88 protein-coding genes, 1 tRNA gene and 29 pseudogenes (2 of these 118 running past the window's edge) are annotated in these 115,343 nt (G+C 61.6%); 57 read left to right on the plus strand and 61 right to left on the minus strand.

Going from position 1 to position 115,343, the window contains the following annotated elements:
- The 6 genes and pseudogenes from LN139_RS13290 to LN139_RS13315 all read left to right on the plus strand — a co-directional run.
- A protein-coding gene (locus LN139_RS13290) for an RraA family protein (protein WP_236354186.1) crosses the window boundary here: on the plus strand, window positions 1-161 show its end. Its footprint begins 517 nt before the window's first position; the window shows 161 of its 678 coding nt (coding positions 518-678); its start codon lies beyond the left edge, outside the window; it ends in the stop codon at window positions 159-161.
- Between the two features lie 49 nt (window positions 162-210).
- Window positions 211-1,539 carry an MFS transporter gene (locus tag LN139_RS13295; protein ID WP_236354188.1) on the plus strand — a complete coding sequence of 443 codons (1,329 nt, stop codon included), beginning with the start codon at window positions 211-213 and terminating at the stop codon, window positions 1,537-1,539.
- A 48-nt stretch (window positions 1,540-1,587) separates the two neighbouring features.
- Entirely contained in the window at window positions 1,588-2,610 is a 1,023-nt protein-coding gene (locus LN139_RS13300; RefSeq protein WP_236354190.1) for an ABC transporter substrate-binding protein, read from the plus strand.
- 1 nt (window position 2,611) lies between these two features.
- Window positions 2,612-3,429, plus strand: a pseudogene (locus LN139_RS13305) (ABC transporter ATP-binding protein).
- A gap of 4 nt (window positions 3,430-3,433) precedes the next feature.
- Window positions 3,434-4,293: pseudogene (locus tag LN139_RS13310) on the plus strand (ABC transporter permease).
- Entirely contained in the window at window positions 4,290-5,321 is a 1,032-nt protein-coding gene (locus LN139_RS13315) for an amidohydrolase family protein (protein ID WP_236354191.1), read from the plus strand. The pseudogene LN139_RS13310 and the gene LN139_RS13315 overlap by 4 nt, the downstream one beginning before the upstream one ends.
- A gap of 60 nt (window positions 5,322-5,381) precedes the next feature.
- Here the strand turns inward: LN139_RS13315 and LN139_RS24890 are convergent, their stop codons facing one another.
- From LN139_RS24890 to LN139_RS13335, 6 genes and pseudogenes are all read right to left on the minus strand, one after another.
- Window positions 5,382-6,074, minus strand: coding sequence for an MFS transporter (locus LN139_RS24890; RefSeq protein ID WP_329610947.1), 693 nt, complete (start codon window positions 6,072-6,074; stop codon window positions 5,382-5,384).
- Between the two features lie 52 nt (window positions 6,075-6,126).
- Window positions 6,127-6,660: pseudogene (locus LN139_RS24895) on the minus strand (MFS transporter); the annotation flags it as partial.
- Between the two features lie 125 nt (window positions 6,661-6,785).
- On the minus strand, window positions 6,786-7,706 hold the full coding sequence (locus LN139_RS13325; RefSeq protein ID WP_236354192.1) for an SMP-30/gluconolactonase/LRE family protein: 921 nt from the start codon (window positions 7,704-7,706) through the stop codon (window positions 6,786-6,788).
- Window positions 7,707-8,104: 398 nt separating this feature from the next.
- Window positions 8,105-8,302, minus strand: coding sequence for a hypothetical protein (locus LN139_RS13330; RefSeq protein WP_236354193.1), 198 nt, complete (start codon window positions 8,300-8,302; stop codon window positions 8,105-8,107).
- A gap of 72 nt (window positions 8,303-8,374) precedes the next feature.
- Window positions 8,375-8,500, minus strand: a complete 126-nt coding sequence (locus tag LN139_RS24900) for a hypothetical protein (protein ID WP_268944747.1) — start codon at window positions 8,498-8,500, stop codon at window positions 8,375-8,377.
- Window positions 8,501-8,529: 29 nt separating this feature from the next.
- Window positions 8,530-8,949: a TetR/AcrR family transcriptional regulator gene (locus LN139_RS13335; RefSeq protein ID WP_236354194.1), complete on the minus strand. Its 420-nt coding sequence runs from the start codon at window positions 8,947-8,949 to the stop codon at window positions 8,530-8,532.
- Between the two features lie 20 nt (window positions 8,950-8,969).
- Between LN139_RS13335 and LN139_RS13340 the strand changes: the two genes are divergently transcribed.
- Both LN139_RS13340 and LN139_RS13345 read left to right on the plus strand, forming a co-directional pair.
- Complete coding sequence (locus tag LN139_RS13340; RefSeq protein WP_236360395.1) at window positions 8,970-9,491, plus strand: alpha-hydroxy-acid oxidizing protein; 522 nt, start codon at window positions 8,970-8,972, stop codon at window positions 9,489-9,491.
- 192 nt (window positions 9,492-9,683) lie between these two features.
- On the plus strand, window positions 9,684-10,478 hold the full coding sequence (locus tag LN139_RS13345) for a putative hydro-lyase (RefSeq protein ID WP_236354195.1): 795 nt from the start codon (window positions 9,684-9,686) through the stop codon (window positions 10,476-10,478).
- Window positions 10,479-10,585: 107 nt separating this feature from the next.
- On the opposite strand, the gene LN139_RS13350 is transcribed toward LN139_RS13345, so the two are convergent.
- The 5 genes and pseudogenes from LN139_RS13350 to dapA form a co-directional block, all read right to left on the minus strand.
- A tRNA-Ser gene (locus tag LN139_RS13350) sits at window positions 10,586-10,676 on the minus strand.
- 197 nt (window positions 10,677-10,873) lie between these two features.
- Window positions 10,874-11,585: pseudogene (gene purC, locus LN139_RS13355) on the minus strand (phosphoribosylaminoimidazolesuccinocarboxamide synthase).
- A 27-nt stretch (window positions 11,586-11,612) separates the two neighbouring features.
- Window positions 11,613-12,372, minus strand: a pseudogene (locus tag LN139_RS13360) (MBL fold metallo-hydrolase).
- Window positions 12,373-13,492: pseudogene (bamC, locus tag LN139_RS13365) on the minus strand (outer membrane protein assembly factor BamC).
- Window positions 13,493-13,509: 17 nt separating this feature from the next.
- A pseudogene (gene dapA / locus LN139_RS13370) lies at window positions 13,510-14,389 on the minus strand (4-hydroxy-tetrahydrodipicolinate synthase).
- Window positions 14,390-14,596: 207 nt separating this feature from the next.
- Between dapA and LN139_RS13375 the strand changes: the two are divergent.
- On the plus strand, window positions 14,597-15,157 hold the full coding sequence (locus LN139_RS13375) for a glycine cleavage system protein R (protein ID WP_236354196.1): 561 nt from the start codon (window positions 14,597-14,599) through the stop codon (window positions 15,155-15,157).
- Window positions 15,158-15,167: 10 nt separating this feature from the next.
- Window positions 15,168-15,631, plus strand: a pseudogene (locus LN139_RS13380) (peroxiredoxin).
- A gap of 41 nt (window positions 15,632-15,672) precedes the next feature.
- Here LN139_RS13380 and LN139_RS13385 read toward each other — a convergent pair.
- Both LN139_RS13385 and LN139_RS13390 read right to left on the minus strand, forming a co-directional pair.
- Window positions 15,673-16,744: pseudogene (locus tag LN139_RS13385) on the minus strand (AI-2E family transporter).
- Window positions 16,745-16,768: 24 nt separating this feature from the next.
- The gene (locus tag LN139_RS13390; protein ID WP_236354198.1) at window positions 16,769-17,008 is read right to left on the minus strand and encodes a sulfurtransferase TusA family protein; all 240 of its coding nucleotides are present in this window, start codon (window positions 17,006-17,008) and stop codon (window positions 16,769-16,771) included.
- Between the two features lie 143 nt (window positions 17,009-17,151).
- On the opposite strand from LN139_RS13390, the gene LN139_RS13395 reads away from it, so the two are divergent.
- Window positions 17,152-18,585 (plus strand): M48 family metalloprotease, encoded by a 1,434-nt coding sequence (locus tag LN139_RS13395; RefSeq protein WP_236354201.1) that lies wholly within the window; start codon window positions 17,152-17,154, stop codon window positions 18,583-18,585.
- 121 nt (window positions 18,586-18,706) lie between these two features.
- Here LN139_RS13395 and LN139_RS13400 read toward each other — a convergent pair.
- Window positions 18,707-19,577, minus strand: a pseudogene (locus tag LN139_RS13400) (DMT family transporter).
- Between the two features lie 135 nt (window positions 19,578-19,712).
- Between LN139_RS13400 and LN139_RS13405 the strand changes: the two are divergent.
- The 12 genes and pseudogenes from LN139_RS13405 to pdeM all read left to right on the plus strand — a co-directional run bounded on the left by LN139_RS13405 (window position 19,713) and on the right by pdeM (window position 33,663).
- The gene (locus LN139_RS13405; protein ID WP_236354202.1) at window positions 19,713-20,621 is read left to right on the plus strand and encodes a LysR family transcriptional regulator; all 909 of its coding nucleotides are present in this window, start codon (window positions 19,713-19,715) and stop codon (window positions 20,619-20,621) included.
- Between the two features lie 222 nt (window positions 20,622-20,843).
- The gene (locus tag LN139_RS13410; protein WP_236354204.1) at window positions 20,844-21,404 is read left to right on the plus strand and encodes a peptidylprolyl isomerase; all 561 of its coding nucleotides are present in this window, start codon (window positions 20,844-20,846) and stop codon (window positions 21,402-21,404) included.
- Window positions 21,405-21,434: 30 nt separating this feature from the next.
- Window positions 21,435-23,276 (plus strand): ABC transporter ATP-binding protein, encoded by a 1,842-nt coding sequence (locus LN139_RS13415; RefSeq protein ID WP_236354206.1) that lies wholly within the window; start codon window positions 21,435-21,437, stop codon window positions 23,274-23,276.
- 114 nt (window positions 23,277-23,390) lie between these two features.
- Window positions 23,391-24,391, plus strand: a pseudogene (locus LN139_RS13420) (ligase-associated DNA damage response exonuclease).
- Window positions 24,392-24,403: 12 nt separating this feature from the next.
- Window positions 24,404-26,047: an ATP-dependent DNA ligase gene (locus LN139_RS13425; protein ID WP_236354208.1), complete on the plus strand. Its 1,644-nt coding sequence runs from the start codon at window positions 24,404-24,406 to the stop codon at window positions 26,045-26,047.
- Between the two features lie 244 nt (window positions 26,048-26,291).
- A complete protein-coding gene (locus tag LN139_RS13430) occupies window positions 26,292-27,074 on the plus strand; it encodes a transporter substrate-binding domain-containing protein (RefSeq protein WP_236354210.1) in 783 nt (260 codons plus the stop codon).
- Window positions 27,075-27,141: 67 nt separating this feature from the next.
- The gene (locus LN139_RS13435; protein WP_236354211.1) at window positions 27,142-27,870 is read left to right on the plus strand and encodes an ABC transporter permease; all 729 of its coding nucleotides are present in this window, start codon (window positions 27,142-27,144) and stop codon (window positions 27,868-27,870) included.
- Complete coding sequence (locus LN139_RS13440) at window positions 27,867-28,577, plus strand: ABC transporter permease (protein WP_236354212.1); 711 nt, start codon at window positions 27,867-27,869, stop codon at window positions 28,575-28,577. The genes LN139_RS13435 and LN139_RS13440 overlap by 4 nt, the downstream gene beginning before the upstream one ends.
- A 10-nt stretch (window positions 28,578-28,587) precedes the next feature.
- Complete coding sequence (locus LN139_RS13445) at window positions 28,588-29,730, plus strand: succinylglutamate desuccinylase/aspartoacylase family protein (RefSeq protein WP_236354213.1); 1,143 nt, start codon at window positions 28,588-28,590, stop codon at window positions 29,728-29,730.
- Window positions 29,718-30,483: pseudogene (locus LN139_RS13450) on the plus strand (ABC transporter ATP-binding protein). Before LN139_RS13445 ends, LN139_RS13450 begins: the two are co-directional and overlap by 13 nt.
- Before the next feature lie 64 nt (window positions 30,484-30,547).
- On the plus strand, window positions 30,548-33,010 hold the full coding sequence (locus LN139_RS13455) for a ligase-associated DNA damage response DEXH box helicase (RefSeq protein WP_236354214.1): 2,463 nt from the start codon (window positions 30,548-30,550) through the stop codon (window positions 33,008-33,010).
- Window positions 33,011-33,024: 14 nt separating this feature from the next.
- On the plus strand, window positions 33,025-33,663 hold the full coding sequence (gene pdeM / locus LN139_RS13460) for a ligase-associated DNA damage response endonuclease PdeM (RefSeq protein ID WP_442964433.1): 639 nt from the start codon (window positions 33,025-33,027) through the stop codon (window positions 33,661-33,663).
- A 79-nt stretch (window positions 33,664-33,742) separates the two neighbouring features.
- Here pdeM and LN139_RS13465 read toward each other — a convergent pair whose 3' ends face one another.
- The 4 genes and pseudogenes from LN139_RS13465 to LN139_RS13480 form a co-directional block, all read right to left on the minus strand.
- A complete protein-coding gene (locus LN139_RS13465) occupies window positions 33,743-34,174 on the minus strand; it encodes a group I truncated hemoglobin (RefSeq protein ID WP_236354230.1) in 432 nt (143 codons plus the stop codon).
- Between the two features lie 2 nt (window positions 34,175-34,176).
- Window positions 34,177-35,027: pseudogene (locus LN139_RS13470) on the minus strand (DUF3034 family protein).
- 8 nt (window positions 35,028-35,035) lie between these two features.
- Window positions 35,036-37,396 carry a putative bifunctional diguanylate cyclase/phosphodiesterase gene (locus tag LN139_RS13475; RefSeq protein ID WP_236354232.1) on the minus strand — a complete coding sequence of 787 codons (2,361 nt, stop codon included), beginning with the start codon at window positions 37,394-37,396 and terminating at the stop codon, window positions 35,036-35,038.
- Complete coding sequence (locus LN139_RS13480) at window positions 37,380-38,075, minus strand: methylamine utilization protein (protein ID WP_236354234.1); 696 nt, start codon at window positions 38,073-38,075, stop codon at window positions 37,380-37,382. The genes LN139_RS13475 and LN139_RS13480 overlap by 17 nt, the downstream gene beginning before the upstream one ends.
- Window positions 38,076-38,224: 149 nt before the next feature.
- Here LN139_RS13480 and lon point away from each other — a divergent pair.
- Window positions 38,225-40,634 (plus strand): annotated as a pseudogene (gene lon / locus LN139_RS13485) (endopeptidase La).
- A 168-nt stretch (window positions 40,635-40,802) separates the two neighbouring features.
- The gene (locus LN139_RS13490; protein WP_236354235.1) at window positions 40,803-41,210 is read left to right on the plus strand and encodes a protease inhibitor I42 family protein; all 408 of its coding nucleotides are present in this window, start codon (window positions 40,803-40,805) and stop codon (window positions 41,208-41,210) included.
- A gap of 3 nt (window positions 41,211-41,213) precedes the next feature.
- Here LN139_RS13490 and LN139_RS25695 read toward each other — a convergent pair whose 3' ends face one another.
- Together LN139_RS25695 and LN139_RS25700 are read right to left on the minus strand one after the other, a co-directional pair.
- Window positions 41,214-42,077, minus strand: a complete 864-nt coding sequence (locus LN139_RS25695; protein ID WP_442964434.1) for a methyl-accepting chemotaxis protein — start codon at window positions 42,075-42,077, stop codon at window positions 41,214-41,216.
- Window positions 42,069-42,899, minus strand: a pseudogene (locus tag LN139_RS25700) (MCP four helix bundle domain-containing protein); the annotation flags it as partial. The pseudogene LN139_RS25700 and the gene LN139_RS25695, both read right to left, overlap by 9 nt.
- Before the next feature lie 133 nt (window positions 42,900-43,032).
- Between LN139_RS25700 and cmoA the strand changes: the two are divergent.
- Together cmoA and cmoB are read left to right on the plus strand one after the other, a co-directional pair.
- On the plus strand, window positions 43,033-43,773 hold the full coding sequence (cmoA, locus tag LN139_RS13500; RefSeq protein ID WP_236354239.1) for a carboxy-S-adenosyl-L-methionine synthase CmoA: 741 nt from the start codon (window positions 43,033-43,035) through the stop codon (window positions 43,771-43,773).
- Entirely contained in the window at window positions 43,770-44,726 is a 957-nt protein-coding gene (gene cmoB / locus LN139_RS13505; RefSeq protein WP_236354245.1) for a tRNA 5-methoxyuridine(34)/uridine 5-oxyacetic acid(34) synthase CmoB, read from the plus strand. Before cmoA ends, cmoB begins: the two co-directional genes overlap by 4 nt.
- 34 nt (window positions 44,727-44,760) lie before the next feature.
- Here the strand turns inward: cmoB and LN139_RS13510 are convergent.
- Together LN139_RS13510 and LN139_RS13515 are read right to left on the minus strand one after the other, a co-directional pair.
- A pseudogene (locus tag LN139_RS13510) lies at window positions 44,761-45,701 on the minus strand (ABC transporter substrate-binding protein).
- Between the two features lie 11 nt (window positions 45,702-45,712).
- Window positions 45,713-46,800 (minus strand): annotated as a pseudogene (locus tag LN139_RS13515) (LLM class flavin-dependent oxidoreductase).
- A 223-nt stretch (window positions 46,801-47,023) separates the two neighbouring features.
- Between LN139_RS13515 and LN139_RS13520 the strand changes: the two are divergent.
- Both LN139_RS13520 and LN139_RS13525 read left to right on the plus strand, forming a co-directional pair.
- Window positions 47,024-47,634 (plus strand): annotated as a pseudogene (locus tag LN139_RS13520) (cysteine dioxygenase).
- Window positions 47,631-49,205: a rhodanese-related sulfurtransferase gene (locus LN139_RS13525; protein ID WP_236354247.1), complete on the plus strand. Its 1,575-nt coding sequence runs from the start codon at window positions 47,631-47,633 to the stop codon at window positions 49,203-49,205. The pseudogene LN139_RS13520 and the gene LN139_RS13525 overlap by 4 nt, the downstream one beginning before the upstream one ends.
- A gap of 4 nt (window positions 49,206-49,209) precedes the next feature.
- Here the strand turns inward: LN139_RS13525 and LN139_RS13530 are convergent, their stop codons facing one another.
- Window positions 49,210-49,824, minus strand: coding sequence for a cell wall hydrolase (locus LN139_RS13530; protein ID WP_442964310.1), 615 nt, complete (start codon window positions 49,822-49,824; stop codon window positions 49,210-49,212).
- 198 nt (window positions 49,825-50,022) lie between these two features.
- On the opposite strand from LN139_RS13530, the gene LN139_RS13535 reads away from it, so the two are divergent.
- Complete coding sequence (locus LN139_RS13535) at window positions 50,023-50,949, plus strand: Gfo/Idh/MocA family protein (protein ID WP_236354249.1); 927 nt, start codon at window positions 50,023-50,025, stop codon at window positions 50,947-50,949.
- On the opposite strand, the pseudogene LN139_RS13540 reads toward LN139_RS13535, so the two are convergent.
- The 12 genes and pseudogenes from LN139_RS13540 to LN139_RS13595 all read right to left on the minus strand — a co-directional run.
- A pseudogene (locus tag LN139_RS13540) lies at window positions 50,944-52,281 on the minus strand (ATP-binding protein); the annotation flags it as partial. The gene LN139_RS13535 and the pseudogene LN139_RS13540 sit on opposite strands and share 6 nt — an antisense overlap.
- A 104-nt stretch (window positions 52,282-52,385) precedes the next feature.
- Window positions 52,386-53,264, minus strand: a complete 879-nt coding sequence (locus LN139_RS13545; protein WP_236354251.1) for a transporter substrate-binding domain-containing protein — start codon at window positions 53,262-53,264, stop codon at window positions 52,386-52,388.
- Window positions 53,261-54,022 carry an amino acid ABC transporter ATP-binding protein gene (locus LN139_RS13550; protein ID WP_236354253.1) on the minus strand — a complete coding sequence of 254 codons (762 nt, stop codon included), beginning with the start codon at window positions 54,020-54,022 and terminating at the stop codon, window positions 53,261-53,263. Before LN139_RS13550 ends, LN139_RS13545 begins: the two co-directional genes overlap by 4 nt.
- Complete coding sequence (locus LN139_RS13555; protein WP_236354255.1) at window positions 54,019-54,678, minus strand: amino acid ABC transporter permease; 660 nt, start codon at window positions 54,676-54,678, stop codon at window positions 54,019-54,021. Before LN139_RS13555 ends, LN139_RS13550 begins: the two co-directional genes overlap by 4 nt.
- Window positions 54,659-55,324, minus strand: a complete 666-nt coding sequence (locus tag LN139_RS13560; RefSeq protein ID WP_236360400.1) for an amino acid ABC transporter permease — start codon at window positions 55,322-55,324, stop codon at window positions 54,659-54,661. Before LN139_RS13560 ends, LN139_RS13555 begins: the two co-directional genes overlap by 20 nt.
- Before the next feature lie 18 nt (window positions 55,325-55,342).
- The gene (locus LN139_RS13565) at window positions 55,343-56,137 is read right to left on the minus strand and encodes a MetQ/NlpA family ABC transporter substrate-binding protein (RefSeq protein ID WP_236354256.1); all 795 of its coding nucleotides are present in this window, start codon (window positions 56,135-56,137) and stop codon (window positions 55,343-55,345) included.
- A 29-nt stretch (window positions 56,138-56,166) separates the two neighbouring features.
- Window positions 56,167-56,547: a MetQ/NlpA family ABC transporter substrate-binding protein gene (locus LN139_RS13570; RefSeq protein WP_442964311.1), complete on the minus strand. Its 381-nt coding sequence runs from the start codon at window positions 56,545-56,547 to the stop codon at window positions 56,167-56,169.
- Window positions 56,489-57,007 carry a MetQ/NlpA family ABC transporter substrate-binding protein gene (locus tag LN139_RS13575; protein ID WP_236354258.1) on the minus strand — a complete coding sequence of 173 codons (519 nt, stop codon included), beginning with the start codon at window positions 57,005-57,007 and terminating at the stop codon, window positions 56,489-56,491. Before LN139_RS13575 ends, LN139_RS13570 begins: the two co-directional genes overlap by 59 nt.
- Window positions 57,008-57,026: 19 nt before the next feature.
- Window positions 57,027-57,695 carry a methionine ABC transporter permease gene (locus LN139_RS13580; protein ID WP_236354259.1) on the minus strand — a complete coding sequence of 223 codons (669 nt, stop codon included), beginning with the start codon at window positions 57,693-57,695 and terminating at the stop codon, window positions 57,027-57,029.
- 2 nt (window positions 57,696-57,697) lie between these two features.
- Entirely contained in the window at window positions 57,698-58,021 is a 324-nt protein-coding gene (locus tag LN139_RS13585; RefSeq protein ID WP_236354260.1) for an NIL domain-containing protein, read from the minus strand.
- Window positions 57,991-58,254, minus strand: a complete 264-nt coding sequence (locus LN139_RS13590; protein WP_442964435.1) for an ATP-binding cassette domain-containing protein — start codon at window positions 58,252-58,254, stop codon at window positions 57,991-57,993. The genes LN139_RS13585 and LN139_RS13590 overlap by 31 nt, the downstream gene beginning before the upstream one ends.
- Complete coding sequence (locus LN139_RS13595) at window positions 58,209-58,673, minus strand: ATP-binding cassette domain-containing protein (RefSeq protein WP_236354265.1); 465 nt, start codon at window positions 58,671-58,673, stop codon at window positions 58,209-58,211. The genes LN139_RS13590 and LN139_RS13595 overlap by 46 nt, the downstream gene beginning before the upstream one ends.
- A 393-nt stretch (window positions 58,674-59,066) precedes the next feature.
- On the opposite strand from LN139_RS13595, the gene LN139_RS13600 reads away from it, so the two are divergent.
- The gene (locus tag LN139_RS13600) at window positions 59,067-60,032 is read left to right on the plus strand and encodes a DUF3829 domain-containing protein (protein WP_236354268.1); all 966 of its coding nucleotides are present in this window, start codon (window positions 59,067-59,069) and stop codon (window positions 60,030-60,032) included.
- A 66-nt stretch (window positions 60,033-60,098) separates the two neighbouring features.
- Here the strand turns inward: LN139_RS13600 and dksA are convergent.
- Together dksA and zigA are read right to left on the minus strand one after the other, a co-directional pair.
- Window positions 60,099-60,494: pseudogene (gene dksA, locus LN139_RS13605) on the minus strand (RNA polymerase-binding protein DksA); the annotation flags it as partial.
- Window positions 60,487-61,677 carry a zinc metallochaperone GTPase ZigA gene (zigA, locus tag LN139_RS13610; protein ID WP_236360404.1) on the minus strand — a complete coding sequence of 397 codons (1,191 nt, stop codon included), beginning with the start codon at window positions 61,675-61,677 and terminating at the stop codon, window positions 60,487-60,489. The pseudogene dksA and the gene zigA, both read right to left, overlap by 8 nt.
- A 107-nt stretch (window positions 61,678-61,784) precedes the next feature.
- Between zigA and LN139_RS13615 the strand changes: the two genes are divergently transcribed.
- The 3 genes and pseudogenes from LN139_RS13615 (at window position 61,785) to LN139_RS13625 (ending at window position 64,788) form a co-directional block, all read left to right on the plus strand.
- The gene (locus tag LN139_RS13615) at window positions 61,785-62,198 is read left to right on the plus strand and encodes a nuclear transport factor 2 family protein (protein WP_236354270.1); all 414 of its coding nucleotides are present in this window, start codon (window positions 61,785-61,787) and stop codon (window positions 62,196-62,198) included.
- Window positions 62,199-62,325: 127 nt separating this feature from the next.
- Complete coding sequence (locus LN139_RS13620; protein WP_236354272.1) at window positions 62,326-63,423, plus strand: carboxynorspermidine decarboxylase; 1,098 nt, start codon at window positions 62,326-62,328, stop codon at window positions 63,421-63,423.
- A gap of 122 nt (window positions 63,424-63,545) precedes the next feature.
- Window positions 63,546-64,788 (plus strand): annotated as a pseudogene (locus LN139_RS13625) (saccharopine dehydrogenase family protein).
- A 39-nt stretch (window positions 64,789-64,827) separates the two neighbouring features.
- On the opposite strand, the gene LN139_RS13630 reads toward LN139_RS13625, so the two are convergent.
- From LN139_RS13630 to LN139_RS13685, 11 genes and pseudogenes are all read right to left on the minus strand, one after another.
- The gene (locus tag LN139_RS13630; RefSeq protein ID WP_236354274.1) at window positions 64,828-65,589 is read right to left on the minus strand and encodes a substrate-binding periplasmic protein; all 762 of its coding nucleotides are present in this window, start codon (window positions 65,587-65,589) and stop codon (window positions 64,828-64,830) included.
- Between the two features lie 106 nt (window positions 65,590-65,695).
- Window positions 65,696-67,854: pseudogene (locus tag LN139_RS13635) on the minus strand (TonB-dependent receptor family protein).
- Window positions 67,855-68,038: 184 nt separating this feature from the next.
- Window positions 68,039-70,456, minus strand: a complete 2,418-nt coding sequence (locus LN139_RS13640; protein ID WP_236354276.1) for a glucose/quinate/shikimate family membrane-bound PQQ-dependent dehydrogenase — start codon at window positions 70,454-70,456, stop codon at window positions 68,039-68,041.
- Between the two features lie 192 nt (window positions 70,457-70,648).
- Entirely contained in the window at window positions 70,649-72,154 is a 1,506-nt protein-coding gene (locus LN139_RS13645) for an MDR family MFS transporter (protein ID WP_236354278.1), read from the minus strand.
- Window positions 72,151-73,290: an HlyD family secretion protein gene (locus tag LN139_RS13650; RefSeq protein ID WP_236354280.1), complete on the minus strand. Its 1,140-nt coding sequence runs from the start codon at window positions 73,288-73,290 to the stop codon at window positions 72,151-72,153. The genes LN139_RS13645 and LN139_RS13650 overlap by 4 nt, the downstream gene beginning before the upstream one ends.
- Entirely contained in the window at window positions 73,287-74,741 is a 1,455-nt protein-coding gene (locus LN139_RS13655; RefSeq protein WP_236354283.1) for an efflux transporter outer membrane subunit, read from the minus strand. The genes LN139_RS13650 and LN139_RS13655 overlap by 4 nt, the downstream gene beginning before the upstream one ends.
- Before the next feature lie 104 nt (window positions 74,742-74,845).
- Window positions 74,846-75,558 (minus strand): annotated as a pseudogene (locus LN139_RS13660) (AraC family transcriptional regulator).
- A gap of 197 nt (window positions 75,559-75,755) precedes the next feature.
- Entirely contained in the window at window positions 75,756-76,547 is a 792-nt protein-coding gene (locus tag LN139_RS13670; RefSeq protein ID WP_236354292.1) for a sugar phosphate isomerase/epimerase family protein, read from the minus strand.
- Entirely contained in the window at window positions 76,544-77,284 is a 741-nt protein-coding gene (locus LN139_RS13675) for an SDR family NAD(P)-dependent oxidoreductase (RefSeq protein WP_236354294.1), read from the minus strand. The genes LN139_RS13670 and LN139_RS13675 overlap by 4 nt, the downstream gene beginning before the upstream one ends.
- A gap of 19 nt (window positions 77,285-77,303) precedes the next feature.
- A complete protein-coding gene (locus LN139_RS13680) occupies window positions 77,304-78,623 on the minus strand; it encodes an MFS transporter (protein WP_236354295.1) in 1,320 nt (439 codons plus the stop codon).
- A gap of 19 nt (window positions 78,624-78,642) precedes the next feature.
- Window positions 78,643-79,479 (minus strand): amidohydrolase family protein, encoded by an 837-nt coding sequence (locus LN139_RS13685; RefSeq protein ID WP_236354297.1) that lies wholly within the window; start codon window positions 79,477-79,479, stop codon window positions 78,643-78,645.
- 106 nt (window positions 79,480-79,585) lie between these two features.
- Here LN139_RS13685 and LN139_RS13690 point away from each other — a divergent pair, with 106 nt between their 5' ends.
- The gene (locus LN139_RS13690; protein ID WP_236354299.1) at window positions 79,586-80,527 is read left to right on the plus strand and encodes a LysR family transcriptional regulator; all 942 of its coding nucleotides are present in this window, start codon (window positions 79,586-79,588) and stop codon (window positions 80,525-80,527) included.
- Window positions 80,528-80,542: 15 nt separating this feature from the next.
- Here LN139_RS13690 and dmeF read toward each other — a convergent pair whose 3' ends face one another.
- Window positions 80,543-81,430, minus strand: a complete 888-nt coding sequence (gene dmeF / locus LN139_RS13695) for a CDF family Co(II)/Ni(II) efflux transporter DmeF (protein WP_236354301.1) — start codon at window positions 81,428-81,430, stop codon at window positions 80,543-80,545.
- A gap of 116 nt (window positions 81,431-81,546) precedes the next feature.
- Here dmeF and LN139_RS13700 point away from each other — a divergent pair, with 116 nt between their 5' ends.
- A complete protein-coding gene (locus LN139_RS13700) occupies window positions 81,547-81,897 on the plus strand; it encodes a DUF3147 family protein (RefSeq protein WP_236354302.1) in 351 nt (116 codons plus the stop codon).
- Here the strand turns inward: LN139_RS13700 and LN139_RS25705 are convergent, their stop codons facing one another.
- Together LN139_RS25705 and LN139_RS25710 are read right to left on the minus strand one after the other, a co-directional pair.
- The gene (locus LN139_RS25705) at window positions 81,898-82,761 is read right to left on the minus strand and encodes a methyl-accepting chemotaxis protein (protein ID WP_442964436.1); all 864 of its coding nucleotides are present in this window, start codon (window positions 82,759-82,761) and stop codon (window positions 81,898-81,900) included.
- Window positions 82,756-83,523: pseudogene (locus LN139_RS25710) on the minus strand (MCP four helix bundle domain-containing protein); the annotation flags it as partial. The pseudogene LN139_RS25710 and the gene LN139_RS25705, both read right to left, overlap by 6 nt.
- Window positions 83,524-83,766: 243 nt before the next feature.
- On the opposite strand from LN139_RS25710, the gene LN139_RS13710 reads away from it, so the two are divergent.
- Entirely contained in the window at window positions 83,767-84,030 is a 264-nt protein-coding gene (locus tag LN139_RS13710; protein WP_236354304.1) for a hypothetical protein, read from the plus strand.
- Here LN139_RS13710 and LN139_RS13715 read toward each other — a convergent pair.
- The 5 genes and pseudogenes from LN139_RS13715 to LN139_RS13735 form a co-directional block, all read right to left on the minus strand.
- Window positions 84,027-85,196, minus strand: coding sequence for a formyltransferase family protein (locus tag LN139_RS13715; RefSeq protein WP_236354305.1), 1,170 nt, complete (start codon window positions 85,194-85,196; stop codon window positions 84,027-84,029). The two genes, LN139_RS13710 and LN139_RS13715, sit on opposite strands and share 4 nt — an antisense overlap.
- 12 nt (window positions 85,197-85,208) lie before the next feature.
- Complete coding sequence (locus LN139_RS13720) at window positions 85,209-86,324, minus strand: DegT/DnrJ/EryC1/StrS family aminotransferase (RefSeq protein ID WP_236354307.1); 1,116 nt, start codon at window positions 86,322-86,324, stop codon at window positions 85,209-85,211.
- Window positions 86,325-86,377: 53 nt separating this feature from the next.
- Window positions 86,378-88,399, minus strand: coding sequence for a polysaccharide biosynthesis protein (locus LN139_RS13725; RefSeq protein WP_236354308.1), 2,022 nt, complete (start codon window positions 88,397-88,399; stop codon window positions 86,378-86,380).
- Window positions 88,400-88,566: 167 nt separating this feature from the next.
- Complete coding sequence (locus LN139_RS13730; protein WP_329611048.1) at window positions 88,567-89,457, minus strand: SGNH hydrolase domain-containing protein; 891 nt, start codon at window positions 89,455-89,457, stop codon at window positions 88,567-88,569.
- Window positions 89,449-90,549, minus strand: a pseudogene (locus LN139_RS13735) (acyltransferase family protein); the annotation flags it as partial. The pseudogene LN139_RS13735 and the gene LN139_RS13730, both read right to left, overlap by 9 nt.
- A gap of 344 nt (window positions 90,550-90,893) precedes the next feature.
- Between LN139_RS13735 and wecB the strand changes: the two are divergent.
- The 15 genes from wecB (at window position 90,894) to LN139_RS13805 (ending at window position 107,283) form a co-directional block, all read left to right on the plus strand.
- Window positions 90,894-91,988: a non-hydrolyzing UDP-N-acetylglucosamine 2-epimerase gene (gene wecB / locus LN139_RS13740; protein ID WP_442964437.1), complete on the plus strand. Its 1,095-nt coding sequence runs from the start codon at window positions 90,894-90,896 to the stop codon at window positions 91,986-91,988.
- A gap of 10 nt (window positions 91,989-91,998) precedes the next feature.
- Window positions 91,999-93,240, plus strand: a complete 1,242-nt coding sequence (wecC, locus tag LN139_RS13745; protein ID WP_236354310.1) for a UDP-N-acetyl-D-mannosamine dehydrogenase — start codon at window positions 91,999-92,001, stop codon at window positions 93,238-93,240.
- Window positions 93,241-93,299: 59 nt separating this feature from the next.
- The gene (locus tag LN139_RS25715) at window positions 93,300-93,971 is read left to right on the plus strand and encodes an oligosaccharide flippase family protein (RefSeq protein ID WP_442964312.1); all 672 of its coding nucleotides are present in this window, start codon (window positions 93,300-93,302) and stop codon (window positions 93,969-93,971) included.
- The gene (locus LN139_RS13750; protein WP_442964313.1) at window positions 93,968-94,540 is read left to right on the plus strand and encodes a hypothetical protein; all 573 of its coding nucleotides are present in this window, start codon (window positions 93,968-93,970) and stop codon (window positions 94,538-94,540) included. Before LN139_RS25715 ends, LN139_RS13750 begins: the two co-directional genes overlap by 4 nt.
- A gap of 25 nt (window positions 94,541-94,565) precedes the next feature.
- Window positions 94,566-95,702 (plus strand): N-acetyl sugar amidotransferase, encoded by a 1,137-nt coding sequence (locus LN139_RS13755; RefSeq protein WP_268944748.1) that lies wholly within the window; start codon window positions 94,566-94,568, stop codon window positions 95,700-95,702.
- The gene (hisH, locus tag LN139_RS13760) at window positions 95,699-96,304 is read left to right on the plus strand and encodes an imidazole glycerol phosphate synthase subunit HisH (RefSeq protein WP_236354323.1); all 606 of its coding nucleotides are present in this window, start codon (window positions 95,699-95,701) and stop codon (window positions 96,302-96,304) included. Before LN139_RS13755 ends, hisH begins: the two co-directional genes overlap by 4 nt.
- A gap of 1 nt (window position 96,305) precedes the next feature.
- Window positions 96,306-97,082 (plus strand): AglZ/HisF2 family acetamidino modification protein, encoded by a 777-nt coding sequence (locus LN139_RS13765; protein ID WP_236354330.1) that lies wholly within the window; start codon window positions 96,306-96,308, stop codon window positions 97,080-97,082.
- Window positions 97,083-97,097: 15 nt separating this feature from the next.
- Complete coding sequence (locus tag LN139_RS13770) at window positions 97,098-97,925, plus strand: glycosyltransferase family 2 protein (protein WP_236354332.1); 828 nt, start codon at window positions 97,098-97,100, stop codon at window positions 97,923-97,925.
- Window positions 97,922-100,057 carry a bi-domain-containing oxidoreductase gene (locus tag LN139_RS13775; RefSeq protein ID WP_236354335.1) on the plus strand — a complete coding sequence of 712 codons (2,136 nt, stop codon included), beginning with the start codon at window positions 97,922-97,924 and terminating at the stop codon, window positions 100,055-100,057. Before LN139_RS13770 ends, LN139_RS13775 begins: the two co-directional genes overlap by 4 nt.
- Window positions 100,057-101,871 carry a heparinase II/III family protein gene (locus LN139_RS13780; protein WP_236354337.1) on the plus strand — a complete coding sequence of 605 codons (1,815 nt, stop codon included), beginning with the start codon at window positions 100,057-100,059 and terminating at the stop codon, window positions 101,869-101,871. The genes LN139_RS13775 and LN139_RS13780 overlap by 1 nt, the downstream gene beginning before the upstream one ends.
- Window positions 101,868-103,088 (plus strand): glycosyltransferase family 4 protein, encoded by a 1,221-nt coding sequence (locus LN139_RS13785; RefSeq protein ID WP_236354339.1) that lies wholly within the window; start codon window positions 101,868-101,870, stop codon window positions 103,086-103,088. Before LN139_RS13780 ends, LN139_RS13785 begins: the two co-directional genes overlap by 4 nt.
- A complete protein-coding gene (locus tag LN139_RS13790; protein WP_236354341.1) occupies window positions 103,072-103,668 on the plus strand; it encodes a sugar transferase in 597 nt (198 codons plus the stop codon). Before LN139_RS13785 ends, LN139_RS13790 begins: the two co-directional genes overlap by 17 nt.
- Window positions 103,661-104,284 carry an acetyltransferase gene (locus tag LN139_RS13795; protein WP_236354343.1) on the plus strand — a complete coding sequence of 208 codons (624 nt, stop codon included), beginning with the start codon at window positions 103,661-103,663 and terminating at the stop codon, window positions 104,282-104,284. Before LN139_RS13790 ends, LN139_RS13795 begins: the two co-directional genes overlap by 8 nt.
- Window positions 104,285-104,320: 36 nt before the next feature.
- Complete coding sequence (locus LN139_RS13800; protein ID WP_236354345.1) at window positions 104,321-105,502, plus strand: DegT/DnrJ/EryC1/StrS family aminotransferase; 1,182 nt, start codon at window positions 104,321-104,323, stop codon at window positions 105,500-105,502.
- A gap of 65 nt (window positions 105,503-105,567) precedes the next feature.
- Window positions 105,568-107,283, plus strand: a complete 1,716-nt coding sequence (locus LN139_RS13805) for an alpha-L-rhamnosidase-related protein (RefSeq protein ID WP_236354346.1) — start codon at window positions 105,568-105,570, stop codon at window positions 107,281-107,283.
- Here the strand turns inward: LN139_RS13805 and LN139_RS13810 are convergent.
- Window positions 107,280-108,133 (minus strand): IS5 family transposase gene (locus LN139_RS13810; RefSeq protein ID WP_442964314.1). Its coding sequence is split into 2 segments (ribosomal slippage): window positions 107,280-107,789 and window positions 107,792-108,133, totalling 852 coding nucleotides; the frame shifts between segments, so codons are not numbered across the junction. The genes LN139_RS13805 and LN139_RS13810 overlap by 4 nt on opposite strands.
- Window positions 108,134-109,067: 934 nt before the next feature.
- On the opposite strand from LN139_RS13810, the gene LN139_RS13815 reads away from it, so the two are divergent.
- Together LN139_RS13815 and LN139_RS13820 are read left to right on the plus strand one after the other, a co-directional pair.
- Window positions 109,068-109,673, plus strand: a complete 606-nt coding sequence (locus LN139_RS13815; RefSeq protein WP_236354350.1) for a hypothetical protein — start codon at window positions 109,068-109,070, stop codon at window positions 109,671-109,673.
- A gap of 59 nt (window positions 109,674-109,732) precedes the next feature.
- Window positions 109,733-110,422: a hypothetical protein gene (locus LN139_RS13820; protein WP_236354351.1), complete on the plus strand. Its 690-nt coding sequence runs from the start codon at window positions 109,733-109,735 to the stop codon at window positions 110,420-110,422.
- 80 nt (window positions 110,423-110,502) lie between these two features.
- Here LN139_RS13820 and LN139_RS13825 read toward each other — a convergent pair.
- Window positions 110,503-110,995, minus strand: a pseudogene (locus LN139_RS13825) (transposase).
- 201 nt (window positions 110,996-111,196) lie between these two features.
- On the opposite strand from LN139_RS13825, the gene LN139_RS13830 reads away from it, so the two are divergent.
- Entirely contained in the window at window positions 111,197-112,558 is a 1,362-nt protein-coding gene (locus LN139_RS13830; RefSeq protein WP_236354352.1) for an O-antigen polymerase, read from the plus strand.
- Here the strand turns inward: LN139_RS13830 and LN139_RS25720 are convergent.
- Window positions 112,555-112,767 (minus strand): transposase, encoded by a 213-nt coding sequence (locus LN139_RS25720; protein WP_442964438.1) that lies wholly within the window; start codon window positions 112,765-112,767, stop codon window positions 112,555-112,557. The genes LN139_RS13830 and LN139_RS25720 overlap by 4 nt on opposite strands.
- 184 nt (window positions 112,768-112,951) lie before the next feature.
- Window positions 112,952-113,407: pseudogene (locus LN139_RS25725) on the minus strand (IS5 family transposase); the annotation flags it as partial.
- 301 nt (window positions 113,408-113,708) lie between these two features.
- On the opposite strand from LN139_RS25725, the pseudogene LN139_RS13840 reads away from it, so the two are divergent.
- Window positions 113,709-114,175: pseudogene (locus LN139_RS13840) on the plus strand (transposase); the annotation flags it as partial.
- 159 nt (window positions 114,176-114,334) lie between these two features.
- Window positions 114,335-115,127: pseudogene (locus LN139_RS13845) on the plus strand (IS256 family transposase); the annotation flags it as partial.
- 142 nt (window positions 115,128-115,269) lie between these two features.
- On the opposite strand, the gene LN139_RS13850 reads toward LN139_RS13845, so the two are convergent.
- Window positions 115,270-115,343 carry the 3' portion of an MBL fold metallo-hydrolase gene (locus LN139_RS13850; protein WP_236360411.1) on the minus strand. 1,318 nt of this gene lie beyond the right edge of the window, so only the last 74 of its 1,392 coding nucleotides appear in the window; the start codon falls outside the window, past its right edge — the gene reads right to left on this strand; its stop codon occupies window positions 115,270-115,272.

The following is a 115,343-nucleotide window of genomic DNA, read 5'->3' on the forward strand; positions in this document are numbered from 1 at the left end:
TGCTCTGCGTGCCTTACGACCAGGTGCCAGAGGTGTTCGACCGCGCTTCGGCCAAGCACGCCGCCGAGACCAAGCAGCTGGAACAGATCGCCAAGGGCGAGAACGACCGCAGCTGGGTACTGAAGTCGCTGCAGCAAAAAGGCTGTGCGTTGCCGGAGTGAGGCAGCGTATCGTGCGCCATGACTGGCGCTTGACGATGAGACCCTTGCATTGACCGAACCTGCACCCACTTCGCGCTGGCCCGCCCCTGTGCGGGCCCTCGCCCGCCGAGACTTCCAGATCTACTTCGTGGGCCAGGGCGTTTCGACCCTGGGCAAGTGGGTGCAACAGGTCGCCCTTTCGTGGCTGGCCTATCACATCACTGCCTCGGCGACCTTGCTGGGGGTGATCACCTTTCTGAGCCTGGCGCCGCAGTTGCTGGTAGGCCCTGTCGCGGGCGCCTGGATCGACCGGCGCGACAAGCGCCGCTGCCTGATCGTGGCGCAATCGCTGCTCGCCCTGCAGTCGCTGGTGCTGGCGCTGCTCACCTGGCAGGGCTGGGTCAACGCCAACGTGCTGATCGGCATGGCCTTGCTGCTGGGCTTGCTCAATGCGGTGGAAACACCCCTGCGCCAGGCGCTGATCGGCAGCTTCGTGGGCGACACCGCCGACCTGCCCAACGCGCTGGCGCTCAACGCCATGCTGATCAACGCGGCGCGCTTTCTCGGCCCACCGCTTGCCGGTGCGCTGATCGCCGCCAGTGGCGAGGCAGTGTGCTTTCTGATCACCGCCGTGGCCTTTGCGCTGCTCCTGCTGGGGCTGGCCAAGGTGCAGGGCAGCGCCTCGGCCAAGGCCACAGGCTCCACCGCGCAGATGTTCCGCGAAGGGCTGGCGTACGTCTGGCAGACGGTGTCGGTTCGCCGGCTGATGCTGGGCGTGATCATGGTCAACCTGCTGGCCTCGAACTACACCGTGCTGCTGCCGGTGCTGGCCAAGACCCTGTACCAGGGCGATGCGCGCATGCTGGGCTGGTTATGGGGAGCGGCCGGTGCCGGCGCGTTCGTCGCCACCATCGCCCTTGCCCTGGGCGGCGCGCTGCACCGGCTGGAGCGGATCATCACCTGCGCAGCACTGGGCTGCGCACTGGCGCTGATCCTGTTGGCATTCCAGGTGCCGCTACCGATGGCGCTGGCATCACTGGCACTGCTGGGCTGCGGCATCACTGCCAGCAATGTGAGCACCAACATGCTGCTGCAAAGCGGCGCACCCGAGCACTTGCGCGGGCGCGTAGTGGCGCTGTACATCGCCATGCGCTTCGGTTTCGAGGCCGTCGGCGGCTTGCTGGCGGGGCTTTTGGCCAGCCTGGTTGGCGCGCCCATGACGCTGGGCGCTGCCGGGCTTGTGCTGGTGAGCTTTCTGGTACTCGAAAACCGCTTCAGCAATTCAGAAATAGAAACCGCATTGCATAAACTACCTGGTCGCCACCTGGCAAACCCTTCTTTTTTTGCTAAATCGCTTTATCTCAAGAAGCGATTGACGTCAGCCTTCGCTTGCGGATAGCTTTTAAGAAACGCCATTTCAAAAATAACAAAAAGTGGAGTTTCACCCATGACCCGTACCCCACGGTTGAAAGCCCGTTTCCACGCCCTGGCCATGGGCGCCCTGCTCAGTTGCGCCTTCACCACCACCACCGCTCACGCCGAACAGTCCAAAGTGACCATCGCCATCCAGTACGGCTACGCCTACCTGCCGGTGACCGTCGCCGAAAAACAGGGCCTGTTCCGCAAGCACGCCAGCGCGCTCGGCGAGCCGGATGCTGCGTTCGAAATCAAGCGCATCAGCGGCGCCGCAGCGATCAACGATGCCCTGATCAGCTCCAACGTCGACATCGGCGGCTACGGCCTCTACGGCACCCTCACCGCCTGGCAGAAGACCCGCAACAACCTCGACATCCGCGCCCTCTGCGCGCTGGTGGCGGGCGACAACGGCTTCTACGTGAACGACCCTGCGATCAAGTCCATCGCCGACTTCAAGCCCGGCGACAAGATCGCCGTGACCGCGCCCAACGGCCAGCAAGCGGTGCTGTTGCAGATGCTCGCCGAGCAGCAGTTCGGCGAGGGCAATGCCCACCGCATGGACAACCTGATGGTCGCCCTGCCCCACCCCGATGCGTTGGCAAGCCTTGTGAACAAGGCCGGCATCAAGGGCTACATCGGCCCCAACCCCTACAGCTACATCCTCGATCACGACCCATCGGTGACCAAGCTGTTCGACTTTTCCAAAGCCCTGAACATGCGCATGACCAGCGGCGTGCTGGCCAGCACCGGCAAGTTCGTCAAGGGCAACCCGCACCTGGCCAAGGCGGTGGTCGACGCCATCGCCGAGGCCGACGAGTTCATCCGCAACAACCCGCGCCAGGCCGCCCAGCTGTACCTGGACAGCGAGCCCTCCAAGCTCACCCTCGAACAGACCGAAGACATGCTGAGCCAGGTCACCGGCGAGTGGGGTGTTCAGCCCCAGGGCGTGATGCACCTTGCAGAATTCATGGCCCGCACCGGCGCCCTGAAAGAACCGCTGACGGACTGGAAACAAGTGTTCTTCGACCCGGTGGCTCAAGGCGAGGGCAACTGACATGAGTGCAATGCCCAGCATGGCGCCAGTGCCGGCAGGCCTGGACACCCGCGCGCAGCTTTCGGTAGACAACGTCACCCTGCAGTACAAGACCCGCGAGCAACTGATCACCGCCACCCACGGGGTGTCGTTCGCGGTACACCGGCACGACCGCTTCATCCTGCTGGGGCCTTCGGGCTGCGGCAAGTCGAGCCTGCTCAAGAGCGTGGCGGGCTTTCTGGCGCCGGCTGCGGGGAGATCTACCTCGATGGCCGCGCCGTGCGCGAGCCAGGCCCGGACCGGATGATGGTGTTCCAGGAGTTCGACCAGCTCATGCCGTGGAAGACGGTGCTGGGCAACATCATGTTCCCGATGCAGATGACCCGGCGCTTTCCTGCCAACGAAGTGCGCGAGCGCGCACTGCGGGTGGCGGCCGAAGTGGGCCTGGAGCGCTTCAAGGATGCTTATCCGCACCAGTTGTCCGGCGGCATGAAGCAACGCGTGGCCATCGCCCGAGCGCTGGCGATGGAGCCGGCGATCCTGCTGATGGACGAGCCCTTCGCCGCCCTCGATGCCCTCACCCGCCGGCGCATGCAGGAGGAGCTGTTGCAGCTGTGGGAACAGGCGCCTTTCACGCTGATGTTCGTGACCCACTCGATCGATGAGGCGATCCTGCTCGGCTCGCGCATCCTGGTGCTCACCCCCATCCCGGGCAGGTGCGTGCCGAGCTCGACGCCAGCGCCTTCGGCTTCGCCGAGCAAGGCAGTGAGGGCTTCGCCGCACTGCGCAGAACGCATCAACCACATGCTCTTCGGCGATCAGGAGACCGCACATGAATAAGCCCATGGTGCAGCCGCGCCCCGATGTCGAATACGCACCCGCCCCGGCCGGCAAGATCGGCGACATCGCGCGCCGGCTCGGCCCGGTGGAGCGCTTGATGGCCCACGCCGGGGTACGCCGTACGCTGGTGCTGATAGCCCTGGCGGTGGTGTGGGAGCTTTACGCCCGCTGGCTGGGCAACCCGCTGATGTTCCCGCCGTTCAGCGAAACCGCTCAGGCATTGAGCCACGACCTGCTCAACGGCGTGTTGCCGCTGGCCGTGGTGAGTTCGTTGAAAGTGCTGCTGATGAGCTACGGCCTGGCGATCCTGCTGGCTGCGATCCTGACCACACTGGCGGTGTCCACCCGCATCGGCACCGACGTGCTGGCCACGCTCACGGCGATGTTCAACCCGCTGCCGGCCATCGCCATCCTGCCGCTGGCCATGCTGTGGTTCGGCCTGGGCGTGCAGAGCCTGATGCTGGTGATCATTCACTCGGTGCTGTGGGCGGTATCGCTGAACACCTATTCGGGCTTTCAGTCGGTAAGCCAGACCCAGCGCATGGCCGGGCGCAATTACGGGCTGCGCGGCATGCGCCTGGTGCTGCGCATCCTGATCCCGGCCGCAGTGCCGTCGATCCTGGCGGGGCTGAAGATCGGCTGGGCCTTCGCCTGGCGCACGCTGATCGCTGCCGAACTGGTGTTCGGCGTATCGGGCAACTCCGGCGGCCTGGGCTGGTACATCTTCCAGAACCGCAACGCGCTGGAAACCCCAATGTGTTCGCCGGCCTCTTGATGGTGATCATCATCGGCCTGGTGGTAGAGGGCCTGGTGTTTCGCAGTATCGAGGTGCTGACGGTGCGCCGCTGGGGCATGCAGCAATGAACCCGCCCGCACCGGCTTCGCCGCATGCGCCGGTGCGCGAGCAGTGGCTTTCGCAGGTGCGGGAGCCTGCGCTCGACCCACAGCGCGCCATCGTCGATGCGCACCATCACCTGTGGGACCGCCCTGGCCAGCGCTACCTGGCAGAGCAGTTGCTCAGCGATACGCGCAGCGGGCACAACGTCGTCGCCACGGTGTACCTGCAATGCCGGTCCTTCTACGACGCGGGCCAACCCGAACCGCTGCAACCGGTGGGCGAAGTGCGTTTTGCCACAGAAGTAGCGCAGCACTCGCCGCCAGGCACCCAGCTGTGCGCGGCGATTGTCGCCGGCGCTGACCTGCGCCCGGGCGACGCCGTCGCACCTGTGCTGGAGGCAATGCTGGAGGCCGGCAACGGGCGCCTGCGCGGGGTGCGCAATACCACCGCCTGGCACGCCGACGCGCGGCTGGTTTCCAACCCCACGCCGCCACCTGCGGGCGTGCTGGCGGAGCCAGGCTTTCGCCAAGGTGCTGCGCAACTGTTACGCCATGGCCTGAGCCTGGATATCTGGGCCTATCACACACAACTGCCCGAGGTGCTCGACCTCGCGCAGGCGCTGCCTGGCTTGCCGATCATCCTCAATCATCTGGGCGGCCCCTTGGGTGCAGGCCCTTATGCAGGCAAGCGAGATGAGGTGTTCGCGGCCTGGTCATCCGGCCTGAAGGCCCTCGCCCACTGCCCGAACGTGCTGCTCAAGCTCGGCGGGCTGGGCATGCGCGTGGGTGGGTTTGCGCTGGATGAACGGGAGAAACCGCCCGGGTCGGTCGAGCTGGCCCAGCTGTCGGCACCCTACGTGCTTACGGCCGTCGAAGTGTTCGGCAGCCAGCGCTGCCTGTTCGAGAGCAATTTCCCCGTGGACAAGGGCATGGTCGGCTACGGCGTGCTGTGGAACGCCTTCAAACGCATCACGGCTGGTTTCAGCGAAGCCGAGAAGAACGCGTTGTTCAGCGGCAACGCCAGCCGTTGCTATCGGCTGGCGCCGAGCCTGTAGCGGAACCGGGGCCTGTGGGGGCCCCGGCGCTTCAGCTCATCGACCTCATCGCACACTCGATCAGCTTTTGCCCGGCGCGGGCGCGGCGGTAGTGTGCACAGTGCCGCCTTTCGGTTGCCTGGAAGGGTCACCCAGCCACAGCATCAACGCTGTGCCCACCGCCAGAATCGCCGCCACGCAGAAGAACGGGCCGGTAAAGCTCTGGGTCATGTCCTTGATCAACCCGATCAGGAACGGCCCGGCAAAACCGCCCAGGTTGCCGATCGACACGATCAGGGCCAGGCCGCCGGCGGCAGCGCGGCCGGTCAGGAAGGTCGACGGGATGGCCCAGAAGGTTGCCTGGAACGCGAGGATGCTGGCGACCGCCAGGCCCAATGCAGTGATCTTCAGTACCGGGTCACTCAACAACGCACTGGCCACCAGCGCGAGGGCTGCGAGGGTGAGCGCGCCGACCACATAGGGCAAACGGTGCTGGCTGCGGTTGGCCAGCCGTGCCCAGACCGTCATCGCCACGGCGCCGAACAGGTAAGGCGGTGCCGCCACCAGGCCCACGGTGCTGTTGGCCCAGCCCATGCTCTTGATGATCTGCGGCATCCACAGGCCGATGCCGACCGAGCCGACGATGCAGCAGAAGTTGATCGCCGCCAGGGTGAACACCTTGGGGTTGGTCAAGGCGCTGCGCAGGGTATTGCCGTGGGACGCGCTGATGCTCTGCTGCTCGCGCGCCACCCGCTCGGCGAGCCAGTCTTTCACGCTCGGATAACCAGCGTGCCTTGGCCGGCGAATCGACCAGCACGAACAGGCAGGCGATCCCCAGCAGCACCGCCGGAATCGCTTCGATGATCAGCAACAACTGCCAGCTCTTGAGCCCCATCACCCCGTGCACGTCCAGCAACCAGCCCGACAGCGGCGAGCCCAGCATGTTGGCCACCGGAATGCCCAGCAGGAACGCAGCGGTGGCCTTGGCGCGCCACTTGCCAGGGAACCAGTAGGTGAAATACAGGTAAACCCCCGGGGTGAAGCCAGCTTCGGCCAGCCCAAGCATGAACCGCGCAATGCTGAAGCTCACCGGCCCGGTCACGAACGCCGTGGCCATCGACACCAGGCCCCAGGTGATCATGATCCGCGCGATCCACACCCGCGCGCCGAAACGCTGCATCAACAGGTTGCTGGGGATCTCGAAAATGAAATAGCCGAAGAAGAACAGGCCCGCCGCCCAGCCGAACATCGTGGCGGTCAGGCCCAGGTCCTGGTTCATGCCGATGGCGGCGAAGCCTACGTTGGTGCGGTCCAGGTAGCTGATGACGTAGCAGATGAAGATGAACGGCACGATGCGCATCAGCACGCGGCGCAGCAGTTTTCACCTTCTTCATCGGTCAGCGGCGCGGTGGCCGCAAGGTTGGGTTGGGTCATGGCAAGCTCTGTCTTGTGATTGTTATCGAGAGGCCGGCACCGTGGCCGGGCTTAAGCTGTCGAGTACATCGGCAGCCCCGGCGCCAGCCCGCGCGCCTGCATGATCGTGCCGGTCTCCGACTCGACGATGTACAGGGTTTGCCCGTCGGCACCGCCGAAGGCCAGGTTGGTGTTGCTGATGCCACGGCACGACGTGATGCGCAGCAGCGGCTCACCCACTTTCGACAGGCACCACACCGACCCGAAGCCGGTGTGGGCGATGTACAGGTTGCTTTGGCTGTCCAGCGCCAGGCCGTCCGGGCCACCGAGGCCGCCGTGCAGCTGCGAGAACACCCCCACCTTGCTGATGATCGAGCTGTTGCCCAGCGGGATGCGCCAGATCTGCTGCGCACGGGTGACGGCGATCAGCAGGTGGTTCAGGTGTGGGTCGTAGACGATGCCGTTGGGGCTGGGCACGGTGTTGATCAGGCAGGTGAGCTGGCCCTCGGCGCTGAGCTTGTACACCCGGCCGGTGGCGTCCTGCTGGCCGGTCTGGCCCTGGTCGGTGAAGTACATGTCGCCGTTGGGCGCGAACACCAGGTCATTGACGCCCTTGAAACCTTCGGAGCCGGCCGATTCCAGGTACGGCTCGGTGCGCCCGGTTTCAGGGTCGAGCAGCACGATGCCGCGCTTGTAGTCGGTGATGAAGATGCGGCCGTCCTGGTGGATCTTCAGGCCGTTGGGCCAGCCGTCGTATTGGCACACCAGCTCCCATTGCCCGCCGGGCGAGATCCGGAAGATGCGCCCATAGGGGATGTCGGTGACGTACAGGCGCCCTTGCCGGTCGAACGACGGGCCTTCGAGAAACGAATCGATGGGCCGCCCCTGGCGGTTGGCGTCGCCCCACGCGTTGCGGCTGGGCTTGCGAAATTCATCGGGCAAGCGGGTGAAAACAGTGGCCTCGACAGTGGGCGGCGCTGCGAAAAAGCTCATGGAATGGCTCCTTGAGAGGGCGCGTTGTTGTTTTGTCGAAAGCTAGCACAATTGAAATGCCATAGCAAAAATGAACGGTTTTAACAAAAAATAAGGGCTTACAGGTGGTTTAAACCGTATAGCCATAACAATTACAAAACCATATTTCATTAATAAGCATTACATGGTGGCGATTCAACGTATGCGCGGCACCGAGGCAGCAGGCAAGATCGCAGAAGGGCTTGGTTGCTTCGAGGTGAGCAGACGAGTGCCCGGCAGGGGCGGTTGCTCATGGGAGAAGAGATTTGATCGCGGGCTGCGAGGATAAGTCCAGTGGCTGGATATCCGCTGCATGCCTTAAGGCCATGCAGCGGCATCAGCAGATCGCTGGAAAGAAAAGGCCGTTGCGCTAGCGACCATCAACTACCGGATTTGGCAGGCGCCTGAGTCGCAGGCTGGCCGGCACTGGCGGTTTGCTGGGCATCAGGCGCCGGCTTGGCAACCTGGCGGGCGAAGCTTTCATGCCAGCGAGCCACGTGGTCGGAACCATCCTGGGCAAAGGCGCTGAGGGGCAGAACAACAAGGGCAGACAGCAGGCAGTTACGAAGGGCTTTCATGATTGATCTCTGGTTTGGATGAGCTAACGGCGAGCATCTTCCAACCCCGGGATTAGCCGAACGTTAACCAACCTACCGACCGGAAGGAGTTTGATTTTCCGCAGCGCTCAGTATCCACTGCAGCGCATGCAAGCGCTTGCCATAGACCTCGTCGTTACCGTAGATCAGCTCCACATGCAGGCTGTCGAGCAGGGCCACCCAACCTTCGACGAGCAGTTGCGGCGCCTTTACCTCGCGCTGCGACTGGGCGCACTGGGCGCCCTCTTCAGGTAATCGAGATAGCCCTCGAACACCTCGCCAATCGGCTCGCGCAGGGCCGCCGGAGGGTAGAACGCAGCGCGCAGCAGAAAGCGCAGGTTCACCGAACCGTGGTAACGAGCCCGCAGCCCCTCGAACCAGCGCTGGTCCGCATCGGGTTCGGCAGCCGAGAAATGCGCCTGCGCAAAGGTGGTTTCGGCATCGGCCGCCTTGCCGAGCGCTGCCAGGTACAACGCATCCTTGTTGGCGAAGTGCGCGTAGAGCGAGGCCTTGCGCATGCCCGCCTGCTCGGCGATGTCGTTCAACGAAGAGGCGTCGTAGCCGCGGTCGGCGAAATGTTCCACCGCGATACAACAGACGCGGTCTGCCGAGGGGCTCAGGGGTTTCATGGCACGTTTCCTTGGCGCGTGTGCGCTTCGATGACGAAGTGGCGTTTTTTATCCAGGCTCAAGGCCCAGCGCTCGCCGGCGGGCAGCGCGGCGTCGACATCCTGCCATGTTTGGCCGCACAGGCGAACACCTCCGCCTTCGGCCAGGCGCCTGGCTGCCCCACGCGAGGGCTGCAGGCCGTGCTCCAGCAACAACTCGACCAACGGCAGGCCGGCGGCCACACCTACGGGGCGTCCTTCGGCATCGCGGCCATGGGGATCAGCGCCCTCTCTGCGTACCAGGGCGATCTGATCCAGGCCCAGGCTGCGGCAGAAGCGAACATCCCGACGATCATGAGTGGCTCGTCGTTGATTCGCATGGAAACCATCGTTCAAGCCAACCCGAATGCCTGGTTTCAAGCCTCAGTGCCGGGCGTGTCCGAGAAGATCCTGGCGCTGCTGGTCGTGAATGCACCGCTGGCGAAAACGCGAGAATGGCTGGTGAAGGATCGAAATCCGTCTCGAACAAGGCGTGCGCCACAGCGTGGTGCAGGTGGGGGTTAAAGTAACAAAACAGTGCATCTGCCTGCGCAAGCAAAAATCAATTGTTCAACAATAAATTCTTGATAAGCCTACTAATAGAAGGTGATTTTCTGAAAATGGCATCTTTATTGCCCTGCTCCGGGCAGCTCTGATACCGGCATAAACTCGACCCCGCTTTGCCGGGCCGCCCCCACCTGAATCAGGAGGTTTGACTTGAACTCGATCGAGCTTGCCCGACAAGCCGCTGTAGATGCACGCAGCCGTTACCGCGAAGGCCTGGTAGCACCCACCGCAGGCATCGCGCCCGGCCTGACCCAGGCCAACCTGATTTCACTGCCCAAAGACTGGGCGTACGATTTCCTGCTGTTCGCCCAGCGCAACGCCCAGGCTTGCCCGGTATTGGACGTCACAGAACCCGGAAGCTACCGCACCGTGTTGGCGGAGAACGCCGACCTGCGCACCGACCTGCCGCGTTACCGTATCTGGCGTAATGGGGAATTGGCGGAGGAAGTCAGCGATGCCAGCGAGCATTGGGCCGAGCACAGCGACCTGGTGAGCTTCCTGATTGGCTGCAGTTTCAGCTTTGAGGCCGATTTGGTGAGCGCCGGCATTGATGTTCGCCACATCAGCCAGGGTTGCAATGTGCCAATGTACCGTACGAACCGCGCCTGCCGGCCCGCTGGGCGGCTGCGCGGCAATATGGTCGTCTCGATGCGCCCCATCGCTGCCGACCGTGTGGCGGATGCGGCGAAGATCACCGCACGTTACCCAGGCGTGCACGGCGCACCGGTGCATGTGGGTGAGCCGGGGTTGCTGGGCATTGAGGACATCTCGCGCCCGGATTTCGGGGATACGGTGAGCATAAAGCCAGGAGAGATCCCGGTGTTCTGGGCGTGCGGGGTGACGCCGCAGGCGGTGGTGATGGCCTCTGGTGTGCCGTTCGCCATTTCGCATGCGCCGGGGCATATGTTTGTTACCGATGTGGGGGACAGTGTCTATCGGGTGTAGTTAGAGCACTCTGTCTGAGGTTGTCTACTGCCCTAACCGTACAGACGTTGATTGCAACGAAAACGAAAAAGCCCCGCAGATCATAATCTGCGGGGCCTTCCGATATATGGCGGAGAGATAGGGATTTGAACCCTAGGTACTGTTGCCAGTACAACGGATTTCGAATCCGTCCCGTTCGAGCCACTCCGGCATCTCTCCAATGGCGCGCATCATACCAGCACATTGCCCAACCGCCAAACCCTTTTTTCAAAAAAACCTGAAAGGGATCAGGCGGTTGCGTGTGGCCTGGCTTTAGACGCTTGCCTGGGAACCTTGTTGCAGCTGCACGGCGGGGTTTTGGAGACCACACGTCGTGCAGCGCAGCGCGCCCCGACCACGGGACGCGGGGCTAGGCCTTACAGCGGCACGCCCAGGCGTGCAGCGACTTCTTCGTAGGCCTCGATCACATCACCCAGGCCCTGGCGGAAGCGGTCCTTGTCCATCTTCTTGCGGGTTTCCTTGTCCCACAGGCGGCAGCCGTCGGGGCTGAATTCGTCGCCCAGCACGATCTGGCCGTGGAACAGGCCGAATTCGAGCTTGAAGTCCACCAGCAGCAGGCCGGCGTCGTCGAACAGCTTGCTCGAGCACTTCGTTGACCTTCAGCGACAGGGCTTTCATGGTCGCGAGGTTTTCAGCGCTGGCCCAGCCGAAGGCGATGACGTGGGATTCATTGATGAAGGGGTCACCCTTGGCATCGTCCTTCAGGAACAGCTCGAAGGTGGACGGCGAGAGCTGCAGGCCCTCCTCCACGCCAAGGCGCTTGACCAGGCTGCCGGCGGCGTAGTTGCGCACCACGCACTCGACCGGGATCATCTCGAGCTTTTTCACCAGTGCTTCGTTGTCGCCCAGCAGGCGGTCGAACTGGGTGGGCACGCCGGCTTCTTCAAGCTTTTGCATGATGAAGGCGTTGAACTTGTTGTTCACCATGCCCTTGCGGTCGAGCTGTTCGATGCGCTTGCCGTCAAACGCCGAAGTGTCGTTGCGAAACAGCAGGATCAGGCGGTCGGCGTCGTCGGTCTTGTAAACCGACTTGGCCTTGCCGCGGTAGAGTTCTTCGCGTTTTTCCATGATGGCTCCGCTCAAGGATGTGGGGGCTCAGGCGATCTCGCGCCAGTCTAGCCCAAAAGCTTGGTCAGCCACCTGTGGCCAGGCCGGGTCGCACCCCAGGGTGCTGGTGAACCGGTCCAGTGCCAACTGGGGCTGGTTGTTCTTGCTGCTCAGGTGGGCCAGCACCAGGTGTTGCAGGCCTTGCCAACCGAGCTCGGCCACCAGGCTGGCGGCCTGGTGGTTGTTCAAATGGCCCCTGTCGCCGCCCACACGCTGCTTGAGGAACCAGGGATAAGGCCCGGCCGCCAGCAGGTCGCGACAGTGGTTGGCTTCGATCACCAAAGCGTCTAGGCCTTCGTAATGGTTGAGCACCCGGCCGCAGTAGGAGCCGAGATCGGTCAGCAGGCCGAAGCGGCGCTGGCCGTTGCTGAACACGTACTGGGTGGGCTCACGGGCGTCGATGAGCAACGCCCACCACACTCACCTGCAGCTCGCCGATGTCGAAGCGGTCGCCACAGCGCACATGGCGCGTAGCGAGCACCGGCTTGCGCAAGCCGCTGGCAGTGCCTTCGCTGAGGTAGACCGGCACGCCGTAGCGCTTGGCCAGCAACGCCACGCCATGCACGTGGTCGGCATGTTCGTGGGTGAGAGGCACCGCGCTCAGTTGCCGGGCATGCACGCCCAGCAGCGCCAGGCGGCGTTCGGTTTCCTTCAGCGAAAAGCCGCAGTCGACCAGGACCAACGTGTTGCCCTGGGCGACCAGCGTGCCATTTCCCTGGCTCCCGCTTCCTCGAACAGCGAAGCGCACTTAGCCCAGGTTATCCTGAATGACGCTCAGCACGCGGCGCGCGACATCAGCCGGGGCGACGGTGTTGATGTTCTTCTCCACCGTGACCTCGACGCTGTCGCCCACCTTGCTCAGGCGCACCTGATAACGCTCGGCGCGGGCTTCGAGCTCTTCCTTGCTCGGCGTATGGCCGAACATGCGGCCGAAGAAGCCTGGCTTGTTGTCTTCAGGGTTGCCCGGCTTCTCGGCCAGGTTGATGTAGTAAAGGCCCAGGCTGCGGTTGATGTCCTCGACGCGCCATTGGCCGTGGTCCAGAGCGCGGCCGACGCTGCTCCAGGCGCGGTCCAGGTCGGCGCCGACGGTGAGCACCGGGTTGCCGCTGCCGTCTTCGCTCAGGCTTCACGCGGCTTGGGGCGTCGTCGTCGCGCGCGGCCACCAGGGAAGCCGAACCGCCCTTCTCTGCATCGCGGGTGAGGCTGGCCAGCATCTGGTCGACCAGTGCTGCGTCCATGCCGCCTGCGGCAGGGCGCGACGGGAATTCGACGTCGGCGCTGCTGCCGGCCGGGCGTTCGACGCTGGCGATGTAGATTTCGCTGCTGTTACGGGCCACACCCGGCTCGATGCGCACATGCACGCGCACTTCGTCGGACGGATTCTGCGCCGAGCCCTTCAGGCGCTCGGCCAGCGAACCGGACAGTTGATCCAGCGGCTGCCAGGCGGTGGAGAATTCACCCGTGGCGACGCGGTCGTCGACGATGCGGAAACCGTTGTTCTCGAAGAACTGATGCGCCACCGGCCAGGCTTGCGCCGGCGGTGTTTGCGCCAGGATCCAGCTGGAGCCGGCGCTGCGCTGCAGGGTGTAGGTGGTGGTGTCGGCGACGGCCTCCAGGCGCTGCGGGCGCGGCACCTCGAAGCTCTTGTCGGCGGTGCTGTCGGCGACGTTGCGCGGAATCGGCAGCAACGGGTCCAGGCGCTTGGTGGCCTGGATGTCGGCGGGGACTTCCATCGGCGCGGTCTGCCGCGCATCCAGGTAATCGTTGCCGCGGTCACGGAAATAACCGTGCTCGCCCCACACCCAACCGCAGCCACTGGTGCTGGAAATGATGACCGCCAGGGCGGAGAGACCTGCCAAACGCTTCATGCGGTGTACTTCCTCGATCAGACCAAAACGCCGGACTGGCGCATGGCCTGCCGCAGCGGTTCTTGACAGGCATCGCTCAACCAGGTGAGCGGCAGACGAATACCTTCGGGCATCAGGCCCAGTTGATTCATCGCGAACTTCACCGGAATCGGGTTGGCTTCGATGAACAGGTTCTTGTGCAGCGGCATCAGGTGTTCGTTGATGGCGCGTGCTTTGGCAGCATCGCCGGCCAGCGCGGCGGCGCAGAGGTCTGCCACCTGGCGCGGGGCCACGTTGGCGGTGACCGAGATATTGCCCTTGCCACCGAGCAGGATCAGCTCGACGGCCGTGATGTCGTCGCCAGAGAACAGCAGGAAATCGCCGTCGGTGCGGTCGAGGATCTGCTGGGCACGGGCCATGTCGCCGGTCGCTTCCTTGATGCCGATGATGTTCGGCACCTTCGACAGCCGGGCGACGGTGTCGGCGAGCATGTCGCAGGCGGTGCGGCCCGGTACGTTGTAGAGGATCTGCGGGATGGCGACGGCTTCGGCGATGTGCTTGAAGTGCTGGTACAGGCCCTCCTGGGTGGGCCGGTTGTAGTACGGAGTCACCAGCAGGCAGGCGTCGGCGCCGGCGGACCTGGCATTCTGAGTGAGCTCGACCGCTTCACGGGTGGAGTTCGCGCCGGTGCCGGCGATCACGGGGATACGTTTGTTGACCTGCTGCACGACACGCTTGATGACATCGATGTGCTCGTTCACGTCGAGGGTAGCCGACTCACCCGGTGGTGCCGACCGCGACGATGGCGTCGGTGCCGTTTTCGAGGTGGAAGTCGACCAGCTTCTCGAGGCTGGCCCAATCCAGATCGCCTTTCGCGTTCATTGGAGTGACCAACGCCACCATGCTGCCCGTGTACATGCAACCGCTCCTGCCAGAAAAAGTCGGGTAATGGTACTGGCGCGCCGGGCCTTTCACAAGCGACCGCCAGTACGGCGAGCATTCCCTGTGCCGGGGAATTTCGGTACCCTTCCTTCTTTGGCCGGGCCGGTACTGCCCGCAGGCCGTTGCGCCGCCCTCGGCGCCAGGGCCAAACCCTCCGGCCGCTCATCGCTTTAGGAAGGCTGCATGTCCACCCCACCCGTTCGCGAACAGTTCCTCGTCATCACCGCCCTTGGCCGCAACCCCATGGAGCTGACCAGCGTGCTCAGCCGCGCCGCCCATGAAAACCGCTGCGCGGTGATCACCTCGCGGCTCACCCGCCATGGCGAGTTCAGCGCACTGGTGCTGCAGGTGGGCGGCAACTGGGACGCCCTGGCCCGCCTGGAGGCCGGCGTGCCTGCCCTGGCCAAGCGCCATGAGCTGACCATCAACGTGGTGCGCAGCGCCAACCTGGAGCCGCGCCCGCTGGCGTTGCCCTACGTGGCCTACGTCAGCTCCGTCTACCGCCCCGACATCGTCAGCGAGCTGTGCCAGTTCTTCACCGACCACAACGTCGACCTGGAAAACCTAACGCTCGACACCTGGGAAGCGCCCCAGACCGGCGGCATGATGCTCAACGCCACCTTCACCGTCACCCTGCCGGCGGGCGTGCAGATCAGTTGGCTGCGCGACCACTTCCTGGATTTCGCCGACGCCTTGAACCTGGACGCGCTGATCGAACCCTGGCGCCCACAGAACCCAGCCTGAGGACACCCGCATGGCCGTAGCCGTCGACCAACCCGTTCCCGAATTCAGCGCCCAGGCCACTGGCGGCGAGGCGGTTTCGCTTTCCGCCCTCAAGGGCCGCAAGGTGGTGCTGTATTTCTACCCCAAGGACAGCACACCCGGCTGCACCACCGAAGGCCAGGGCTTTCGTGACGCGCTGGAGGCGTTCAAGGCCGCCGGCGCCGAGGTGTTCGGCGTTTCCCGTGACGGGATCAAGAGCCACGAGAACTTCAAGGCCAAGCAGGGCTTTACCTTCGAGCTGATCAGCGACAAGGACGAGGCGCTCTGCCAGCTGTTCGACGTGATCAAGCTCAAGAAGCTCTACGGCAAGGAATACCTGGGCGTAGACCGCAGCACCTTCCTGATAGACGCCGACGGCGTGCTGCGCCGTGAATGGCGCGGGTGAAGGTGCCGGGGCATGTCGACGAAGTGCTCGCCGCCACCCAGGCGCTGTAAGCACGTTATGCGAAGGGGAGCCACAAGGCTCCCCTCGAGCGCTAGACGAGCGGCGCCACCGGGGGCTCGTCATTCTTCGGCCAGGCATCCAGCACCGCCTTCACCAGCGTCGCCAGCGGGATGGCGAAGAATACCCCAGAAGCCCCACAGCCCGCCGAACAGCAGCACGGCGCAAATGATAGCGACCGGATGCAGGTTCACCGCCTCGGCGAACAGCAGCGGCACCAGCACGTTGCCATCCAGCGCCTGGATCACCCCGTAAACCACCATCAGGTAGATGAACTGGTCGCTCCAGCCCCATTGGAACAGGCCGATGATCGCCACCGGCACGGTCACCAGCACGGTGCCGACGTAAGGCACCACCACCGACACACCCACCAGCAGCGCCAGCAAGGCTGCGTAGTTCAGGCCCATCACCAGAAAGCCGATGTAGGTGGCCACGCCGCAGATGAAGATCTCGATCACCTTGCCGCGGATGTAATTGGCGATCTGCCTGTTCATTTCCTGCGCCACGCGGGTGAGCAGGTCGCGCTGGCGCGGCAGATAGCCACGTACCCAACGGCCGATCATCTCGCGGTCCTTGAGGAAGAAGAACACCAGGATCGGCACCAGCACGCAGTAGATCATCGCGTTCACCAGCAGACGCAGGCTCGACAGCGACACCGTGAGCGCCCACTGGCCGAACTTGCCGACCTCGCCACGGGCGGTTTCGATGGCCGCCAGCACTTGCTCGTCGGTGACCAGGTGCGGGTAGCGCTCCGGCAACAGCAACAGCAGCGACTGGCCCTTGCCCAGCATGCCGGGCATCTCGTTGACCAGTGTGATGAACTGGTGCCACAGCAGCGGCACCAGCACCACCACGAACAGCACCACGCCCACCATGAACAGGCCGAACACCAGCGCCACCGCCAGCGCTGACGGCACCTTGAGGCGTTCCAGGCGCGCCACCAGGCCGTGCATCAGAAACGACAGCACCATGCCGGCCAGCACCGGCGCGAGCATGCCACCCACCGTGAGCACCACGGTGAAGGCCAGCACCAGCAGCACCACCAGTGCCACGGCTTCTTCGTCAGAGAAATAACGCTGGGTCCAGTCTTGCAGCAGTTTGAACATCGCAGGTTCCGTTAGCGCGTGCGGTCAGGCCTTCCTGAGCCAATAGATGAAGCGTTCGCCTTCGACCGTTTCGTGCAGCAGCGCGTGGCCGGCCAATTGGGCGAAGGCACGAAAGTCACGCTGCGAGCCGGCGTCGGTGGCGGTCACCTTGAGCACCTCGCCGCTGGCCAGCCCGTTGAGGGCAAGCTTGGCTTTAAGTAAAGGCAATGGACAATTCAGACCGCTGGCATCCAGCTCCGCGTCACATCGGGTTACATCATTCATGGGAAATTCTGACCGATAGCAAAGCCCGGACGTTACAGGCTTGCGCACTCGCGCCGCAAGCGAGCCGCAGGCCAGGGCGGCCATGCTTGCAGGCGGGCACCCACGCCCCTTACAGTCTGCTTTTCGCTGCCCGAGCCCCACGGATGACCTTCCTGCGCCCTGCTCTGCTGACGCTCGCCTGCCTGCTGGCCATGCCCACTCACGCCGACGACCTGCCCTCATTGGGCGATTCGACCTCGGCAATCGTTTCGCCGCAACAGGAGCACGACCTGGGCCGCGCCTGGCTGAGCGTGCTGCGGGGCCAGGTGGGGCAACTGTCTGACCCGCAACTCAAGGACTACGTCGAGAACAGCGTGTACCGGCTGGCTGAAAGCAGCGAAGTGCAGGACCGGCGCCTGGAATTCATCCTGGTCGACAGCAAGGAGCTGAACGCCTTCGCCGCACCCGGCGGGATCATCGGCGTGAATGGCGGCCTGTTCCTGGGCGCTGAAACCGAAGGCCAGTACGCCGCCGTGCTGGCGCACGAATTGGGCCACTTGTCGCAGCGCCACTTCGCCCGAGGCGTCGAGGCCCAGCAGCACATGCAGATCCCGCTGATGGCCGGCCTGCTCGCAGGTGTGGTGATGGCAGCGGCCGGCGCCGGTGAAGCCGGCATGGCGACGATCTTCGGCACCCAGGCGGCGGCGATCCAGAACCAGCTAGGGTTCTCGCGGCAGAACGAGGCCGAAGCCGACCGTGCCGGTATCCTCACCCTCCAGCGTGCCGGCTACGACCCACGCAACATGCCGAACATGTTCGAGCGCTTGGCCAAGCAGTACCAATACGGCGGCCGCCCGCCTGAATTTCTGCTCACTCACCCGGTCACCGAGTCACGCATCGCCGACACCCGCAACCGCGCCGAGCAATCCAAGCCCGGTGGCAAGGAAGACAGCCAGGTATACCAGTACATGCGCGCCCGCGCGCAGCTGATCTACGAAGACTCCCCCGGCATGGCCACCAAGCGCTTTCGTGCGCGGCTGGACGAGAACCCCAACGACAACGGCGCCCGCTATGGCCTGGCACTCTCGCTCACCAAGGCCGGGCAACTCAACGAAGCGCGCGATACCCTGCGCCCGCTGCTGGCGGCCAACCCCAACGACCTCACCCTGAACCTGGCCGAGATGGACCTGGACATCACCAACAACCGCATCCCCGACGCACAGAAGCGGGTCGAGACGATGCTGGCGCAGTACCCCGACAGTTACCCGTTGAACCAGATGCGCATCAACCTGCTGCTCAAGCAGAACCGCAACGCCGAGGCGGAAAAAGGCCTCAACCAACTGCTCGACAGCCGCCCGCACGACCCGGATGTGTGGAGCCTGGTTGCCGATGCCCGCGGGTTGAACGGCAATATCGTGGGCTCTTACCAGGCCCGGGCCGAGTACCTGGCCCTGACCGGCGACTACAAAGGCGCCGAGCAGCAACTCGAATTCGCCAAGCGCCGCGCTGCAGACAACTTCCCGCTGGCCTCGCGGATCGATGCGCGCGAGAAGGAAATCCGCGACCAGGCACGGATGGCCAAGGACATGATGCGCTGACCTTTGCACCTGTAGGAGAGCGGCTGCGCCGCGCGACGCGCGGACCTGCCGGCCACGAGAATCGGGCAGCATTCAAGCCTTGTACGTCGCGCGGCAAAGCCGCAGCTCCTACCCGCACGGCTCAGCCCTCGCGCCGGTCTTGCGCGCGCGAAGCCCGCCGGCTGATCCACACCGACCCCGCAATCACCGCCGCCCCCAGCGCCAGCCGCCCCAGCGGCTCGCTGTGGTTCCAGATCAACAGGTTCAGCACCAGCCCCACCGGCACATGCAGGTTGTTCATCACCGCAAGCGTCGCCCCACTCACCAGGCAAGCGCCGCGGTTCCATGCGTACATCCCCAACGCCGTGGCCACCCATCCCAGAAACACCAGCACGCCCCACTGCAATGGCGTGTCGGGCAGGCGGCTGAAATTGCCGAATGCCAGATAAGCCGGCAAGGCCACCAACAGTGCCCCGGCGAAGAAATAGCCGAAGTGCCGATACTGCGGCCCTTCGATCGCTTCGCGCGCCATCAGGTGCTTGTACAGCACCTGCCCGGCCGCATAGGTGAAGTTGGCCACTTGCAGCAATCAAGAAGCCCCCGAGGAAATTCCCATCCAGGCGGTCGAAGCGGATCACCGCCGCCCCGGCCACCGCCACCAGCGCAGCCAGCAGCGCCCAGCCATTGAAACGGCGGTTGAGCGCATCCTCGATCAGCGTCACGTGCAACGGCGTGAGGATGGTGAACAGCAGCACCTCCGGCACCGTCAACACGCGAAAGCTCAGATAGAGGCACACGTACGTCACGCCAAACTGCAACGCACCGATCGCCAGCATGCCCCGGCGCAGCCGCGCGGGCACCTGCCGCCAATGGGTCAGCGGCAGGAACACCAGCCCCGCCAGCAGCACCCGCGCCAGCACCGCGAAGTAACTGTCGACATGGCCGGCCAGGTAAACCCCGATCAAGTTGAAGGAAAACGCCTGGATCAGCGTGACAAGCAGCAGGTACGGCATGGTGGCCCTCGCATTCAGAGGCGCCGACCTTAGCCGCTGGGCCGGGCCTTGCCAACGTGCCGGGCAAAAATCCCCATGCAATCGATCGAAAATTTTGTTTTATTGGCGCGGTCTTCCCCGTTTCAAGGATCCTCAATGAAAGCCCCCCGCGTGACTCTCGACCAATGGCGAACGCTGCAAGCCGTAGTCGACCACGGCGGCTTCGCCCAGGCCGCCGAGGCGCTGCACCGTTCGCAGTCGTCGGTGAGTTACACCGTGGGCCGCATGCAGGAGCAACTCGGTGTGCCGCTGCTGCGCATCGACGGGCGCAAGGCCGTGCTGACCGAAGCCGGTGAAGTGCTGCTGCGCCGCTCGCGGCAACTGGTCAAGCAAGCCAGCCAGCTCGAAGACCTCGCCCTGCACATGGAGCAAGGCTGGGAAGCCGAAGTGCGTTTGGTCGTCGACGCCGCCTACCCCAGCGCGCGGCTGGTAAAGGCACTGACCGCATTCATGCCGCAGAGCCGGGGTTGCCGGGTGCGCCTGCGCGAAGAGGTGCTCTCGGGTGTGGAGGAGGTGCTCAAGGAAGGCACGGACCTGGCCATCTGCGGCTACAGCATCCCCGGCTACCTGGGCACCGAGCTCAACCCGGTGGAGTTCCTCGCCGTCGCTCACCCCAACCACTCGCTTCACCAGCTCAACCGCCAGCTCACCTTTCAGGACCTGGAGAGCCAGTTGCAGGTGGTGATCCGCGATTCGGGCCGCCATCAGCCGCGTGACGTGGGCTGGCTCGGGGCCGAGCAGCGTTGGACGGTCGGCAGCCTGGCCACGGCGGCCACCTTCGTCGGCAGCGGCCTGGGCTTTGCCTGGCTGCCGCGGCACCTGATCGAGCGCGAGCTGCGCGATGGCATTCTCAAACCGCTGGTGCTGGAGCAAGGCAGCACGCGCAATCCGGTGTTTTACCTGTACGCCAGCAAAGACAAACCCCTGGGGCCGGCCACGCAGATCCTCACCGACCTGCTGTGCCGCTTCGACGACGAAGAAGGCGCCGGCCAGGCGCCAGGCTGAGCACCCCAGCGCACAATGCGCTTGAACGGATCCCGCGCCAGGGCTGTCCCAGCCTTAACGCCAATGCTGGCCGGGGTTGAACCTCCCGAGTGTGGCCAGGCCACTGGAAGTGATCGGCAATTCCCGTCACCCTGTGCGCCTGAACCTGCCCAAGCGGTTCAATTCCCGCCGCCGCAAACCGTTTTGCTGCGGTCGCTTCCACGTACAAGGATCCGTGAATCCATGCTCAAGAAACTCTGCATCGCTGCCTGCGCCCTGGCCCTCTCCACTGCCGCACTGGCCGACGACAAGCACCCGCACGTTCAATTGGCGACCGATTTTGGCCAGATCACCCTGGAGCTGGACGCCGAGAAAGCCCCGATCAGCACCGCCAACTTCCTCCAGTACGTCGATTCCGGCTTCTACAACAACACCATCTTCCACCGCGTGATCCCGGGCTTCATGGTCCAGGGCGGCGGTTTCACCCGCGACATGAACGAAAAGCCCACCCAGGCCCCGATCAAGAACGAGGCCGACAATGGCCTGCGCAACGTGCGCGGCACCCTCGCCATGGCACGTACTTCGGCCGTCAACTCGGCCACCGCGCAGTTCTTCGTCAACGTCAAGGACAACGACTTCCTCGACCACGGCGGCCGTGACTTCGGTTACGCGGTGTTCGGCAAGGTCACCCAGGGCATGGACGTGGTCGACCAGATCGTCAACGCGCCTACCACCACGCAACGCGGCATGCAGAACGTGCCGTCCAACCCGATCATGATCAAGAGCGCCAAGCGCATCGACTGATCGGCTGCCGCCAGAACAGGAGAGCCCGCCATGCTGTCTGCGCTTCACCGCCGCTTCGAACAATGGATCGATGTGTTCCGCGACGCGCCCACCGATGCGCCGCCCGGCAAGGTGTGGCCCTTCTACTGGTATTACATCCGCCAGGTGTGGCCCAGCTTCGTGGCCCTGCTGGCGGTGGGGCTGGTCGCGGCCCTGATCGAGGTCGCGCTGTTCAGCTACCTCTCCGACATCATCGACATGACCAACACCACCCCGGCCCGGGAGTTCTTCAGCGAACACTGGGGCCAATTGCTGTGGATGGTGGTCGTGGCGCTGGTGCTGCGCCCGGTGTTCGTTGGCCTGCACGACCTGCTCGTGCACCAGTCGATCACCCCTGGCATGACCAGCATGATCCGCTGGCAGAACCACAATTACGTGCTGCGCCAGAGCATGTCCTTTTTCCAGAACGATTTCGCCGGGCGCATCGCCCAGCGCATCATGCAGACCGGCAACTCGTTGCGTGATTCGGCCGTGCAGGCGGTGGACGCCCTCTGGCACGTGACCATCTACGCGGTGAGTTCGCTGGTGCTGTTCGCCCAGGCCGACTGGCGCATGATGGTGCCGCTGGTGGTGTGGATCTTCGCCTTCGCCATTGCACTGTGGTACTTCGTGCCGCGGGTGCAGGCCCGTTCGGTGATTTCCTCCGACGCTCGTTCCAAGCTGATGGGCCGCATCGTCGACGGCTACAGCAACATCACCACCTTGAAGCTGTTCGCCCACACCAACCTTGAGCAGCAGTACGCCCGCGAAGCGATCAGCGAGCAGACCGAGAAAACCCAGTACGCCAACCGCGTCATCACCGAGATGGACGTGGCCATCACTATCCTCAACGGCCTGCTGATCGTCTGCACCACCGGCCTTGCCCTGTGGCTGTGGACCCACGGCCTGCTCAGCGTCGGAGTGATTGCGCTGGCGACCGGGCTGGTGATCCGGATCGTGAACATGTCGGGCTGGATCATGTGGGTGGTCAACGGCATCTTCGAAAACATCGGCATGGTGCAGGACGGCCTGCAGACCATCGCCCAGCCCGTCACCGTGGCAGACAAACCCCAGGCGCCGCCGCTGAAGATTGCCGAAGGCCGCATCGACTTCGAGCACATCAACTTCCACTACGGCAAGGCGCGCCCGATCATTCCCGGGCTGACGTTGAACATTCGCCCCGGCGAGAAGATCGGCCTGCTCGGCCCTTCGGGTGCGGGCAAGTCCACCCTGGTGAACCTGCTGCTGCGCCTGTATGAGCTCGATGAAGGCCGCATCCTTATCGACGGCCAGGACATCGCCGAGGTGCAGCAAGACAGCCTGCGCTCGCAGATCGGCCTGATTACCCAGGACACCTCGCTGCTGCACCGCTCGATCCGCGAAAACCTCATGTACGGCCGGCCTTACGCCACCGAAGAGGAAGTGCTGCGCGCCATTCACGAGGCCAAGGCCGACGAGTTCATCCCGCTGCTGTCCGACGCACAAGGCCGCGTGGGGCTGGATTCGCACGTGGGCGAACGCGGTGTGAAGCTCTCCGGCGGTCAGCGCCAACGCATCGCCATCGCTCGCGTGCTGCTCAAGAACGCGCCGATCCTGGTGATGGACGAGGCCACCTCGGCACTGGACTCGGAGGTCGAGGCCGCGATCCAGGAAAGCCTCGAAAGCCTGATGGAAGGCAAGACTGTGATCGCCATCGCCCACCGCCTTTCCACCATCGCCAAGATGGACCGGCTGGTGGTGATGGAGAAAGGCCAGATCGTCGAGCTGGGCAGCCATGAAGAGCTGCTGGCACAGAAAGGGCTGTATGCACGTTTGTGGAGGCACCAGACCGGCGGGTTCGTCGGTTTGGACTGACATTGCCGCGTCGCCCGGCGAGCCGGCCTCCCACTTTTTGCACCACCGGCTTGGTGGCAGGCCGGCTAGCCGGACGCCGTGTAACGGGCGACACGCAGCACACAGGAGCACCGGATGGACCTGATCATCGCCCGCCCCGAAGGCCTCTACTGCACCGCCGGCGACTTCTATATCGACCCGTGGCGCCCGGTCGAACGTGCTGTCATCACCCACGGCCATGGCGACCACGCGCGCACTGGCAGCCAGCATTACCTGAGCGCGGCGCCGGGGGCTGGCATCCTGCGGGCGCGGTTGGGCGAGGGGATCAACCTGCAAACGCTCGCCTATGGCGAGCGCATCGACCACCACGGCGTCACGCTGAGTTTTCACCCGGCAGGCCACGTGCTGGGGTCGGCGCAGGTACGGGTGGAATACCAGGGCCAGGTGTGGGTAGCGTCGGGCGACTACAAGGTCGAGGCCGATGGCACTTGCGAGCCGTTCGAGCCGGTGCGCTGCCACTGCTTCATCACCGAATCCACCTTCGGCTTGCCGATTTACCGCTGGCAGCCGCAGCGCGAGATATTCGACGAAATCAACCAGTGGTGGCGAGCCAATGCCCAGGCCGGGCGTGCCAGCGTGTTGTTTGCCTATTCCTTCGGCAAGGCCCAGCGCATCCTCCACGGCATCGATGCCGGCATCGGCCCGATCCTGGCCCATGGTTCGGTGGAGCCGCTGAACCGCGTGTACCGCGAAGGTGGCATCTACCTCCCGAAACGCTCTACGCCACCGACTTCAAAAAGACCGACCCCTTGCTGCGCCAGGCATTGATCGTCGCCCCGCCGTCTGCCGCCGGCAGCACTTGGATGCGCCGCTTCGGCGACTACAGCGACGGCTTCGCCAGTGGCTGGATGCGCCTGCGTGGCGCGCGGCGCCGGCGTGGCGTGGACCGGGGCTTCGTGCTTTCCGACCATGCCGACTGGCCTGGCTTGCTCTGGGCCATCGAGCAGACCGGCGCCGAGCGCGTGATGGTGACCCATGGCTCCACTGCGGTGCTGGCGCGCTACCTGTGCGAACAGGGGCTCGATGGCCGCGAGATGAAGATCGAAGCCTACGGCGACCCGGAAGAAGCCGCCTGACAGGAGCCGCCCATGCAGGCCTTTGCACAACTTTACGCGCGCCTCGACGCCACCACCTCCAGCAACGCCCGCCTGGCTGCGCTGCAAGACTACTTCGCCAGCGCCCCGGCCGAAGACGCTGCCTGGGCGGTGTACTTCCTCGCCGGCGGGCGGCCCCGGCAACTGGTGCCCAGCCGCGTGCTGCGGGAAGTCGCCCAGGCCATGGCCGGGCTCCCGGAATGGCTGTTCGAAGAGAGTTACCACAGCGTCGGTGACCTGGCCGAAACCGTGTCGCTGGTGCTCCCCGACCAACCCAGCCAGAGCGAGGAAGGCCTGGCCTGGTGGGTCGAGCAGGCGCTGCTGCCCCTGCGCGGCCTGCCACCGGAAACCCTGCACCAAAAGCTTCCCGAACTCTGGGGCCGGCTCGACCGCGCCGAGCTGATGCTGTGCATCAAGCTGATCACCGGCAGCTTCCGCGTAGGCGTCTCCAAACTGCTGGTGACCCGCGCGCTGGCAAGCCTGGCAGAGCTTGACCCCAAGCAGGTTGCCCAGCGGCTGGTGGGTTACACCGACCTCTCCCACCGCCCCACCGCTGCCGCCTACCAGGCCCTGATCGCCCCGCCCAGCGAAGACGAACACGCCCTGCGCGGCGGCCAGCCCTACCCGTTTTTTCTCGCCCACCCGTTGCAGACGCCGCTGGAGCAATTCGACGAACGCCTCGGGCCCATCGAGCACTGGCAGGCCGAATGGAAGTGGGATGGCATCCGCGCGCAGCTGGTCAAGCGTGATGGCCAGTTGTGGGTGTGGTCGCGCGGCGAGGAGCTGGTAACCGAGCGCTTCCCGGAATTCCAGGCACTGCTCGAGCACCTGCCCGACGGCACCGTGCTCGATGGCGAAATCGTGGTGTGGCACGAAGGCACCGGCGTGCAGCCTTTCGCCCTGCTGCAGACCCGCCTGGGCCGCAAGACGCTGGGCAAGAAGTTGCTGCAGGAGGCCCCTGTGGTGCTGCTCGCCTACGACCTGCTGCAATGGCAAGGCCACGACTGGCGCAGCCGCCCGCAGGCCGAGCGCCGCGCACAGCTCGACCAGTTGCTCGAACAGGTGGCGCTGCCGCTGCTGCAATCCTCGCCGGTGATTCAGGCCAGCAGTTGGCAGGCGCTGGCAGAACTGCGTGAAGAGTCACGCACCCGCGGCGTTGAGGGCATGATGCTCAAGGCCCGCGATGCGCAATACGGCGTCGGCCGCACCAAGGACGTCGGCACGTGGTGGAAGTGGAAGGTCGAGCCCTTCACCGTGGATGCCGTGCTGATCTACGCACAGGCTGGGCATGGCCGGCGCGCCAACCTCTACACCGACTACACCTTCGCCGTGTGGGACGGCCCGCCCGAGGCCAGCGAGCGCCAACTGGTGCCCTTCGCCAAAGCCTATTCGGGGCTGACGGACGAAGAAATGCACAAGGTCGACGCACTGGTACGGCGCACCACAGTGGAGAAGTTCGGCCCGGTGCGCAGTGTTACCCCTACCCAGGTGTTCGAACTGGCCTTCGAAGGCATTGCGCTGTCAAAACGGCACAAAAGCGGCATTGCCGTGCGCTTTCCCCGCTTGCTTCGCTGGCGCCATGACAAACCCGTGCAGGAAGCCGATACCCTGGCGGTGTTACACGAGCTGTTGAGTTGAGTCGAAACGCGCACCACAATGGCGCTCGCTCGACACCTCGCCCCTATTTGGCGCAAATCCGGCCGCTCAAGGGCAGGGTTGCGCGCGGTTTCTGTCAGAACTGCGACGGAAAGGGATTGCCAGGCGCCCAGGCGCTGGCAAAGCCTGCACCATGGTGCGAAATTTGCTATCACGATGGCACCTGGCTTCTGCCGGTAACGCCTCCCTGTGAACCACGCCTTTCAGGTTTTTTAAGGACTGCACAATGAAAAAAGCATGGCTGACCCTTTCTGCCCTGGCACTCTGCCTGTCCGCCGGCGCCGCTGTGGCCAAGGACTACAAAGAGCTGCGCTTTGGCGTCGACCCGTCCTACGCACCGTTCGAATCCAAAGCCGCCGACGGCAGCCTGGTGGGTTTCGACATCGACCTGGGCAACGCCATCTGCAAGGAACTGAAAGTGACCTGCAAATGGGTCGAGAACGACTTCGACGGCATGATCCCGGGCCTGAAGGCCAACAAGTTCGACGGCGTGATCTCCTCGCTCACCGTGACCCCGGCCCGCGAAAAGGCCATCGACTTCTCCGATGAGCTGTTCTCCGGCCCCACCGCGCTGGTGTTCAAGAAAGGCGCAGGCTTCACCCAGGACAACGCCACCCTCAAGGGCAAGACCGTCGGCTACGAGCAAGGCACCATCCAGGAAGCCTACGCCAAGGGCGTGCTCGAGAAGAACGGCGTGAAAACCCAGGCTTACCAGAACCAGGACCAGGTGTACGCCGACCTGGTTTCCGGCCGCCTGGATGCCTCGCTGCAAGACATGCTGCAAGCCGAGCTGGGCTTCCTGAAATCGCCGCAAGGCGCTGACTACGAAGTCTCCAAACCGTTCGAGAGCGAGCTGCTGCCAGCGAAAACCGCCATCGGCATCAAGAAAGGCAACAAGGACCTGCAAGCGCTGCTCAACAAGGGCCTCAAAGCCATGCACGATGACGGCACCTATGCCGAAATCCAGAAGAAGCACTTCGGTGACCTGAACCTGTACAGCGGCAAGTAAGCTGCCCACGAGCGCCCGCGCCCCACAAGGGTGCGGGCGCTTTTATTGACCGCATAAGGGTTGATACATGCTCGACCACCTGTTGCAGAGCCTCGGGCTCTCGGCATTGAGCCTTAAGGGCTTCGGGCCTTTGCTGCTGCAAGGCACCTGGATGACCGTCAAGCTTTCCCTGCTGTCGCTGGCCGTGAGCGTTGTGCTCGGGCTGATCGGCGCCAGCGCCAAACTCTCGCGCGTGGCCGTGTTTCGCTGGGCCGCGCAGCTTTACACCACCCTGATCCGCGGCGTGCCCGACCTGGTGCTGATGCTGCTGATCTTCTACAGCCTGCAGATCTGGCTCAACAGCCTCACCGACGCGCTGGAATGGGACTATTTCGAGATCGACCCCTTCATCGCCGGGGTCATCACCCTGGGCTTCATCTACGGGGCGTATTTCACTGAAACCTTCCGTGGCGCGATCCTCGCGGTGCCGCGCGGCCAGGTCGAGGCGGCCACTGCCTATGGCATGAGCCGTGGCCAGCGCTTTCGCCATGTGGTGTTCCCGCAGATGATGCGCTACGCCCTGCCGGGCCTGGGCAACAACTGGATGGTGATCCTCAAGGCCACCGCGCTGGTGTCGATCATCGGCCTTGCCGATGTGGTCAAGGCTGCACAGGACGCGGGCAAGAGCACCTACCAGCTGTTCTACTTCCTGGTGCTGGCCGGCCTGATCTATCTCGCCATCACCAGCGCCTCCAACTTCGTCATGCGCCGCCTGGAGCGGCGTTTCAATGTCGGCAGCCGGGAGGCCACGCGATGATCGAGCTGCTTCAGGAATACTGGCAGGCGTTTCTCTGGTCCGACGGCAACAACATCACCGGCCTTGCCATGACGCTCTGGCTGCTGATCGCCTCGGTCGGCATCGGCTTCGTGGTGTCGATTCCGCTGGCGGTGGCGCGTTGCTCGCGGCGGTTCTGGGTGCGCTGGCCGGTGCAGTTCTACACCTACGTGTTCCGCGGCACGCCGCTCTACATTCAGCTGCTGATCTTCTACACCGGCATCTACAGCCTGGAGGGCGTGCGTGACCAACCCATGCTCAATGCGTTTTTCCGCGATGCGATGAACTGCACCATCCTGGCCTTCGCGCTCAACACCTGTGCCTACACCACCGAGATCTTCGCCGGCGCCATCCGCAGCATGGCCCATGGCGAGATCGAAGCGGCCAAGGCTTACGGGCTGTCGGGCTTCAAGCTGTATGCACACGTGATCCTCCCGTCTGCACTGCGCCGGGCGCTGCCGTACTACAGCAACGAAGTGATCCTGATGCTGCACGCCACCACCGTGGCCTTCACCGCCACCGTGCCGGACATCCTCAAGGTGGCGCGCGATGCCAACTCCGCGACCTACCTGACGTTCCAGTCCTTCGGCATCGCTGCGGTGCTGTACCTGGCCATCACCTTTACCCTGGTGGGGCTGTTCCGTTTGGCCGAACGCCGCTGGCTGGCCTTCCTCGGCCCGGCTCATTGAGGGATCGCCCATGCAACACCGTTCACACCCTCTGCAAAGCCCGGTGCCCGGCACCGCGCGGCACATCGAGAGCTTCCACTACGGCCCGGCCGAAGCGCCGGGCAAGGTGTACATCCAGGCCTCGCTGCACGCCGATGAGCTGCCCGGCATGCTGGTGGCCTGGCACCTGAAGCAGCGCCTGGCGGAGCTGGAAAACGCCGGCCGCCTGCGCCACCAGATCGTGCTGGTGCCGCTGGCCAACCCCATCGGCCTGGAGCAGGTGCTGATGGACACCCCGCTGGGCCGCTACCAGCTCGAAAGCGGCGAAAACTTCAACCGCCACTTCGTCGACCTGGCCTTGCAGGTAGGCGACGCGGTCGAGGCGCAACTGGCCGGTGACCCGCAGCAGAACCTGGTACTGATCCGCCAGGCACTGCGCCAGGCCCTGGCCGCCGAACGCCCAACCACACAGTTGCAGGCCTTGCGCCTGACGCTGCAGCAGCTGGCCTGCGACGCCGACATGGTGCTCGACCTGCATTGCGACTTCGAGGCGGTGGAGCACCTGTACACCACGCCCGAGGCCTGGCCCAAGGTCGAGCCACTGGCACGTTACCTAGGCTCGCAGGCAAGCCTGCTGGCCACCGATTCGGGCGGCCAGTCGTTCGATGAATGCTTCTCCCTGGTGTGGTGGGAGCTCGAGCAACGGTTCGAGGGCAGGTTCCCGATCCCGGACGGCAGCTTCAGCGTCACGCTGGAACTGCGCGGCCAGGGCGATGTGAACCACGCCCTGGCCAGCCGGGACTGCCAGGCCTTGATCAACTACCTGACCCACCATGGCGCCATCGACGGCAGCGCCGACGCGCAACCGCAACTGCTCTACCCCGCTACGCCGCTGGCAGCGGTGGAGCCGGTGGCCACCCCCGACGGCGGCGTGCTGGTGTTCTGCGCCCAGCCAGGGGAATACCTGGAAGCCGGGCAGCTGATCGCCGAAGTGATCGACCCCATAACAGACCGTGTCACCGCCGTGCACAACCGCAATGCCGGGCTGCTTTACGCCCGCTCGCTGCGGCGCATGGCCACCGCCGGCATGGTCATCGCACACGTTGCCGGAACCGAAGCGTTCCGCAGTGGCTATCTACTTCTCCGTGAGGCGCCTTGCGCATGTACAAACTGACCATCGACGGCCTGCATAAAAGCTACGGCGACAACGAAGTGCTCAAGGGTGTGTCGCTTAAGGCCAAAAGTGGCGATGTGATCTGCCTGATCGGCGCCAGCGGCTCGGGCAAGAGCACCTTCCTGCGCTGCATCAACTTTCTGGAAACGCCCAACGACGGCGCCATGACCCTCGACGGCCAGCCGATCCGCATGGTCAATGGCCGCGAAGGCATGCAGGTGGCCGACCCTGCAGAATTGCAGCGCCTGCGCACGCGCCTGGCCATGGTGTTCCAGCACTTCAACCTGTGGAGCCACCTGAGCGTGCTCGACAACATCACCCTGGCGCCACGCAAGGTGCTGGGGCTGGGCAAGACAGGAGGCCGAAGAACGCGCCCGCCGTTACCTGGAGAAGGTCGGCCTGCCCGAGCGCGTGGCCGGCCAGTACCCGGCGTTTCTTTCCGGCGGCCAGCAGCAGCGCGTGGCCATTGCCCGGGCGCTGGCGATGGAGCCGGAAGTGATGCTGTTCGACGAGCCCACCTCGGCGCTCGACCCGGAGCTGGTGGGCGAGGTGCTCAAGGTGATCCAGGGCCTGGCCGAGGAAGGCCGCACCATGATCATGGTCACCCACGAAATGGCCTTTGCCCGCCAGGTCGCAAGCCAGGTGGTATTCCTGCACAAGGGCCTGATCGAAGAGCAAGGCGAGCCGGAGCAGGTGCTGGGCAACCCCACCAGCGAGCGGTTGCGGCAGTTTTTGAGCGGCAACCTCAAGTAAGCCAAGCGAACCGGCACTGGCGCGCTGTTGTCTGCCAAACAACGACAGCACGCGCAGGCCGCCGATGCCCGACTACGCCAAACAGTGGTTCAACAACCGTGGCTGGAAGCCGTTCCCGTTCCAGCGTGCGGCCTGGAAAGCCATGGGCGCGGGCCAGTCGGGGTTGCTGCATGCCAGCACTGGCGCGGGTAAAACCTACGCGCTGTGGTTCGGCGCGCTGAACGCCTGGGGCAGCCCCGCCCCTGCCGCGAAAACCCGCCGCGCGGCCAGCGCACCGCTCACGGTGCTGTGGATCACGCCCATGCGCGCCCTGGCCACCGACACGCTGCGCGCCTTGCAAGTGCCAGTGGAGGAACTGGGCATCGGCTGGAGCCTCGGCCTGCGCAGCGGTGACACTTCCTCAAGCGAACGGGCGCGCCAAAGCCGGCGGCTTCCCACGGTGCTGGTCACCACTCCCGAAAGCCTGAGCCTGATGCTGGCCCGTGAGAACGCCCGCAGCGAGCTGGCCAGCCTGCGCCTGGTGGTGGTGGACGAGTGGCACGAACTGCTCGGCAACAAGCGTGGCGTGCAGGTGCAACTGGCGCTGGCGCGGCTGCGCCAGTGGAACCCTGCCGTGCAGACCTGGGGCCTGTCGGCCACCCTCGGTAACCTCGAACATGCCCAGCACGTGCTGCTGGGCGAGGCCGGGGTGCGCATCGAAGGCGATGCGCGCAAGGCCATCGAGGTGGACACCTTGCTGCCGGCGTCGGTGGAGCGGTTTCCCTGGGCCGGCCACCTGGGCCTGCGCATGCTCAACCAGGTGGTGGCGGAACTCGACAGCAGTGCCAGCAGCCTGGTGTTCACCAACACCCGTGCACAGAGCGAGATCTGGTACCAGGCAATCCTCGATGCGCGGCCCGACTGGGCGGGGATGATTGCCCTGCACCACGGCTCCCTGGCGCGCGAGGTGCGCCAGTGGGTCGAGCAAGCGCTCAAGGCCGGCCAGCTCAAAGCGGTGGTGTGTACCTCCAGCCTCGACCTGGGGGTGGATTTCGCGCCGGTGGAGCGGGTGCTGCAGGTGGGTTCGGCCAAGGGCGTAGCCCGTTTGATCCAGCGCGCTGGCCGTTCCGGGCATGGGCCGGGGCGCGCCTCGCGGGTCACGCTGGTGCCCACGCACAGCCTGGAATTGGTCGAGGCGGCGGCGGCCGAAAAGGCCGTACGCGAGCGCCGGCTCGAGCCGCGGCTGTCGCCCGAGCAGCCGCTGGACGTGCTGGTGCAGCATTTGGTGACGGTGGCGCTGGGGGGCGGTTTCGAGCCCGGTGCGTTGCTGGCCGAGGTGCGTACCGCCTGGGCCTACCGCAACCTGAGCGACGCCGCCTGGCAGTGGGCGCTGGCGTTCGTGCGCCACGGCGGGCTGTCGCTTACTGCCTACCCCGACTACCGCCGCGTGGAGCCGGCCGAGGATGGCCTGTGGCGGGTGCCCGACGCGCGCCTGGCGCGGCGCCACCGCATGAGCATCGGCACCATCGTCAGCGACGCCTCGCTGAACCTCAAATACTGGAGCAAGGGCGGCGGCGGAAAATCCATCGGCACGGTGGAAGAAGGCTTCATCGCCCGCCTGCGCCCAGGCGACCTGATGCTGTTCGGCGGGCGCACGCTGGAGCTGGTGCGGGTCGAGGGCATGACCGCGTACGTCAAGCGCGCTGCCGGTGCCAAGCCTGCGGTGCCGCGCTGGAATGGCGGGCGTATGCCGCTGTCCAGCGAGCTGGCGGACGCGCTGATGGAGCAGTTCGACGCGGCCAGCGCCGGGCGCTTCGACAGCCCGCCGCTGCGCGCGGTGCGCGGGTTGCTGGAGGTGCAGCAAGCCTGGTCGGGCTTGCCGGGGCGCCAGCGCCTGTTGATCGAGCAACTGAAAACCCGCGAAGGCTGGCACCTGTTCATCTACCCGTTCGCCGGGCGCCTGGTGCACCTGGGCCTGGCGAGCCTGTTGGCCTGGCGATTGGGCCAGCGGGCGCCTGCGAGCTTTTCGCTGGCGGTGAACGACTACGGCCTTGAGCTGCTCAGCCCAACACCGGTGGACTGGGCGCAGGCGTTGGAGGACGGGCTGCTCAGCCCGGACAACCTCTTCGAGGACGTGCTCGCCAGCCTCAATGCGGGCGAGCTGGCGCAACGGCGCTTTCGTGAGATCGCCCACATCGCCGGGCTGGTGTTCGGGGGTTACCCCGGCGCGCAAAAGAGCACGCGCCAGGTGCAGGCCTCCAGCCAATTGTTCTTCGACGTGTTCCGCCAATACGACGCACAAAACCTGCTGCTGGCCCAGGCCGAACAGGAAGTGCTCGGCCAGGAACTGGACATCGCTCGCCTGCGCGGCAGCCTGGAGCACCTGCAAGGTTGCACCGTCGATTTGCGACAGATCGACCGGCCGACCCCGCTGGCCTTTCCGCTGCTGGTGGAGCGCCTGCGTGAACGGCTGAGCTCGGAAAAACTCAACGACCGCATCGCGCGTATGCTGCGCGACCTGGAAAAAGCTGCAGGGGGTGGGCAGTGAACCCGTGGCTGGTGATGAACGTGGCCGGTGCCGAGTTGTGGCTGCTGGCGGAAAAGGCCATTTACTGGCCGGCGGAACGGGCATTGCTGGTGGCCGATGCGCACTTCGGCAAGGCCGCAGTGTACCGCGCGCTGGGCCAGCCGGTGCCGCACGGCACCACGGCGTCGAACCTGGCGCTGCTTGACCGGCTGCTGGCACGGCACGATTGCCGTGAATTGATCTTCCTCGGCGACTTCCTGCACGGCCCGGCCGCGCAAGGCAGCGCCACACTGGAGGCAGTGGCTGCATGGCGGGCCGGGCATCCGGGCTTGCGCATCATCCTGATCCGCGGCAACCACGATCACCATGCCGGCGACCCACCGGCAAGCCTGGCGATGGAGGTGGCCAACGAACCGATGCTGCGTGGCCCTCTCGCGCTGCGCCATGAGCCGGCACCCCACCCTACTCACCATGTGCTCGCCGGGCACCTCCATCCGGTCTACCTGCTCACCGGCCGCGGCCGCCAGCGCTTGCGCCTGCCCTGCTACTGCTTGGGCGAGCAGGTCACCCTGTTGCCGGCCTTCGGCGCCTTTACCGGGGGGTTTGCAGTGCAGCGCAAGCCAGGGATGCGGCTGGTGCTCGCGGCGCCGGAAGGGGTGTTTGCGTTGCCCTGAGCGCTAGGCACCGTTTCACGATCACACCGCGCGACACGCTGTATCGAAGATCGGCGCGTCGCGCGGTGAAACCGCGCTCCTACTTGTGAATCACCTCTTCACGCTGCGGCGCCAGCCGCGCGATCAGCCGGTTCTGCACCGGCACCGGTATGCCCTGGCTGTCCATGGCCTTGAGCAGGTCCTCCACCAGCGCATTGAATTCGGCCTTGCTGATGTTCTGCCCCTTGTGCGCCTCGGCCATGCTGTCGCCGCTGTACACGCAAGGCCCGCCCGCCTCGACACAGAACTTCTCCACCAGCTTGTCGCGCAGCCTGACCGGGTCGACATTCTTGAAGTGGCTGACGATCCGCGGGTCCTGAGCGACGTTGAGCAGCATCGCCTCCACCAGGCGGGTGATGCCGGGCTTGCCGCCCAGTGCCTGGTAAAGGCCGGGATCAGCGGGTGGCTGCGACGGGCTTTGTGCGCAGCCGGCAAGCAGCAGGCTGGCGAGCAGGATCGGCAACAGGCGCATGCTCAAAAACTCCCGGTCAGCGACAGGTAGGTGCCGTTCTGGTCATCGAGCGTCGCGATCTCCCCGAGGCGCGCATAGGCCAGCACCACCGACACATGCTTGTTGGGGAACCAGCCGACGAACACATCCGCCCAGTCGCTTTCCCCGGCGAACGAGAGGTTGTCGGGCTTTTCCCGATACTCCACGCCTACCGCCCAATGCGGGTTCAGCAGCACTGCCGCCGAGCCTTCCTTGAGCCAGCTGCGGCGATCACGGCGGTCGCCACCGAAGCCCAGCAGGCCCATTTCGTTGGCGCGGCTGTAGCGTAAATCGCCATTGAGCAGCAGGTTGTAGCCGAAGAACCCGCCGAGAATCACCCGGCTGGCGGCGATGTAGCCTTCCACGTCGTGGTCGCGGCGCGCGCCCACCAGTTGGGGATGAGGAAGTCGCGCTGGTGCTTGTACTCAAGCCCCAACGACACCTGCGGGATGTCGCCGTAGATCAGGTCGCCGAACAGCTTCACCTTGGCGCCGAGCACATCCTGGCTAAGGCTGTTCTCCGGCAGCGAGGCCTTGTGCACCAGGCTGCCCAGGTCGAAGCGCTGGCGCGCGTAGGAGAACTCCACACGGTTGCCATAGGCCGCCGACACCCCGGCGACATCCAGCCGGTAGTCAGGCAGCCAGACTCGCGTAGCGAACACGTTGGCGCCCCACTGGCCTTCCTCGGCGTAGCTGCCGATCACCGCCCACGGGGTGATGCCGCCGCCGGCAGTGCCTTCGACGTTGGTGGCGCCGCCCGTGGCCCAGAGCTTGCCGCCGTCTGCCAGCACCGGGCCGCCAGCAGTAGCGGCCAGCCACAACAACGGCGCGAGGATGGATCTTTTCACAGTGCAGGCTCCGCAGCGGTGGGAAAGTACAGCGACTCGCGTAGCCAGATTTCGAACGCCGAAGCCGTCAGCGGCCGGCTGATCAGGTAGCCCTGGGCGGTGTCGCACTGCCAGCGCTCGAGCAGCCGCAGGCTGTGTTCATACTCCACGCCCTCGGCCACTACCTTCAGGCCCAGGTTATGGCTCATCTCGATGGTCGAGCGCACGATGACGGCGTCTTCGCTGGTTTCATCCAGGTTGCGCACGAACGACTGGTCGATCTTCAGCTCCTGCACCGGCATGCGCTTGAGGTGCGCCAGCGACGAGTAGCCGGTGCCGAAATCGTCGATCGACAGGCTAACGCCCACCTCGCGCAGGCGGTTGAGCACCTTCAGCGCCGCCTCCGGCTCACGCATCACCGCACTTTCGGTGATTTCGAAAATCAGTTGCTCGGCCGGCACGCCATGCTCGCGCAACAGCACCGGCACCTGCTCGGCCAGCGCGTCGCTGCCCAGATCATCGGCAGAGATGTTCAGTGACAGTTGCACGTGCAAGCCGCGCCCTCGCCACTCGCTCAACTGGCGAATGCCCTCCTCCAGCACCCAGCAGGTGAGCAGTTGAATGCTGCCGGTGCGCTCGGCCAGCGGAATGAACTCGCCCGGCGACACCAGCCCGAACTGCGGGTGCTGCCAGCGCAGCAGCGCCTCGGCCTGGCGCACCTGGGCATCGCGGATGTCCAGCTTGGGCTGGTAGGCGAGAAACAACTCGGCATTGCCCGCCGCACGGCGCAGGTCGCGGATCAGCTGAATCTGCCGCTGGTGCGCCAGGTCGCGCCCTTGCTGATACACCTGCAGCCGGCCGGGCATGTCCTGGGCATCCTGCATGGCGATGGCCGCGCGTGAGAGCAGCGCCTCGGCGTCATCACCGTCGGCCGGGTATGCCGCGATGCCGATGCGGGTGTCGAAGCTGACGTCGTGCTGGGCGACGCGTCGCGGCTTGATCATCCACTGCTGGGCCTGGTCAGCCACCGCCACGGCGCGGTCGCTGTCGAACTGGTCGAGCAGCAACAGGAACTCACCACCGATCAGGTAGGCCAGGGTGTCGCCGGGGCTCAGCAGTTTTTCCAGCGTACGGCTGACATCGCCCAGCAGCAGCTCGGTGTAGGCCGGCCCGCCGTTCTCGGCCAGGCCACGCAGATTGTCGATGCTGATGTAGAGCAGCGCCATTGGCCGCTCGGCCGCGATGGCGCTGCCTAGCCGCTCGGTGGCCAGTGCCCGGTTGGGCAGGCCGGTGACGTGATCATGCAGGGCGTTGTGCGCCAGGCGCTGTTCGCGCTCGGCGATGCCCTCCTGCATCAGGTTGATCGCCCCGGCCAGGGAGCCCAGCTCGTCATCGCGGCTCAGGTGTACCGGGGTTTGATAGTCACCACGGCCAATGCGCTCGGCGGCAGCGGCCAGGGTGCGCACCGGGCGCGTGAGGCTGCGCCCCAGCAGCAGCGACGCCAGCAGCGACACCACCAGGGCCGCACTGGCGATCAGCATCAGGTTGTGGTCCAGCGGGGCGAAGGCGCGGAAGGCGTCGTCCAGCGGGCTTTGCAACAGGGCGACCACCTTGCCGCCGGTGGCCGGGTCTTCGGCCAGCACCAGGCTCTGGTTGAGAAAGCGCTGGCCCTGGACTTCGCTGAGCAGCACGCGCCGGCCATCGGGATGAGCCAGCAGCCACTGCCCGATGGCGTCGCGAAACTCCGGGGGCTGGGTGCTCACCAGCGGGCCGGGCTGGCCCTTGTCCAGCGTCATGATCGACACCTGCAGGCTGCTCAAGGCATGCAGCTCGCGGGCGAAATCGGCGTCCATGGTAAAACCCATCACCACCCGCGCCACCGGCAGCGGCGCCATGACCTGCGCCTCCACCAGCAGGTGCGGCTGGCCATTGATCGGCACGATCAGGCTCGACTGGCTGCGCCGGCGCGCCTCGCGCAGCGCCTGGTCATAGAGAAAGCCCTGGCCGCTGGGCACGCTGTCGACGGTGCTGGCCATGACCGTGCCGTCCATGCCCAGCAAGAACACGTCAGTGGCGCCAATGCGGCTGCCATGGTTGGCCAGCGCCGAGCGCACGGTGGCCGAGTCGTCGCTGGCCACGGCGTCGCGAAAGCCGAAGTCTGCCGCCAGCAGTTGCACCGCGTCGCGCAAGCGTCGGCCGTTGAAATCCAGCAGGCGCTCGAACACCCGGGTACCGACTTCCAGCTGGTCGGTGGCCTGGGCACGCACGGCGTCAGCGGTGGTGACCTTCACCGCCAGGGTGATGAGCGCGATCACGGCCAGCAGCAGGAGCACCAGCAGCGCGGTGATGCGAGCCTGAAAGCTACTTTGTGGCTTCACGTGTGGTCTCTTGCACGGCTTTGCCAAAGGCCTCGCCGAATTCGCTGGGGGCCGGTGCCTGCGGTGTGTTGGCAGGCAACGGAGTGATGGCGAGCGTGTAGCTGTGGCGAGTGCCAGCCTCCTCGATACGCACCTCGCCTTGTGGCTGCAACTGCTGATCGGCGCTCTGCGGGTGCCAGGCTGTGACCTGATACGCGCCCACCGGCACCTCGCTAATGCTGGCATTGCCCTGAGCATCGGTGACCGCGAACCAGGGGTCGTCGGTCACGTAAAGGTAGCCGAGCATCCAGTCATGAATATTGCAGCCCAGCACCACGATACCGGGCTTGTCGAACACGATCGGCGAGGTGGGCGTGCCTTCGTACAGGCGCAATTCGAAGCGTTTTGCCGGCGAGAACGAATACACCTGGTGGCGGATGTTGTCGCTGTTGGGGAAGCTCACGGCCGTGCCGGTGTGCACGGCCAGCACATGCGGCAGGTACGCCTTGGCGCGCTGATCCATGATCGCCTGGGCGGGCCCGGGCGCCTTGCCACCCGGGCCTTTGAGGCTGATGACCGCATCTTTCACAGGGGTGCCATCGGCCTCCTGAACATGGGCCTGAAAGCTGGCAGCGTGGGCCGCCAGGCCGAGCATCAGGGCGCTGGCGCCAGCGGCCAGGCGAATGAGGAGGTGGGGCATGTCGGGCACCTGGGCAGGAAACGTCGGCCCGCCTGTCACGGGTTTATACGAGGCTATCGGCCAGCCTAGCCGAAGCTGGAGTGCCAGCCATTGAAACCCGCTCGATGGTTCCCCATCTAAGGCTGCATACTTCCTTGCCCAGGTGCCCCATGAGCGACCGGTACGACGACAACGACGCCGCTGACCAAGATCACATCGAACACGCCATCGACACCAGCACCGAGCTTGCCCTGCCCGGCCAGAGCCTGCCGGACAAGGTCTATGTGATCCCCATTCACAACCGGCCGTTCTTCCCGGCCCAAGTGCTGCCGGTGATCGTCAACGAAGAGCCCTGGGCCGAAACCCTCGACCTGGTGGCCAAGACGCCGCACCACAGCCTGGCGCTGTTCTTCATGGAAACCCCGGCCGAAGACCACCGCCACTTCGACACCTCGGCCCTGCCGCTGTACGGCACGCTGGTCAAGGTGCACCACGCCAGCCGCGAAGACGGCAAGCTGCAGTTCGTGGCCCAGGGCCTGACCCGCGTGCGCATCCGCACCTGGCTCAAGCACCATCGCCCGCCTTACCTGGTGGAGGTCGAGTACCCGCTGCAGCCGGCCGAGCCCAACGATGAGGTGAAGGCCTACGGCATGGCGCTGATCAATGCGATCAAGGAACTGCTGCCGCTCAACCCGCTGTACAGCGAAGAGCTGAAGAACTACCTCAACCGCTTCAGCCCCAACGACCCATCTCCGCTCACCGACTTCGCCGCAGCACTTACCTCCGCCACCGGCGCGGAGCTGCAGCAGGTGCTCGACTGCGTGCCGATGCTCAAGCGCATGGAGCGGGTGCTGCCGATGCTGCGCAAGGAAGTGGAAGTAGCGCGGTTGCAGAAAGAAATCTCCGCCGAAGTGAACCGCCAGATCGGCGAGCACCAGCGCGAATTCTTCCTCAAGGAACAGCTCAAGGTGATCCAGCAGGAGTTGGGCCTGACCAAGGACGACCGCAGCGCGGACCTTGAGCAGTTCAAGCAGCGCCTGGAAGGCAAGACCCTGCCCAAACCTGCGCAAAAGCGCATCGACGAAGAGATGCAGAAGCTGGGCATCCTGGAAACCGGCTCGCCCGAATACGCCGTGACCCGCAACTACCTGGAATGGGCCACCGCCCTGCCCTGGGCGTCTACGGCAAGGACAAGCTCGACCTCGGCCATGCGCGCAAGGTGCTCGACCAGCACCACGCCGGCCTTGACGACATCAAGCAGCGCATCGTCGAGTTCCTCGCGGTAGGCGCCTACAAAGGCGAGATCAGCGGCTCGATCGTGCTGCTGGTGGGCCCGCCGGGAGTGGGCAAGACCAGCATCGGCAAGTCGATCGCCGAATCCCTCGGCCGGCCGTTCTTCCGCTTCAGCGTCGGCGGCATGCGCGATGAGGCCGAGATCAAGGGCCACCGCCGCACCTACATCGGCGCCCAGCCCGGCAAGCTGGTGCAGGCGCTCAAGGATGTGGAGGTGATGAACCCGGTGATCATGCTCGACGAGATCGACAAGATGGGCCAGAGCTATCAGGGCGACCCGGCCTCGGCGCTGCTGGAAACCCTCGACCCCGAGCAGAACGTGGATTTTCTCGACCATTACCTGGACCTGCGCCTGGACCTGTCCAAGGTGCTGTTCGTCTGCACCGCCAACACCCTCGACTCGATCCCCGGCCCGCTGCTCGACCGCATGGAGGTGATCCGCCTTTCCGGTTACATCACCGAAGAAAAGCTCGCCATCGCCAAGCGCCACCTGTGGCCGCGCCAGCTGGAGCGGGCCGGTGTGAAGAAAGGCAAGCTGAGCATCAGCGACGCCGCCCTGCGCACGGTGATCGACGGTTATGCCCGCGAAGCCGGGGTGCGCCAGCTCGAGAACTGCTCGGCAAGCTGGTGCGCAAGGCTGTAGTGCGGCTGATCGACGAGCCGGATGCGGTGATCAAGCTGGGGCCCAAGGACCTGGAAGCCTCCCTCGGCATGCCGGTGTTCCGTTCCGAGCAGGTGCTGGCCGGCAAGGGCGTGATCACCGGCCTTGCCTGGACCAGCATGGGCGGCGCCACGCTGCCCATCGAAGCCACCCACATTCACAGCCTGAACCGGGGCTTCAAGCTCACCGGGCAACTGGGCGATGTGATGAAGGAGTCGGCGGAGATCGCCTACAGCTACATCAGCAGCCACCTGAAAAGCTACGGCGCCAACCCCAAGTTTTTCGACGAGGCCTTTGTGCACCTGCACGTGCCAGAGGGCGCCACGCCCAAGGACGGCCCGAGCGCGGGTGTGACCATGGCCAGTGCGTTGCTGTCACTGGCCCGTGATCAGGTGCCGAAAAAAGGCATCGCCATGACCGGCGAACTGACCCTGACCGGGCACGTGCTGCCCATCGGCGGGGTGCGCGAGAAGGTCATCGCCGCGCGCCGGCAGAAGATCTTCGAACTGATCCTGCCGGAGGCCAACCGCGGGCATTACGCGGAGTTGCCGGAGTACCTCAAGGAAGGGCTGACGGTGCATTTCGCCAAACGGTTCGGGGATGTGGCCAAGGTGTTGTTTGGTTGAAGGCACTCTTGAGGGCCGCCGTAGGAGCTTGGCTGTGCCAAGCGACGCGCCGCTTCAGAGGCCATGCGCGGTGACGATCTGCGCGTCGCGCGGCGAGCCGCGCTCCTACGTCATCAACTGCGCCTGATCGATGGTCGGGCGCTCTCGAAAATGGATGGAAGGAAAAGCATGAACACGCTGTTGAGCCGATTGGGGATGGGGTTAGGGCTGGTGGCTCTGGCGGCCTGCACCGGCCATGGACCGGGCCCGCAACGCACGGTGAGCCTGAGCAAGCAGAGCCAGTGCCCGCTACCGCTGGTGGTGGGGCAGCACGTTGACCTGAAGCTGCCGAGCCTGCCCACCAGCGGCTTTCGCTGGAAGCTGGTCGACGCAGCGCCCGCCGTGCTGCAGAGCCTGGGGCCTGAGGTCTACAGCAACCCCGAAGACGCCGGGCTGGTGGGCGGTAACGGGCAATCCCTATGGCGCTTCAAGGCCATTGCGGCCGGCGAGGCGCACCTGAAGCTGGTGTCGCAACAGCCCTGGGCGCCAGAGGTGAAACCGGTGGACGCATTCGATTGCACGCTTTCGGTGAAGTAACCCTCAGAGCTTGAACCGCCCGACCATGGTGTTGAACGACAGCGCAAGGTCGGTCAGCCGCTGGCTGGAGGCGTTGGTCTGGTCGGCGCCGGCGGCACTGCGTTCAGCCAGGCCCTGAATGTTCACAAGATTGCGGTCCACTTCGCGTGCCACCTGCGCCTGCTGCTCGGCGGCGGTGGCGATCACCAGGTTGCGCTCGTTGATCTGCCCCACGCCGGCGCTGATGCGCTCCAGCGCCTGGCCAGCCTCACTGGCCAGGGTCTGAGTGCTGGTCGCCACGGTCTGGCTCTTGACCATCGCCAGCACCGCTTCATCGGCACTGGCCTGTACCTGGGCAATCATCGCTTCGATCTCCCCGGTCGAGGCCTGAGTGCGATGAGCCAGGGCCCTCACCTCATCGGCTACCACCGCAAAGCCCCTGCCCTGTTCGCCGGCGCGTGCGGCCTCGATGGCGGCGTTGAGCGCCAGCAGGTTGGTCTGCTCGGCAATGCCGCGGATCACATCCAGCACCGTGGTGATGCCGCGCACCTGGGCGGCGAGGGTTTCGATCTGCTGGGTCGATTCACCGATGGTGTGCGTCATCTGGTCCATTGCCTGAGTGGCGGCCTGCACTTGCTGCTGGCCTTGCAGCGCGTGCTCGGCGGTCTGATTGGAGACCTGCGAGGTGCCGGCGGCCTGCTGGGCGACCTCGTCGATAGCGGCGCTCATCTGCGTCACGGCCGTGGCGGCCAGCTGGATTTCATCGTTCTGCCGGGCCAGCTCCTGGCTGCCGTTCTCGGTCACCTCGCTCAGCTCGCCGGCCGAACCTGCCAGGTGTTGCGCAGCGTCGGCCAGTTGCCCTGCCATCTCACGCAGGTTGAGCTGCATGCGCGCCAGGGCCTGCAGCAACTGCCCGGTTTCGTCGGCGCCGCCATCCTCGATGGGGTGTGTGAGATCACCCTCGGCCACACGGCTGGCGCTTTGCACCGAGCGGCCGAGCGGGCGGGTGATCATGCGGGTGATCAACATCCCGAGCCCAGCGGCACACAGCGCGGCGAGCAGTGCGCCGATGCTCAGTTGCCAGGTGGCGCGCTGGTAGATCTCGGCGCCCACATCTTCCAGCACGTCCACCTGCCGCTCGTTGGAGTCGAGTATCAGCTTCAGGTCAGCCAACACTGCGCGGTAGGCCGGATGCGCCACGCTATTGAGCTGTTGGCTGGCCCCGCCGAAATTCTCCCGTGCGAGTAGTTCGAACACCTGCTCGGCGGCGGCCACGTATTGGGGCCAATGCTGCTTGAATGCTTCGCTGGCCTGGCGTTCGTCGTCCAGCAACGGCGTTGCCTGGTAGGCCTGAAAGTTGGCCAGGGCCTCAGCCTGGTTTTCCCTGAAGGCCATGTGCGCCGCCTCGATGGCCTTGGGTTCGGCACCCTGGGCGGAGAGTGCAACGGCATGGAACAGGTCGCGATTGGTGGCGATGGTGTTGGCCTTGGCCAGGTTTACCTTGCTGATCGACTCCAGATTGTTGCTCACGACGGTTTCCAGACCGGCGTGTACCCGGGCGATGCCGGCATTGCCGAGCAGCGCTACCGCCACGGTGATCACTGCACACAGGGCGAAGGCCAGCAGCAGCTTGGGCCTGAGCTTGAGGTCGCTGAATCGAGGCATGCTGAATATCCTTTTCGGTGATCGGGAGTGCCTAGGCTCACTCATACACGCGGTGCCATCACCTGATGGCGCATTTTTAGGAATTTTCCCAAGCCACCGCGCCGCTGGCCGCCGCGCGCTTGTGGCAGGCGCCGCCGGCCTTTAAAATCCGCCGTTTTTCCAGCCTGTGTGCCTGCCCGTGCCCGATTCCGACCGCCTTTTCGCCCAGCCCCTGGCCCAGGTGCCCGACTTCGTGTTCAACGAGGACGTGGTGCGGGTGTTCCCCGACATGATCAAGCGCTCGGTGCCCGGCTACCCGGCCATCGTCGAAAACCTCGGGGTGCTGGCCGGGCAGTTCGCCAAGCCGCGCACGGCGCTCTACGACCTGGGCGCCTCGCTCGGGGCGGTCACCCAGGCGCTGCGCCGGCACGTGACCACCGAGGGCTGCCACGTCGTCGCGGTAGACAACTCTGCGGCGATGGTCAGCCGCTGCAGCGAGTACCTCAAGGCGCAGGATGCGATGTTCCAGGAATTGCTGCCGGTGCAGGTGATCGAAGCCGACATCCTGCAACTGAACTGGCAGCCGGCCTCGGTGGTGGCGCTGAACTTCACCCTGCAATTCATCGCACCCGAGCAACGCCTTGCGCTGCTCAAGGCCATCCGCCAGGCACTGGTGCCCGGCGGCGCGTTGCTGTTGTCGGAGAAACTGCGCTTTGCCGAGGGCGCCGACCAGGCCCTGCTCAACGACCTGCACCTGGCGTTCAAGCGCGCCAACGGCTACAGCGAACTGGAAATCGCCCAGAAGCGCAGCGCCATCGAAAACGTGATGAAGCCCGACAGCGCCGAAGAACACCGCGAGCGCCTGCTGGCCGCCGGGTTCAGCCGCGTGGTGCCGTGGTTCCAGTGCATCAACTTCGCCTCTTTCATTGCCCTGCCATGATCGATCTCAGCCCCCTGGCCAGCCGCCTCGCCGGCTCCCCCCTGCATACCTGGGCCCAAGGCCTGCAAGCCGACCTCGGCGCGCGCCTGGCCAAGGGCCACGGCGACCTCGAACGCTGGCAGAACGCGCTGCGTTCGCTGCCTGAACTGGAGGCCAGCGTTGTCGACCTTCGCGACAGCTTCACCCTGGCAGGCAACTGCGACGACAGCACCCGCGCGCGCCTGCACGACGCGCTGATGGGCCTCTCGCCGTGGCGCAAGGGCCCGTTCGACCTGTTCGGCGTGCATGTCGACACCGAGTGGCGCTCCGACTGGAAATGGCAGCGCGTGGCGCCACACCTGAACCTGCAAGGCAAGCGCGTACTCGACGTGGGCTGCGGCAATGGCTACTACCAGTGGCGCATGCTCGGCGCCGGCGCCGAATCGGTGATCGGCATCGACCCCAACTGGCTGTTCTTCTGCCAGTTCCAGGCCGTGGCCCAGTACCTGCCCGGCCACCCGGCTTGGCACCTGCCGCTGGCGCTCGAGGATCTGCCACCGAACCTTCAAGGCTTCGACACGGTGTTCTCGATGGGCGTGCTTTACCACCGCCGCTCCCCCATCGACCATTTGCTGGCCTTGAAGGATTGCCTGGTCAAAGGCGGCGAGCTGGTACTGGAAACGCTGGTGGTGCCGGGCGATGCCGACACCGTGCTGGTGCCCGAAGACCGCTACGCGCAGATGCGCAACGTGTGGTTTTTGCCCTCGGTGGCGGCGCTGGAACTGTGGGTACGCCGCGCCGGGTTCAGCGAAGTGCGCTGCGTGGACGTCAGCCACACCAGCGTGGCCGAGCAGCGCAGCACCGAGTGGATGCGCTATCAGTCGCTGGAGAGCTTTCTCGACCCAGCTGACCATACCAGGACGGTCGAGGGCCTGCCGGCGCCGATGCGGGCAGTGATTACCGCGATCAAGTAAGGCCTGCATGGCGCGCAGCGTGTGATCAGTCAGCCTATGGTGTGGGGGTTATCGTGAACCCGTTGTCGAAGGTCGGCGCCACGTCCAGTTTCTGCGGGATCAACCCACTGCTGTGATAGAAGTCCGCCGTGCTCTGCTGATCGCTGCGGATAACGTCGTCCAGGCTTTGCCAATGCAGCTTGCGCCGCTCGAACTGCAGCCTGGCCACCGGCTCGGGGAAGCCGATCAGCTTGGCCAGCACCTTGGAATACTCATCCAGATGCTCATAAGCCCACACCTGCGAGCGCGCGAGGCGTTGCAGGTAATCCTGTAACGCAGCGCGCTGGGCCGGGTCGGCCAGGGCCTTGTCGGTAGCCGCCAGAAAAGTGTTACCCGCCGAAAGGCCGCGGCCGTTGACCAGCACGCGGGCCTTGTCCACCTGCTCGGCCAGTGTGGTGTAGGGCTCCCAGGTCGCCCAGGCGTCTACCGAACCGTTGGCCAGCGCCACCTTGGCGTCGACCGGGCCGAGGAAGCGGAACTGCACGTCCTTGTCGGTCAGCCCGGCCGAGGCCAGGGCCTTGAGCGCAATGTAGTGGCCGATCGAGCCGCGGCCGGTGGCAATGCTTTTACCCTTGAGGTCGGCCGCGCTTTGCAGTGGCGAGCCTTGCGGCACCAGCACGGCGGTGCCCAGGGGTCGGATTTGTCCACCGCGATGGCTTTGACCTTGGCCCCGGCGGCCAGCACGAACAGCAGCGGCGCGTCACCGATGATGCCGGCGTCGACCGCGCCGGCGTTGAGCGCCTCACCCAGCGGCGCGGCGGCGGGGAATTCGAACCACTGGATATCGTAGCCCAGGCCCTCCAGCGCACCGGCCGCTTCGAGTTGCGAGCGCATGCCGCCCTTCTGATCGGCCAGGCGCAGGGTCACGCGCTCGGCGGCGAAGGCCTGCCCGGCCACCAGGCCCAGCAGCGCAAGGCCCGCCCACCAGCGGCGCATCCGCAGGCGGCTCATACGGCCACCGCCGTGCGCGCATGCTCGCGTGCAGCCACTTTGGCCCGGGTCAGCGGAATCAGCTCGCGGCCGTACTCGATGGCGTCGTTGAGCGGGTCGAAGCCGCGGATCAGGATGTTGCGCACGCCCAGGTCGTAGTAGGCGAGCAACGCATCCGCCACCTGCTCCGGCGTGCCCACCAAAGCAGTTGAGTTATGGCCGCCGCCCACCAGGCGGGCGATGCCGGTCCACAGGCAGCTGTCAAGGCGGTCGCCCTGTGCGACCGCACGCAGCAGGCGCTGAGCCCCCACGCTCTGCGGTTTGGCCTTGGGGTAGCTGAGCTGGCCCTGGCGCTCGCTGGCCTTGGCCAGGATCGCCTCGGCCTTGGCCCAGGCCTGCTCTTCGGTGGCGCCGATGATGGGCCGGAACGACAGGCTGAATTCCACCTCGCGCCGGTGCCGGCGTGCCTGGGCCCGCACCGCTTCGATGGTCTCGGCGGCCTGTGCCAGAGGCTCGCCCCAGAGCATGAACACATCGGCCTGCTTGCCCGCAACGTTCAAGGCAGCATCGGAGGAACCCCGAAGTACACCGGCAGGTGCGGGCGCTGCAACGGTTTGATCGAGGAAAAGCCCTGTTCGACCTGGTAGTGCTTGCCGTGATAGTCGAACGGCGTGTCGGAAGTCCAGCTCAGCTTGAGCAGGTCGAGAAACTCGTCGGTGCGGGCATAGCGTTCGTCATGGCCGAGGGTGTCGCCGTCCTTGCGCTGGTCGGCGTCATTGCCGCCGCTGATGATGTGCACGGCCAGGCGCCCGTCGAGCAGGTGCTCAAGCGTCGCCAGCTTGCGTGCAGCCAGCGTGGGCGCCACGAAACCGGGGCGGTGCGCCAGCAGGAACTTGAGCTTGTCGGTGGCAAGGCCCGCAGTGGCCGCCACCAGAAAGCCGTCGGGCTGGTCGGACCAGTAACCCACCAGCACGCGGTCGAAGCCCGCCTGTTCATGGGCCTGGGCGAAACGGGTGATATAGGCCTTGTCGAAGATCGGGCCGCTGGGCGGGAGGATCTCCGAGCTGAGGCGGTGGCCGATCATGCCGAGGAACTGGATGCTCATGGTGCAGGCTCCGTTAGATTCGAATCGCCTTTGCAGGCGGCTTTTTAGAAGCTAACGGGGCTTTGCTGGAGTGTGAAATTCATTTTCGGCATAACCTAATATGCGTACTGCGCATCTAATGGCTGATCTATGCAAACATCACGAGCATATTAGCTTATGCCTAATTTGCATTTACCGAATAACCCGACCCTTTGCTACGGTAGGCACAGACCTCAACGGAGCCCTGCCCTTGCCCGCCCAGCCCAACCTCGCCCGCTTGCGCCATTTCATCGGCGAACTGGCTGCCGTGATCGACACGGCCCCTGCTGAACCTGCGTTGCTGGCGCAGGCCCGCCCGCTGCTCGCCGAGCTGGTGCGCCATGATGACTGGCTGCCCGACGACCTCGCCCAACCGCACCCCGAGCGTTATCAGCAGTTTTTGCTGCATGCCGACTCGCGCCAGCGCTTTTCGGTGGTCAGCTTCGTCTGGGGCCCGGGCCAGCGCACACCGGTGCATGACCACCGCGTATGGGGGCTGATCGGCATGCTGCGCGGTGCCGAGGATTCGCAAGGATTCACCCGCGATGCCTTTGGCACGTTGCATTCCGACGGCCCGCCGCTGCGCCTGCGGCCCGGGACGTAGAGGCGGTGTCACCGCAGGTGGGTGACATCCACCAGGTCAGCAACGCTTTCGACGACCGCACCTCGATCAGCATCCATGTGTACGGGGCCAACATCGGCGCGGTAAAACGCGCCGTCTACAGCCCCGAAGGCCTGGAGAAGCCCTTCATCTCCGGCTATTCGAACGCCCACCTGCCCAATATCTGGGACCTGTCCAGAGAGACCCACGCATGAGCCACGCCACCCGCAGCTATTCCGACATCCGCAGCGCATTGCTGGCCAGGCGAGAGCTGGCCCTGCTCGATGTGCGCGAGGAAGACGCCTACGCGCAAAACCACCCGCTGTTCGCCGCCAATGTGCCGCTGTCGAAGCTGGAGCTGGAGGTGTTCGCCCGCATTCCGCGGCGCGACACGCCGGTGACGGTCTACGACAACGGCGAGGGCCTGGCCGAAGAGGCCGCACGCCGCCTGAGCGGCTGGGGCTACACCGATGTGGCGGTGCTCGAAGGCGGCCTGGCCGGCTGGCGTGAGGCCGGCGGCGAACTGTTCATCGACGTGAACGTGCCAAGCAAGGCATTCGGCGAACTGGTCGAGGCCGAGCGCCACACCCCGTCGCTCTCCGCCGAGCAGGTCAAAGCACTGCTCGACCGCCAGGCCGATGTGGTGGTGCTCGACGCGCGCCGCTTCGATGAATACCAGACCATGAGCATTCCCCAGGGCGTCAGCGTGCCAGGTGCCGAGCTGGTGCTGCGCATCGCAGAGCTGGCGCCCGACCCGGCCACCCAGGTGATCGTCAATTGCGCCGGGCGCACCCGCAGCATCATTGGCACCCAGTCACTGGTGAACGCCGGCATTCCCAACCCGGTGTCGGCGCTGCGCAACGGCACCATCGGCTGGACCCTGGCCGGGCAAACACTGGACCACGGCCAGGCGCGGCGCTTCGGGCAAGCCAGCGAGGCGAACCGCGCGGCGGCCACTGCACGGGCGAGGGCCGTGGCTGACCGCGCCGGCGTTACCCGTGCAAGCGCCGAGCAGTTGGCGCTTTGGCAGGCCGACGCCAGCCGCACCACCTACCTGTTCGATGTGCGCACGCCTGAAGAATACGAAGCCGGCCACCTGCCCGGCGCTCGCTCGGTGCCTGGCGGCCAGTTGGTGCAGGAAACCGACCACATGGCCAGTGTGCGTGGCGCGCGCATCGTGCTGGTGGACGACGACGGCGTGCGCGCCAACATGAGTGCGTCATGGCTGGCGCAGATGGGCTGGGAGGTGGCCGTACTGGATGAGGCCGGCGCGTTCAGCGAAATCGGCGCCTGGAGCGCACAACGCCCGGCCGCACCTGTCTCGGAGCGCATCGCTCCCGAAACGCTGCGCCAATGGCTGGCCGAAGGTGGCACCCGGGTGCTGGACTTCACCGCTAGCGCCAACCACATCAAAGGCCACGTGCCCGGCGCCGCCTGGGTGCTGCGCAGCCAACTGGCCGATGCCTTGCGCACGCTGCCAGCTGCCGAACGCTACGTGCTCACCTGTGGCACGAGCCTGCTGGCGGGCTATGCCGTGGACGAGGTGCAGGCCCTCACCGGCAAGCCGGTGTTTCTGCTCGACGGCGGCAACAGCGCCTGGGCAGCCGCCGGCCTTGGCCTGGAAACCGGCGACGCCAACCTGGCCTCACCGCGCATCGACCGCTACCGCCGCCCCTACGAGGGCACCGATGCCCCGCGCGAGGCGATGCAGGCCTACCTGGATTGGGAGTTCGGGCTGGTCGCGCAACTGGGCCGTGACGGCACTCATGGTTTCAGGGTGATCTGACCCGCTACTGGCGGGCCTGCTCGTCACGCGGGCGGTAGAACACGAAGTTGTCGGTGCTTGCGGTGCGTACCATCTTGCGAAACACCGCCGGCGCCACGCTGTGGTCGTGGAAGAACTGGGCGCCGTGAGTGCGGTCGGGCAACTGGCGGTTCAGCGCCTTGCGCGCGACGTCCTTGGCCAGGGTGTAGCGGTCGTCCTCTTTGGCCTGGTCCGGGCGGCCGTCGCACCACCAGGAGAACTGGCAACCTTTGCGCTCAGAGCCTTGCTTGACCACCCCGCACACCGAGTTCGGGAAGTCTGGCTGGCCGAGGCGGTTCATCACCACGTTGGCTACATCGGCCATGTCCTGGGCGCTGCCGCCCTTGGCTTCCCAATAGATCGAGCGCGCCATGCAGGTCAGGGCGTCGTCCATCGGTGCGGCGCCGGAGGGGTCGACCGCCTGGGCTTCCTTGGGGGTGATGGCCTGGGAAGCCGGTGCTGCGCTGGCTTCGGGGTTCTGAACGGCCTGTTGTTCGAGCTTTTCAGCTTTCTGGGTGGCAACGGCAGCGGGCGTTTGCGCCCATAGGTGCGTTGCGAAGGCGCACGACAGCAGCGGCAGCATTATTGTAGATATACGCATGATCGAACCTTCTGTTGGGTTTTGTGATCCTGTTCGCACCGTATCGGCCAGCCTGCTCCGAGGCTCGTTGGGTCGGGGGACTTGTGCGGTACGCAATTGACCGTCGCCCCGGGGAAACGTTCCCGGCCCGCTGGGCAAAACCCTTGCCGGGCGCTATGGTCAACGCACAACAACAGCCCCCTCGGAGCGCTTCCTGATATGCCCCCTATCCGCCTCGGGCTTGCCGGTTACGGCAAGATCGCGCAAGACCAGCACCTGCCCGCCATCGCCGGCAACCCCTCCTTCGAGCTGGTGGCCATTGCTACCCACGGCGAGGCGCACCCGCAGTTACCGACCTTCGCCTCGCTCGGCGAGCTGCTGGAAAAAGGCCCGGCGCTCGATGCCATCGCTTTTTGCACTCCGCCACAGGGCCGCTATGCGCTGGTGCAGCAAGCCTTGGCAGCGGGCAAGCACGTGCTGGTGGAGAAGCCGCCCTGCGCCAGCCTCGGTGAGGCCAACGCATTGGTGGCCAGTGCCGAGCACAGCGGCCTTGCCGGGTTGTTCGCCTGGCATTCGCGCTTTGCGCCGGGCGTAGCGCTGGCCCGCGATTGGCTGGCCGGCATGACGCTTGAACAGGTACACATCCAGTGGAAGGAGCAGGTGCGCAAGTGGCACCCGGGCCAGGAGTGGATCTGGCAGGCCGGCGGGCTGGGGGTGTTCGATCCCGGTATCAACGCCTTGTCGATCGCCACCGCGCTGCTGCCCGCGCCGATGCTGCTGGAGCACGCCGAGCGCGTGATCCCGGCCAACCGCCAGGCGCCGATCTCGGCCAATCTGCGCCTGCGCGCCGGTAATGTCGCGGTGAACGCTGAATTCGATTTCGACCATCAAGGCGACGATGAGCTCTGGAGCATCGAGCTGCGCTGCGCCGAAGGCACGCTGCGGCTGGATAACGGCGGCGCCGTGGTGCATGTGGACGGGGTGCAGCAACGGCTTGCCGACGAGGGGGAATACACCTTGGTCTACCGGCATTTCGCGCGGCTGATCGAGCAACGCCAGCGCGACATGGACGTCGAGCCACTGCGGATCGTGGCCGACGCGTTCCTGAGCGGGGAAGCGACCCAAGGACCACTGTTCGACTGGTGACCCAGGCGTGCTGGGGCGAGGGGTCAGGAGTGTGCGGTCGCTCAACGGCAGCCACAGATTGATGCGCGTGCCCTGCCCCTCTTCGCTGGTGATGCTCAAGCCACCGCCTGACTGCACCGCCAGCCCCTGAACCATCGGCAGGCCCAGGCCAGTACCCTTGCCCACGCCTTTGGTGGTGAAGAACGGGTCGAGGCAGTGTTCCAGGGTGGCCTGGCTCATGCCGCTGCCACTGTCGATCACGCTCAGGCACGCGTAGGTGCCCGCAGCCAGCCCGCCAACCTCGCCATCATCCACCTGCGCCAGGCGGCCCGAAATGCGCAGGGTGCCCTCGCCCTGCATGGCGTCACGGGCGTTGACCGCCAGGTTCATGATCGCCAGCTCCAGTTGGTGCGGGTCGATCCACACCGGTGGCAGGCCATCCTCAAGGCTTATCTGCACCTCGATCCGGGTGCCCAGCGAGCGCTGGATCAGTTCATGAATGTCCGCCACCAGCGCATGCAGTACCACCGCCCGGGGTTGCAAGGTCTGCCGACGCGCGAAGCTCAGCAGCCGCCCCACCAGGACCCGCGCACGCTCGGCAGCCTGCAAGGCGCAGCTCACCAGTTTCGCGTTGCGCTCGTCCGGGTTGCGCCGGCCGATCAGCTCCAGCGAGGTCATGATGGGTGTCAGCAGGTTGTTGAAATCATGTGCCAGCCCGCCGGTGAGCTGGCCGACGACCTCCATTTTGCGCGACTCATGCAACTGCGCCAGCGTCGCCTCGCGCTCGGCCAGAGCTGCGGCGAAACGGGCTTCGAGGCTTTCGTTGAGTTCACGCATGCGGATCTCGGAGAGCACGCGCTGGGTGGTTTCAGTGACGATGCACAGCACACCGCCCACGCTGCCATCAGGTTCACGCACGGCGGAATAGGACACGTCGAACCAGACCGTTTCACCGGCACCGTGGCGCTCGATGTAGAACGGCCGGTCTTTGGCATTGAAGGTCTCGCCCGTCTGGTAAACGCCTTCGAGCAAGGGGTGCAGGTCATCCCACAGCTCGGCCCAGTATTCGACCGCAGGCCGGCCCAGCGCATGGGGGTGCTTGGCACCGATGGTCGGGGCGTAGGCGTCGTTGTAGAGCGCGACGAAATCCGGCCCCCAGAACACCACGATCTGCGCCTGGGCGGGCAGCACGGTGGCCAGCAGTGTCTTCAGCCCCGGAGACCATTCAGACAGGGGGCCCAACGGCGTGCGGCTGGCATCGAGCGATTGCAGCAAGCCGCCCACAGCGCCGCCGCTCTGCAGGAAATAGGCAGGGCTGGCGGCAGGGCCTTGCAACGGGAAGGGGCAGAGAATAAATCCATGGCGATAGCAACGTCGGCGGTAGGCGCACCCCGGCAGAATGCATGTGTGCGCCTGCTATCAGAAAACTCGGCTGGTCAATAGGTTCCCTAGGGCTTTCAGGCGCCTTTGGCCTTCCACTGCCCGCCTTCGACGATCACGGCCGACGGGTCGGTGCCAGGCGCTAACTGATCACGCACGTATTGGTCGTAGAGTTTGAGCAGAAATTTCTCCTGGCCCAGGCGCGCCAGTTCATCGTTGACCCAGTCGCGCAACTCGCCGTTGCCCTTTTTCACTGCCGGTGCGATGGGTGCCTCATCGCCCAGGGTTTCCGGCAGCAGCCGGTAACCGGGGTTCTGTCTGGCCCAGCTGAACAGCACCAGGTTGTCCTGCGCGTAGGCATCGCCGCGGTGGTTGGCCAGGGCTTGCAACGACTCGGAGTTCTTCTCGAACTTGAGGGTTTTCCAGTCAGGGTGGTTCTGGGTGAGCCAAAGGTCGGCAGTGGTGCCGGTGGTGACGATGATGGTCTTGTCCTTGAGTTCGTCGAGGTGGCGCACGGCACTGCCTTCGGGCACCAGCGCCTGAACGGCCACCCTCAGGTTGGGGTTGGTGAAGTCCACCGCCTGCCGGCGCTCGGGGGTGACGGTCATGTTGGCCAGGATCAGATCGACCTTGTCGCTTTGCAGAAACGGCACGCGGCTCGCAGGCTCCACGACCACGAACTCGATCTGTTTTTCGTCGCCAAGCAGGTCTTTGGCGAAACGCTTGCCCAGGTCGGTATCGAAACCGACGTACTGGCCTTTTTCGTCGACGAAACCGAACGGCGGCTTGTCGCTGAAAACCCCGACCACCAGCTTGCCGCGCTGCTTGATCGTCGCCAGTGAGCCACTGGCGGCGGGGCTGGCCGAGGCGCCGGCTTTGGGTTCTGGCGGTTTGTCGCAGGCCGCCAGCAAGCAGGCGGCCAGAAGCGGCAGGGCAAAAGCAGTGATGAATCTCATGAAGCTTTCCTTCTGGGCAGGTTTTCAACGTAGGAGAAACGCTCCAGAAACTGCTGCGCGCGTGCGGTCTGCGGGTTGCTGAAAAATCGCTCCGGCAAGCTTTGTTCGGCGATTCGCCCGCCGTCCATGAACACGATGCGGTCGGCGACCGCGCGGGCGAAAGCCATTTCATGGGTCACGATCAGCAACGTCATGCCACCCTCGGCCAGGCCCAGAATCACTTCCAGGACCTCCTTGACCATTTCGGGGTCGAGCGCTGCGGTGACTTCGTCGAAGAGCATCACCTGAGGGTTCATGCACAGCGCGCGGACAATGGCGATGCGTTGCTGCTGGCCGCCCGAGAGTTCGCGCGGCCAGGCGTGAGCCTTGTGGGCCAGGCCCACGCGCTCGAGCAACGCCATGGCCTGCGCGTGCGCTTCCTCGCGCTGGCGTTTTTGCACGCGCAGTGGGCCGAGCAGGATGTTGTCGATCACCCGCAAGTGGCCGAACAACTGGTAACTCTGGAACACCATGCCTACACGCTGGCGAACCGTGCGCCAGTCGCTGCCGGCATCGAGCGCCTGGCCTTCGATGCGCAGCAGGCCAGCGTCGCCTTGTTCCAGGCCATTGAGGCAGCGCAGCAAGGTGCTTTTGCCACAGCCGCTGGGGCCGAGAATCACCACGACTTCGCCTTGGGCGACCTCCAGGTCGATGCTGTCGAGCACCGCGTGGGCGCCGAAGCGTTTGGTGAAGCCGCGCAATTGGATCAGAGGGTTCATGTGTGGCTCCAACGCCGCTCCAGGCGCCGGGCGATGGCCGACAGCGGGTAGCAGGCGAGAAAGAAGAACAGAAACAGAAAGCTGTAGAGGGCCACGGCGGCGTAAGTGCGCTCGATGATCTGCTGGGCGATCTTGGTCACATCCACCACGCCGATCAGCACAGCCAGCGAGCTGGTCTTGATGATGCGGGTATAGACGTTGATCACCCCTGGCGTCATGCGTTTGAGCGCCAACGGCAGCAGCACCCAGGCGTAGGCCTGAGCCCAGCCCAGGCCGATCGCCCAGGCCGCGTCGCGCTGGCCCGAGGGCAGCGAGCGCAGGGCTCCGCGCACCACTTCACCTACTTCGCTTGCGCCCCACAGGCCCAACACCAGCACAGCGCACAGCGGTGCCGGCAGGCTCAGGCCCGACAGCATCGGCAGGCCGAAGAAGAACAGGTACAGCCACACCAGCACCGGGATCGCGCGCCAAAGCTCAAGATAAACCCGCAGGGCTCGGTCGAGCCAACGCGAGCCCAGCGTGCGCCCTACCCCGTAGCCCAGCCCCAGCAAGGTGGCCAGAGCAATGCCGGCCAGCGAGATACCCAATGTGCGCAACGCGCCTGTGGCCAGCTGCGGCGCGCTTTGCAGCAATAACTCAAACGCCGAGATGGCCACGTTGCAGCCTCCTTTCCAGCGCACCCAGGAGCAACGAAAGCGGCAAGAACAGCAACAGGCACAGCCCCGTCAGCACCGCCAGCATCTCGAAGGTCTTGTAGTAAAGGGCGATGTAGTTCTTGGTGGTGTAGAGCAGCTCTGGCACCGCCACGGCAGAGACGACGGTGGTTTCCTTGAGCAGGAAGATCAGGTTGGCGAACAACGCCGGGAGGCTCGCCAGCGCTGCCTGCGGCAGAACGATGCGCCCCAGCAACTGGCCCTCGGAAAGCCCCAGCGCCCGGCCTGCTTCCACCTGCGCCGGGGGCACGGCGTCGATCCCTGCCCGCAGCACTTCGGTGAGGTAAGCGCCCCCCAGGAACGTCATGGCAATCAACGCCGACGCATAGCCACTGACGCTCACCCCCAACGGCGGCAAGGCGAAGTAGATGAAGAACAGCTGTATCAGCAGCGGCGTGTTGCGCGCCACCTCCACATAGCCGCGCACCAGTGCAGTGAGCCAGCGCCGTCGCGCGGCCAACAGCAGGTTGGCGGCAAAGGCTACCAGCAGGCCGCCCCCGATGCTCAGTGCACCCACTTGCAAGGTCACAAGCACTGCGCGGCCGAAGGCCGGCAACGTGGAAATCATGAAGGCCAGGTCCAGGCTCACAGTGTGCACGCCTCTGTGTTACCAGCCTGGCTGATAAAGCTTGCCATACGCCTCATCCAGCGCTGCGCGCACCACCGGCGAATGCTGGTACACGTCGACGAACTGCTTCAGGCGCGGGTCATCGCGGTTGTCGGGCCGTGCGACGAACTGGATCACGTATTCGGGGTGGTCGAGGCCGTCGAACAGCAAGGCCGCGTTCGGGTCGATGGTCTTGGCCAGGCGGATGTAGTGCGGGTAGCCCTGGGCCAGGTCCACGTCATCGAGCACGCGGGCCAGTTGCACCGCTTCGAGCTCGACGATGTTCAGGTCCTTGGGGTTGGCGGTGATGTCGGCCAGGGTCGCCTTGTAGCCCACGCCGGGCTTGAGGCTGATCAGGCCGGCCTTTTCCAGTAACAGAAGGCCGCGGCCGCCGTTGATGGCGTCGTTGGCGATCGCCACCTTGGCGCCTTCGGGCAGGTCGGTGAGCTTCTGGTACTTCTTCGAATACAGGCCGATGTTGTTGATGATGCCCGGGGCCACCGGCACCAGATCCAGGCCGGCGGTTTTCCTGGCGTTTTCCAGAAAGGGGACGTGCTGGAAGTAGTTGGCGTCCAGGTCCTTGTTGGCCAGCGCGGTGTTGGGGGTGATCCAGTCGTTGAACTCCACCAGCTCCACGTCCAGGCCCTGTTTCTTCGCCTCGGCCACCGCCACTTCCAGCGGCGGGGCGAAGGCTGCGGTGGTGCCGATCCTGAGCGCTGCGGCCTGGGCCAGGCCAGTGCTGCCGGCAAGGGCTGCGAGCAGCGGGAACATCAAAGTGTGCAAGCGAATGCGCATGTAGCTTTCCTTGGGGTGTGGGCAGGGAGTCAGGGCAGAAGTTTCTGGTCGGCGATCACGAAGCCGCGGTAGTGCTCATCGATGAACTGCTTGACCTGGGGGCTCACCAGGTACTCGGCCAGGCGCTGCACGCGGGGGTCACCGAGCATGTCGTTGCGCACGTAGATGAGGTTGGCGTAGGGGTTGTCGGTGCTGTGCTCGCGTACCAGGGCGCGGGCCGGGTCGACATTGTTGGAGAGCGCTACGTCGCCGTTGATGAAGCTGGCATCGGCATCAGGCAGCGCCTTGGCACGCAATACCGTGTCGGTCGGGATCAGCTTGAGATGGCGCGGGTTGTCGACGATGGACTTTTCACTCACCGCAATGGCCTGCGCGGAGCGGTCGAGCGCGGCGACATCGAGTGTGATCAAACCCAGGCTCTGCAGGATGAACAGCGCCCGCGGCAGGTTGGTCTGCTCGTTCGGGCACCAGGATGCGCGCGCCTTCTGGCAGGTCCTGAGCGTTTTTGTAGCGCTCGGAATACAGCCCGAAGGCGTTGACCAGCACCGTGGCCTTGCCGCTGAAATTGTCCAGCGAAGGGTGTGCGGCCTTCCAGGCCGTGACGTAGGGTTGGTGGCCGGTGAAATTGACGTCGGTGTCTTTGTTGGCAAGCAATTCATAAGAGTCGAGCGTGCCGCTGCCGCCACTGGTGGTGAGCTTGAGTTCCAGGCCCGAGCCGTCGGCAGCGGCGAGCTTTTGCACGTAGCGGATGATGTCGCCCTGCGGTGAAGCGGTGGCATAAACGCGCAGCGGCGGGCCGGGCAGGCTCGCGGCGTGGGCAGTGGCAGCGAGCAGTGAAAACAGGGCGGCGGCGATTCGAGGCAGCAACATCGGTGCATCCTTGTGTGGGTCAACGTTTGTGCCGGCGGGCACGAATCCAGAGGTCGCCGCTCAGTTGAATGGCCTGCACCAGCAGCACCATGGCCAACACCGAGATCGCCATCAATTGCCAGTAGAAGCGCTGGTAGCCGTACTCGATGGCAAAATCCCCAACCCCGCCTGCGCCAACAGCGCCGGCCACGGCGGTGCCTTCGACGGTGCCCACCAGAATGATGGTCATCGCCCCCAGCAGCGGGCTGAAGGATTCAGGCAGCAACACGCGAAAGATCAGTTGCCAGCGCGTAACGCCGATGGCGAGCGCCGCATCGATACGGCCCTGGTCAAGCTCGCGCAGGGCGGCCTCCACCAGGCGCGAGAAGAACGGGCTGAAACCCAGCACCAATGGGATGATCGCGGCGACAGGGCCCAGCGTGGTGCCCACCACCGCGCGGCTGACCGGAATCAGCAGCACGATCAGGATCAGAAAAGGGATCGAGCGGCCCACGTTCACCAGCGTGGTGAGGCTGTAGTACAGCGCCGGGCGCGAGTACACCGAGCCGGGTGCGGTGAGGTAGAGCGTGGTACCGACCACCAGGCCAAGCAGGATGACGCTTGGGCCGGCGACGGCGATCATGTAAAGGGTCTGCCCAAGGGCGGCCCAGAAGTCGGGCAGGTAATCCTGCCAGGTGGTTACGCCCATGCTCAGGCCCACATCTGTTCGGCGAGCACCTGGCGGATGCGCTGCTCGTCCAGAGCGGTGGCGGGCGGGCGCGGCCGGAACCGCACGCGAAAACGCGCCACCTGCCGCGCGCCTAGCCGTTCGACACGCCCGGCAAGGATGGCCACATCCATCGACAGCGCCTGCGCCACGCGTGCCAGCACGTCGGTCTGACGCTCGGGATGTTCGAACACAAGGTCCAGCGTGCCGGCCTGCTCGCCGTCGCTGTCACCCAGTGGCAGCAGCAGATCTTTCAAGGCAGACGCTTCGCGGCGGATCACTTCGTCGAGGCGGCCCTCTTCCTGCACCCTCCCCTTTCGAGCAGCACCACCCGATCACAGACATGGCGCACTGCATCCCAGGCATGGGTGACCAGAATCACGGTGAAACCGTATTGCTGTTTCAGGCTGGCGAGCAGGTCCAGGATGGTGCGAGTGGTGTGTGGGTCCAGGGCGCTGGTGGCCTCGTCGCACAGCAGCACTTGCGGGCGGGTAATCAGCGCGCGGGCAATGCCGACGCGCTGTTTTTGCCCACCGGACAGTTGAGAGGGTAGTGCTGTTCGCGCCCCTCGAGCCCGACAGCTTCGATCAGTTCCAGCGCCTGCGCCCGCCGCAGTTGGGTGGGTACACCGCGTACTGCCAAGGGGAATTCGATATTCTCCAGCACGGTTTTGCCATGAAAGAGATTGAAATGCTGAAAGATGGTGGCTACCCGAGAAAGATAATCCCGGCGCTGCGCAGCATTGAACTTCGCAATCGACTTTCCGGCGAACTCCAGTTCGCCACAAGACGGCGCCTCCAACAGATTCAACAGCCGCAGGAAGGTACTTTTACCCGCCCCGGAAGTTCCGACGACACCGATGAAGTCACCGGCCTCGATCGTGAGGTCGATGGCGTCCAGAGCGACAGTGCCGGCGAACGACTTGCCGACGCCGCGAAGGCTAAACAGAGGGTCTGGCATGCTGAGAATCCTTTCGCTGGCGTCGGCGATGCGGGTTGGCAGCGGATCATAGAAGCGCGAGCGACAGGCGGCCAATGTTGTTTGGCGCTATGTTTATAACGTAAAGCCAAACAGGAGTTTATTCATAAGCATATAACGCTGCTGAAGCACTTTGGCCACCGGCCCTGCACTGCGAAAGTTGGCGTGAGGCAACACTCGAGTTGCTAAGGATCTGGCAAGAAGTGCCGGTGCCTGCATTCCTCCAAAGCGCGCGAACCGCAGATCCCGAGTACGCGGCTTGTGCTGGACAGCCCTGTTGTTGTGAGCCCCGGCCAGTGCATCCGGAACGGGTAGCAGCCCGCCCTATACTGGCCCGCCCGCGCATTTTGCGGGCCATTTCAAAGGAGAGACACCGTGGATCTGAGACGTACGCTGGCCGCCACCCTGGTGTGCACAGGGCTGCTGCTGAGCGGCTGTGGCAACGGAGAAAACGCCAATAAGCCGGGCAGCGAGAAGCGTCAGGAACAGGCCAGCCGGCAGCAGACCGAAGTCGAGAAATACAACGCCTACGTCGATGCAGCGAACACCGGCCCGGACTTCTCCGACGTGCTGCAGGCCTACGAAAAATACATCCCAGCCAAGCTCGCTTCGGGCAAGCCACTGGACGACTACTACAGCGTCAGCGGTACCAGCATCTCGCGGCAGCTCACCTTGCTGAGCAAAGCCCTCGCCATCCCCTATGACATGCCCGAGCTGGACGCCCCGGCCAAGGCCATGACCAAGGCCCTCGGCGACCTGCAACCGATCCAGGCGCAGCTCGGCCCCTACGGCGACTCCAAGGGCTACCTCGCCGACGGCGGCCAGAAGGCCCGCGAGATGCAGCCCGCGTTCATCGATGCCATGCACGCGGTGATCGCCGCGCAGGGCGCGTTCTACGACGGCTTGCAGAAGCGCGATGAGATCAACACCCAGGCTGCCTTCGACCGAGCTGAAAAGGACACGCCCGAGTACTTCCGCGCCGGCATCGTGCTGGCGGCGAAGAAAGCCATGCGCAGTGGCCGCGACTTCTTCAGCCAGCCGGGCAACGAAGAGACCGTGCAGGCCTTCGAGCGTGACATCGACACCGCCGCCGACAGGGTGCAGCAATGGGACGCCAAGGTGCGCATCGAACAGCCGCAGGGCTGCGACTCGAACCTGTCACCGATGAACCAGTTCATCAGCGATGCGCGCTCCTCGATCCAGCACGCGCGCCGTGGCGACTACCAGAACACCAGCCCGGCCGGAGCCTACTTCAGCGCGCAAAAGCGTGACGCCGAAAGCTTCCAGCAGAGCTACGCCAACCTGATCAACGCCCTCAATCGCGGCGACTGCCGCTTCTGAAGCCCGGCCCGTTGCGCCTGCCATGGCGGCGAGCGCAACGGGCACGCCGGCTCGCTCACGCACCTGCCGCTGGTGCACCTCGCGTTTTTCCTGGCGCTCCTTGGCTTCAATGCTCAAGGTGGCGGTGGGGCGGATGAGCAGGCGGCGCAAACCGATCGGCTCGCCGGTTTCACGGCACCAGCCGTACTCGCCGTGAGCCAGCCGCTCGAGGGCTTCGTCGATCTTGTCCAGCAGCTTCTTCTCACGCTCCAGCATGCGCAGTTGCCAGCGGCGCTGTTCTTCGACGCTGCCCTCATCCGAAGGGTCGGCTTGAGGCTGGTGGTCGCGCAGGCCTTCGAATTCGCCGTCGATGCGGGTTTGCAACTCGCTGCGCTGAGAAATCAGCAGGTCGTGGAAGAACCGTTGCTGGGCGGCGTCCATGTAGCGTTCGGTGGGTTGGGCAAGCAGTTCCTGTTCAGTCATTGCGGGCCTCGAGTGCGGCGAAGGGGTCTTCGAATTGCACCCAACCGTTGGGCGTCAGGGCCATCTCGGCGTCGGTGAGCAGGCAGCTGTCGAGCATCGCGGTGAGGCGCTCCTGATCCATGCCGGTGCCGATCAGCACCAGTTCCTGGCGTGCGTCGCCGGTGCCGTCGTGCCAGTTCTTGTGGATCGCAGCCAGGGTGCCTTCGTCTTCCGGCCAACGCTCCTTGGGCACTGCCGCCCACCAGTAACCTGCGCGGCCGTGGCGGGCCACGGCGCCGGCCTGCGACCAGTTCCAGGCGAACACCGGGGTGCTGGCCAGCCAGAAGTAACCCTTGGAGCGGATCACCCCGCTCCACTCACGCCCCACCAACTGGTGGAAGCGTTTAGGGTGAAACGGCCGGCGCGCGTGGTAGACGAAGCTGCTGATGCCGTAGGCCTCGGTTTCGGGCACGTGCTCGCCGCGCAGCTCAGCCAGCCAGCCGGGGGCGCTGGCGGCCTGGTCGAAATCGAACAGGCCAGTGCCCAGCACCTGCTCCAGCGGCACCTGGCCGAATTGCGCTTCGACGATGCGCGCGCGCGGGTTGAGGCCGCGCAGGATGCCGAACAGTTGGTCACGCTGGGCGGCGTCGATCAGGTCGAGCTTGTTCAGCACGATCACGTCGCAGAACTCGACCTGCTCCACCAGCAGGTCGACCACGGTGCGGGTGTCCTCTTCACCCATGGATTGGCCGCGCGCCTGGATGCTGTCGCGCGAAACGTAATCCTTGAGGAAGTTGAAGCCATCGACCACGGTCACCAGGGTGTCGAGCCGAGCGTGGTCGGAGAGGCTGCTGCCGTCTTCGCCGGTGAAGGTGAAGGTTTCAGCCACCGGCAGCGGTTCGGAAATGCCGGTGGACTCGATCACCAACTGATCGAAACGCCCGTCGCGGGCCAGGCGCTCTACCTCCAGCAGCAGGTCTTCACGCAAAGTGCAGCAGATGCAGCCGTTGCTCATCTCCACCAGCTTTTCATCGGTGCGCGACAACTGCGCGCCGCCCTCGCGCACCAGCGCGGCATCGATGTTGACCTCGGACATGTCGTTGACGATCACCGCCACCCGGCGGCCTTCGCGGTTGTTGAGGATGTGGTTGAGCAAGGTGGTCTTGCCGGCGCCGAGAAAGCCTGAGAGCACAGTCACAGGCAGGGCGCGAGCGGGGAAGCAGCGGTCATGGGTACGGCTCCGGCAGGCGGTGAAACACGGTTGCGAGTGTTATAGTATAACAATACACACGCTGACAAGGTGCCTTGCCGATGCTCTCCTCTGCCCCGCCCTCCACCGAACAACACTGCCTGGCCGGCGCTCGCGAAGCGCTGCATGCCTGGGCGCATGCCGTCGCCAGCCGCGACGTCGATCAGGTGCTCGCGCTGTACGCGCCCGATGCGATCCTGGTGCCCACACTCTCCAACCAGGTGCGCGACTGCGACCCGAGCCGGCGTGGGTATTTCGAAACCTTCCTGGGATGCGAGGCGCTGCACTGCGAGGTGCTGACCTTCAACAAGCGTGTCAGCCGCAAACTGGGCACCGTGGTAGTGGGCGGGCTGTACCGCTTTCACATCACCCGGGGCGGCGTCACGGAGGCGGTGCCGGCGCGCTTTCTGTTCACCTTCGAGTTCATCGACGGGCGCTGGCTGATCACTGGGCACCATTCATCGACCGAGGTCTGAGCGGCGTTCTGCGGGGCGCTCTACGACGCGACAACCGGCACTAAAAGCGCCACGGTGTCTTTCGTACCGAGCCAACTATCGGCACAATGCGTGTCCTTTTTTGGCTGGCCGCGCCGGAGGCCTTGAAATGCTCAAGACGCCCTATTACCTGATCGACAAACAGAAGCTGCTCAAGAACCTGGAGAAGATCGCCTACGTGCGCGAGCACTCCGGCGCCAAGGCGCTGCTGGCGCTCAAGTGCTTCGCGACCTGGTCGGTGTTCGACCTGATGCAGCAGTACATGGACGGCACCACCTCCTCATCGCTGTACGAGCTCAAGCTCGGCCGCCAGAAGTTCGAAGGCGAAACCCATGCCTACAGCGTGGCCTGGGCCGATGACGAAATCGGCGAGATGCTGGAGAACTGCGACAAGATCATCTTCAACTCCATCGGCCAGCTGCAGCGCTTCGCCGATGCCAGCGAAGGCAAGGTACGCGGCCTGCGCGTGAACCCGCAGGTGAGCTCCTCGGACTACCTGCTGGCCGACCCGGCGCGCCCATTCAGCCGCCTGGGCGAATGGGACCCGGTCAAGATCGAGGCAGTGATCGGCCAGATCTCCGGTTTCATGTTCCACAACAACTGCGAGAACGGCGACTTCGGCCTGTTCGACAAGATGCTGGGCACTATCGAGGAGCGCTTCGGCCACCTGCTGCATCAGGTGAACTGGGTGAGCCTGGGCGGCGGCATCCACTTCACCGGCGAAGGTTATGCGCTCGATCAGTTCTGCACGCGCCTCAAGGCCTTCTCGGAAAAGTACGGCGTGCAGGTGTACCTGGAGCCGGGCGAAGCGGCCATCACCCAGAGCGCGTCACTGGAAGTGACCGTGCTCGACACCCTCTACAACGGCAAGCACCTGGCGGTGGTCGACAGCTCGATCGAGGCGCACATGCTCGACCTGCTGATCTACCGCCTCGACGCCAAGATGGCGCCCAACGACGGCGAACATACCTACATGGTGTGCGGCAAATCGTGCCTGGCCGGGGACATCTTCGGCGAATACCGATTCGATCGCCCGCTGGCGATCGGTGACCGGCTCTCGTTCGTGGACGCCGCCGGCTACACCATGGTCAAGAAGAACTGGTTCAACGGTCTGAAAATGCCGTCCATCGTTGTGAAACAACTCGATGGCAGTATCGACCTGGTTCGCGAATTCGGTTTCGACGATTACCTGAGCAGTTTGTCCTAAGTCGGGTGGCCAGGCGATGAGGGCCGGGGCCCTCATCGTTTCGCCCGGCGAGCCGGCCGCCCACAGGTACAGCATTTCCAAACCCAGAGCCCATGGGCTTCATGCAAGGAGACACAAAGAAATTGAAGAAGAACGTTCTTATCATTGGTGCAGGAGGTGTCGCCAAGGTGGTGGCCCACAAGTGCGCGCAGCACAACGACGAACTCGGTCGTATCGCTATCGCGTCACGGAACATCTCCAAATGCCAGGCCATCATCGACAGCGTCAAGGCCAAGGGTAGCCTCGAGCAACCCGCCGACATCCAGGCCTTCGCACTGAACGCACTCGACATCGAAGCGACCAAGGCGCTGATCCGCGAAACCGAATCGCAGATCGTGATCAACGTCGGCTCCGCCTTCCTGAACATGTCGGTGCTGCGTGCCTGTATCGATACCGGCGTTGCCTACCTGGACACCGCCATTCACGAAGAGCCGGGCAAGATCTGCGAAACGCCGCCCTGGTACGGCAACTACGAGTGGAAACACCTCGAGGAATGCCAGCAGAAGAACGTCACCGCCATCCTCGGCGTGGGTTTCGACCCAGGCGTTGTCAATGCGTACGCCGCATTGGCTCAACAACAGTATTTCGACCGCATCGACTCGATCGACATTCTCGACGTCAATGCCGGTTCACACGGCAAGTACTTCGCCACCAACTTCGACCCGGAAATCAACTTCCGTGAATTCACCGGGCAAGTGTGGAGCTGGCAGAACAGCCAGTGGGCGAGCAACAGCATGTTCGAGGTCAAGCGCACCGACGACCTGCCGGTGGTAGGCGAGCAAAGCCTGTACCTGACCGGCCATGACGAAGTGCACTCGATCTCCAAGAACCTGAACGTGCCCAACGTGCGTTTCTGGATGAGCTTCGGCGAGCACTACATCAACGTGTTCACCGTGCTCAGGAACCTGGGCCTGCTCTCCGAGCAGCCGGTGAAAACCGCCGAAGGCGTGGAAGTGGTCCCGCTGAAAGTGGTCAGAGGCCGTGCTGCCCGACCCCGCCTCGCTGGCACCGGGCTACACCGGTAAAACCTGCATCGGTGACCTGGTCAAGGGCAGCAAGGATGGCCAGCCACGTGAGTTGTTCATCTACAACGTGGCCGACCACGAAGAGGCCTACGCCGAGACCGATAGCCAGGGCATTTCCTACACCGCTGGCGTGCCGCCAGTGGCCGCAGCGCTGCTGGTAGCGCGTGGCGTGTGGGATGTGCAGCGCATGGCCAACGTCGAGGAACTGCCTGCCGAGCCGTTCCTGGAGGCACTGGACGCGATGGGCCTGCCGACCCGCATCAAGGACGAGCACGGCGACCGCGCCTGGAACGCCCTGTAGCTGAACGCGCCGAGCTGCACACCGATGTGCGGCTCGGCGCTAGTCCTTCAGCCACTTGTCCAGAATCGCCTGTACCGTGCCATCGGCCCGCAAGCGGCCAAGCGCTGCGCGAAAGCGTTCGACCGTTTCGGCTGAGGTACCTCGGCTGAACGCCAGGCTCAGCCCTTCATCGCGCGACAGCTCCGGCAGCGCCAGGCTCTTGACCAGTACCTTGTCCGGGTCGTCGCCGTTCTGGCGCACCAGATAAACCGCATTCAGCTCGTTCGAAATCCACAACTCCACGTGCTCTACCTTGAGTTTGCGGTAGTTGTATTCGTACTTGCTGGTCGCCTGCAGTTCGGTACCGGGCTTGAAGCCTTTGCTTATGAGGTATTGCTCGCCCACGTCCTCGTGGACGGTGGCGATCTGGTGACCGTGCGCATCGGCCAGGCTCTTCAACGCCAACGGCCGGTCGGCGAGGCTGTAAAGGTACCAGCGCGTCGGTGCGATGGGACCAACCCATTGGAACAGCGGCTCGCGCTCCGGCGTGCGGGCGATCGAATAGATCAGCACATTGGGCACGTTCAGCGCCACGTCATAGGCACGAGCCCACGGCAGCACCTCGATCTGGGCACTGGCGCCGGCTTCGCGCATCACCGCCTGCACGATTTCGGTGGAGAGCCCCGTCACCCGCCCGTCGCGGCTCATGTTGTAAGGCGGCAATTCTTCGGTGACCACTCTCAACGGGGGAGCGGCCAGGCACGGCCACGCAGCTGCCGCCAGTGCCAGCCACCCCCACAGCCCAAAGCGAGCGATTCGCATGGCGCCTACCACTCTGCGCAATGAAATGTTTCCCAAGTGTAGGCGGGCATGGCGGCGGCGTCAGGCCGATGACGTGGGCAGCGATATCGGGGTGGCCGCCCTCAGCTCACCGCCAGGCATAGGACACCCCCACGAACACCCCGCGCCCCTCACCCGGGAACGAACGGGCCACATCAGCACCCTTGTCGTCATACCCGGGGCTGACCGTGGCGGCGTAGCGTTCGTTGCTCAGGTTGCGCAGGTCGACCCAACCGCTCCACGCCTGCTGTGGCGACGCATAGCCAAGGCGGGCGCCGTAGAGTGCATAGGCGCGGGTGTACCAGGAGTTGGCGTAGTCGACCGCGCGGCGCCCGGCGCGTTCGGTGTTGACGGCGGCGTACCAGCCTTCGGGCAGGCTGTAGCGCAGCTCCGCCTGGTAATACTGGCGCGGGATGCCGGGCAAGGCGTTGCTGCCGAAGCGGCTGTCGTTGCGGTAATGGAAGTCGCTGTAGGTAAAGGCTTGGGTGAATGCAAGCTTGCCGGCTGAGCCGCCATCCCACAACGGTGTCTGAAGACCCAGCTCCACGCCCTGATGCACGGTGGGGCTGGCGTTGACCTCGGCCACCACTTGCGAAGTGGTCGAGGTAGCGGCCTGGGTTTCGACGGTGAGCAACTCATGGCGCACTTCGGAGCGGTAGACCGCCGCGCTCCACTGGCCCAGCAGGCTGTCGCCGCGCCCGCCCACCTCGAAGGTGACGGCGCTCTGGTTCTGCAGCTCGATGCCCTGGCGGGCCAGCCCACGGGCCGGGCCGCTGGTGAAGTACTGGTTCAGAGCTCCACAGCAGCGACCAGGCATGCGGTGGCTCCACAGAGCGGCTGAGGTTGCCATACAGCTCAAGGCTCGGGTTCAGTTGCCAGCGCAGGCCCAGGCGTGCGGCGTAGTCCCAGGCATGCTGGCTGACCGTGCCACCGCCTTGCGGGTAGGTCACGTCGGACTGGCGGCGGGTATAGATCGCCGCGATGCCGCTGGTGAGCCACAGGTCGTCGGCCAGCTGCAGCTCATTGCCCAAATGCAGCACGCTGTCGGAACCCAGGTAACTGTAGTGGCGGGTGGTGGTGCCAGGCGCGTAGCCCGCGGTGTTGCCAGCCGGGGTGCGGACGTACTCGGAGGCGCCGCTGTTGGGCATCGCCTGGGTGGTGCGCAGGCCCAGGGTGGTCTGGCTGGCGTGGCCGGCGAATTGGTCGTCGCGCACGTAGTTGAGCACTGCGCTGACGTCCGTATAGGCCACCTTGATACGGTTGGTGCCCTCGCGCAGGTCCATGGGGTAATCGTGATAGGCAAGGCCCGCTTCCAGGCGCTGGTTGTCGGCGAAACGCCAGGTGGTCTTGTTGGCAAGCCAGGTGCTGCCCGGCTCGATGCGCTTGGCGTCGCGTGCCAGATACCCGGCGTTGGCGGCATGCGGGTTGTGTTCGAGCTGGGCGCGGGTCAGGTTGCCGGGCATGTCGTTGCCGGTTTCGCGGTAGCGAAAGTAGAAGCGGGTTTCAAGCTCTGGGCTGAAGCGGTAGCCGACGTTGGCGGCCACGCCCTGCCCGCTGCCGCCGCTGTGATCGCGCTCACCATCGCTGGCCGAGTCGGTGAGGCTGATGAAGTAGTCGGCATCGCCCAGCAACTGGCCGGAGCTGATCTCGCGCTTGGCGTAGCCGTGGCTGCCGGCCTCGTAATGCACGCCCAGCAGCGGCGCATCCTGGCCGGTGCGGCTGATGTAGTTCACCGCACCGCCCAGCGCCAGCGCACCGCGGTCGAAGCCGTTGGCGCCGCGCAGCACTTCGACGCCACTCGCCCACAGCGGCTCTTTCAGCTCGTAGGGCGTGCCGCCGGGGCCGGTCAGCGGCAGGCCATCGAAGGTTTCGGTACAACCCAGAGGCGTGGGCACCGGGGCTTCGGTTCAGGCCCGAGCCACGGATCGACAGCTTGATGCCTTCATTGTTGGTGGCCTGGGCATACACCCCCGGTTGCAAGCGGAACACATCGGCATTGGTGCTCACGCGGCCTTCGCCTGCCTGTTGCAGGTCGACGTAGTTGCTCGCCCCCGGCAGGCGATGCAGCGCCTCGCGAATGCGCTCGGCCTGTTCCTCGTTCGGCGCCAGCCCTGCCCCGGTCACCTCGACGCTGCCCAGTTCAATGGCGCCGTCATCGGCAAGTGCGGCGCCACTGCAAACCAGTGCGGCGCCATAACCCAGGCAGGAAAGCGCCCGGCGGGCGAACGGAGGAGCGAGCGAGAACATGCGGGAACATCCTGAAGTGGTGCTGCGAAACGGGCGCGCGGGGCTGCCGTGGTCACACAGGGAACGAAGATCGAAGGCGGGGATTCAGGCCATTGGCTGGCGGGGGTTGGAAGCCTGGCGTGCGCATAGAGTCACGCCAGGCGAGCGCGCCCGGGTTGATCCGGGCGGCTTGGAGCGGTGCAGCTTACTGGCTGGCGGGCAGTGCGTAGGCGATCACGTAGTCGCCACGGTCAGGCGACTGGCGCCCACCGCCTGCGGTGATGACGATGTACTGCTTGCCGGTTTTCGGCGACACGTACGTCATCGGGCCACCCTGGCTGCCGACCGGCAAGCGCTGTTTCCAGATTTCGTCGCCGTTGGCGGTGTTGTAGGCGCGCAGGTAGTAGTCCTGGGTGCCGGCGATGAACACCAGGCCACCTTGGGTCGACAGCGTACCGCCCAGGGTCGGCATGCCGATCGGCATGGGCATGTGCATCTTGATACCCATCGGCCCCTGGTCTTCGACGGTGCCCACCGGCACTTGCCAGGCGATGCTGCGGGTGTGCAGGTCGATGGCCGACAGCGTGCCGAACGGCGGTGCCTGGCACGGAATGCCGGCGATGGACAGGAAGCGGTTCTTGTTCACCGCGTACGGCGTGCCCTTGAGCGGGACAGCGCCCATGCCGGTGTTGATCGACTCACCACCGGAGGCGGCCTTGGCGTCTTTCTGCTGCGGGACCATCTTGATCCACAGGCCCAGGCGCATGTCGTTGGCGAACAGGTAGCCGTGCACCGGATCGAACGACAGGCCACCCCAGTTCATGCCACCGAGCGAACCCGGGAAGCTCAACGAGGTGTCGGTGCCAGGTGCGGTGTACAGGCCTTCGTAACGCATTTGCTTGAAGGCGATGCGGCACAGCATCTGGTCGAAGGGCGTGGCGCCCCACATGTCCGACTCGGTCAGGGTCTGGTTGCCCAATTGCGGCATGCCCACCGAACGCGGCTGGGTCAGGGAATAGGGTTCGCCCTGGATATTGGCGGCCTTGACCGGCACTTCATCGACCTGGGTCAGCGGTTTGCCGGTCTTACGGTCGAGCACATAGATCTGCCCGGCCTTGGTGCCGATGATCACCGCCGGCACGTTCTGGCCGTTGACCGGGAAGTCCACCAGGCTCGGCTGCATCGGCAGGTCGAAGTCCCAGAGGTCGTTGTGCACGGTCTGGTACACCCACTTTTCTTCACCGGTGCTGGCGTTCAGGGCCAGCACCGAGGCGCCGTACTTGTGGTTCAGCGCGGTGCGCTCGACGCCGTAGATGTCGGTGGACGAGCTGCCCATGGGCAGGAATACGGTGTTCATCGCCGCGTCGTAGGACATCGGCGCCCAGCTGTTGGGGGTGCTGCGCACGTAGGTCTGGCCGTCTGCCGGGGCTTTCCTGTCCTCGGGGTTGCCCGGGTCGAAGGCCCAGCGCATCGCACCGGAGATGACGTCGAAGCCGCGGATCACACCGCCTGGCATGTCGGTCTGCACGTTGTCGGCGACGCGCCCGCCCACCACCACGGTGGTGCCGGCCATCAGCGGTGCCGAGGACAGCTGATAGTAGGAATCCGGCACGTTGCCCAGGCCAGCCTTGAGGTCGACGATGCCGTTGTTGCCGAAGCCCTGGCAGAACTCACCGGTGTCGGCGTCTACCGCGATCAGGCGGGCGTCGATGGTGTTGGTCAGCAGGCGGCGCTGGCAGTTGGCCCCGGCCGGGACGCTGACCGGAATCACCGGGCTGTTGCCGGCTTCGGAGGTGCTGGCGGCCGGCTGAGTGGCGTCGAAATACGCAAGGCCACGGCAGCGTTGCCACACCTTGGACTGGGCGTTGATTTCGTTCTTCCACAGCTGCTCGCCGGTGTCGGCATCCAGTGCGATCACGTTGTTGTGCGGGGTGCAGATGAACACCTTGTCGCCGACCTGCAGCGGGGTGAGCTGGTCTTCGGCACCGTTGCCGTCGCTGATGGCCACGTCGCCGGTGTGGTAGGTCCAGGCGGTGACCAGCTTGCCGACGTTGCTGCGGTTGATCTGGTCGAGCGCGGCGAAGCGGCTGCCGCCCTCGTCGTTGCCGTAATGGGCCCAGTCTTTCTGCGCTTTGGCAGGGTCGACCTGGGTGAGGCCAGGGCCGGTACCGGTGACTGGCGCATGCGGCTTGAACATGCCCCATGCACCACCGGCCAGCACCACCGCCAGCAGCGCTGCCAGGCCGTAACCACCGGCGCCTGCGGCCAGGCCGTTGCGCTGGCGCAGGCTGGGGTAAGCCAGCGCCACCACCAGGCTGAGCACGCCCGGGGCGAACAGGCGCGACACCTGCGGCCAGAAATTCAGGCCCGCATCGGCCAGCGCCCAGATCACCGACAGCACCATGACCACGGCGAACAGCCAGGCGCCGAACAGGCGCTGGCGGAACAGCGAAAGCGCCGCCACCAGCATGCCTACGCCGGCGAGAACGAAATACCAGCTGCCACCGAAGGTGACCAGATAGCCACCCAGGGCGGTGTAGAGCAAGCCGAACACCAGCACACCGAGCGCCGCCAGCCAGATCGGCCAACGGCGGCCGGTGGCCTGCGTACGAGAGTCAGTCATGTTGCATCGATCCTGCGAGGGGAAAATTCGGGATGTAGCGTGCCCCTGCGGCGGCTACCACAAGGGCACGCTTAAAATGTAACAATTAGTTAGTTCTGAAAGAATACCGAAAAATCCGCAGGGGTGCGACAACTCGCCTCGTGCCGATAGCGGAATTCACCGTTACTGCCCGGGTAACAATAGCGTTCACGCCTACCTGGCCGAGCGCATCAGCAAGGTGGCTAGGGCGCAGCCCGACAGCGCCACACAGGCCAGCCAGAACGCATCGGAATACGCCATCAGGTACGCTTCGCGGCGGAGCGTGCCAGCCACCTGCGAGAGCGCCATCTGGCTGTCCGGCATCCAGCTGTGCAGCGGTGCACCCAGGCGCGCCTGCACGCTCTGGGAGAACACCGTCACGCTTTCGCCGATGCGCTCCGAATGCATGCGCTCGCGGATTGACACCACCTGTGCCAGCAGCGCAGTGCCCACTGCACCGCCCAGGTTGCGCAACATCGAGAACACGGCCGAGGCGGAGCCTGCCTGAGCTTTGTCCAGCCCGGCGACCGCCAGCACCGACAGCGCCACCATGATGAACGGCTGGCCGATACCCCGGACGACCGTGGACGGGATGATCACGTTCGCGGCGCTTTCACCGTCCAGGTGAGCGCCCAGCCAGCAACCCAACGCCATGATCAGAAACCCAGTGCTGACCATGATCTTGGGGCTCGTCCAGCGCATCAGCCTGGGCATCAAAGGGGCCGATAGCAGTTGCACCAGGCCGTAGGCGATCAGGCTGATGCCGATCTCGCTGGCGTTGTAATGCTGCAACTGCGACAGGTAGTTCGGCACCAGAAACACCAGCCCGAAGGTCGCGCCGCCAAAGATGAACATGGCAATGCTCGCCACCCCGAAGTTGTAGTTGCCCAGCAGCCTGAGGTTGATGAACGAACGTGCGCCCCATACCTGCGTGGCCACGAACACCACGATGCCGATGACCGAGGCCACGGTTGCCCAGACGATGAAGCTGGAGCCGAACCAGTCCAGCCGGCCGCCCTCCTCCAGCACGATCTGCAAGCCGCCCAGCCCTACGATCATGCCGGTGATCCCAAGCCAGTCACCTCGGCGCAGCATCGCCAGTTGCATGGGCTTGGCATCGATCGACCAGGCGATCGCTGCCAGCAATGCAACGCCTGGGATCAGCTGCAGATAGAAAATGCCGCGCCACGACCAGGCATCGGTGAGCCAACCGCCGATCGACGGGCCGGCCGCCTGCGCCACGCTGTTGGCCAGGCTGAACAGCGCCATGCCCATCGGCATCTTCGAGGCGGGCAATTCGGTGATGATCAACTGGAATGACAGCGGGATCAGCACCGCCCCTGCCGCGCCCTGGATCACCCGGATGATGATCATTACCGACAAGTTCGGCGCCAACGAACAGGCCACCGAGGCGATCAGAAACACCAGCGAGCCCAGGCCCATGACCTTGCGCAGGGAGAACACCTGCACCAGCCAGGCGGTGAGCGGGATCATGATGATCTCGGCCACCAGGTACGCAGTCGAAATCCACGAGCCCTCCTCGAAGGTGGCGCCCGACGAGCCTTCCATTTCCGGCAGTGCGGCGCTGGTGACGTGCACATTCATGCCGGCCATGAAACAGCCGAACAAACCGCCGAGCACTGCCACCCAGGCCTTGGGGGAGACCTTTTGTTCGCTCATGGCTGGGCCTGCGCGTGGGTATCGACCGTAACCACCACCGACATGCCCGGGCGCACCGCGGGCTCGCCCGCCTGCGGCGGGTCCAAGCGGATGCGCACTGGAAACCGCTGGACGATCTTGGTGAAGTTGCCGGTGGCGTTGTCCGGCGGCAGCAAGGCGAACAGGGCTCCCGAACCTGGCGCGAAGCTGTCGAGGTGGCCGCGCACTTCAAAGCCCGAGTAGCTGTCGACCGACAGGCTGACCGGCTGGCCGACGCGCAAGTGCTCAAGCTGGGTTTCCTTGAAGTTGGCAATGACATACGCCTGCTCCAGCGGCACCACCGCCAGCACCGGCTGGCCGGCGACCAGGTACTGGCCAGGGCGAACCTTGCGCTGCCCGACCACACCGTCGAAGGGCGCGCGCACTACGGTGTCTTCCAGGTCCTGGGTGGCGATCTGCGTTTGCGCCTGGGCTTCGGCCAGGCTCGCCGATGCCTGGGCTGCCTGGGCTTGCGCCCGCTGCACCTTCGCCTTGGCCAGTTGCAGCAACTGTTGTTGTTCAAGCAAAGCAGCCTGTGCCCCCTGCACCACCGCCTGTGCCTGCAAAGCAGCGGCGCGGGTGGTTTCCAGGCGCTGCGGCGTGGCGGCCTGGTCCCGCACCAGGCCTTGGTAGCGGGCAAGGTCCAACTGGGCCCGCTGGCGCTCTGCGCGCGCAGCATCGAGTTGAGATCGCGCTCGTTCGATTGCAGGCTGCTGACGCCGCACCTCGGCTTCAACCACCTGCGCTTCGGCGTGCGCAGCATCGACGGCGGCATCGGCCTGGCGTTGCCGCGCGTTGGCCTGGTCCAGGCGCGCCTGGTAATCACGGGCCTGCAAGCGCAGCAGCACCTGGCCAGCTTTCACCGGCTGGTTATCCTCCACCAGCACTTGCTCTACATAACCTTGCACGCGGGCACTGGCCGCCATCCAATCGGCCTGTACGTAGGCATCGTCGGTGCTTTCATGAAAGCGCCCGACAAACCACCACCAGCCACCCACTGCCAGCAGCGCCGCCAGGCATACGCCACAGGCAAAGGTAATGCGCCGCCATGTGCGGCGCTTGGCAAGCATGGCCTGCAACGGCTCGGCTTGGGCCTGTTCGTTCAGTGGGATGTTCATGGTCGGTTTCCTGTACGCAAATCATCCACGGGTGCCTGCCATCCCCCTCCAAGGGCTTGAAACAGGGCAATTTCGCTGTGCGCCTGGCGTTGCCGGGCGGTGATCTGGCGCAACCGCGCCGCGATCAGCTCACGCTGAGCGTCCAGCCGTTGCAGGCCATCCAGCGCGCCTGCGTGATAGCTGCTGTCAGCCAGGGCAAAAGCCCGCTCGTTCTGCTCCAGCGCCTGGGCCAGCCAGAGGCCGCGCTGGCGCTCGCCGTCGTAGCGGGCGAAGGCCTGGCGCACATCGGTCAGCGCGCCTTGTACGCTGCGCCGCCAGTTGGCCGCGCTGGCCATGCGTTGCGCGTCGGCGGCCTGTACCCGCGCCTGGTTGGCACGGCGATCAGGGAACTGCCAACTGATCAGAGGGCCGACGCCGAAGGTCACCGACTGGCGGTCTCCGAGCCCCTGCCAGGCAGAGCTGGAAGCGCTGAGCGACGCACCGAACACCACTTTGGGGTAGAGATCGGCCCGCACGTTTTGCAGCGTCCAGGCAGAGGCCAATGCTTCGCGCTCGGCCTGGCGCACGTCCGGGCGGCGCTTGAACAATTGCCAGGCGTCGCCTGCCGGCAGCGCCCTGGCCACACGCGGAATGTGCTTGCAGGCCTGCGCCTGCACAGGCTGCTCGGCTTGCCCAGCGAGCAGGGCCAACTGTGCTATGGCCAGCTTCTGCCGTGCCTGCAGCCAAGGCAGCTGCGCGCGGGTCCTGCGTGCCAGTGCCTGCAGGCGGGCGCTGTCCAGCTCAGTGGCCACGCCTGCTTCGCGCTGGCGCTCGGTCAGGCGCAGGCTGTCATCCAGGCTGTTCAGCGAGGCCTGGGTCTGCTCGATCTGCTCGCCGTAGGTGCAGAGGTCGAGCCAGGCCAGGCTGGTTTGCGCCGCCACCACCAGGCGTAGCTGGTCACGCGCTGCGGCTGCCGCCTCGGCATGGGCCTTCGCGGCTTCGATGGCAGCCCGCACCTGGCCGAACAGGTCGAGCTGCCAGCTCAGGCTGGCAGCCGGGTTCCATTGCCACTGCGACGGCGCTCTGGTGCTCGTGGCCTGGGCCTGGGCCAGGGTCTGGTCATCGGCGGTGCGCCCGTACTGCGCCGCCAACCCCAGTTCGGTCTGCGGGCCCTGCGCGGCCTCGGCCTGCCGAATGCCCGCCATCACGGCGGCCAGCCGTGCATCGGCCTGGGCCAGGTCCTGATTGCTGGCCAGTGCCTGGCGTACCCAATGGTCCAGCGCCGGATCCTGATACAGCGCCCACCAACGATCCGGCAGAGGCTGCTCGCCAACGCCGGCAGGCAGCCTGGCAAGTGCCAGGTCGGAGGGGGTAGCAGGTGCGGCCGGTGGCTGCGGCGCCTGGCCTTGGCACGCGCACAGTGCGGCCAGGCTCAGGGAGGTAAAGGTGTGCTTGAAGGAAAGTCGTGCCATTGCCTGTTCACATGGTTTTGTTCTGTGAACAGGCTACGCAGAACGGCGGGATGGCGCCCTCGCAGGAGAGACAACCTGCCTTGCGAGTGGGACAACTTCCATGCCTAGCGGCATTCCCGCGGGCTATAGCCCAGCGTCCGCTTGAACGTGGTGGCGAACGCGCTGGGGCTTTGGTAGCCGTGCTCCAGCGCGACCCGCAGCACCGATTGCCCCCGCACCAGGCACTGGGCACTGAGCACCATGCGCGCACGAGTGCGCCATTCGCCGAACGACATGCCCAACTCGCGCTGGAACAGGCGCGCCAAGGTACGTGAGCTCATGTTCAGCCGATGGCCGCACTGCTCCAGCGTGAGCTCCAGCCCCGGAGCCTCCAGCACCGAAGTGCACAGACCCAGCAGGCGCGTGTCGGCGGGCATGGGCACATGCGTGTTCACCTGCCGGGCTGCGTTGAGCTCATGGCCGATCAAGCCCAGCAGGTGGTGTTGCCGCGCCGGATGCAACCCTGCATCTGCACTGGAGGCTGCCAGGATCAGGTGGCGCAGCAGTGCGCTGACCTCGATCACCCGGCAACGCATCGGCAGCGTCACGTCTTCCCCGGGGGCACCAGCAGTGTGCGCATGCAGACCGCACCGGCCATGCGCACCTGATGGCCGACCTGCGCCGGCACCCACAGCGCGTGCCCAGTGGGGATCGCCCAGTCACCCTGCTCAGTGCCCACCAGCATCGTGCCTTCGCTGGCGTGGATCAACTGCGCCTGGCCATGGCAATGCCAACCTACCTGCTCGCCTGGCGAGTAGTCTGAGACAAGAGGGTGGATTCCCACTGCCTCACGCGGGTGCGCCCACATCGTCGGTTCTCCTTGAAAGTGGCCAGCCCCCTCGAGCCGGGGGGGGTGGGCGCAGTCTAAAAGCGATGTAAGGGCTGGCGATTGCGTTTAATCACTTCCCTGATAGCCAACTCGCACCTTGTATTCTTCATATCGAACAAATCGCGCAATTCGATACCCCTTCAGGGTCAACGAGCGTCGATCAGCGCCCTGGCGGATGAGGCTGCCTGCTCAAGGCGCACCTGAGCATCCGGCACAGGGCGTGGCACCTCGGCGCTGAAACGTATACCCACCGGCAATGCCGCCAGCAGTGCCTGCAATGGCAAGCCACCCTCACCCGGCAACAAGCGGCCTTCCCGAGCCTCCTGCACGATCCGATCACCCGTGGGTGCTTCGAAGGGGGCGTCGCACGATTGCACGTCATGAAGCCAGTGGCGGGGTGCCTGCGCCACCTCTGCCACCGTGTTGCCCGCCCGGAACAGGTGCAAGGCATCGACCAGGATGCCGCCATTGGCCTGCCCTGCCGCCTCCACCACCGCCAACGCCTGGCTCAGATTGCCCACTACACGCCAGCGCATGAACTCCAGGTTCACCACCAGGCCCAACGGCGCGGCCAGCTCGCACAGTGCTGCGAAACGCGCGGCCAGGCGCCCGCTGTCGGGGTCGTCACCTGAGACGGTGAGGCTGTGCGCACCGAGCGACGCGCCGGTTTCCAGCATCCAGGGCACGGCGGCGAGGTTTACATCGGGGGTCAGGGCAATGAACTCGATGTCGTTCACCACCATCCCTTCATTCCCCAGCGCCTGGCGCAGCTGCGCAAGCTCGGTACTGGCCGGCCGCAGCGGATAGGCCACACCACCCGGCATCGCCGGGTGCAGGCGCAGCCCCACCGCGTCGAAGCCGGCACGCGCCGCCTCCCTGACGAGCTCCAGCGGCGCCAGCTCCAGTGCGGTGAGGTGGGCAACGCCGAGCGGGCTCAATAGGTCGCCCTCCCGCCGCTCAGGTCGAACACGAAGCCGGTGGTAAAGCTGCACTCGGGCCCGGCGATCCAGGTGACCATGTTGGCGATCTCCTCGATCTGCAAAAACCGCCCCATGGGAATCTTGGCCTTACTGGCGGTGATGTGCTCGGCGGTCATCTCGGCCATCAGGCCGGTTTCCACCATCGCCGGCGCCACGCAGTTGAGCAGCACGCCGTCCTGCGCCAGCTCCTTGGCCGCCGCCTTGGTAAAGGCGATCACGCCCGCCTTGGCCGCCGAGTAGCCGCTGATGAACTGCACACCGTCCTTGCCGGCCATCGACGCCACATTGACGATGCGCCCATAACCGCGCTCGCGCATGTGCGGGATCACGGTGCGGCAACCGTAGAACACGCCGTTCAGATCCACCGCCATCACCTGGTCCCAGGCCTCTGGAGGGTATTCCCAGCAAGGGGTCACCGGGCCGTTGATGCCGGCGTTGTTGACCAGGATCTGCACCTGGCCCACCTGCGCCAGCGCTTCGGCGAAGGCCGCCTCCACCGACGCCAGGCTCGCCACGTTGACGGCCTGGCGCAGCACGGGCTCGAACCCGGCCTGCTCGGCCTCCCAGTGCTCAACGTTGAGGTCCCAGATGATCACTTGCGCGCCTGCGACGTGCAGCCGGCGGGCGATGCCCAGGCCGATGCCGCGCATGCCGCCGGTGACGATGGCCGTTTGGCCTTGAAGTGTGCTGCTCATGCCGAAGGCTCCTTGCGAGTCAGGCGTTATCGATAGCGGGCAGGCGCGTCAGGTCACGCACCATGAACAGGTAGCAGAGGGCCCCGAGCACGGTGATTGCCGCGACGAAAGCCAGTGCCCAGACGAACGAGCCGGTGGCGCTGACGATCAGGCCGATGGTCAGCGGGGTGACGATGCCGGCTGCGTTTGCGAACAGGTTGAACACGCCGCCGGACAGCCCCAGCATGCCCTTGGGCGCGATGTCGGAGACGATCATCCAGGCCAGTGCCGACATGCCCTGAGCGAAATAGGCCACGCAGAGAATGGCGATCACCAGTGCGTCGGACTGCACATAGTTGGCCAGCACGATCACCGAGGCCGTGAGCAGGCCGGTGATGACCGGCAGCTTGCGCGCCAGGTTCAGCGAATAGCCGCGGCGCAGCAGCGTGTCGGAGAGCCAACCGCCGAACAGCGTGCCTACCGACGCGGCAATGAACGGCAGCACCGCCACCCAGCCGACTTTAAGCCACGGCATGTGCCGCTCGGTCACCAGGTAAGTGGGGAACCAGGTGAGGAAGAACACGTTGGTGGAGTTGCAGGCGAACTGGCCCAGGCAGATGCCGAGCATGTTGCGGTGCTTGAGCAGCGCCGGGATCTGCGACCAGGCGAACCGTGTGGCCTGCTGGCCACCGTCTACGACCCCGCCGCCTTCGCGGATGTAATCGAGCTCGGCCTTGTTGGCGCTGCGCGACTGGTGCGGCTCGTGGTACTTGGCCCACCACAGGATCCCGTAAAGGATGCCCACCGCGCCGACGCCCAGCAGCAGCGCGCGCCAGCCATAGGCATGCAGCACCCAGAACAGCAACGGCGAAAGAAACGCCAGGCCCACATACTCGGCGAAGGTGTAGATCCCTGTGGCCCGGGCCCGCTCGCTCTGCGGGAACCAGGTGGCCACTACACGGCTGTTGGTGGGGAAGCACGGCGCCTCGGCGGCGCCCACCGCCAGGCGCATGCCCAGCAGCGAAGCAAAACCCTGGGCCAGGCCTTGCAGGCCGGTGAACAGCGACCATAAGGTCAGCGCAAGCCAATAGGTAAGCTTGGTGCCGAGGCGGTCGATGAGGATACCGCCGGGAATCTGCGAGGCGGCGTAGGTCCAGGAGAAGGCCGAGAAGATGATGCCCATCATCGCCGCATTGAGCCCCAGGTCACTGCTGATGGCCGGTGCTGCGATGCCCATCACGCTGCGATCCAGGTAGTTGATCATGGTGCCACCGGAGACCAGCGCCAGGATCATGAAACGGGTACGCGTACGTTGCGCCTGCTCGGCGGGTGTGGCGAGCAAACGGGGGTCGGTGCTCATGGGTAGGGTCCTTTTATTGTTATGGGTATTGCGGGAAATCGAACAGCTGCTGCGCGGTGCTCCACATCACCTGGCGCCGGGTGGCCGGATCAGGCAGCCAGTGCTCGGCCAGCTTCAGTAGCGGGCCGTAGTCGATGCGCGAGGGTGAACGAATGAACGGCCAGTCCGAACCCCAGAGGCAGCGCTCGGCGCCGAAATGCTCGAGCAGCGCGTGCACATAGGGGCCTGCCTGGGTTTCCAGATGATCGAGCGAGGCGAACTTCTGCATGCCAGAGAGCTTGACCCAGGTACGCCCGCCGGCGGCCTGGCGGAGCAGCGCCCGGAAGCCTTCCTGATGCACGCCAGCCTCGGCCAACGGCCGGCCGCAATGATCGACCAGCACCCTCACGGGGCTGGCGTCCAGCAGCGGCAGCAGTTCAGGCAGTTGATCGCCTTGCACCTGCACCTGTGCAAACATCCCAAGCTCCGCCAGGCGCGCCAGCAGCGGGCCGGCATCGGCCATCGAGGCCACGCCCTGCAGCGCAGGGTTGAAGGCGATACCCACGATGCCCTGGGCATGCAGTGCGGCCAACTCATCCCGCGAGGTGGCATGGTCCACTACCGCGATGCCCTTGAAGCGCCCTTGCCCTTGAGCCAGTGCCTCCAGCAGGCAGCGGTTGTCCTGCCCATAGCCGCTGTTGGGCCCAACCAGCAGCGCATGGCGCACGCCATAGGCGTCGAGCACGCGCTCGAACTGCGACCGTGGCGCGACCTCCTGGCCGCTGGGGGCGTAGAGGGTGTCAGGAGCGTAGGGAAATCGCAGCGGGTCGAACAGGTGGTTGTGGCAGTCGATCTTGGGCTCGTCGAAGATGCTCATCAGCGCTGGCCTTTTGTTATTGTTGCGTGCATCCACCTTACGACGCCGTGCGCCTGCATGCTCATACCTGTATGGCGAACACCATAACCAACGGTTAAGGACACCCATGCCCAACCCTGACTCGGCTCAATGGGCCTTCAAACTGCGGCACATGGAAGTGTTCCGCGCGGTGATGCTCACCGGCTCAGTAAGCGCGGCGGCCAAGCTGCTGTACGTGTCGCAACCGGCGGTGAGCAAGCTGCTGCAATACGTTGAGGCCCGGCTGGGTTATCGCCTGTTCCAGCGCATCAACAACCGCCTGGTGCCCACGGCCGAAGCCCATACGCTCTACCGTGAAGTGGAGCGGGTCTACCAGGCTGCCCAGGCGGTCAACGACTGCGCCCGTGCATTGGCCGAGCACCCAGAGCGGCAATTGCGGGTGTGTTGCAGTGCGTCGCTGTCCACGGTGCTCATTCCCCACGCTCTGGCGGTGTTGAAGCAGGAGTGGCCGGGGCTGGATATCCAGTGGCAAACCACCCTGATCAGCGACATGCCCGCACAGTTGCTCGGCAAGCGCGTGGACCTTGCAGTGGCGGCCCTGCCGGTGCACCACGACCATCTGCACTCTCAGGCTTTCATGCGCGGGCGGATGGTGGCGGTGCTGCCGCCCGGGCATGTCTGGGCCGGCCAACCGGAGTTGAGCTTGCAGGCACTGGCGGGTGAGCCGCTGCTGCTGTTTCGCCCGGACATGCCGTTCGGCCGTCTGCTGGCAGCCAACTTCGAGCGCCGGGGCCTGGCCTGGCGTTCGGTACTGGATTTCACCAATGCCGTAGAGGGAGTGGCGCTGGTGCGCCATGGCCTGGGCCTGAGCATCATCGACGAGTTCGTTGCCCAGGGCAGCGGCCTGGCGGTGGTGCCGTTGGCCGAAGACATCAGCTTCGATATCAGCTTTGTGTATTCACGTTTCGAGCCGTTGCCTGAGGCGGCGCGGCAGATGATGCGGGTATTGCTGGCCGAGGCGCAGCGCTTGGGGCGCGCCATTGAAGGGTTCGAGATGCCGGCGGGGTGAACCCCAGCCCCTGGCCTAGCCCGGCATGCACTCGACGGTGAGATGGCGAATCTCATGCACGGGGGCCAAGCGTTCACGCACACGCTCGGTGCTCTGTGCGCCCACCACGCTGACGATCGCCGCGTGCGCTTGCGGGCCGATCCTCCAAACGTGCAGGTCAGTGATCTGCAGGCTCTCCCCTGCCAGGCACTCGCGGATTTCCTGAGCCACCTGATCATCGGCCCGGTCCAGCAGCACTGCCGCAGAGGCGTGCATCAATGCCCATGCCCAGCGCGCGATGACCAGCGCCCCCACCACGCCCATCAACGGGTCGAGCCACCCCCAATCCAGGTAGCGCCCAGCCAGCAGCGCGACGATGGCCAGTACCGAGGTGAGCGCATCGGCCAGCACATGCACATAGGCTGAGCGCAGGTTGTTGTCGCCGTGGTGGCTATGTTCATGCTCGTGGTCGTGCTCATGGATGTGGCCATGGCCTAGCAGCAAGGCACTGGCGATGTTCACGAACAGGCCCAGCAATGCGACCCAGATGGCAGTGCCGAAAGCGACCGAAGAGGGTTGCAGCAAGCGGGCAATCGATTCGACCGCGATGCCCAGCGCGACCAGGCCAAGCACCAGCGCCGAGGCAAACCCCGCCAGGTCGCCGACCTTGCCGGTTCCGAAGCTGTACTTGCCACTGCTGGCATGGCGCCGAGCGTAGGCATAAGCCACCGCTGCGATCCCCAAGGCGCCGGCGTGCGTAGCCATGTGCAAGCCATCGGCCAGCAGCGCCATGGAACCGGTTACGTAGCCCGCTGCGATCTCCGCAACCATCATCACCACCGTAAGCAGCACGACCCACCGTGTGCGGCGTGCGTTTTCGTCGTGGTGGCTGCCCAGAAACTGGTGGTCATGGGTGGCACTCATGCGAATCTCCCTTGTTGCATACCCCCCATAGGTATACGAAGCGGACTTTGTCATACCCCCCTCCCCTATGGCAAGCTGGCCACTCTCTCCTGGCTCGTTAAAGGCTGCCCCCGCCCATGTACTGGATTGTGTGCAAGTACCTGCTGACCGCAGGCGTCGTGGTAATGGTCTCGGAGCTGGCCAAGCGCAGCGACAAGCTCGGCGGCCTGGTGGCGGCGCTGCCACTGGTTACCGTGCTCACATTGATATGGCTGTACCTGGAGCAGCAGAGCGCGGAGAAGATCGCCAACCATGCCTGGTACACCTTCTGGTACGTGGTGCCGACCCTGCCGATGTTTCTGATCTTTCCGTTGCTGCTGCCCAGGCTGGGCTTCTGGTGGACGCTGGGTATCAGCGTGGTGGTGACGATGGCCGCATTTGCGGCCTTCGCGGTGGTGATGCGCAGGTTTGGCGTCGACCTGCTGTAGTCAGACCTTGAACCGTGCCACGCCTTGATTCAACTCGGCGGCAAGGCGAGCCAGCTCACCGCTCGACACGCTGATCTGGCTTACGCCGTGGGCCGATTGCACGGAGAGGTCGCGGATGTTGACGATGTTGCGGTCCACTTCGCGCGCCACCTGAGCCTGCTGCTCGGCGGCGCTGGCAATCACCAGGTTGCGCTCGGAAATCTGCGAGATCGAGGCGGTGATTTCGCTCAACGCAGCCCCCGCCGCCAGGGCTTTCTCCAGGGTTTGCCCGGCCAGCTTGCTGGAACTGGTCATCGACGCCAGCGCCTGGCTGGAGCCCCCGCGCATTGCAGTGATCATCTGGTCGATCTCCAGGGTCGATTGCTGGGTGCGGTGAGCCAGCGCACGCACTTCATCGGCCACTACCGCAAAGCCCCTGCCCGACTCACCTGCCCGCGCCGCCTCGATGGCCGCATTGAGCGCCAGCAAGTTGGTTTGCTCGGCGATGGCGCGGATGACGTCCAGCACCTTGCCGATGTCCTGGGATTGTGTGGCCAGGCTCTCCACCTGCGCGAAGGTAGTCTGCACATCACCGCTGAGCGCCTGGATCGCGCTGACCGTCTCCTCCACCCGAGCACGGCCCAGTTGCGCCGATTCACTCGATTGGCTGGATGCTTCAGAGGTGGAAACAGCGTTGCGCGCCACCTCCTCCACTGCCGTGGTCATTTCGTTGATAGCGGTGGCGGCTTGCTCGATTTCATCGTTCTGGCGATTCACTCCGCGGCTGGAATCCTGCGTCACGCCATCGAGCTGGCCGGCGGAGCTTGCCAGTTGCCCGGCCGACTGGCGAATCAGCTGCAAGGTGCCGCGCAGGCTGTGCTGCATCGCCGCCAGGGCACGGAACAGGCGCGTCACTTCATCGTTGCCGTGCTCCGGCAAGGGTTGAGTGAGGTCGCCGGCCGCCACGGTTTCCGCAGCCTTCACCGCCTCGCTCAGCGGGCCCACGATGCTGCGGGTAAGCCATAGCGCCAGGCCGACCGTGGCCAGCGCTGCCAGCAATACGAACGCTGCTACCACGGTAAGAGACCTGGAATACTGTGCGCCAGAGGCCGTGCCTTCAGCATCGATGCGCTGGTTGTAGAAGTCGGATAACGCAGCCAGTTGGTTTCCCGAGTCGTCGACCACCTTCTTCATGTCCACCAGCAGCAGGGCGTTCAGCTCTTCGTGCTTGCCTTGGTCGGCGAGCATGAATGAACGGCTCAAGTTGCTTTGGTATTGGCCCAGCGTGGCCTTGAACGGTTCATAGAGCACGCGCTCCTCAGGGGTGTCGACGAAGCCCTCCAGCAATTTGAGCTTGTCGTTGAGGAACTGCATGCGGGCGTCCATCTGTGATTTGTAGGTAGGGGCGTTCTTCGGGTCCGTGTCCAGCGCCAGACGCAGGGAAATCGTGCGGATACGCAGCATCGCCTCACGGATGTCGGCGACGGCCCGCATGCTGGGGACCCAGTTGGTTTCGACCGTCACCTCGCTCTGGCGGATGGTCGACATCTGGAACAATGCGAAGCCGCCGAGCAAAGCGACCAGCAGGGCAATCAGGGTGAAGCCCAAACCCGCACGGCGTGCGATCGTCAGGTGGCGCAGATGCATGAACAGGCCCTCGGTCCGTGGTTATTCTTGTAGAGCGCACGCGCAGTTGTCGTACGACTTATCACCGCCTATCGGCAGGAAGATGCTGTTCTTTAAGGGCATTCACGGATTATTCATGGATCCGTTGCCGGTGGCCGGCCATCCGTCTATCGACCAACGGCGGTTAGACATTTGCCTGGAACGCCGATAGCCTGAAAAACAGAGATCGTTCTGTCATAGCTTCGCAATACGCTGGAGGCCACCATGGACAATATCTATGTACTGATCGAGCACGGGCAGGAGCAAGGCGAAGCCTACCTGCTGGGCTGGTTCGACAGCGAAGCCACTGCGCAGGAGGCAGCGGTGAAGATGGAGTGGGAGGCTTACCGGGAGGCGCTCAAGCATGAGCGGTTCTGGAGTGGGGAGCCCTTACTGCCTCCCGACCAGGCGGAGCACAAGCGGTTCTGGGTGAAGCCGCTGCCACGGTTCCCGTATGCGGAGGTGCCGCGGGGAGCGGGCGTGCACTAATCCAGCAAAAACTCGTACTGCTGCGGGGAAACATAATCGATGAGCCGGCGCCCAGACATATCACGGCGTTCAATATCGGCGCCCTGCCCTACTAGCCAGCGGAAGAATCTAGTGTCGCTTGTTTTAAGGGCATGGTCCTTGGCATACATGAGTACCGTCGTGCCCTTGCCATTGCTCGCGTTTATGTCTGCACCGGCTGCCAGCAGTGCTCGAGCTGTCTGCTCGAAGCCGTTGTAGCAGGCTACCATCAGCAAAGACCATCCCATCTCATTGCGGTCATCGATGCTGCATAGGCCGAGCAAGGCTTGTGATAGATCGGCCAATTCTCGCGCTTGAGCAATAGCAAACACTTCGCTTTGGCGGTCACGAAACAGCTGGATGTTGTAATCAATGGTCGCGTATTCGACGTAGGTAACTGCATCGAGCACTAAGTTACCGGCCTGCTGACTAGAGCGCGTATCGGTTATCAGGCAGTTGACGAAACGCTCCCCCTCAACCATAGGCAACTGGTAGTTCCGAAAGGCATAGGCCCTGACCTGCCGCGACACTTGCCACGCGGTCTGCATCAAGTTGACTTTCAGGCAGCTGAAATCAATGGATTGTTTAGAGAAATAAGTCGATTGCGTCGCCGGCTGAGGGTATGGCGACACATGCCCCTGCACCAGCGCCTGAACGTGTTCATCGAATAACAGGCAACTGGCCTCGATGCATTTGAGATACAGATCCTTGGCGCAATGCCCTTCGGCCAGCTCGAATGTACGTTGCGCAATCAGCTCTCCGGTGTCGATACCCGCATCAATCACATGGAGCGACACCCCTGCCTCCCGATCACTATTGAGAACAGGCCAGACTGCGGTATACATCCCTTTGTAGCGCGGCAGCAGAGAGAAATGAATGTTGTAGCAGCGCGCCTGGTTGAACCGCTCAGGGCGTACGATCCTGTCGAATTCGAGAGAGAGGAACAGCGTTGCTTGATCGTAGGCCTGAGCGAGCGTTATTTCAGCGATACCCAGTGTTCGAGCTTGGCGCTTGAGTGACCGCTGCCAGCCATCGTCTCCGCTATCGTTGGAGTTGCAAACAACCGCCAGCGCTTGGTTGCCAAACAGGCGGACAAGGGTATTCAGGGCATGTACGGCGATGTTGTTTTTGCCAGCGACGATGATCATCGGCAACTCCCATCAAACGCCGAAAGCGTTGCAGGCATCGATCACCTGGGTAACCTCAGCCTCGGTCATTACCGGGCTTATTGGCAGGCTTACCACCTGCGCATGAATGCGCTCGGTGATCGGCAGCGAGAGCCCCGCCCACTCTGAATATGCATTCTGCTTATGCGGCGGGATCGGATAGTGAATGAGGGTTTCGACACCGCGGCTCGCCATGTGCTGCTGGAAAAGCTCACGCTCTGCGGTGCGAGCAACGAACAGATGCCATACATGATCCAGCGCCCCTTCGGCGCCTCCCTCGCAAGCTGGCATGTGCAGCCTCGGGTTGTCGATGCACGCCAGGTAGCGCGCAGCGACGTGCCGCCGACGCTGAGTCTGCTCATCTAGGTACCTGAGTTTGACGCTCAGCATGGCGGCCTGGATCTCGTCGAGGCGACTGTTCACACCTCGATAATCGTTCAGATATTTGGTATGGGAGCCATAGTTGCGCAGTGCCCGGAGGACCTTTGCAAGCTCGCCATCCTGAGTGGTTATAGCACCGGCATCTCCCAAGGCGCCCAGGTTTTTGCCTGGGTAGAAGCTGAATCCCGAGGCATTCCCCCACGCCCCCGCTCGCACTCCGGCGCGCTGGGCGCCGTGTGCCTGAGCACTGTCTTCGAGGACCAACAGGCCATGCGCTCGCGCCAAGGCGGTTACCGCCTGCATCTCCGCCAGTTGGCCGTACAGATGCACAGCGAGGATCACACGTGTACGCGAAGTAATGGCTTGCTCGGTGGCTTGGAGGCACAGGTTGAAACTGGATGGCGACGGCTCAACCAAGACCGGTGTCAAACCGTTCTCGGTGACTGCCAGGATGGAAGCAATATAAGTATTGGCGGGGACGATCACCTCGTCGCCATCCTTGAGCTTGCCCATTTCTTTCCAGGCGCGCAGGGTGAGCACAAGTGCATCGAGGCCATTGGCGACGCCGATGCAATGGGCAGTGCCACAGTAACTGGCAAACTGTTGCTCGAAAGCCTGGAGATGCGGGCCTTGGATGTACCAGCCGGAGGCGATGACCTGAGCGACGGCGGCGTTGAGTTCGTCGGCCAGCGCGGTATTGAGGGTTTTCAGATCAAGGAAACTGACCATTTACTGCTCCTGCGTGGCACAAGCCAATGATTTTGAAGCCACCGAACAGTGCCTTATTCATTCGGCAGCGGTCTGCCAGTTTTCTGCGTATTGCCCATCTGAAGATACTTCCAGTCGACGATATCAGACTGGGGCGAATACCCGCTCACGACCTGTTGAAGCAATGTCCGAACAGCGGTCAGATCTCCTGACTTAAGTAGAGACTCGAACTGGCGAAGCGCCTCTTTGAGTTCATCCCAATGCAGGTAGGTTTCCACAGCCGTCATGATCATTGGATGACTTGTCTGTTCGACGTTGTCTCCTATTAAAAGCTCTTCGTAGAGCTTTTCCCCGGGGCGCAGCCCTGTGTAATTGATTTCTATGTCACCGTCAGGCTGGGCATCGCAGCATACAGACAAACCAGCCAAGTGAATCATTCGTTCAGCCAGCTCGGCTATGCGTACAGGCTCGCCCATATCGAGCACGAACACATCTCCTCCCTTGCCCATCGAGCCGGCTTGAATAACCAGTTGGGCCGCTTCGGGAATAGTCATGAAATAACGGGTGATTTGCGGGTGAGTAACAGTGACTGGCCCGCCATTCTTGATCTGCTGAGTGAACAGCGGAATGACGGAGCCAGAAGACCCTAGCACATTGCCAAATCGGACCATCGTGAAACGGGTGCGATTGACTTGCGCAATGTTGTCACTGTCTCCGTACAGCACCGGTGCAGCACTGCGGCTCAATGCCTGGAGCACCAGCTCGGCAAGGCGTTTAGTACTGCCCATGACATTTGTCGGCCTGACAGCCTTGTCAGTGGAAACTAGAACAAATTGCTCGACGCCACAGCGCAAGGCAGCTTCGGCAGCACGCAAAGTGCCAAATACATTGTTGTAAAAACCTTCAGCAATGTTGTGCTCGACAATCGGCACGTGTTTGTAAGCTGCGGCATGATAGACCGTCTGAACAGACCAGGTACTCATGATCTCATGCAAATGAATCGAATCTCTGACAGAGCCCAATATCGGTATCAACTCGCATGTTGATTTCCGAGCACGCGCAGTCGCCTCCAATTCACCGGACACCGAATAAAGATTGAACTCGCTATGCTCCAGCAGGATCAGACGCTCAGGCCCTATAGCGAGGATCTGGCGGCATAACTCCGAGCCGATCGAGCCGCCGGCGCCTGTCACCAATACCGTCTTGCCGAATACACAGTGTGCAAGCAGATCCGATTGTGCGGGGACAGTATCGCGCCCAAGAAGGTCTGAGATCTCGACTTCGCGGATATCATCCACATCCAGATTGCCACTCGCCAGGTCCGAATAGGCGGGTATGGTTCGTACCGGAACAGGGTACTGCTCCAGAAGCAAGAGCACTTCGCGACGCCGGCTGCGCGAGACCGAAGGCAGTGCCAAAAGGATCTCCGAAGCGCCAGTGGCTTTCAACATGGAGCCAATCTTGCGAGGGGAGTAGACGAGCAGCCCGGCAATAACACGGTTCGTTATACGGGAGTCGTCATCGATGAATGCGACGGGACGAACACTGCGGCTCATGCGCAGCGCCGCAACGAGTTGATTACCCGCTGAGCCAGCACCGTAGATGGCAACCTTGGCTACATTTTTCTGACGGTTGGAAAACGGGACGAGTCCCGGTACAGCGAATCCGGTACCCAGAAAGTATTGGCGCATCGCCAGGCGCAGGCCGCCTATCAAGACCAAGCTCAACCACCAGTAATTGAAGATGATGGAGCGCGGTACCGCATAACTTCGGTTCGAGTACCAAAAAAGCGCGACCCCCAGCACCAGGGTTGCCAAGGTAACCGCCTTGAAAATTGTGACCAGCGCGTCATTACCCATATAGCGGAGAACCGCCCGATACATACCCATGCGCGCAAAGAAAGGGACGGCAATGAGCGGTGCCAGGCAAAAAAGCTGCCAGTGGAATACCAGAGGGGCAAGTGGCGCTTCAAGCCCTAGCCGCGTCAAGAAGGACAACCACAAAGACAGACACACAAGGAGTATGTCGACCGACACCTGCAGCATACGTTTCCGACGCCGGGGCATTGCCAGAAGCCAAGCTTTGAATGATTCCATACTTTCCCGCCTGAGCGCCTTCCTGAAACGTGCCAGAGGCGCGCATTTTATCAGGTGTTCACGCCTGCGGGCTCATCGAAAGACGACCTGCACGCGAATTTGGCGTCTATGACCCACTCAACGCTCAAGAGTTGAATTTCAAGGCTTTACGCATCGCAAGACTATTCTCATTTCATTGCATCGATCAGGATCGGGCCGAGCGATGCCTTGACAGCTTCAGCATACAGGCGGGATCCCTCTTCATTGAGATGATCACTGTCCGAGTAGATCGGAATGCCTTGCCAGAAGGGAACCGTCTTGAATAGCGGAATGTTTGTAAAGTCCAGCAGAGTGACATTCGGGAACGGCCTGATCAGAGCCGGAAGCGCGTCATTCCAGCGCCGCCACTCGTGGTTTGCTTGGACATCTTGCCGCAAACCCAAGGCCTCCAGACGAACGGCTCGCTGGAGGTTGATATTCAAGCTCGGCACCTGAGCCATTACAAAGACGTGCTGCCCTCTTTCTTGTGCACGCCTGAAGAACTGTTCGAGCGCTTCGACGAATGCCGCACTGGGTAGCTGATAATCCCAGCGAGCCGCGAGAATGATCGTATGCGCGGACGGAAGGTATTTTTCCACCCGTTCAATTTGCTCACGACACGCAACACGTGATTCCGGCGGTATACGATCTACATCGAAACCGGCGATATCAACGCAGCTGCTGGCGGTGATCACCCGAATCCTGGCATGAATGAAAGCGCCCACGATATCGGCGAAGTAGTTGAGTTGGGCGGCATGGCTGTCTCCGATCATCAGCACCTCGCCATTGCCGGCAAGGTCCCCACGAATACAGTCCTCCACCACACGCCCATGGCAAATCACTTCCGGGGCTGCGTATCGCGTCAATGGCGCAGGCAACGGAGCGACGATATGGCTATTGAGCGCTCGGGCTGCTGTCGCCATAACTGCCGCGCACGCAAATATCACCGCAAACACGCGCCATTTCAGACGCAGATTCCAACTCGCTTTTCGCAGCGGGGTTTCGACCCACCGATACGAGATGTATGACGTGACCGCCATGATAGCGAACGAGACTACAATCAACGGTAGGCTCAGGGAGTAATCGTTGTAGTAGTACTTCAAGTACGCCAATACCGGCCAATGCCAGAGGTACAGAGAGTAGGAATAATTACCCACAGTGACCAGCATCGGCAATGAGAGCAGGTGAAGCGTTTGCCGGAGGCCTCCCCAGATTACTGCCGCACAGCCGGCGCAGGGTATCAGCGCCAGTGTGCGAGCTTGGGGAACCGACTCGTCCAGCCAGATGAAGCTGGCAATGATTGCCCCAGCACCGGCGATGCCGCCGATTCGGGCGAGTGAACGTGTCGGCGGGCCTGGGACCACCGCTATGAACGCGCCAAAAAGAAATTCAGGGATCCTTGCCCACAGAGCATAGTAGATAGCGGTATCACCCCCGTTGGCACTTTTTACGGCTGCCAGAGAGGACAGCAAGACCAGTAACACAGCGATGCCAGGGGCCCGCCATCGCGCAGGCGCCCCGAGCAGCACAAAGGGCATGAAAAGGTAAAATTGCATTTCCACTGCCAAAGACCAGGTGTGCAGCAGCGGTAGCTCATAGGCTTGGGGCCCAAAATAATCATAATAATGTGAAAAATAGCGGTTACTGGTAAACTACATAGCTGACTTTGCACTTGCCCACAGTGCCTGGAAATCATTTCCGATCAGAAGAATGGCGCCAACTATCAATACGCACACCAGCATCGCAATATAAGCAGGAACAATTCGCTGGATTCGCGCAAGGTAGAACCTTGAGAGGTTGAAACGTCCCTGCTTCTGCTTTTCCAGCAAGATGGTGGAGATAATGAACCCCGAGATGACAAAGAAGAGATCGACCCCAAGATAGCCTCCGGGCAACCACGCTCTGTCAACATGGAAAACCACCACAGCGATTACTGCAAGTGCTCGCAGACCCTGAATATCGGTCCGCATCCCCTCACCCACTCTGTTGATCTGTCCAGCCATTCTCTGTCTCGTTACCCCAATTTCAGACAATGCCACAGCGGCTGGAACAGGCACGGACCGTGCGTGAGCTGAATCCGACGCCCAATCTATGCAACGACTCCCTGCTGCCGCTGCGAGGGCGGCTAGCATACCCGATCACCCGGCCGGTGGTTACCATCAGCGTAGAGCCCTCCAAGGCTACCCCGCTTCGACTCAAACCTTTTGTTGCAAGGCGCAGCTTGCTGTGGTGTACCAGAATCTAGATAATTCGCCCTTCGAAGCCTTTCGCTCCAAGGCACAGCACACTCCGGACGAGGTGCTGCCCTCCTGGCGAAGGCTGAATCACGCCTCACTCCGCCCCTCCTTGCCGTCGCCGATACGTGACGGAGTGTCACCGAGGCGGGTTCTGGGAAAAGGGCACCCTGCCTAATGTAAGTCCGGGAGCGATATTGAAAATCTTGAGCGTATTCGGGACACGCCCCGAAGCGATTAAAATGGCGCCTCTTGTGCTTGCCCTACAAGGCCGAAGCATTGACGCAAGGGTTTGTGTCACTGGCCAGCACCGGGAAATGCTGGATCAAGTGCTGGATTTGTTCGAGATCGTACCTGAGTACGACCTAAACATCATGAAAGCAGGCCAAGGCTTGACGGATGTCACGGCGAGTATTCTGAGCGGCCTTCGTGACGTCTTCATGCAATTCAAGCCCGACATGGTTCTGGTGCATGGCGACACCGCGACGACCTTCGCCGCATCGCTCGCAGCCTACTACCATCAAATCCCTGTAGGTCATGTGGAGGCAGGGCTGCGCACAGGTAATCTCTACTCGCCATGGCCGGAAGAAGGCAACAGAAAACTGACAACCGCTGTCACCTGCGTGCACTTTGCACCTACTGATACTTCACGTAGCAATCTGCTTGCGGAAGGCGTGCCCGCCACTGACATTGAAATAACCGGCAATACGGTTATCGACGCACTCCTTACCACCTTGGACCGTATAAGGTCGGATGAACCGCTGCAGGCTCGAATCCGTAGCCTGTTGTCTTTCCATAATCCGGAGCGACGTACCATTCTGGTTACTGGGCACCGACGAGAAAGTTTCGGGGGCGGCTTCGAACGTATCTGCCGAGCACTGGCCGCCATTGCCCGCCGCCACCCCGATGTCGACATCATCTATCCCGTCCATCTGAACCCGAACGTATCCGGGCCGGTTCATGCCTCGCTCGGCCAGATTGACAATGTAAAGCTTGTGCCACCGCTGGACTACCTGCCTTTTATCTACCTGATGGCACAAAGTTATCTGATCCTTACGGACTCAGGTGGAATACAGGAAGAAGCTCCGTCCTTGGGTAAACCTGTTCTGGTCATGCGCGACACCACGGAGCGGCCTGAGGCAGTCACTGCGGGCACTGTCGAGCTTGTTGGCACGAACGAAGAGAATATATGCCGCGCAGTCGAGCGACTCCTGGAAGACCAGCAGGCATACCAAGTAATGTCAAAAGCTCATAACCCGTATGGTGATGGTAAGGCTTGCGAACGCATCGTTGAGCGCCTGATGCGCCAACTTACGATAACCGCCACAGATCAATGATTACCTGAATATGAAATTCGACAAGATATCCGTCATCGGGCTTGGTTATATCGGGCTGCCCACAGCAGCGATATTCGCATCTCGCAAAATCAAGGTGGTGGGTGTAGACGTCAATCCCCACGCAGTAGAAACGATCAATCGGGGAGAGGTCCACATCGTTGAACCCGAGCTAGACATCGCAGTGCGCTCTGCCGTCCAATCAGGCTACCTTCGCGCCAGCCTTAAAACAGAACCTGCAAATGCCTTTCTCATCGCAGTACCCACCCCATTCAAGGAGGGAAAAGTACCCGACCTCTCCTACATCAAAGCTGCATGCGAGTCTATAGCGCCGGTTCTGCGCCCTGGCAATCTTGTCATCCTTGAGTCTACCTCGCCAGTCGGTGCCACAGAGCAGATGGCTAAGTGGTTGGGCAATGCCCGCCCTGACCTCTCCTTTCCCGAGGGCGACATGGGAGAGCCTGACATCCATGTCGCGCACTGCCCTGAACGCGTGCTTCCAGGGCAGGTTTTGCGTGAACTGGTACAAAATGACCGAGTCATAGGCGGCCTGACCACGACATGCTCGGAGCATGCTGCCAGTCTTTATAAGTTGATTATCGAAGGTCAGTGCATCATTACGGACGCTCGCACGGCAGAAATGTGCAAGTTGACGGAGAACAGCTTCAGAGATGTGAATATAGCTTTCGCAAATGAGCTTTCCATGATTTGCGACCACATGAACATCAACGTCTGGGACCTCATCAAACTCGCGAACCTCCACCCCAGAGTCAATATTCTACAGCCGGGCCCAGGAGTGGGTGGGCATTGCATTGCCGTTGATCCCTGGTTCATTGTCAGCAGCAGCCCTGATCAGGCAAAACTGATTCGACGGGCTCGCGAAGTCAATGACCTTAAACCTCAATGGGTACTGAAAAAAGTCGACGACGCGATCGAGCAATTGAGGCTTAAGAAACCACGCCCTGTAGTGGCATGTTTTGGTCTCGCATTCAAACCAAATATTGATGACTTGAGAGAAAGCCCGGCACTTAATATCACAGTTGAAATCTGCAAACGTGAAATAGTCGATGTAATCGTGGTCGAACCGAACATTGATGAACTACCTACCGAACTCCAACAGCGCGCGCAGCTTGTAGAGCACTCACACGCAATACAGCATGCCGACCTCCTGGTACTCCTCGTAGATCACAAGCAGTTTCGGGACCACCCCGCTCCGTCCCACCCAAAAATCATAGATACACGTGGGATCTGGTAACACCGCTTCGCGCCTGCAGTTCAGGCAGGCGCGTTTTTTCTGAAATAAATAGGCACTGCATGCGACGCCGAGAACTCAAAAATCTTGCAGCACTTATACTGATACAAGCTGCAGGGGCTGTATTGCCTATTTTGGTATTTCCTTATCTTTTTCACATCATGACAGCTGAGGCCTTTTCTCAGCTGGTGCTATCAGAATCGATCTCCCTCATAGTAGTCTCGATTGTCCTGTACAGTTTTGAAGTAACAGGCGTATCTAGAATAATAAGGCTCTCGATGGAAAAAGACCCGGCGGGAGTGAGTCAACACTTCAGCGAGGTGTTCTGGACGCGCCTTGCACTCTGGGCAATATGCATTCTAGCCATCTCTGCCGCCGGCATCGTTGTGAAACCAGATTTAATATGGTCTATATTGGGGTGGAGCCTCATACCACTTGGATATATCTTCCAATCCTCCTATTTCTATCAGGGAACCGAAGACAACGTACCTCATTGCGTAGCGGTTCTGATATCAAGAGCCATGGCCGTTTGCAGCGTTTATGCTGCAAGCCTCTTCTGGAGTTCTCCTGCCTACCTGGCCGCAAGCATCGGGCTTTGCTACCTAGCTGGCGGGCTCCTTTCGCTAGCCTATCTCATGGCAACCCGAAAAGTCAGGCTGTCGCCCCCTCGACCGGCTCGATCATCAATGAACTCAAACTGGGTTGGCACATTTTCATTGGCAACCTTTCAGTGATTTTGTTTCGCGACTCAAATGTCCTAATTCTGAATGCATTCAATACGCCTCCGGGCGCAATTGCTATCTACTCCGTCATAGAAAAGCTGATCAAAGCTTTACAAGCATCAGTTCGTCCGCTGAACATGTTTTTTTACACTAAAGCAGTCGCACTGTTACCCGAGCATGACGCGCCCTCCCCAGCGCACTACAAAGCATTAAGGAAATTTGTCACGCCACAATATAAGATTCTAGGCTTGAGCCTCCTCTGTGGCGCGACTATCTATATCTTTTCCATAAAGTTCTTACCAGAACTGGCACCACCTCCCACTCTGGAAGCATTAACACTTTCGAGCCTGATGCTGTCATCGATATTTTTTGGGATAGCAAACTTCATTTTGGGCACCGCTGGCCTGAACAACTTGAATGAAAAGAAATTCTTTTCGTCCACCCTGATAAAAGTCGGATTAATCTCAATCGTACTGAACACTTTGCTGATCTGTTTTTTCTCCAATTACGGAGCAGCTTGCGGTTTCGCTTTAGGCGAGTTTATGTTGTTTTTGTTCGTACGCATGCGGTATCATCGTTAACATTTATCCTGGGCACATATTTCCAATGCAACGATCCTTCCAGATTTGCACGCGCTGCGTGATGGACACATCTGACGAATCCATTACCTTCGACGAACAAGGTGTCTGCGACCACTGCTTAGGCTTCGACAGATATGTCAAGCCTCACTGGGACACCGGCCCTGCGGGGCGCGCGCAGCTGGAGGCTCTGGTTGCCCGCATCAAGAAAGATAGTCAGGGCAAGCCATTCGACTGCATCATGGGGATGAGCGGTGGCCTGGACAGCTCATACCTCCTCCATGTGGCCGTGAAAGAATACGGCCTTCGCCCGCTGGTATTTCATGTTGACGGCGGCTGGAACTCCCAGATGGCCGTGCATAATATCGAAGTCATGATCGATAAGCTGGGGCTTGACCTCTACACGGAGGTGATAAACTGGGAGGAAATGAAGGATTTCCAGCGTGCATTCTTTCGCGCGTCCGTTCCTCACATCGATATACCGCAGGACCATGCTTTTGTCGCAACTCTCTACCACTTCGCAAATAAGCACAATATTAAATATATTCTGAACGGCGGAAATTTTTCAACAGAGTGCGTAAGGAATCCATTGGAATGGATGTACTATGGTACAGACATGTGGCAACTCAAGGATATCCACAATCGCTTTGGTGAGCGACCACTTCGCGATTATCCGCTGAGCAGCATCTGGTTTCATAAGATCTATCTTCGCTATCTCAAACGCGTACAAGTCGTCAAGCCTTTAAACTTTGTTCCTTATATCCGAACAGATGCAGTCAAGGTGTTGACAGAAACCTATGGCTGGACGGCGTACCCGCGCAAGCACGACGAGTCGCGATTCACGAAATTCTATGAAGGCTACTGGCTCCCTACAAAGTTTGGCTATGATACTCGCAAGGTTCAGTTCTCAAGCCTGATTTTGACCGGGCAAATGACGCGAATGGAAGCACTTGAACTGTTGAAAGAGCCTTCCTATAACGAGGAGACCATCCGCCAAGACTTTGAATACATTGCCAACAAACTCGACATGAGTGTCGATGAGCTTGAGGCTTTGCATCGCCTGCCAAACAAGTCTTTCAAAGACTACCGTTCTCAACATCTCCTGTTTGAATGGGGCGCGAAGGCCATGCGCCTTCTGGGTATCGAACGAGCGGTGAAGCGATGATTACAATCGTCGACTATAACGTAGGCAACCTGTTGTCCTTTGTAAATCTCTACAGCCGGCTCAATATCGAGTGCATCCTCGCTAGGAGCCCAACAGATCTCGAGCGGGCATCCCGTATCATTCTGCCCGGAGTCGGCTCATTCGACCATGCAATGGAAAGCCTGGAGCAATCCGGTATGCTTCCAGTCTTGGAAAAACAGGTCGTAAACAATGGCGTACCTGTTCTCGGGATTTGTGTCGGCATGCAAATGCTTGCTCAAGGAAGTGATGAGGGCACGAGGCCGGGCTTAGGATGGGTCAAAGGCCACGTTAAACGGTTCAATGAGTCTGATGTCCCTATGTTGCCTCACATGGGATGGAATGATGTGAATCCGCTGGGAGAGCACCCATTGTTTAGGGAAATGGGCACCTCACCTTTGTTCTACTTCCTCCATTCATATTATTTCTCCTGCGAACACCCTGAAAACGTACTCGCCAGTACCTATTACGGTAGTGATTTTGCATGCGCGGTGGCGGAGGAAAATATTCATGGTGTGCAATTTCACCCTGAAAAAAGTCATGCTGCCGGAATTCAGCTGCTAAGAAACTTTTCGGAGATTTGACATGCTGCGCTCGCGTGTAATCCCCTGCCTATTGTTAAAAAACAAGGGGCTTGTCAAGACTGTAAAATTCAAGGATCACAAATATGTTGGCGATCCACTGAATGCCGTGAAGATTTTCAATGAAAAATCTGCTGACGAGCTGATGCTTCTGGATATCGATGCAAGCATTACAGGATCAGAACCCGATTATGCATTGATTCAGCGCATGGCACTTGAGTGCAGAATGCCCTTTTGCTACGGCGGCGGCATAAAAACTGCAGAACAAGCAAAAAGAATTATTGCGCTAGGCGTCGAAAAGGTAGCAATCAGCAGCGCCGCTATTGCACGCCCCGATTTGATTGGTGAGATCGCCTCGGAAATAGGTAGTCAAAGTGTAGCCGTAGTACTCGATGTAAAAAAGAAATTATTGGGCAACAAATATCAAGTTGTCACGCTGAACGCAAAAACTTCCAGTGAGCATAGCGTCATGGACCTCATTGATATCTTTCAGGCGCAGGGAGTTGGCGAGGTAGTCATCAACTCCGTAGATCTGGACGGGACGATGAAAGGATACAATATCGAACTTGCTTCTTTTGTAAAATCATTGCTAAAGGTACCGCTTACGATGTTGGGAGGTGCAGGCTCGCTCGCTGATATCGAAGCCTTGGTCAATCGATGTGGAATCATCGGGGCTGGAGTTGGCAGTCTGTTCGTTTTCAAGGGGGCGTACCGCGCTGTTTTGATCAACTACCCCAACCCCTTAGACAAAGAGCGAATTGTAAATTCCTCGCAACGCTGATGGATGGATACGTCTGTGAATATTGCGCTGGTCGGCATTTGTTACAATTCATATGGCCATTTAGAAAGCCTTTTTAATTCTCTGGCAGCGGCGTATGCGCGATTGCCGTCGATTAAATTTACGTTTGTAATCGTAGATAACTCGACCCAGCATCTTCAGCCTGCACCTGATTATTCCCAGGCTGCTTTCCCCGTTCATTACATAAAATCGGAGAATGTGGGATACTTTCCAGGATTTCAAATCGGCCTCGAAGCACTGGGCCCCAGATCAACTTACGACGCCATTATCATTTCGAACGTTGATCTAATAGTAAGTGATGACTTTTTCAAAAACTTGAGCCAGCAACTTTCTGAAGCAGACTCTCGCACTGGGATGCTCGCGCCGAGCATTATTTGCCCGTCGAGAGGCGGCGACCTCAACCCTAAGGTCATGGTCCGGCCTACGCGACGCTGGTTGAAGAAAAATATATTCATTTTTAGGCATATCGCTCTTTTTCGGCTCTACCGTTGGCTATCAGATCTCAAGATCGCCAAAAAGAAGTCCCAGGCACCTGCGGGAACACAATTATACTCTCCCCATGGCTCCTTCATGATATTTACGAGCGCCTACCTGGAATCAGCTGCGCGACTGGATTACAACCAGTTCCTCTTCGGAGAGGAAGATTTCGTTGCGGAAGAGTGTCGGCTAAATGGTTTGACGGTAAGGTACAGGCCGGAAATTGTGATTCATGACAGCGATCACGGATCAACATCCAAAGAGGCCTTATCATTTATCGCAAGAGAGCATGTCAAGTCGCTTAATTACATATTGAAAACTTATCATGGAGACAGCGAGAAAGTATGAAACAGATCATGCAAGACATGGCGAATGGGGAAACCCGCCTTGTGTCAGCTCCCTCTCCTCGCGCAAGCTCGGGCACTGCTGTGATCTGTTCTCGTGTTTCCTTGGTCTCTGCAGGCACGGAAAGGATGCTGGTAGACTTTGGCCGGGCGTCGTATCTGCGAAAAGCCAGGCAACAACCCGATAAAGTTCGAATGGTTCTGGAGAAAGTCAGAACAGATGGTCTTTTCACCACTCTTGATGCTGTGCGCAGCAAGCTGGCGCAACCATTACCACTGGGCTACTGCAATGTCGGTGTCATTGCCGACTTGGGTAGCGATATGCATCCTTTCAAAGAGGGAGATCGGGTCGTCTCCAACGGGCCTCACTCGGATGTTGTCAAAGTCTCCAAGCAACTCATGGCACGCATTCCGGAGACCGTCACCGATGAATCAGCGGCATTCACTGTTGTCGCCAGTATCGGGCTTCAGGGTATACGACTGGCTGCCCCAACGCTAGGAGAAGCGTTCGTTGTCATTGGCACAGGCTTGATCGGGTTACTGACGATTCAATTGCTAAAAGCCCATGGTTGCAGAGTGCTGGCAGTTGATCTTGACGATAGCAAGCTCGCACTGGCCAGCAAGTTTGGCGCCGAAACATGCAACCCCTCCAAGGGTCAGGATCCCGTAGCCCTAGGGCTCGCATTCAGCCGCCACCGAGGCGTGGATGGCGTATTGATCTGCGCCTCCACAGCCAGTGACCAACCTGTTAGCCAAGCAGCGCAGATGTGCCGCAAACGTGGGCGGATAGTGCTGGTAGGAGTTACGGGCCTCAAACTCAACAGGGCTGAGTTCTATGAGAAGGAACTTAGCTTTCAGGTATCTTGCTCATACGGGCCGGGGCGCTACGACGCTGCATATGAACAGGACGGTGTTGATTATCCAGTTGGTTTCGTACGTTGGACAGAGCAACGGAACTTTGAAGCCATATTGGACATGATGGCTTCAGGACAGCTTGATACCGAAACGCTGATTACTCACCGTTACAGCTTTTCCGAGATGGGCCAGGCGTACAGCTCTTTGACAACCGACAAGTCAGGGCTCGGAATCTTGTTGCATTACCCTTCTCAGGACGAGGATCGCCTGATTGACCAGGTTTCGCTATCTACCGACGTAGCCCCTGTTACCGGAGAGCCGGTAATCGCTGTTATCGGTGCTGGCAACTATGCCTCTCGCATGCTCTTGCCGGCACTCAAGAAATCAGGGGCCCAGTTTAAGACAATCCTCAGCAATAGCGGTATTTCCGGCGTAATTCAGGGCGAAAAGCAGGGCTTCGCCGTCGCAGCGAGCGATGAGGAAGTCATCTGGAAAGACACCAACATCGATGGCGTCGTTATCGCAACCCGGCACAATAGCCATGCGTCGCTGGTTTCCCGCGCGTTGAGTGAAGGTAAACATGTATTTGTCGAGAAACCGCTAGCCATTGATGATTCAGGGCTGGCGTCTGTCAGGGAGGCCTACACCTCTGCACGGCTGGCTGGCCATACACGTCAGCTAATGGTCGGTTTCAATCGTCGGTTCGCCCCGCAGACCGTAAAAATGAAGTCATTGCTGGGCAGCGTGCCTGGGCCTAAAGTATTCATAATGACGATGAATGCCGGAGAGTTGCCAGCCAACCATTGGACACATGACCTTGAAGTTGGGGGTGGGCGTATGATCGGCGAAGCTTGCCATTTCATCGACTTGATGCGGTTCCTTGCGGATTCGCGTATCACTGAAGTACAAGCAACGCGCATGGGGCCTAATGATTACGTGGCGATCACTGAAGACAAGGCGGTGATTACTCTACGCTTCGAAAATGGATCGTTCGGCACGATTTTCTACCTGGCCAACGGTGCAGCAAGTTATCCCAAGGAGAGAATCGAAGTATTCACCAGCGGAAAGGTGTTGCAGCTTGACAACTTCAGAAAGCTTAAAGGCTTTGGTTGGCCTGGTTTTAGTTCAATGAATCTGTGGAAGCAGGATAAAGGTCAGGATCAATGCGCCGCGGCATGGCTCGCCTCACTGCGAAGTGGTAAATCTGCTATTCCAGTAGATGAGATATTCGAGGTAGCAGAGGCCACACTTCAGTCTGCCATGTTGCTGCGTAGCCAATAATGAGCACAGTAGAACGACTGCTCGGCTATTCGCGCCTCGGCTGGCTCAATATCGCGAAGGTTTTACGATATCGTGCAAGCATCAAATGGAGGCTGAGTGCTGCACAGCGCATCAAGGCTCAGTTACCCTGCGGGCCTTACTTCTCTGCTCCTACAAGTAATTCGCAACGGGTGAAAACATCGTTTGCCTGGGAGAATGTGCTCGTTTTTTTTGGAAAGCCAGTCAGAAGAGTGGGGGACCTCACCTCTCCGCCAGCCTGGCATAAACACCCTCTGTCAGGCTCACCGTTCTCCAACCACGACCGCCCGTGGTGGACAATCACGGACTTCGATAACCGTAACGGTGATATCAAAGCCTATTGGGAATTCAGCCGGATGGGGTGGGTCACTTATCTGGCGCAGGGTGTTGCTTCAGAAGTGCCTGGAGCCTTACAGGCATTGAACTTGTGGATAGAGGATTGGTGTGTTCATAATCCCGTCAACATCGGACCCAACTGGAAATGCGGCCAAGAGGCGTCTTTCCGAGTGCTGCATCTTTGTGCAGCGACGCTGTTGCTCGATAATCGTGAGCACGCCAGCAAGGCCCTGCTTGAGCTGATAAAAATTCATCTTGAACGGATAGCACCTACCACTGGTTATGCACTGGCGCAAGACAACAATCACGGCACCTCCGAAGCCGCGGCACTTTATGTGGGCGGTAGCCTGCTGCAGCGGCATGGGCACAGAAGAGGTGAGGCGCTACGCTATAAAGGCCAGCTGATGTTGGAAGAACGTGCTAAATCGTTGATCGCTGACGACGGTACATTCAGCCAGTACTCTGTAAATTATCATCGCCTGATGCTGGACACTTATAGCTTCGCTGAACACTGGCGCTCTGTCAGTGGCCATGCGCCCTTCAAACCAACAACCTATGACCGCCTGAGAAGAGCAACTGACTGGCTGGCTGCAATGGTCATGGAAAGCTCGGGAGACGCTCCAAATATAGGAGCAAACGATGGTGCCCATATCATCAATCTGAGCGCATGCGACTACAGAGACTTTCGCCCGTCACTGCAACTTGCGAGTGTATTGTTCAGACATGCGCGCGCATTCGGCGAAGGATCTTGGAACTTGGGAATTCACTGGCTGAATATAGCCATCCCTGAGCGCCGTATAGTGCCGGGCGGATCCACATTGATGGACGATGGCGGCTTCTCTACCTGTCGTGATGCGAACCACCTGCTGGTGCTACGTTTCGCACGCTTCAGTTTCCGGCCAAGTCAGGCCGACATATTGCATCTCGATTATTGGCACAATGGGCAAAACCTACTCGGAGATGGTGGTACGTTTAGTTATAATGATGCTCAGTGGTCTGACTATTTCTCTGGTGTCAAGGCTCATAATACCGCTGAATTCGATGACAGGGACCAGATGCCTAGGCTGAGCCGTTTTCTCTACGGGCGCTGGCCGAACTCCTATAATGTTAGTTCATCGGCTGATGGAATGGCGGCGTCTTACACAGACTACAAAGGCTGCTCGCACTCCCGGCGTGTAAGCCAGCTAAGCGATGGGCTGAAGGTCGTTGACACACTCAGTGGCTTCAAAAGCTGCGCTCGCTTGAGGTGGCGTTTGCCGCCTGGCGATTGGATGCTGGGGGCTGATACCGTGTCGTGCGGGAGCGTCCGTTATGCTTTCGAAGCGGATGTCGAATTTACACTTGTGCTCGAACAAGGCTGGGCGTCCACTCATTACCTCCAGAGGCACGCTGTCCCTGTGATAGAGGTCGCTGTACGTGCCCCCGGAAACGTAACAATGACGTTGAGCATAGAATCATGAAAGTACTTTATTTCCATCAACACTTCTCGACTCCAAAAGGTTCTGTCGGCATCCGCTCCTACCAGCTGGCCCGGCGCCTTATCTCAGAAGGCCACAGCGTCACAATGGTATGCGGCAGCTACGGCGGGGGCGAAACAGGGCTGACCACTGAATTCCAGAATGGGCGCAGACGAGGCAGTATCGATGGAATCGATGTCATCGAATTCGATCTGAGCTACTCGAATGCGCACGGGTTCCTGCGAAGGACATTGACGTTCCTTCGGTTTTCATTGCGCAGCACTTGGGTTGCCTTGAAAGAGCCTTGTGACCTGGTGTTCGCTACGACAACCCCTCTGACTGCCGGTATTCCCGGGATCGCGGCTCGGTGGCTACGTCGCAAACCGTTCGTGTTCGAGGTCAGGGACTTGTGGCCAGAGCTCCCCAGAGCGATGAATGTGATTAAAAATCCCCTCGTTTATCGCTTGCTGGCGCTTTTGGAATGGGCAAGTTACAAATCAGCGACCCGGCTTGTCGGGCTCTCGCCTGGTATTGTGGAAGGCATCCGAAAACTGGATATCTCTTCAGCGAGCATTCGGATGATACCCAATGGTTGCGATATCGATATTTTCTCAAGCCCCGCAGAGGGATGGCGCCCGCCAGGGATTCAGGCAGACGACTTTCTCGCTGTATTTGCCGGCACTCACGGCATCGCCAACGGCCTTGATGCGGTCTTGGATGCCGCCAAGGTCCTCAAAGACCGAAACGCTCTGCATATCAAGATCTTGCTAATTGGCGATGGCAAGCTCAAACCTGCCTTGCTTGAGCGAGCAAGGTCTGAACAACTGACTAATGTGGTTTTTCACGATCCCATCAGCAAGTCGTCCTTGGCCAGGTTACTCAAAAGCACGGACCTTGGCCTTCAGGTGCTGGCGAATATACCGGCTTTTTACTACGGCACTTCACCCAACAAATTCTTTGATTACATCGCCGCTGGCGTCCCAGTGCTGAATAATTACCCCGGTTGGCTAGCACAGATGATTCAGCAACATGACTGTGGGTACGTCGTTCCTCCCGAGCAGCCGCGGGCTTTTGCAGAGGCATTGATCACGGCAGCGGAGGACGCCTCGTTGACAGGCAAGGGACTAAACGCGCGCGGGCTGGCAAATGATTTCGAAAGGAACCTTATGGCGTCTCAATTCGTAGAGTGGCTTGAGGGTGCGTATGAAGAGGATTTTTGATTTCATCGTATCTGCAGTGGCCTTGACATTGCTTGCACCTGTAATGATTGCGGTCGCTGTATTGATCCGTTTCAAGCTTGGCGGCCCGGTACTCTTTACCCAAGTGCGCCCAGGTCTCGCCGGGAAACCATTTCTCATGGTCAAATTCCGCACAATGCTGAACACTAGGAACAGCACGGGTGCGCTTCTCCCGGACAGTGAACGTCTTGGCAACTTCGGTAGGTTTCTCCGATCAACCAGCCTTGATGAGCTTCCTGAGCTGCTCAATGTATTGAAAGGCGACATGAGCCTCGTCGGGCCGCGTCCACTGCTGATGGACTATCTTTCTCTTTACAACCCTCGGCAATTTCGGCGCCATGAGGCCCGCCCCGGGATTACCGGGTGGGCCCAAGTGAACGGCCGTAACGGGATCAAATGGAAAGACCGTTTCGAGCTTGATGTCTGGTATGTGGACAATCGGACTATGTGGCTGGATCTGAAAATATTGATGCTTACCGTCAAGAAAGTGCTGATGCGGGACGGTATCCATCAGGAAGGCTCTGCAACAATGTCACGTTTTACCGGCTCCACTGATGAATAGGCTCGCGATTGCCGGTGCCAGTGGGCACGGCTTAGTAGCGGCCGACATAGCAGAGGCTTGCGGCTGGAAGCAGATCGAGTTTTTTGACGACTGCTTTCCCGGCAGAATGGATCATCATGGCTGGCCTATCTCCGGAACCATCCCTCAGTTATTGGAGCGAAAGGCCGAATTCGACGGAGTTTTTGTTGCCATCGGTAATAATCGAATTCGCGCTCGCGTTCTTGGACTGTTCTCCGGGCAGGGATCGAATGTCGTGACCCTCATACATCCCAGTGCCGTGGTCAGCAGCCGCGCGCACCTCGGTGAGGGTAGTGTGGTCATGCCGTTAGCGGTGGTAAATGCCAACGCCTCCGTCGGCGTCGGATGCATTCTGAATACCGCCTCCACGGTCGATCACGATTGCCAACTGGGCGAATGTGTTCACATCAGCCCAGGCGCACACATCGCTGGAGCGGTTTATATTGGGCGCAACAGCTGGATTGGAATAGGCGCATCCGTCAGGCAGTGCATCGTCATAGGTAATAGTGTAATCGTCGGGGCGGGTGCCGCTGTAGTTCAAGATATTCCAGACGGCATCACCGTTGTCGGCATCCCTGCGAAACCTCTATCTACTTGAAAGCCAGGTTTGGCGCTAGATCAATAGGTTCCCTAAATGTTGAATACTCAATTCGCGCCATGGCCAAGTTTCGACGCTGAAGAAGTCAGCGCCGTTGCAGAAGTCATGCGCTCCAATAAGGTTAACTACTGGACAGGTCAGGAAGGTAGGCTGTTCGAAAAGGAATTTGCCGAATGGTGTGGGGCTAATCATGCCATCGCAGTGATGAACGGAACCGTGGCTCTAGACCTCGCACTTAAAGCGCTGCAGGTTGGCCCCGGAGACGAGGTCGTCGTGACCTCAAGAACCTTTCTCGCGTCTGTTTCCAGCATCATAAACGCTGGTGCCACGCCGGTTTTTGCAGATGTGGATTTCGACACTCAGAATATCACTATCGAAACAGTGACAGCTGTCGTCAGCTCCAGATGCAAAGCTATTTTATGCGTACACTTGGCAGGCTGGCCCTGCGATATGGACCCAATCAACGCTTTTGCCAAACAGCATGGGCTGTTCGTCATCGAGGATTGTGCTCAGGCTCACGGGGCCCTTTACAAAGGGACGCCCGTCGGCACATTGGGTGACGTCGCTGCCTGGTCATTCTGTCAGGATAAGATCATGACGACTGGGGGTGAAGGTGGCATGGTCACGACCAACAGTGCTCAACTGTGGTCTAAGATGTGGTCTTACAAAGATCACGGCAAAAGCTTCGACGCGGTCTATAACAAGGATCATCCACCGGGTTTTCGTTGGTTGCACGAAAGCTTCGGAACAAATTGGCGCATGCTCGAGATTCAAGCAGCTATTGGCCGCCTGCAGCTACGCAAAATGCAAACGTGGAGCGCGCAACGTCGTAGCAATTCGGAATTGATATGGAGCACCGCACGCAAATACGCCGGCTTCCGTGTACCTTGCGTACCGGAAGCTATCAGCCACGCGGCATACAAGTGCTACATATTCATTCGGCCAGATCAACTTTTGCCTGAGTGGAGCCGGGACCGAATTATCGAGTCCCTTAATGCCCAAGGTATTCCATGCTATTCAGGTTCCTGCTCTGAGGTATATCTCGAAAAAGCATTTGATGGTACTTCTTTCAGGCCTTCGAAGCCGCTGGAGGTCGCAAAAGTATTAGGAGAGACGAGCTTGATGTTCCTTGTCCATCCAACGCTCACCACCGATCAGATGATGCAGACCTGCTCCGCAATTGCCAACACCGCGACATCCGCGTTCAGAAAAGAATGATATGTTGGGACACTTTGCCTTGTAGATTTACGGAAATTGCTCTATGCAACAAAGGACCATGATAAATGTATGAATATAAAGTATGGATGAAAATCCTTCTCGTGGCATGGGGTATGGTGAGCACCGTTTGCGCCAATGCTGATTCTATGTTCGTCAAGCGCGTCGCCCCAAGTGTTATCAACCATGATAATGGGCAGATCACCCTAGATTATGGTTCCGTGCGGTTCGCCGACTTCAAACTTAAAGGAGACTTGAAAAACGCTGGCCACCCGATCCGCCTAGTCATTCGTGAAAGTGCCATCCCAATACCCCTCCCCAGTACCGGGCCGGAGCCGATTGGTGTTAGGTATCTGGACACGAAAGTGATTGCAACTCATCATTTCACCACGACCCCACTGCGGCGGGCTGATGGCCGACTTATGGACGACAACCGCAGAGTCATGCCTTTTAGGTACGTGGATATCTACGGTTGGAAAGGCCAGTTTTCCCCAGAACTCGTAGAGTCGAACTATGCGGTGGCGCCTGATTTCCAGCGCCGTGGGGGAGTAACCTTTTTCGGGTCTGAACAGGCAAAGTCGCTGAACCGCCTGTGGCGCTTGATGGACTCGACGCTCGAATCCACGAGCTTTGCGGGGGTGTTCGTCGATGGCGACAGAGAGCGGCTACCGTATGAGGCCGACGGCTACATAAATGCCCTTGGTTGGTATTATCTGGTGGGCGACACAGTCACGCCACGCAAGACATTTGCTTATCTGGTGGAGCACCCAAGCTGGCCTACCGAATGGCAAGCCCATCTTATTTTCATGGCGTGGGCCGACTACTTGTATACCGGCGACAAGCAATGGCTGAAAGAACAATATGACTGGTTGAAAACTGTCTCGTTGCTGGATGTCATCGATAACAAAGGACTGGTCAACATTGAAAATTTGAATAAGTCTCAGAAAAAAGCTTTAAAAGTAACTTATCCAATGGGCGACATTGTCGATTGGCCCAAAAACCAACGCGATGGGCACGACATGCGCCCGTACAACACGGTAACCAATGCTTTCATTTACAAGGGCTTGGTGGATATGCAAAACATAGCGCTGGCGTTGGGGAACGATAAGGATGCTACAAGATTTTCCGATGGCGCACGACGCATAAAACAGGCTTTGAACGAGCAGGCGCGTGACACAAATGGTCTATTTGTGGACGGTGTAGGTTCTTCCCATAGTTCTGCACATTCACTGTTTATCCCTTGGGGCTTTGGATTGGTCAACGGGGACACCTCAGTCCTGGAAAACGCTTTGAAAGCTCGAGTTCAGGCCTATCAGGGAGGATTTCCCTGCTCGGTATTTGCAGCACAGTTCCTGTTAGAGACGTACTTCGAAGCAGGGTTGGATGATGAGGCCATAGCGTTAATGTTGAACCGCAGCCTGCGTGGCTGGTTCAATATGTTGGACAGATATGACGCTACCGTCACCCATGAAGCATGGGATGTCTCATTCAAAGACAATGAGGATTGGACTCACGCGTGGGGAGCAGCCCCCGCGAATGTCATCCCCAAATATGTAATCGGAATCCGGCCACTCGAGGCGGGTTGGAAGACTTGGACATTTCAACCCTCACCCGCCCTGCAGGCCTCCTTCAAAGCGCAGTTCCCCACCCCTTTGGGAATGATCAAAGCCAGCTACGATATGACGAGCCAGCGCTATACTCTGACTGTACCTGCCAATAGCGTTGCACATGTCAAAATCCGAGACGAGGTATTTGAGCTTCAGACTGGCACACACTCTTTCTAGGCTCTGTACGAAATCAACTGTTTTAAACATCGTAAAGAGCACGCCAGCGAGACCATAGCGGCAAAGCTCTCCGCCAGCTTGTCGTAGCGCGTACCAATTCGGCGGTTGTCTTTTAGCCAGCCAAACATCCGCTCAATGATGTTCCGTTGCGCGTATTTCGGCTTGTCGAACAGGCGAGGCAAGCCCGGTTTCGGCTTGCGCTTCATCATCCGAAGGGGAATGACGGGCTGCATTCGATAGCGGTCGCAGTATTGGCGTAGCGCCTCGGCGTCATAGCCTTTGTCTGCCAGAAGCCATCTGCAGCGCTTGCGTGGCCGGCCACGAACAGTCGGGAGGTGGGCGCCGTCCAGGAGGGGTTGGGCGTAGTTGATGTCGCTGGCATTGCCGCCGGAGAGCAGAAAGCGAAGAGGAATGCCGTTAGCGTCGCACAGCATGTGAATCTTGGTCGTGAAGCCCCCGCGGCTGCGGCCTAGAGCATGGTCGGCAGGTTCGTCAGGCCCCCTTTTTTACCCGCGCCGGAAGCCGAGCGGGATGCGCGTATGGCGGTCGAGTCAATCATCCAGGTCTTCAGATCGATGCGGCCTTTTTCATTGAGCTTCAGTTGCAGCCGTTTGAGCATCTGGCTGAAGACACGTTGGTTTCGCCAATCGCGAAAGCGCTGATAGACGCTTGACCAGGGCCCGAAATCCTCCGGCATGTCGCGCCATGGTGCTCCCGAACAGAGTACCCACAGGATGCCATTGAGCATCTGCCGGTCATCACGACGCGGGCGGCCTTTGCGCTGCGGGCCTATGAAAAGATCCGCAATCAAATCCCAAGCTTCATCTGAAATATCGTATCGACTGGCCATCAGAGGATTCCTTTCCCTGGATGGCGGGAGACTCTACGGCAAATGGCCTGAAGCATGGGCTTAGCTGAGTTTCTGCCAATTACGTACAGAGCCTAGGTGCAGAACAACATTTTGGGTGGCAGGAAAACCTCAGTACGACATCCGGTATTTTCAGCGCTGTTCTGTCATGCCCTATCGAGCTCTCAGCGTTGGAAAATGCTCAATCATGTGACTCTGACGCATGACAGGCCTGGTTTTCCGAGCCACCTCCAAAATGATTGCTTGCGGTACTTCCATCGTTATTCGGAACTGCAGCGCAACTGTGACACCTGCGGCCAGTATTCGGTGTACGCTGCTTGGTAAATATGCATCTGGGCGCAGGATAAGCACGCTAACTCGAAAGCGTGTGCATGGCGGGCTCACTCATCACACCGAGGGCGATGCCTAAACATGAATTTTACGGAACGCGCCGCTACTGAAATCCCCCATCTGATTCGAGATATCGTACCGACTCGCCGACTGGGGGGGGGCCAATCGTTAAATTGCGGGAGACTCAACGATCCCCAACCTGCGGCACAGGCTTGGTTGAATACCTGACGATTATGCGCGGACCCCAGGCCCGATAGATCTACCCTAGGTTTGCCTGAGCGCTCCTACCATCTCGGCCTGTCGGCGCCGGCCAACACAAAAACGTGAATCCAGCCCTATCACCTCTGTCATTTGAAAAGGCGCCGGGCTTCTATCGTAGCATTGGTACCTGCGGCTGCTTATGGATTTAATATCCAAGCTATCCAAATATCTACATTTGTCGGAAATCAACGCGGGATTGGATTGCGTAGGCGGCATGCGTGGCAACAGTTGTGTCAAGATCTGTGCAAACTCACCAAAAAACGTATAAAGTCGGCGGGCCTTTGTACAGAAAAGGCTATTTTCCTAGCCGCAAGGATTACTTACGATGCAATCTCAAGCCGCAAGCTCAGCATCCGACATAAAAATAAAGTTTGCGATTGCCATCTTGGCATTAGCCAGCATGCCTATCAAAATCTACTCATTGCCAGGCTTTGAAATCACGCCCGGCCTGATTCTTTCTCCGTTTGTATTTTTGTTATTTGATTGGAAAAAATCGCTTCACAGAAGCGTGGTGGCTTTTATAGCATTTTGCTTTCTCCTTGCTGCGTTTGGCATGAGCGGGCCAGATGGTATCTTACGTAATTTTTTGGGCGCAGCCAGCTATGCAAGTGCAGTACCGTATGCGCTATTGGGCTTTTATATCAGCTCGAGGATAAAAACAATTAGCCACTTCTGGAGATTCGTTGTTCCGATTTCTATAACAATGCTGCTGATATTCTCATTCGACATCTGGCGAACCGCTGGAAATCTGATGGTTCTATCTTCTTATTCTTCTGCATCTTACAGCTCTGCAGAGACGACCTTTATCGATTCCGCCTTCCCTTTCTATGGTAAATACGCGGTAATAACGCTCTCAACCGTGGCGATGGCTTTAGGAGCTTTCGCTCTGTCCGCGACCGAGAGCTATCAAAAAAACACATCGCATTTCTAGTCTTGATCACTGCAAACTCTTTGATCTTCGTCTCATTCAGCATGTGGACTAGACAAGTCATGATCGGAGTAGTGGCTTTTTATATAGTTATCACTATATTATCTTTCAGAAACAAGCTGTCCTGGCTGTCACTGGGCGTTTTTATTGTAGCCTATCTGCTCTGGTCTTTTGGCAGTTCTCTGGGCCAAAGTCCAGACGCTGTCAATGCCCTCCAGAAAGATACAGCTGTCTCGAATACTATTGGAGCGAAAGAATTTGGTGATTACAAACTCAACAGGGCTATCAAAAACCTCGAAACTGGGAATATTGACGACCTGTCGACCGGCAGAATGGCTATCTATCGAGAAGCTATTAAAAAGCTCGATTGGCGAACTGCTATCGCCGGGTGTGGCTTCTGTAACTTAAAAAGTGTTTATGGCTTTGGATTTTCAAGCCTTCATAATATCTTCTTAACCGCTGTATTTAAAGGGGGTTTGCTGTACGCAATTTTTTACTGCGGCGGCGCTTTATTCTCATTAATTTTGTTGTGGCGCCAACCAGCGAGCTTTTCACGCAGCACCTGCACCGCCGCCGTTGCATCGTTGGCGTTGCAAGGGATGGTAAATGATGATCTGTTTTTTCAAGTAATCCCGGTGCTGCTATTTGGATTTACAGGCTTTCTAATCGGGGTAGGCAATATACGAAAATCATCCAAGATATCGTCCGTCTCACACCGACAACCGCTTGATCAACACACTGCAATTAGGTGATCGGTGACAGGCAAAGCGAAGGTATTCCATTTGGGCTATAAAGCTCAAGTGTATCGACGGCTAGCAATTCAATTACCCGGCTAGGCTCTGTATGAAATCAACTGTCCCAAACACTGCAACGAGCACGCCAGCGAAACCATAGCGGCAAAGCTCTCCGCCAGCTTGTCGTAGCGTGCTCCAAGCCGGCGGTGATGTTTCAGCCAGCCAAACATCTGCTGGATAATGTTCCGTTGCGCACATTTGGGTTTGTCGGATAGGCAAGGCAAGCCCAACTTCGGCTTGCGCTTTATGAACTGCAGGGAAACAACGGCTGCATTCGATAGCGGTTGCAGTGTTGCCGCAGCGCCTCAGCGTCATAGCCTTTGTCTGCAGGCGCCATCTGTAGCGTTCGCGGGCCCGGCCATAGACACGTTGGTTTCGCCAATCACGAAACACTGATAGGTGCTTTACCAAGCGCCGAAATCCTCAGGCATGTCGCGCCATCGCGCTCCTGAAAAGAGCGCCCACAGGATGCCATTCGGTACCAGCCGGTCATCACGGCGGGGGGCGACCTTTGCGCTGCGGTCCCCTCATCCAAGAACTTTTCAAAGTCCTGGTTAAAATTTTAAGCTTGTATCTTATTACAATCCAAATTGATGAAAAAATAGATTTAAGAAAATTCTCATCTACCGAAACAAATTCTGATAGGTTTTTTCAGCAAAATACTACTGATCAATCTAGAATCCGCGCAACTCTCATAGTCCCCTCAGAGAAAATTTGCCTGCGGAGCATCTTGTGGAAATCTTATTAAGCGCTGAAAAACTAGTTTCTATATTTTTGTCAATTCTAATACTACTTATCTCATTGATATCAAAGCGCGTATATCGCTCTTGGCTAGCGCCTGGCGTCGTATTCTCGCTGGCATGGTTCGTCTACACGTTCATCCCCTTGCTAGGTGCCTGGTATATTCCTATTACACCATGGGGCGTATCCTTCATTTTCCTTTACTGCGCTAGCTTTTCACTGGGCGGCTTGTTTTTTGTTAAATCAAACGCCTATGCTCAGATATTACCTACCCCATCCAGCACTTCAGATTTCAGACAAAATCATTGCCTCTCGACTTTCGCTATGGGCTTCTCACTTATCGTGCTGATCTGCATGTTGATAAATCTCTACATTCAAGGTTTTACTCTTGAATCACTAATCTTTTCTCCGCTTTCGTCCGGGCTCCGGTATCTGCTCCTGAGGTACGACGGACTTTTAATTAAAAATGTATTCCTCAGCATAGATACAACTTTAAACTATGTTGCAATTTGCCTTGCAGGGGCGACCTTTTCGCATCAGCGGAATAGGCTTAGAAGCGCGCTATTGGTGGCCACCTGTTTTGCGCCATCAATTCTGCATCTCATTTTATATGCTGACAAAGGAACATTGTTTTTAGGCATAGCTGTTTTCTACGGTGCAATCTTGACGTCACGCATTGCCCGTTCAGAACACGCCCTCATCACACTTAAAACTCTAAAAGTGCTCGCCCCCTGCGCCTTGCTTTCCATATTTTTAATACTAATTGCCTTCTTGTCCAGAACCCATGGCACTCCGCAACCCGAAAAAATTTCACATATCATATTTTATTTCAATTCCTATTTTTTTGGCCATCTCTATGCGTTTTCGGATTGGATCAACCATTATGTTTTAGGTATATCGGCCACTACTTTTTCATTGCCAAAAGATTACACGTCAGGTCACTATACGTTTTTGGTCCTAATGCAGCAGATAGAGACTGAATCGACCGTACCTGATGGCTTCTATAGCGAGTATTATCGATACAGTAACCTGTTACAATCAAATATATATACTATGTTCAGAGGTGTTATTCAGGATTTTGGAATCTCAGGATCTTTGCTGTTTGCCTTTGGGACAGGCTTGGTATTCCATTACTGCTACCTTAAACTAAAAAATATGCGCCAAGTACTTATCAACAGCGCCATTTATACATTCTTTTTCTGCTACACCTATAACTCTTTCCTCATCAGTATGTTCTCGTGGAGCAATCCTCTTTTAGCGATCATCGTTGCATACTGTTTTTTGGAGGTCTTCACGCGCGGCTGGAAATATAAAAAATCATATCCAAATAAATTTCGGACTGATCGTTGTTAGAATCTGTACGAAACCAACTGTTTTAAACACCGCAACGAGCACGCCAGCGAAACCATAGCGGCAAAGCTCTCCGCCAGCTTGTCGTAGCGTGTACCAATTCTGCGGTTGTCTTTCAGCCAGCCGAACATCCGTTCGATGATGTTCCGTTGCGCGTATTTGGGCTTGTCGAACAGGCGAGGCAAGTCCGGTTTCGGCTTGCGCTTCATCATCCGAAGAGGAATGACGGCTGCATTCGATAGCGGTCGCAGTATTGGCGCAGCGCCTCAGAATCATAGCCTTTGTCTGCCAGGAGCCATCGGCATCGTTTGCGCGGCCGGCCACGAACAGTCGGGATGTGGGCGCCGTCCAAAGGGGTTGGGCGTAGTTGGTGTCGCTTGCGTTGCCGCCGGAGAGCAGAAAGCGAAGAGGAATGCCGTTAGCGTCGCACAGCATGTGAATCTTCGTCGTGAAGCCCCCGCGGCTGCGGCCTGAGAGCATGGTCGGCAGGTTCGTCAGGCCCCTTTTTTTACCCGCGCCGGAAGCCGAGCGGGATGCGCGTATGGCGGTCGAGTCAATCATCCAAGTCTTCAGATCAATGCGGCCTTTTTCATTGAGCTTCAGTTGCAGCCGTTTGAGCATCTGGCTGAAGACACGTTGGTTTCCCCAATGACAAAAGCATTGGTAGACGCTTGACCAGGGCCCGAAATCCTCCGGCATGTCGCGCCATGGTGCTCCCGAACAGAGTACCCACAGGATGCCATTGAGCATCTGCCGGTCATCATGACGCGGGCGGCCTTCGCGCTGCGGGCCTATGAAAAGATCCGCAACCAAATCCCAAGCTTTATCTGAAATATCGTATCGACTGGCCATCAGAGGAGTCGTTTCCCTGGATGGCGGAAGACTCTACGGCAAATGGCATGAGGTGTGGGTTGGCCGAGTTTCTGCCAATTACGTACAGAGCCTAATACTCACCGGCTATGCCTCAGAAGAAGGTTGCTCCGCCAGCGACAGCCATAGGCCGGCCGCCCTCGGGAATCCTACAGCGTTGTGCGGGAATAAACGGGAGAGATATCGCTTGATCATTGTACAACGCTGGGCCACCTACAAAAGTCGCTATCGGGACTGTCAGCAATTTTGTGTTCGGGCATCACATGCGTTTAAGGTGCATGACATGCCAAGCAAGAAGACACCGGCCGGCAGGGCCAGAAAAAACCTCCCAGATATCTTCAAAGACCTGGTCGAACAGTTCGTCAAGGGCCGGATGACAGCCGAGGCGACTCAGGACATCTCGATGGCCTTCAAGAAGGCGTTGGTCGAGCGCGCACTAGGTGCGGAGCTTGGCCATCACTTGGGCTATGCGCCCGGCGAGGAGCGCCCGGAAGGCACCGAGAACCAGCGCAACGGCACTAGCGGCAAAACGGTGTTGACCGACGATGGCCCGCTCAAACTAGATATTCCCCGTGATCGCGACGGCAGTTCCGCGCTCATCCTGATCCCCAAGCATGAGCGCGTTTCACCGATTTCGACGACAAGATCATCGCCCTGTATGCCCGCGGTATGACGGTGCGCGAGATTCGCGCGTTCCTGCTGGAGCAGTACGGCACAGACGTCTCTTATGATTTCATCAGTTTGGTGACTAGGCTCTGTACGAAATGCATCCCAGCTCGTCCATGCTGCGTTGAAAACAGGCTCGATCGCGAGCCCGGTCGGAATGCTCATTTACAACCAGTAAACTCCGCTTCCTCGCCTGTTTTCGCCTTGCCTGGCCTTCGCTGGAATACATTTCATACAGAGCCTAACGCCCTGATGGAAGAAGTGGGTGCATGGCAACATGCGACCTCTGGAGGCGATGTATCCGGTCATTTTCTTCGATGCCTTGCGGGTGAAGATCCGCGATGAGGGCGTGGTCTGCAACAAAGCGATCTACCTGGCGCTGTACGTTTTGCCGGACGGCACCCGCGACATTCTGGGTATCTGGATCGAGAACACCGAGGACGCGAAGTTCTGGCTGAAAGTGTTCAACGACTTGCGCAACCGGGGCGTCGAGGATGTGCTGATTGCAGTCACTGACGGACTCAAAGGCATGCCGGAAGCACTGGCGGCTGTATACCCTGAAGCGACCCTGCGAACCTGCATCGCCCATCTCATCCGCAACAGCGTGGAATACGCCTTCTGGGACAAACGCAAATGGCTGGTCAAAGCCCTGAAGCCGATTTATCAGCCACTCAATGCTGAAGCCGCCGAGCAGGCGTTGAACGACTTCGAGGCTGGGCCGTGGGGCAAGCAGTATCCGACCGTAGTTGCCGCGTGGCGGCGGGCCTGGGATCGCGTGATCCCGTTCTTCGTGTTCCCGCAGGCGATACGCAAGGTGATCTACACCACCAACGCTATCGAGAGCATCAACGCCCAGCTGCGCAAGATCATCAAGACGCGCGGGCATTTCCCGAATGACGAGGCGGCGACCAAGCTGATCTGGCTCGGGCTGCGAAACATCACTGCCAACTGGGACAAGGCTGCGCATGACTGGAAGAGTGCGATGAATCAGTTTGCGATCCTGTATGAAGATCGCTTTACCAAGCCAACCTGGTGATTTCACTGTCCGTCAGTTGACGGGCGTTAACCGCCCGCACACAAAAAATCTGACAGTCCCTCGCTATCCGATGCAGTGCTCCGCCTGGCTACAAACCGCCTGGCTATCAACACTCTTCATAGTCTGAGGTCCATTCCCGCTCTTAATACTCGATCACCACCTCATCAGCCAACCCTTCGCGCAAACACCGCGTCAGCGCAGTCTTGGCTCGAGCCT

The organism is Pseudomonas sp. KNUC1026, assembly GCF_021650705.1.
Classification (GTDB): Bacteria; Pseudomonadota; Gammaproteobacteria; order Pseudomonadales; family Pseudomonadaceae; genus Aquipseudomonas.

Bases quoted from the DNA above. Each gene is read 5' to 3' on its own strand.
- LN139_RS13300 (WP_236354190.1), top strand. From the start codon at position 1,588: ATGACCCGTACCCCACGGTTGAAAGCCCGTTTCCACGCCCTGGCCATG.
- LN139_RS13315 (WP_236354191.1), top strand. From the start codon at position 4,290: ATGAACCCGCCCGCACCGGCTTCGCCGCATGCGCCGGTGCGCGAGCAG.
- LN139_RS13325 (WP_236354192.1), bottom strand. From the start codon at position 7,706: ATGAGCTTTTTCGCAGCGCCGCCCACTGTCGAGGCCACTGTTTTCACC.
- LN139_RS13330 (WP_236354193.1), bottom strand. From the start codon at position 8,302: ATGAAAGCCCTTCGTAACTGCCTGCTGTCTGCCCTTGTTGTTCTGCCC.
- LN139_RS13335 (WP_236354194.1), bottom strand. From the start codon at position 8,949: ATGAAACCCCTGAGCCCCTCGGCAGACCGCGTCTGTTGTATCGCGGTG.
- LN139_RS13375 (WP_236354196.1), top strand. From the start codon at position 14,597: ATGTCCACCCCACCCGTTCGCGAACAGTTCCTCGTCATCACCGCCCTT.
- LN139_RS13390 (WP_236354198.1), bottom strand. From the start codon at position 17,008: ATGAATGATGTAACCCGATGTGACGCGGAGCTGGATGCCAGCGGTCTG.
- LN139_RS13395 (WP_236354201.1), top strand. From the start codon at position 17,152: ATGACCTTCCTGCGCCCTGCTCTGCTGACGCTCGCCTGCCTGCTGGCC.
- LN139_RS13405 (WP_236354202.1), top strand. From the start codon at position 19,713: ATGAAAGCCCCCCGCGTGACTCTCGACCAATGGCGAACGCTGCAAGCC.
- LN139_RS13410 (WP_236354204.1), top strand. From the start codon at position 20,844: ATGCTCAAGAAACTCTGCATCGCTGCCTGCGCCCTGGCCCTCTCCACT.
- LN139_RS13415 (WP_236354206.1), top strand. From the start codon at position 21,435: ATGCTGTCTGCGCTTCACCGCCGCTTCGAACAATGGATCGATGTGTTC.
- LN139_RS13425 (WP_236354208.1), top strand. From the start codon at position 24,404: ATGCAGGCCTTTGCACAACTTTACGCGCGCCTCGACGCCACCACCTCC.
- LN139_RS13430 (WP_236354210.1), top strand. From the start codon at position 26,292: ATGAAAAAAGCATGGCTGACCCTTTCTGCCCTGGCACTCTGCCTGTCC.
- LN139_RS13435 (WP_236354211.1), top strand. From the start codon at position 27,142: ATGCTCGACCACCTGTTGCAGAGCCTCGGGCTCTCGGCATTGAGCCTT.
- LN139_RS13440 (WP_236354212.1), top strand. From the start codon at position 27,867: ATGATCGAGCTGCTTCAGGAATACTGGCAGGCGTTTCTCTGGTCCGAC.
- LN139_RS13445 (WP_236354213.1), top strand. From the start codon at position 28,588: ATGCAACACCGTTCACACCCTCTGCAAAGCCCGGTGCCCGGCACCGCG.
- LN139_RS13455 (WP_236354214.1), top strand. From the start codon at position 30,548: ATGCCCGACTACGCCAAACAGTGGTTCAACAACCGTGGCTGGAAGCCG.
- pdeM (WP_442964433.1), top strand. From the start codon at position 33,025: ATGAACGTGGCCGGTGCCGAGTTGTGGCTGCTGGCGGAAAAGGCCATT.
- LN139_RS13465 (WP_236354230.1), bottom strand. From the start codon at position 34,174: ATGCGCCTGTTGCCGATCCTGCTCGCCAGCCTGCTGCTTGCCGGCTGC.
- LN139_RS13480 (WP_236354234.1), bottom strand. From the start codon at position 38,075: ATGCCCCACCTCCTCATTCGCCTGGCCGCTGGCGCCAGCGCCCTGATG.
- LN139_RS13490 (WP_236354235.1), top strand. From the start codon at position 40,803: ATGAACACGCTGTTGAGCCGATTGGGGATGGGGTTAGGGCTGGTGGCT.
- LN139_RS25695 (WP_442964434.1), bottom strand. From the start codon at position 42,077: ATGCAGCTCAACCTGCGTGAGATGGCAGGGCAACTGGCCGACGCTGCG.
- cmoB (WP_236354245.1), top strand. From the start codon at position 43,770: ATGATCGATCTCAGCCCCCTGGCCAGCCGCCTCGCCGGCTCCCCCCTG.
- LN139_RS13525 (WP_236354247.1), top strand. From the start codon at position 47,631: ATGAGCCACGCCACCCGCAGCTATTCCGACATCCGCAGCGCATTGCTG.
- LN139_RS13530 (WP_442964310.1), bottom strand. From the start codon at position 49,824: ATGCGTATATCTACAATAATGCTGCCGCTGCTGTCGTGCGCCTTCGCA.
- LN139_RS13535 (WP_236354249.1), top strand. From the start codon at position 50,023: ATGCCCCCTATCCGCCTCGGGCTTGCCGGTTACGGCAAGATCGCGCAA.
- LN139_RS13545 (WP_236354251.1), bottom strand. From the start codon at position 53,264: ATGAGATTCATCACTGCTTTTGCCCTGCCGCTTCTGGCCGCCTGCTTG.
- LN139_RS13550 (WP_236354253.1), bottom strand. From the start codon at position 54,022: ATGAACCCTCTGATCCAATTGCGCGGCTTCACCAAACGCTTCGGCGCC.
- LN139_RS13565 (WP_236354256.1), bottom strand. From the start codon at position 56,137: ATGCGCATTCGCTTGCACACTTTGATGTTCCCGCTGCTCGCAGCCCTT.
- LN139_RS13575 (WP_236354258.1), bottom strand. From the start codon at position 57,007: ATGTTGCTGCCTCGAATCGCCGCCGCCCTGTTTTCACTGCTCGCTGCC.
- LN139_RS13580 (WP_236354259.1), bottom strand. From the start codon at position 57,695: ATGGGCGTAACCACCTGGCAGGATTACCTGCCCGACTTCTGGGCCGCC.
- LN139_RS13595 (WP_236354265.1), bottom strand. From the start codon at position 58,673: ATGCCAGACCCTCTGTTTAGCCTTCGCGGCGTCGGCAAGTCGTTCGCC.
- LN139_RS13615 (WP_236354270.1), top strand. From the start codon at position 61,785: ATGCTCTCCTCTGCCCCGCCCTCCACCGAACAACACTGCCTGGCCGGC.
- LN139_RS13620 (WP_236354272.1), top strand. From the start codon at position 62,326: ATGCTCAAGACGCCCTATTACCTGATCGACAAACAGAAGCTGCTCAAG.
- LN139_RS13630 (WP_236354274.1), bottom strand. From the start codon at position 65,589: ATGCGAATCGCTCGCTTTGGGCTGTGGGGGTGGCTGGCACTGGCGGCA.
- LN139_RS13640 (WP_236354276.1), bottom strand. From the start codon at position 70,456: ATGACTGACTCTCGTACGCAGGCCACCGGCCGCCGTTGGCCGATCTGG.
- LN139_RS13645 (WP_236354278.1), bottom strand. From the start codon at position 72,154: ATGAGCGAACAAAAGGTCTCCCCCAAGGCCTGGGTGGCAGTGCTCGGC.
- LN139_RS13650 (WP_236354280.1), bottom strand. From the start codon at position 73,290: ATGAACATCCCACTGAACGAACAGGCCCAAGCCGAGCCGTTGCAGGCC.
- LN139_RS13655 (WP_236354283.1), bottom strand. From the start codon at position 74,741: ATGGCACGACTTTCCTTCAAGCACACCTTTACCTCCCTGAGCCTGGCC.
- LN139_RS13675 (WP_236354294.1), bottom strand. From the start codon at position 77,284: ATGAGCAGCACACTTCAAGGCCAAACGGCCATCGTCACCGGCGGCATG.
- LN139_RS13680 (WP_236354295.1), bottom strand. From the start codon at position 78,623: ATGAGCACCGACCCCCGTTTGCTCGCCACACCCGCCGAGCAGGCGCAA.
- LN139_RS13685 (WP_236354297.1), bottom strand. From the start codon at position 79,479: ATGAGCATCTTCGACGAGCCCAAGATCGACTGCCACAACCACCTGTTC.
- LN139_RS13690 (WP_236354299.1), top strand. From the start codon at position 79,586: ATGCCCAACCCTGACTCGGCTCAATGGGCCTTCAAACTGCGGCACATG.
- dmeF (WP_236354301.1), bottom strand. From the start codon at position 81,430: ATGAGTGCCACCCATGACCACCAGTTTCTGGGCAGCCACCACGACGAA.
- LN139_RS13700 (WP_236354302.1), top strand. From the start codon at position 81,547: ATGTACTGGATTGTGTGCAAGTACCTGCTGACCGCAGGCGTCGTGGTA.
- LN139_RS25705 (WP_442964436.1), bottom strand. From the start codon at position 82,761: ATGCAGCACAGCCTGCGCGGCACCTTGCAGCTGATTCGCCAGTCGGCC.
- LN139_RS13710 (WP_236354304.1), top strand. From the start codon at position 83,767: ATGGACAATATCTATGTACTGATCGAGCACGGGCAGGAGCAAGGCGAA.
- LN139_RS13715 (WP_236354305.1), bottom strand. From the start codon at position 85,196: ATGATCATCGTCGCTGGCAAAAACAACATCGCCGTACATGCCCTGAAT.
- LN139_RS13720 (WP_236354307.1), bottom strand. From the start codon at position 86,324: ATGGTCAGTTTCCTTGATCTGAAAACCCTCAATACCGCGCTGGCCGAC.
- LN139_RS13725 (WP_236354308.1), bottom strand. From the start codon at position 88,399: ATGGAATCATTCAAAGCTTGGCTTCTGGCAATGCCCCGGCGTCGGAAA.
- LN139_RS13730 (WP_329611048.1), bottom strand. From the start codon at position 89,457: ATGGCGGTCACGTCATACATCTCGTATCGGTGGGTCGAAACCCCGCTG.
- wecB (WP_442964437.1), top strand. From the start codon at position 90,894: ATGGCGCCTCTTGTGCTTGCCCTACAAGGCCGAAGCATTGACGCAAGG.
- wecC (WP_236354310.1), top strand. From the start codon at position 91,999: ATGAAATTCGACAAGATATCCGTCATCGGGCTTGGTTATATCGGGCTG.
- LN139_RS25715 (WP_442964312.1), top strand. From the start codon at position 93,300: ATGCGACGCCGAGAACTCAAAAATCTTGCAGCACTTATACTGATACAA.
- LN139_RS13755 (WP_268944748.1), top strand. From the start codon at position 94,566: ATGCAACGATCCTTCCAGATTTGCACGCGCTGCGTGATGGACACATCT.
- hisH (WP_236354323.1), top strand. From the start codon at position 95,699: ATGATTACAATCGTCGACTATAACGTAGGCAACCTGTTGTCCTTTGTA.
- LN139_RS13765 (WP_236354330.1), top strand. From the start codon at position 96,306: ATGCTGCGCTCGCGTGTAATCCCCTGCCTATTGTTAAAAAACAAGGGG.
- LN139_RS13775 (WP_236354335.1), top strand. From the start codon at position 97,922: ATGAAACAGATCATGCAAGACATGGCGAATGGGGAAACCCGCCTTGTG.
- LN139_RS13780 (WP_236354337.1), top strand. From the start codon at position 100,057: ATGAGCACAGTAGAACGACTGCTCGGCTATTCGCGCCTCGGCTGGCTC.
- LN139_RS13785 (WP_236354339.1), top strand. From the start codon at position 101,868: ATGAAAGTACTTTATTTCCATCAACACTTCTCGACTCCAAAAGGTTCT.
- LN139_RS13790 (WP_236354341.1), top strand. From the start codon at position 103,072: ATGAAGAGGATTTTTGATTTCATCGTATCTGCAGTGGCCTTGACATTG.
- LN139_RS13795 (WP_236354343.1), top strand. From the start codon at position 103,661: ATGAATAGGCTCGCGATTGCCGGTGCCAGTGGGCACGGCTTAGTAGCG.
- LN139_RS13800 (WP_236354345.1), top strand. From the start codon at position 104,321: ATGTTGAATACTCAATTCGCGCCATGGCCAAGTTTCGACGCTGAAGAA.
- LN139_RS13805 (WP_236354346.1), top strand. From the start codon at position 105,568: ATGTATGAATATAAAGTATGGATGAAAATCCTTCTCGTGGCATGGGGT.
- LN139_RS13815 (WP_236354350.1), top strand. From the start codon at position 109,068: ATGCAATCTCAAGCCGCAAGCTCAGCATCCGACATAAAAATAAAGTTT.
- LN139_RS13820 (WP_236354351.1), top strand. From the start codon at position 109,733: ATGATCGGAGTAGTGGCTTTTTATATAGTTATCACTATATTATCTTTC.
- LN139_RS25720 (WP_442964438.1), bottom strand. From the start codon at position 112,767: ATGATGAAGCGCAAGCCGAAACCGGACTTGCCTCGCCTGTTCGACAAG.